Below are 115,343 nucleotides of genomic sequence, written 5' to 3'. Positions count from 1 at the left end.
TGTATTAAAGTCGTTATTTCGGGCTACTGGTATCACCCCCTATAACTATAATATATATTAACAACTAAACTGTTCATGACTTAGATAATTTAAATATTTTCTGCTTGTTTCTTTTCATTATATAAAGTAATTCCTAATGTTAGTATAAGACCACCCCATAAAACTGTGGCTCCAAGCCCAAAAACTATTATTGCTGACGTTGTCATTTTAACACCTCCATTATTTTATTTAGCTATTACACTTAATAAGTTGTAACACATTATATTTACATTACAAATTATAATTTGTCTAACAATTCTCAGTTATCAATAATCAATTTTCAATGAAGGAAAAAAGTCTTCGACTTTTAATTATAATATTAGAAAAACTGAAAGTTTTTCATCCTTCATTGAGCATTGTAAATTGTTAATTGGTTTACGAATTCTATTTCGTGTGACAATCCCCTATCTTTTATTTTATATTCTTTAAAGTTTAAACTTTATATTTACTTATCTTTCCACGGTCTCTTAGCCAGTAATAATGCTCCTATTACACCAATTCCTATTATAGACCATCCATATAATAGTAATGATAACATTGGATATCCACCATATGGATTTTTTATTTCTGTAAATATACTTTGTATTAACATAAATATTAATATTGCTGGTGTTAAATATTTTATAGTTAGATCCCACCAACTACCTATCTTAAAGTATGAAATTTCATTAGTATGTTCTCTGATTTTCTTAGGTTTTACTATCCATCCTATTAATAAGACTTCAAGTAATCCAACAACTACTATTCCGTAGTTATTAATGAAATTATCAATTATATCTAATAAGTATAATCCTGCACCTGTTGCAAAAACAGAACTTATTATAAATCCAATAACGCAAATTATTGTGACCATTTTATTCTTTTCAATTCCGAATTTATCACTAAATGGTGCTGCAACTGCCTCTGTTAATGATACTGAAGATGTTATTCCTGCAAATATCAAGCATAAGAAGAATAACGAACCTAATATAGTTCCTCCCCCCCCCATAGTACTAAATACTTTAGGGAAAACAACAAATGCAAGCCCTACTCCACTTGAAACAACTTCAGACATTGGTAAGTTTTGAGAAGTAGCCATATATCCAAGTATTGCAAAAACAGCTATTGCTGATAAAAATTCAAATCCACAGTTTGCAAACGCAGTCATAAAAGCACTATTATTTATATCAGTCTTTTTCGGTAAGTAGCTTGAATAAGTCATCATTATTCCCATAGCTAAACTTAATGAAAAGAATACTTGCCCATATGCTGCTACCCATACCTTTGGTTTCATTACCATTGACCAATCAGGTGTAAATAATGTATTCAATCCTGTAGTTGCTCCATTTAGAGTAACTGCTCTAATTGCAATTATAATCATTATTGTTATTAATGTTGGTAATAGAATTTTACTTGCTTTTTCTATTCCACCTTTAACACCCTTATAACATATAAACCAGTTTATAGCCCATATAAAAGCTATTCCTAATAAAATCGGCCATACCATTTTCCCAAATTCAAATGGTGAGGATGTTAGTTGTAAGAAATCATTGTGGAAAAATGCATTTGAATCATTTCCCCATTTTTTTGAAAAACTAAAAGTAAAATAGTTTACTGCCCAGCTTAATATCATTGAATAATAACCTAATATCATAAATGCACTTATAGTTGGCCACCATCCAAGCCATTCCCATTTTTTATTGGTTCTTGCTATAGCAAGTGGCGTTGAACCTTTATATTTATGTCCCATTCCATATTCTAATATTAATAAAGGGATTCCTGCTGTAAATATTGCAAAAAAGTATGGAACTAAAAATGCTCCTCCACCATTTGTATATGCTACATAAGGAAACCTCCATATATTACCTAATCCTACTGCTGACCCTACTGCTGCCAATATAAATCCTAATTTAGACCCCCACTGCTCCCTCTTTTCTTCCATCATATTTCTCCTTTATGTCGTTTTTTATCATTAGTTTTATAAATAAGTTTAATAATAGGTATATAATATTATAATTAATTAATAAAGACAACCTTGTTTTAGATATTTTCATCGAAATGCAGTCTATATTTTGCCAGTTTAATATTTAATTAATAGAAATCTATTAATTGATAACATATAATTTTGTATTACTGTTAATTTCGCATGTTTCCATCGTATTTTAAATTAACAAATTAAAAAATCTTCTAAAATTAAAATTTTAGAAGATTTCTTTTATTACATTGACTTTTCCACATTTAATACCTAATATATCTTTATTATTCTCTATATAATCTTTAATTATATTTATACTTTTTCTGGTTATTTTTTCTCCTGCACAAATCATTGGAATTCCTGGGGGGTATGGTATTATTGCTTCTTTAGCAATTTTATCTTCACACTTATCATATTCTAAATATTCACCTTCTTTATTAAATACTTCATATGGTTCTAATACTTTTTGTGGAATATCTAAATCATAACACTCTTCAATTTTTCCTCTTAATACTCCCATATCCAAATTTAAAATTGCATTATATATGATTTCAAAATCTTTATCATTATTGAAAGGTGATAATATTAAAACTACACCTCGTGAAAAACTCATTTCAGCTTGTATATTGCATTTTCTTAAATATAATAATAATTCATTACCATTATATCCTTTTGGTAAAATCATTAAATATCGTGTTAAATCTATTTGATAGTTTTTAAATGCAAGATCTTCTTTAGATGTTATTATTACCTTATGTAAATCATTAATTTTCTTTTTCCAATACTCTGCTCTATTTATTAACTCTTCATAGTCACCACTTCCATATTCATCTAAATAATATCTTGCATAATCAAGTGATGCCATAATTAAATATGATGGAGACGTAGTCATAAATGCCTTTAAATAAAATTCTAAGTTTTCATTTTCTTTATTTACTAATAGATATGCTCCTTGAGTAAGTGCTGGCAATGTTTTATGAGCACTAAGCACAATATAATCACCTATGTTTGTTATAGATTTAGGTAGTCTATTACTAAAATTAAAATGAGCTCCATGTGCACAATCTATAATTGTTGCAATTCCCTTTTTCTTCATATCAACCAATACATCTTCAATATCATAAGTAATACCAAAATAATTAGGATATGTTAATATTATTCCTTTAGGATTTTTGCACTTTTTTAATGATGAATATATATTTTCTTTGCTTACAGGTAGAAATATTCCATTCTTTTTGTCAATTACAGGTTCAATATATATAACTTTAAGCTTTCTTAAAATTAATCCATTATAAATTGATTTATGGCAATTTCTCTCAACAATTACTTCATCACCTTCATTGAATTCAGAAAAAATTGCAGTTAAATTTCCGCTTGAACTTCCATTGACTAAAAAATATGCCTTTTTGCTATTATACGTTTTGGCTAGAGCTTCTTGAGCTAGCTTAATCACACCTTCTGGACAATGTAAATTATCTAATGGATCTACTTCTGTTATGTCTAGCTTTCCCATTCTTCTTAAGAACTCTCTTCCTATATCATCCTTTGTAAATCCTAGTCCACATTTATTTCCCGGCATAGAAAGTATTAAATTATTTTCATCATTATATTTTAATAATTCCTTTAATAATAATGGTGTATTCATAAAATTCCCCTTTATTTTAATTTATAGAAATTAACAAATAACTTGTACACTTGAAGCTTTAAGTACTTTTTCAGCTACTTTAAAAACTTCTTCTTTATATATTTCTGATAAATTATTTAATTCATCTACATATATATTATAGTCACCAAACATTGTATCATAAACTGCAAGTTCTTTAGCTAGTATTATGCTTTTTTCTTCTTTAAATAATCTTTTTATTTTTAAAGCTTTAACAAATCCATTAATATCTTGTTTATTTATATTTATTTTATAATGCTCCAAATTGTTTATGCAATTATTTACAAGTTCAATACATTTATCAACATTTTCTTTGGAAGTAGTAAACATTATTTTATATAATTTAATATAATTCTCATTATTTATACTTGCTATAACATCATATATGAGACCATTTTTAGTTCTTAAAGTATCGTATAATAATGAGTTTACCCCTTCACAAAAATATTCATTAAATACTTTTAATAATTTTGTTTCATTATGATTTAACATATCAATTGGAAAGACCATTTGAACCTTGCATGTTTTTATTCCATCTCTTTTATCATTAAATCTTCTTGTTACTAATTTATCATATTCTATTATATATTTCTCTTCTTCTCTATTTAATTTCCTTTTATTCCACTGTTCAAAATGTTTTACTACTATATCTTTTACTTCTTCAAATGATTTTGATGAAATTACCACAATCGAAGTATTTTCCGGGAAATAATTTTCAACATAAAATTCTTTTATGTCCATTAAAGTTATACTATTTAAGCTTTCTTTAGTTCCTATTATAGGATGTTTAATTCTTCTTTCATTAAAACAGTTAAAGAATAACTTATCTTCACAGTATTGTTCAAGCTCCTCATCCCACTCATTAAGTTCTTCTTTTATTATATCCATTTCTTCTTTAAAGCCTTCAACTGGAAATGCAGGTCTTATAATTATATCTGAAAATATCTCTATTCCTTTTTCTAAATCTTCACTTAACAATGTACCATAATAAATAACATATGGATAATTGGTCATAGCATTTTGAAATCCAAATATGCTACTTAATTCTTTATTAATTTGAGCTTCATTTCTTTTTTCAGTTCCCTTATATAACATGTGCTCTGTTGCATGAGCTAACCCAAGCTTGCCTTTTTCAACTCCTGCACCTGCATTTAATGATATACAAATTGATGATAGTTCACTTTCTGCTTTCTTATATATCAACTTTAAATTGTTTTTTAAAATATATTCTCTCATTTTTGTCTCCTGATATTTATAAATTCCTTTATATTTTATCATAATTTATGAAGCTATTTAATTTTTACTTTCAAAAAATACTAATAAAAAACTAAAGACTACTATATAACATAAATAATTGACGTAAAATCAAAGTTTAGTGGAAAATAACCGAATTGCAGTATAGCTACTCTTTGGCATATAATGCTTGATGAGGTACGAACCTAGCAGTATGGCCCATCTTTATTTATATCTTTTAATAGATGATAAAATATTACTTTTTTAAATCTTTAGCGTATATAAACAACTATTTCTTAATCTCAAAATAATTATAATTACAACAACAATAATATGGATACTATGAGTTCATCTGAAACAAAGAAATAAAGCTATCATGTTCTGCAAAGACTTGCATTCAAAAATGAAACTTTAGAATTCTTACATAAATGATTGTTCCAAAATTGTTTGTCAAATTGCTTAATCGGAGCAAACGGTTTTGGGCACAATCATTGATGTTTGAATTCTTAGTTTCATTTTTGTAGCAAGCGAGCAGAATCTGACAGCTTTATTTCGGTTATTCACTCTAAACTCAGTACATCCTATATGTTTATTCTACAGCTTTAAGAGCAATTGCACACTCAATTCTCTTCTTTTGCATTTTACATCCAATTTCATATGGAATATTCATATCACCATTAAAGTTTACATTATTAGCCTGGCATCCACCACTACAGTAGAATCTTGCCCAACATTCTCTACATTTTGGCTTATTATAAATATGTGATAATTTAAATTTCTTAGCAAGATCACTATTGAAAGTATCTTCATAAATATCACCAAGTTTAAATTCTTCTTTACCTACAAATTGATGACATGGATATACTTCTCCCTGTGGAGTAATAGCCACATATTCAAAACCTGCTCCACAGCCTGATATTCTCTTATATACACATGGACCACCTTGAAGATCTATATTAAAATGATAGAATTTGAATTCATCGCCTTCTTGCTTTCTTCTCTTCATTTCATGATATAATTTATCATAATTTTCAAATATTTGTGGTAAATCTTCTTCTCTAAGTGATAATGGATGACCATCTTCTAAAACAACAGGTTCTATTGATAATTCTCTAAATCCTTCATTTACCATCGCCATAACATCTTCATAAAAATCTGTATTATCCCTAGTAAATGTACCTCTTACATAATAAGTTTTCCCTGGTGTTCTTCTTTTTATCATTTCTTTAATATTGGGAACTATATCATCATAAGATCCGCTGTTATCAGCTTTTATTCTAACATTATCATTAACACACTTTCTTCCGTCTAATGAAAGAATTATATTTCCCATTTCTTTATCCATATAATCCATCATTTCTGGATTTAAAAGAGTGGCATTAGTAGTCATTGTGAATCTTATATTCTTATTCCACTTAGCTTCATTATCTCTAGCATATTGAATGATTTCTTTAATCTTATCCATGATTAACGTTGGTTCTCCACCAAATAAATCTATTTCGATATTTTTTCTTGGTCCACTTCTTTTAATTACATAGTCAATTGCTTTTTTAGCCGTCTCAACACTCATAACACCACCATGTCCATGGTAATCACCTTCATCAGCAAAGCAATACTTACATCTTAAATTACATCCATGAATAACATTTAAACAAATAGCTTTTATATAGTCCCTATCATCCATTGAACTATGAGCTATTTCTTCATACGCATCTTCAGAATATAGTATTCCACCTTCAGCTAATTCTTGTATTTCATCATAAGCTTCTGATAATTCTTCTTCATCATATTTAGCCACTAGATCTCTTAATATTTCTGATTTATTTCTTAATTTATCATCATCTAAAATATCATACACCATTTCATCTACAATATGAACTGCACCTGTATTCACATCTAAAACAAAATAGTTTCCGTCTTGTTTGAATTTATGTATTAAACTCATCACGCATCCTCCTAATAATAAATAAAGTCTCCCATTATTTTAAACTCTAAAATTATACTTCTTTAATTTAAACCTAAAACATAAATGAAGCAGCAACTTCCAGTTACTGCTTGGTCAAAATTAGTTTTCACATTCTAAGTTTGCAACTGTGCAAGAAGTCTTACAAGCTGATTGGCAAGAATTTGCACATTCTTTACATCCTGGTTTGCATAAACTATTTTTGATGTTTGGTCTGTTTATTGTCTTAATATGTTTCATTGATGAAATTCCTCCATTTGAAATTTTCCCTAGTAATTATACCATTGTTAGGCTAAATTCTCAACAACTATAAATTACTTTGGAAAATTGTACATTATTTATTACTCAGTATTACTTTATGATTATAATTTTATAATTATGATAATAAATTAATAACTATATAAAAATATCTATAAATTATACGTATATAAATTATATTATCTTACTTTACTCGACCTTAAAATCCTGTACAGAATTATATAAAGTTTCACTTATAGCATAAGTATCATCAGAGTCGTCTTTTAACCTATCACTGCTAACTGCTATAGAATTAGCTGATTCTGTTAATGTCTCAACTGTGGCTAATACCTCTTCAACCCCTGCACTTTGTTCTTCTGAAATAGCTGCAATATTTGTAGCTATTTGTGTACATGATGCTATTTTTTCTTTAATTATTTTACTATTTTTACCAGTCATTTCAACTGCATTAATAATTTTTTCAAATGTTTCTAAAGTTTTAGTAACTACATCTTTGCTTGAATTAACACATTCAACGCTTTCTCTAGTTGCCTCACTTGTATCATTTAAATTATTATTAATATTATTTATTAATTCAGTTATATCATCAACAGCAGAATTACTTCTTTCTGCTAATTTTCTTATTTCATTAGCAACAACTGAAAAACCTTTACCTGCTTCCCCAGCCCTCGCACTTTCAATACTTGCATTTAATGACAGTAAATTAGTCTGCTCTGCAATTCCCTTTATTAACTCTATAATGCTCTTCATTTCCTTATTAGCATCTATTACTGTATTAATATTTAATTCAAGTGTGTTGGTTGATTGCTTTATTTGTCTCATAACCTGATCTAATTCATTCATTGCTATTTTACTTGCATTTGATATCTCAATAGTAGAACTTACTCTTTCATTTATATTATCGCCTAACTCAGAACACTCTTCCATTGATTCTGATAAACTTACAGTACTTTCTGCAACATCAGATACACTTGTTGCTATTTGCGTCATAGTCTCTTTTAATTCACTCATAGATTGTGACTGAGTCATTGCTTCATTTTGAAGTGTATCTACAAGTAAATTTCCTTCTTTACTCTTTTGTTTTAATGTATTTGATGTACTTATAAATGTACCCACTTTTTCTCTCATACTTCTTGAATATTTTCTTAATGTATTAGCCATTAATCCTAATTCATCGTTACTTCTAGTTTCAACTTCTATTGTTAAATCTCCACTAATCATATCTGTTAATGCATTTGTAACGTTTTGTACAGGTTTAGTTATAGTTGATAAAAGTCTCCATTGTAATCCCCCTATAATTATCATACATAAAATAGCTGAACTAAACATACGAGTAATAGTTTTATCTAAATCACTAAGTAATATATCAGTTTGTATAAAACTAACTAATGCCCAGTTTGTACCTTCAACATCTTTACTTTCAACTGTATATTCTCCAACTTCAGCAGGGCTACTATTTTTTATAGCTTCTTCAAGTGAAAAATCATTGAACTTTTGTATACTATTACCTATATATTCTGTGTTTTCATATGCTATTATGCTATTATCTGTTTTATCCATCAACAACACTTTTCCATTATCAAGGACCTTTGTTTCAGATATTTCTTTACTTAATTCATCTAAAAAAATATCTGCACAAATTATAGTTCCATCTTTAAGAGTTCTGCTTGCCGTAACTATTTGTTTTCCAGTATCTACATCTTTATAAACTTGCCCTAGCTCAAATTTTTCTTTATGCTCTCTTCCTTCTTTATACCAATCTCTTGTTTTTGGATCTACTTCTGGTATGTATCCTGTAGAATCCATATATTCTCCATCTAATGTACAAAGATATATTCCACTTTCTAACCCAAAGCTGCCAGATAATGATTCTATATAATTTTTACTATAACCATTTTCTTCTATAGCTTGTCCTATAGATTCTAATATAGAAATTTTTCCTCCTACTTCATTTTCTATTGTTTTAGTTTTTTCATCAGTCTTTGCTTGCAAAATTTCCTTGCTATAAGTTATTATTGAATTTTTATTTAAAGTGTATGAAAAAATCAATAATCCAACTACCAAAACTAAAGTTAATGGTAATGTGGCTAGTAATAATTTTTGTTTTAAACTTATTTTTACCTGTTTGTTTTTCATAATCATTCCCCTTATCCTATTATTATTTTTTCATATTTGCTATTATTTCTGCTATTTCATTAACAGACCATTATATATTTTTATCGTTTATTCTACAAAAAAACTTTAATCATTATCATATATATATAATGTTTTTAACATTTATATAATATATTTAATATTTATGTTGTTTTTTAAGTTTTAAAATAAATTTTATAAAAAAATAAGTAGTTATTTGAAATTAATCAAACAACTACTTATTTTTAAAGAAGATTTTTATTATAGTGAAATAACTTTACTCAATAATTCATTATTTCTCTTTAAGAATGTATCCATTTCATCTGCGTTTAATTCTTTGTTTGCAATTTTAGCTAAGTCTAAAATATGTTCACAAATAAATTTAACATCATCTTTTTTAGAGTCATCTTTAGCTACTTCTGCAAGTTTCTTAACAATATTATTATTATTATTTACAACTAAAGTCTTTTCTTCATTAAACATTCCTGCAAAGCCCATTCCAGATTGAGCATACATCTTACTCATTTCAGCCATTCTTCTTGATTCTTCTGAGATTAAAATCATAGCTGGAGTCTCAGCATTTTTAAGAGATTCAACTGATATCTTAGGAGCATTTTCTCCAAGAGCATTTTTAAATACTTCTTCTATTGTCTTATTTGCTTCTACAGCTTCAGTATCATTTTCATCAGTTTTTGATCCTAATGTTTCAGATATATCTGAATCTATTCTCTTAAATTTAACTCCATTTTCATGCATTTCAAGGAATGTTATAAAATGATCATCTAAAGTACAATCTAATATTACTGCATCTAAATCATATTCTTTAAACATCTTAATATATTGTGATTGCTTTAATTCATCATTTGCATAGAAAACTTTATTTTCATGCTTTTCTTTATTTGCTTCAAGATAATCTTTTAATGTTACAAATTCACCTTTTAGATTCTTGAATATGATTATATCTTTAATCTTATCATAGAACTTCTCATCTCTTAAACATCCATATTTAATGAATATTTGAATATCTGGCCAGAACTTATTATATTCTTCTCTACTGTTTTTAAATAAATCAACAAGCTTATCAGCAACCTTCTTAATTATATGATTAGATATTTTAGCAACATCTCTATCATTTTGAAGGAAACTTCTTGATACATTTAAAGGTAGATCTGGACAATCAATTACTCCTTTTAACAATAACAAGAATTCTGGAATAACTTCTTTTATATTATCTGCTACGAATACTTGGTTATTAAATAATTTAACTTGACCTTCTCTTATTTCAACTTCATGAGTTAATTTAGGGAAGTATAGGATTCCTTTTAAGTTAAATGGATAATCAACATTTAAATGAATCCAGAATAATGGTTCATTAAAGTCCATAAATACTTTTCTGTAGAAATCTTTATATTCTTCATCTGTACATTCATTTGGCTTTTTCATCCATAGTGGATGTGTATCATTTAAAGGCTTTGGAGCTTCTGGTTCAACTAATTCTTGATATTCAGTTCCATCTTCCTTTTTCTTAGTTTCATATTTAGGTTCTTCTTTTGGTTTATTTTCATCTTCTAAATATATTTCTGTGGGTAAGAATGAACAATATTTTGTTATTATTTCTCTTACTTTATATTCTTCTAAAAATTCTTTATCTTCTTCATTTATGTATAATGTAATTGTAGTACCTCTTGTACTTCTGTCTTCTGAAGAAGAAATTTCATAATCTGTGCCGCCTTCGCAAACCCATTTAACTGCTTCAGCACCATCTTTAAAAGATAATGTATCTATTTGAACTTTCGTAGATACCATAAATGTTGAGTAAAATCCAAGACCAAAATGTCCTATTATATCTTTACCTTCATCCATCTTATCTTTATATTTTTCAAGGAAATCTGTAGCACCTGAAAAAGCAACTTGATTAATATATTTCTTTACTTCTTCTTCAGTCATACCAATACCATTATCACTGAATTTTAAAGTTCCTTTTTCCTTATTAATTGAAACTACTACTTTATATTCCTCATCTTCTGACGCTTTAGCTTCTCCAAGTGATACTAGTCTTTGAAATTTACTGATTGCATCACAACCATTACTTATAACTTCTCTAATAAAAATGTCTTTGTCAGAGTATAACCACTTTTTGATTATTGGAAATATATTCTCTGTATCAATTGAAATATTACCGTTTTCTTTTATCATATATAACCACTCCTCTATTTTTTTCTCTAAAAGATATTTTATATCTACACAAAATGATTGTCAAATCATAACTGTACTATATTTATAACCTTTATATATATATGTATGTTTTTCATATATTTATTTAATATGTTTTATAAAATGTTCAACTATATCTGGATCAAACTGACTTCCTGAACATCTTTTTAGTTCTCTAATAGCATCATCTTTTTTTATAGCTTTTTTATAAACTCTATCATGAGTCATTACATCATAAGAATCAGCCACATTTATTATTCTTGCTATAACAGGTATCTCTTTCCCCTTTAATCCTAATGGATACCCTGTTCCATCATATTTTTCATGATGTGCTAATACACATTTAGCTACATTTACAAGTTCACTAGAAGCATTTATTATTCTATCCCCTTTTTCTGCATGAGCTTTCATTATTTCAAATTCTTCATCTGTAAGATTTCCCTTTTTCAAAAGTATTTCTTCATTAATTGCAATTTTGCCCATATCATGAAGCTCTGCTGATAATATTAGTTCATCTAATTCAGAAGTTTTTAGCTTCATAACCCTTCCTATGTTTAGTGCATATTCTGTTACTCTTTCAGTATGTTCCCTAGTTTCCAAGCTCTTTTCCTCTACGCTTTTCTGTAAAGATTCCATAATTGTACTTTTAAAACTTTTCTTCTCCAAAAGTTTCTTTCTATAAAGTTTTTCTTCAGCTCTTTTGATACATTAGAATTTTCTGTTATACATTCTTTTATCTGATCATTATATATTTTAGCTAAATCTTTTGGAAATGCTTCTTCATTACTTTTTCCAATTACTTCATTATATTTTACACCATACGTCTTTTCATATAGACTATTCAAATACAATATTTTGAACTCTATATCTTCAATCCATACTGCAAATGGAAGGTTTTCTAAAAACATTTCATATACTTCTAATATATTAGTATAATCATTCACCAAAAATTCACTCCTTAGTTTCATTTATTTTATACTTTCAAAATTATCATGTTATATATAAAACTTTTATTTTATCCAAATATGCCATATAAAACTAATAATATCAGATTTTTGGTTATTTTAATAGAAAAAACGTATCTTTAAAAATATACTTTAAAGATACGTAAACATAAATTGTCTTAATATACTTAACTTATTTTATTAAATTAGTAAATTTATAATATAAATAATTAATTTTATAATTTTTATTATAATGATATTAACATAAACCATCTTTCCCTCTAACTAAGTTCATTATCTATTACATTTTTATAAGATATATATGTGGCATATAAATATCCACCATATACAATTACTAATATTAAGGCTGTGATTAACATAGGATAAATTTTATTACTTTCTCCTAATGCAAGAAGATAACTATTTACAGTTTTTATTCCAACATAAGAATGTACTAATGCTAAAGCTAATGGAAATAAAAAGAAGGTTAATACTTGCTTAAATATACTTTTATTAATAATCTTCTTACTTGCTCCAATTTTATTTAATGATATATACCTCTCTAATGAATCATTACATTCACATAACTGCTGAAGTGATAATACTGCTGCACTTGCTAAAAGAAATACTATTCCTATATAAATTGCTATAAATAGAAGTATGGCAGATAAACCTTTATTCTCTGTATAACACATTTCACGAGTATATCCATCTATATAAAAATCTTCTTTCTTACTATTGTTATTTCTATCCAATAACAATTTATCCATTATCCCTTCTAACTCTTCTTCTTTACTATCTCCTACTATGTTAAAATTTAAAGCTTCAGCAATCTTATTATTCTCACTTACAGTATTATCTGGAACAATTATAGAAAAAACATTTATGGCAATTGGCATATTAAAAAAAGATTCTTCAAGCAATTTATCATTTTTTATCTTATATTCTTTATTTTCAATTTTTATTTTTTTATTTTTATCTAAATAATTTTTAACCATATCAATCATAGAGGAATAGTTACTGCTTATTATAACTTCATCTTCATTTAATACTATTGGATCTAAATCTCTTAATTTTCTAAAATTATTATAATCTGATATAGTTATAAAATCCGCCTGACTCGCAATAGGGTAATTAAGCATTTCACGTTTATCATCGCTCTCTGCATAGTTATATAATAAGCTCTTTAAATCAAAATTTATTGAGTAAGCTGAAAGAATGGAATATCTCATCTTACTTAAATCAAGATCATATTTCTTTACACTTTCCTTTAACAAATCAATATCTTTAAAATTATTTTTAGAATCATTACTCTCCCAAAGAATTGATACGTCGACTGGAGTATTTTTCTCTAATCCCTGCTCCATGGAATTTTTTACACTTAATCCTGATGCTAAGCTTCCTATAGTAACTAATAACATTAAACATATTACACTCATCGAAAGAAAATTTGTATTGAATTTACTTGAAATCTGCTTAATTGTAAAAGCGTTTAATCCATTTAAATATAAATTATCATTCTTTTGTAATATTAATATCATAAGTGATGAAGCACTATAAAAAAATAATATTGTACCTATAATTCCAAATGCAATTGCTATTTTAAACTGTATTGTATAAAAATCTAATTCCGATATGGTTATGCATTTATACGCAATTCCAATAAGCATAAGTGATAGAAGTAAAAATATACTTGATATATATGGATTTTTTATTTTTATTTTTTCACTCTTTTTATTTACATATAGCAGATCTATTAATTTATATTTCGATATAACAATTATGTTAAATATCATTACAATTACATACATTACTCCAAAATATACTACTGTTTTTACAATTGCCTCAATAGATATTGAAAAAACATATTTAGTCATCTCAACATCAAATAATTTTGCTGTAAATACTGATAAAACTTGTGACAAAATAAGTCCTAGTATTAAACCAATTCCAAGAGATATTAAACCTATAAATAAAGTTTCAAAGAATAATATTATTGACATTGATCTTTTTCTCATACCAAGAGTCATATAGACTCCAAATTCTTTGTTTCTTCTTTTTATCAAAAAGTTTGTTGCATATATTATTAAACTTCCAAGTATTACAGAAACACCAACTGATAAAATAGACATAAATTGATTCATTAAATCTATATAATCTCTTTGCAATGAATTCATCTCTACCACCATTGTTTGTGAATTAATTGAATTAAAGCTATAAAATATACATACCGCAAATGTTAATGTCAAAAAGTAAACTGCATAATCTTTAAAACTTTTTTTTACATTATTTACTGCCATTTTAAAGTACATCTTTACTTTCACCTCCAAGAACAGTTACAACATCAATAATTTTATTAAAAAATTCTTTTCTACTGTCTTCACCCCTTACAAGTTCATTAAATATTTTTCCATCCTTTATAAATAAAATTCTATTTGCATAGCTAGCTGTAAAGGCATCATGTGTTACCATCAAAATAGTTGCTTCTAGATCTTTGTTCAAATTTTCAATAGAATTTAATAATAATCTTGCTGACTTAGAATCTAATGCTCCAGTTGGCTCATCAGCTAAAATTAATTTAGGATTATTTACTATTGCTCTTGCTGCTGCAACTCTTTGCTTTTGACCACCTGACATCTGATATGGATACTTATTAAGAACTTCTTTAATATCAAGACTATCAGCTGCTTTATCTACTAATTTTTTAACTTCTTTGCCCTTCTTCCCTGCAATAGTAAGAGCTAATGATATATTTTCAAAAGCAGTTAATGTATCTAGCAAATTAAAATCTTGAAATATGAATCCCAATTTTTCTCTTCTGAAATCCTCTAACTTTCTGCCTTTTAATCTTGTAATATCATCATTATCAATAACTATAGAGCCTGTTGTTACATTGTCTATTGTAGATATGCAATTAAGAAGTGTTGTTTTACCACTTCCTGATGGCCCCATTATTCCAACAAATTCACCTTTTTCAACTCTAAAACTTATATTATCAATAGCTTTTGTTACATTATCTTTATTTCCATAATACTTTTCTATATTAACTACATTTAAAATACTTTCCATTTTTTAATTCCTCCTAATTTTGAAAATTACTTTTGTAAAAGCATTCTTAATAAGGAATAACTAATTTTTTTCTTTCTCATAACAATCATCCCTCATATTTATTTCTAACTTATAAGTTTATTTTAAACAATTTAATAGCTTTTTCATATTGAAGTATCTTTCATTAACCTTACATTTTTGAAAGATAAAAAAAATATCTGTATTATAGAAGATAAATATATTGTGTGGAATCAGAATTTAGTGGATAACAACCGAAATCCAATATATGATATGCTCGATTGTAGGGAAATTTCATCTAAAAATTCTAATGGCAGAGGATGCACCCAAAAATGTTTGCTCCATAAAGCAAGTTTTTGGACAAACAATTTTGGAACAGCCTCTGCCAAAGAATTTAAAAGCTGAAATTTCCAATACAATACTACACATATTCATATATTGGATTTCTTTGTTTATCTCTAAACTTATTACTTAATGTAATTTATATTTTGATAAATATCCAATACCTAAAAATATAGTTTTCTATCAATTATAGTAATTTATGAAGATGCTTATAAAAGTTATGTAATTCCCAATAAATAAGCAAATTCTTAAGAACCTATATTCTGATATCTATAAATTGATATCCTTTAAAAAATGGTAAAATATTAACTTTTTGAATCTTTAACATCTATAAATAACTATTCCTTAAATTAAAAATGTATTTATGTATAGCAATAATAATACCGATACTATGAATTTAGATGAGACAAAGAAATAAAGCTCTTATGTTGGCGGTGTCTTGCATTCAAAAATGACGCTAAGAATTCAAACATGCAAGGTCTGCATGTTTGAATTCTTAGCGTCATTTTTGTAGCAAGCGAGCCATACATAAGAGCTTTATTTCGGTTGTTTCATTCTAAACTTTGTACGTCCCTTATTTAAATTGTGAAAATATTAATCTCATTTGATAATTTGTCACTAATTTCATTTACTTTATTTGCTGATTCATATACATCATTCATTATTTTGTTAAGCTCTGCTGATATTCCAGCAGTTTCCTCTGTACTAGCTGCATTCTCTTCTGCTATAGAAGTAAGAATTTGTATATCTTCAACAATTTCTTTTCTAGAATTATCTAAAGTTCCTACATTATCGCTTATCTCTTTAACACTTTGATTTGTTATGTTAATTCCTTCATTAAACACATTGAAAGTATCTTTAGTCTTATGTACATTATTATTCTGAACTTCTATAATGTCTTCAACTTTTTTCATAGTCTCTACAGTATCATTAGAATTTATTATAAGATCTTTTATTATAATTTCTATTTTCTTAGCTGATTCAGTTGACTGATTAGCTAATTCTTGAATTTGACTAGCTACAACTGCAAATCCCTTACCATGTTCTCCTGCTCTAGCTGCTTCTATATTCGCATTTAAAGCTAACAATGTAGTTTCTGATGCTATTTCTGTAATTAATTCTGTTGCTTTCTTTATATGTTCAACTGAATTATTAGTATTTTGTGTTTTTGCAGAAATTGTATTAATTGCATTTTTAGTTCTTTCATTTGCATCACTTAAATTATCTAGAATATCTAAAACTTCATTTCTTAGTCTACTCATATTTTCACAATTCTTATATAGTTCCTTAACATTTATAACACTCTTTTCTACCATTTCACCAATCACCATAACACTCTCTGCTGCTGATTGGGTATTTTCAGCTTGATTAGTAGAACTCTGTGCAACTTCTTCTACAGTCTTTTCAACTTCTTTTGTCATGTTGCTTGACTTATTAGATTTTTCCCTCAAATCTGATGCAAAATCTATTAATGTACTAGTTGTGTCTGTTATGTTCTGCACTATACCTTTTATGGAATTCCTAACATCTTCTGTTGCTCGTGCAATATCACCAATCTCATCTTTTCTCTTTAAATCTTTACTATCTAATTTCGAATTTAGTATTCCTTTTGAAACTAATTCCAGATTGACTACGCTTCTTCTAAGACTTTTTATAATCATACTCATAGAAATTAAAATTAGAAGTATTGCAATTATAATAACGATAGAAGTGCTTGTAACATTTCCTATTATTACTGTTAATATAGAAGAATCCATATCAGCTTTTGGTATTCCTGCAAAAAACATCCCCACTACCGCTTGAGTACTTGGTTGTTTTATAGGTATATAATATCCATAATATTCTTTATCTCCAATAAGAGTATGTGTACTAAAATATTCCTCATTATTAGTCAAAACAGCTATAATTGCTTCATCCTCAGCTTCAAAGCCTAGTAATCTGTTGCCTCTATCATCTTTCATTGTGGTTGATACTATATCTTTTCCATAAAAAAATGTATATTCTATATTAGTATTTTGCTTTAAATAGTCTATTTCTTCACTATAATTAGAAACTACAAATTTATACCCTTTACCTAATTTACCATTTGATAATACTGTATAATCTTCTTTATTAATCATATCATATGTTTTTAATGCTGAATGTGCTGCTACTTTTAATTGCTGCTTGGACATATCTTGTATCGTATTTCTAACATTTAATGAAGTGAAGCCCCCTAAAGATATGCCTAATACTGCTAATGGTATCAATGCTAGTAATAAAATTTTTCCTTTTAATTTAAGTTTCATATTGCCCCCTCCTGTACTGCTCAATAAAATTCTGTTCATAAATATAACAAAATTTTACTTCTAATTAATAAAAATATAGTGCTTTAAGGTCAATTTTTATCTAAACCTTAAAACACCCTTGTTTTGTAATAAATACCTAATTTATTATATCTTTCTATTTACTATTTTTCAAGTTTTTTATAATTTTTTTTGCAAAATATTAAAATTTTTGCTATAAACTTAATAATAACAGAGTTCCTTCTTCTATATTATAAAAAATATCATATGTTCATTATTTTCTAAATTACAAAATAAATTGTAATCCTTTTTTCTTCATTCTGCATATTTTTTTACTGCTCCTCTACCTTAATATTCAAGCATCAAAAGTTAATTATCGCTCTTGTCCCATTATTAACTTCTGACTTTAAGTTAATCTCTATATTTAATTTAGTGCAGAGTTTTTTACAAAGATATAATCCTATTCCAGTAGATTTTCCATGCACACGCCCATTTTCTCCAGTGAAGCCCTTATCAAAGACTCTGTTAATATCACTTTTAGGTATTCCAATACCATTATCTTCTATTATCAAAGAAATTTTATTATTTTCATTTTCTAATGAATATATATTTATATAACCTCTTTCTTTTTTACTATATTTAATGGAATTTATAATTATCTGATTTATGATAAACTTAATCCATTTTTGATCACTAGTTACTTTTATATCTATGTTTTCAATATTTACTGCTATTTTTTTATTGATAAAATCCCTTCTATTATCCCTAATACATTCATTAATTATATTTTCAAGATTAAATTCTCTTACAATATAATCATTGCTTACATCTGTGCTTCTTGAATAATATAACGCCTGTGTTATATACTGATCTACTTTACTTATTTCATCAATTAAAGCTATTTTTTCTTTTATATAGCTATTTTCTAATATAAGCTTAGCCGATGCTATAGGTGTTTTAATTTCATGAACCCATGTTTCTATATAATCCCTATATTCACTTTGAAGATGTTTATAGAAATTAACTTCTTCATGCATATTTCGATTTGCTTCTTTTAACGCATTATAAAAGATTTCACCTTCATAATAATTAGGCTTCTTTATTACTTCAGCCAACAAATATTTTTTATCCAATTTTTCAGTTATGCTGATTATTTCTCCATAAAATCTTCTTTCTTTTATGTATTCTAATACCATATAAACTATTAGAGGTACAAACCAAATCATAAATATTAAAAATAATATAATTTCTGGCGTACTAGCTACTTTTAAAAGAGCTACTAATAAAAAATAAATAACTAAATTTATTATTAAATATGGAATTTTTGATACAATATAATTTTTTATTTTCATAGCAAAATATATCCTAGCCCTCTCTTAGTCTCTATTGCATTTTTAAAGCCTATATCATCTAGCTTTTTTCTAAGCCTTGTTATATTAACAGATAAAGTGTTATCATCAATAAAAAGATCTGAACTCCATAAATAATCCATTAACTCTTCCCTACTCATTATTTTCCCTTTATTCTTCATTAAGCATGCTAAAATTTTAAGTTCGTTTTTGCTTAAATCTGTAGTATTATTATTAAAAGTTATTTCTCCTTTGCTAATATTTAACTTCAATCCATTATGCTCAATGAAATCCTGTTCTAAAACTTGCGCTTTCGTTCTTCTAAGAACAGCACCTATTCTTGCAAGTAATACCTGAGTGTTATATGGTTTTGTTATAAAATCATCTGCTCCAAAATTAATGCTCATAATTTCATCCATATCACTATCTCTACTTGTTACAATAATTATCGGTATATCTTTAATTCTTCTTATTTCTCTACACACATAGTATCCATCATAATATGGAAGATTTATATCTAATAAAATCAAATCAGGGTTACTCTCTACTGATAAATTAATAATATTTTTAAAGTCATCTATTCCATAAGCCTCATACCCATACTTTGATAAAAAATCTATTAATTCTTTTTTTATATTTTCATTATCTTCTATAATTAACATTTTCAGCATTATAATCCTCCTAGTTTTATATATGGGTAATTATATAATATTTTTTATTTATTGTATATTTATCACCACATAATTCTTAATATAATTATAAAATTTCTTTTTCTAAATATTTAAAATAAATACTTTTAATATTTAGCACCTTTGAAAAAAATCTGAATACATATTTAATGAGAGATAAAAGTTATTCTAAATAAAGGACGGTGTTAATTATCAATACTAATAATATTGTGGAATTTATTAATTCAGAAGCAAAAAATTATCTAAAATTTCTTAATAATTTTGAAAAAGTATTAGATGAAATCAATCCGCAATTAGAATATAAATTTAGAATTTCTACTGATAAGCCATATATAATATGTTCAATTAAACAGCTTGGATTATCAAAAAAAATTACTTTTTATGATATGAAAATAATTATGGATCAAAAAAATTGTAATGAAAAAGAAGCTATACTTCAATTATTACAAAGTATTTTGGATAAAAATAATGCTTAGCACCTTAGGAATGTTAGCAGATATAATTTCTACTAACATTCTACATAATCAACTTATTCAATCATGCCTAAAAAAGCATTCATTGCAGATGTTATATATTTTTTCTTATTATAAAGAACCTGAGTATACATTTTGAATTCACACCCTTCAACGGTTAATTCTACTAACTCTTTATTTTTTAATTCTTCTTCTACTGTCATTTTAGGAAGCAATGTAATTCCTATATTACTTTTAACAAATCTCTTAATTGCCTCTATGCTACCTGATTCTAAAACTAAATTTGTATTTATAGATTTCTTTTGGAAGATTTCTCCAAAGTCCTTCCTATAACTACATCCCTTCTCTGTTAGAATTAAAAACTCATTTTGTATATCCTCTAAAGTAACCTTACTCTTTTTTATTAATTTATTTGATGGTGAACATAATATTACCATATGTTCATATTTATCCATACCCGAAATAAATTGTTCATCATCAATTTTCCTATCTAAAATAAAAATAATATCAACAATATTCTTCTTTAGCATTTTTCTAAGTTCTGAGCATATTCCCACTTTCAGTTCAATATTAACATGCGGATATCTTTCATGATACACTTCAAGTATCTTAGGTAACCTAATTGTACAAAGTGACTCAACAACCCCAATCTTTAATGTTCCTTTTGGAATGCTTTCATTTCTTATAACTTCCTTACCTTCATTCACCAAATCAATTATCTCATTTGCATATTTAAGAAAAGTTTCACCACTATTTGTCAGCTTTATTTTTCTCCCAGTTCTTTCAATTAGCTTTACTCCTAGTTCTTGTTCTAAAAGCTGCATTTGTGTTGTAATTGTTGATTGTGCATATCCTAAGTTTTCTGCTTCTTTTGATTAGCTGTTAAGTGCTGCAATCTTAGAAAATGTTATTAAATTTCTAATTTCCATATTGTTTTACTCCAAATTCCTCACTATTTATTTTTATATCAATAAAATCGAACTATTTATTCAAATAATTCAATTTTGTCAAACTATAAATTCATATCACATTTTGTAAGCATCGTGTATATATCTTTATCCTTTGTAACCATTGGAACAAATACTTATAATGATACACATTCATTTACTTTTTTAAGTTCACTTATTTCATTGTCATTTGGAAAAACTTCTGGATATATAATTGCTTTTTTAACTATTCTTATAACATTTTGCTCTATTCACTCGTGTATTTCTGGCTTTTCTAGAGTTATATATAATGCTGCACGTTCAGGAATATTTCCAAGGGCACTATCTAAAATACATGAAAAGTATAATACTCCTATAAATGCTCTTTTATTTTTAGGCTGCGGCTTTACCATTGTCCTATTATTCTTTTCATTTATATCACCAGATTTAAATTTAATACTAAAATTTCCTGGCTCAGTATTTTCATTTTCTTATATAATTGCAATGGCATGTGGATTAAAATTATTTGATAAATACAGTCTTACTTGGATACTTTCTTCATCAAGTCTTATTGTCTGCTGTATACTTTTTGTTCTTGGAGGACTATTTTCTTTATTTCCAATTATTCTAAGTGGAGTTGGATATATTTATATAAGTACTAAAAAATAAGCTAAGAAGTAAAAACTAAAAGTGAATAGTTAGAAATAACTACAATAAATGAAACACACTACTCATATAAAGTCGCAGATGTGAGCTTTAATTTATAACATCTGAAAAAATGACTGACGCAATTTAATGCGTCAGTCATTTTTTATTATGGTACACTCATACTAAGATAAAATAAATATGAAAAGTTTCCAATTACAAATATCATCTTTTGGGCATATAATGCTTGGTGAGGTATCAGCCTATCAGTATAGCCCATCACCCTCTACTGATGAAGATGTTTCCTTAAGGAGAGAGCCCAAATCTTGTATTTGGTGCGAATCGCTGGCATATAGCTCTTAGTGAGGCACGAGCTTAGAGCTATAGCCCGCATTTTTCTGCAAGAAAAATACGTTCCTATTAATATGAGTAGGTGTTTCCTGTATAATAATTCCTTCTAATCCCCATAAAATAAGCAAATTCTTAAGCAGAGAGCCCAAATCTTGTATTTGGTGCGAATCGCTTACTCAACGAACGTATGTGAGTCGAGTTTCCTTTAGTACCTTAACTACCATAAAATAAGCAAATTCTTAAGTTCTAAAATTCTTAAATTCTCCAGCCAAAAATACAACTATAATAATTGCACTAATTATATCTGCAATTGGCTGAACAAACCATACTCCTGTTAAATTAAATGCTTTTGGCAATACAAGTATTAATGGAATTAGCAAAATGCATTGTCTTAAAAGACTTAAAACCATTGAATGCTTAGCCTTTCCTATTGCTTGAAAGTAACTTGGTCCAATAATTACAATTCCTAAAATAGGCAGTGTCATAAGATATATTCTTATTCCATGAACGGCTATGTTCATAAGACTTTCATCTCTATTAAATATAGAAATCATAATTCTCGGAGTCAGTTCTACTAATAAAAATCCTATTATAAGAATCACTGTAGCTGCAAATACTGATAGAAGTAAAGCCTTCATACATCTATCTAGCTTTTTTGCTCCATAATTATAACCTATTATTGTCTGAACACCTTGTGTTATACCAAACACTGGCATCATAAACATAAGTCCAATTGTACTTATAGCAGTCATAGCTCCTATTGCTAAATCTCCACCATATATTTTAAACATATTATTGAAAAGAACATTTACAACACCAGCAGAAATTTCAACTGCAAAAGGTGCTGCACCTACAATAAATATTCTTTTTATTATTTTTAAATTTAATTTCATATTAACTTTTCTAAGCTTTAAATTAGATTTCTTTTTAAAAAAGTAATATAATATCCAGCTGAAGATTATATAATTGCAAAGCACAGTTGCAATTGCTGCACCTTTTATTCCTAAATCAAATACAAAAATAAAGATTGGGTCTAAAATTAAATTTAGGACACATCCTACAATCATTGTCTTAGCTGCCATTTTAGGATTTCCATCTGCCCTGATTGCAGTATTTAAAACAAATCCAGTTACACTGCATATTGTTCCTAAGAATATTATTCCTATATATTCTTTAGCATAAATCAATGTATTTTCGCTTGCACCAAATGCATATAATATTTCATCTAAAAATATCAGACCAAATATCATAATTATAATAGAAAAGATTATAGATACAGTAAATGCATTTCCTAAGAACAATTCACCTTCTTCTCTATTTCCTTCTCCAAGCTTAATTGACATATTTGTTGCTGCGCCCATTCCAATAAATACACCAAAAGCAACTATTAATGTAAATACAGGCATAGTTATTCCAAGACCTGCTATTGCTAATGGTCCAACGTTTGGAATAGCTCCAATAAAAGCTCTGTCTGCAATATTATAAAGAGATGTAATCATCATACTCATTATTGCCGGAACAGAATATTTTATAAGGAGCTTTCCTATACTTTCTTTTCCTAATTCATTTTCCTTTTCCATTATCTCTCCCACTTTATCTTTTGTTTCTCTATTACAATTTATTTTCAATCATTACATATTGACTGTGCCACTTACAAATTTTATTTAATGCTACAGCCACATTCTTTCATTTTTAAATCTTATCGTATGTTATTAAAACTGGTCTGTTATGTCTTGGATCAGTTACAATCTCTCCATCAATATTGAAAAGCTCTTTAAGATTTTCTTTTGTCATAACTTCCTCTGGGGTACCTTCACATACTATTCTGCCTTTTTTTATTCCAACCATATGATCTGCAAATCTCGCTGCATTATTAAGTTCGTGAATTACCATAACTATTGTTCTCTTCTGAGTCTTATTTAACTTTTGTAGTAAGTTCAAAATATCTAATTGATGTGCTAAATCTAAATATGTAGTCGGCTCATCTAATACAACAATATCAGTCTTTTGCGCTAATGCCATAGCAATCCATGCTCTTTGCCTTTGTCCTCCTGATAATGCTTCTATTGGTCTTTCTTTAAATTCTAATATGCCAGTTTCTTTTAATGCCCATTCAATTATTTCTTTATCTTCTTTTTTTAAACTTCCAAACTTATTTTGATGAGGAAATCTTCCATAAGCAACCAACTCTTCAACAGTAAGTCCCTTAGGTGCCACTGGACTTTGTGGTAAAACAGCCATAGCTTTGGCAAGTTTATTTGAGCTTTGCTTTGAAATTTCTAAATCATTTATGTAAATTTCTCCGCTTTTTGCTTTAAGTATTCTTGCTATTGTCTTTAATATTGTTGATTTTCCACATCCATTTGCACCAATTATAGTCGTAATTTTCCCTTTTGGAATATTTAAATTTAAGTCTTTAACAATATATATATTTCCGTATGATATATTTAAATCTTTTGTTTTTATACAATACATAAAATCATCCTCTTTAAAATCTAAAAATTATTCATTCATCATAAGATAAATAAAATATGGCACACCAATAATTGCTACAACTATACCAACAGGAACTTCTATTGGTGCAAGTAAATTTCTTGATATTGTATCACCAATTAATAAAATAAGTGTACCAATCAAAGCCGCTGTTGGTATAAGTCTATTATGTTTAGGTCCAACTAGCCTTCTAGCTATGTGTGGTGAAATAAGACCTAAAAATCCTATACTTCCTGCAACAGAAGTTGCTACTCCTGCAAGACCAACTGCATATATTATTAATTTTCTTCTTTCTTTTTCAACATTCACACCAAGACCAATTGATAGTTCATCACCTAAATTTAATACATCTAAATATCTGCTTTTATATATTGTGAGTATCATGAATATTATTATAAAAGGCGCTATAGCTATTACATACTTCCAGCTTACTCCCCATATGCTTCCTTGTATCCACGCCATTACCCTGTTAAATTCCTGAGTAGTGAATCTTAATTGAAATATGGTAAGAAGCGAAGTAAATGCTATGTTTATACCTATTCCTATTAGTATTAATCTTGATGATGATATTCCATTTTTCCACGCTAAAATATATACAATAAATGCTCCAAAGCCTGCTCCTAAAAGTGCTACAATAGGCATTGTGAATATTGTTAAATTGGTTATTCCTTCATATACATTACCATTTGTTAAATATATATATACTACTACAAATAATGCTGCACCTGAATTAATACCTATTATTCCCGAATCAGCTAAATCATTCTTTGTAACTCCTTGAAGTATTGTTCCTGATACTGCAAGTGCACTTCCTACAAATAAAGCTATTATTATTCTTGGAAGTCTTAAATTGAAAATAACTATATTTTGGCTCTTACTGCCCTGACCAATTAGTGTTTTTATAACATCACCAAGGCTGATTGAATAAGAACCTAAATTTAAGCTTATTACAAACACTGTAAATATAAGAATTGCTAAAATACCACATATGAAGAATACTTTTTTGTTCTTATTCATTAATCATTCCCTCCTTTTCTAACAAGATAAATAAATATTGGAACTCCTATAAGTGCTGTCAATGAACCGATTGGAGTTTCATATGGAGGATTAATTATTCTTGCTATAATATCACTGTAAACTAAAAGTACCGCACCTAAAATAAGTGATGATGGAATAATGTATTTATAATCAGAACCTACTATTCCTCTTGCTATTTCTGGAACAATAAGACCTACAAAAACTATATTTCCTGCAACAGCTACACTTGCTCCAGTTAAAATAATCACTATTATTATGCATATAAATCTTATTAAATTAGTTCTCTGGCCAAGACCTATTGCAACTTCTTCACCTAAGCTTAAAATTGTTACCTTTGGAGCCATAATAAATGCACCTATCATACCTATGCATCCAAATACAAATAACATTATCACACCTTGCCATTTTGTGCTGGCTAATCCTCCTGCTATCCAAAAGCTTAATTCCTGTGATAAGTTAAAATACATTGCACTTCCCATAGCAAGTGAAATAAATAATGTACCCAGTGCTGTACCTGCAAGTGCAAGCTTTACAGGATCTGATTTTCTTCCCCTTTTAGAACTAAAAAAATAAACTAAAAGCCCGCTGATACTTGCACCTATAAAAGCAAAGAACATAATATCAGTGCTTCTTATTGATATTTCAGGTACTATCTTTTGAATTATGGATGCTATAGCAATAGAAAATGTAGCACCTTGAGTTATTCCCATAACTGATGGCTCTGCAATAGGGTTTCTAGTTATACCCTGCATTATTGCACCTGATACTGATAAGAACCCTCCAACCATTACAGCCGCCAATACTCTAGGTATTCTTACATCTCTTATAATGTTACTTTCAAGAGTATTATCATTTGTAAATATACTTCTTATTATTGTGCTAAAATCTATAGCTTTTGTTCCTATATATAGAGATATTCCCATACCAATAACAAGTAAAATCAAACTTATTAAAATTAATAGAAAAGTTTTTACTTTTTTACTTTTTAATACCATACTTTACCTCCTTAATTTTCTCAAGCTGTTTCTTTATTAATAATCTCATTTACGCAAAAAAGGGCTGTATCAAAATCAAGATAAAATCCCCTAATTTTGACACATCCTTTTTATATTGCTTATTTATTACTTCATTAATTCATTTTTTAAAGATTCTAATAAAAGTAATCTTCCAATTGGATTATAAGATTGACTAAAGTATGGGCTTGCATTTAATATTGTTATATTTCCTTCTTTAACAGCTCTTATATTTTGCCATACTGAATTCTCTTCAAGTTCAGCTTTGTCTGCATCTGTCGCTATAAGTACAATATGATCTGCATCTATCTCAGCTAATCCTTCAATGCTTAACATTGGAAGAGTTATTCCATCTTGTACTGGTAAGTTCTCAGGTCTTGCAAGGCCCATGTCTTCATTTATTATAGTTCCTATTCCTGCATCACTAAATACCATAAATTGTCCTGAGCTTGAAAGTACTGGTAAGTAGCTTTCTTCTCCATTATTAGCCGCAACTTCTTCTCCAAGCTTTTTAGCAGTTTCATCGTAATTTGAAAGCCATTCTGTAGCTTCATCTTCTTTGTTAAACATTTTTGCTATATCAGTTAATCTATCTCTCCAGTCATTACCATAATCTTTTATCATAACAGTTGGAGCTATTTCTTTTAATTGATCGTAAATTTGTGATTGTCTTTCACTCATTATTATTAAATCAGGATTACATGCAAGTATTGCTTCCATATCCATTGTTTCCATCATTGAGTGTCCAACTACTTTAGCACTTCCTAATTGATCTTTAACATAACTTGCAACCTCTGTTGTATTATATGAATCAATATTAGCTGTTCCAACTGGCGTATACCCTAATATTAATAATTCTTCACTGCTTCCTGAGATATCAACTATTCTTTCAGGGTTTGCTGGAATTTCAACATTTCCTTTTAATGATTCTACAACCATTGTTTTATTTCCCGAATTATTTGCTTCCCCATCATTAGATGAACATCCAGTGATTATCCCAATCATAGCTACAGTAAGTATTCCTGCAACTATCTTCTTTATTTTCTTCATTTGTATCCTCCTATGTATAGCAATATATGTTTCAATTAATCATATATTGATAAAAATTCTCATTTATGCTTTTTCATTATATCAATTTGAGAATAATAGTCAATAACTTTATTCAATTTTATCTTTATGTAAATTATACAGTTACTGTACATATATATTACACAAAGAAAAAACAGGAATATATTCAAATTAATACATTCCTGTTTTTATTTTATTATTTTGCTAAATATAATCCTTTTCCTTGCTCAGTATCCTTAACCATATCATTAGATATGATTGCAACTCCCGAAACATTATCAATACTATTTAGAATATCTGATTCATTAACATCTGAATAATCATAACCATCATATTTTAAAACCACATATTCTTTTTCTGCTCCTCCGCCACTTCTTTCTACAATAATATCTCTATATCCATTTGTTTTTTCATTACTGATAATTATAGGATTGTGTATCAATGTAAATTCATCAAACTCTTCTAATCTTCCATTTACTTCTGTAAAGATTATTGCAGTATCTCCACCAGTTCCACTTGTATATGTTCCTACTAGTTCAACAAATATTTCATTTACACCGTCATCATTTAAATCAACGTAATTGTAATAATATCTTGTTTGTTTAGCAGCTTCTTCATCTAAATCTAATTCATTAATTATAGCCTTTACTAGATTTGGATTATCTACATTTTCTGAAAGCTTACCTGTTATATTATCGTTATCAATTAGTATAATATTACTTTGACTATCTTTATTTTCACTATTGTTTGTAGTTGAATTATTTTCTATATTTTCTTCATCTTTAACATTTGTATTTTCTGTATTTGGATTAACATTAGAATCTGAGTTTGAACTACAACCATATATAGCTATTATTGAGCATATTAATAATGATATTGCAATTATTCCTTTTATAAATTTACTCTTCATTTGTTACTAGCTCCTTTAAAATTTATTCTATGATATTAAGTATTTACAAAAGTCTTTAATAATATTAATTACAATTGACTGTATCCATTTTTCGGTATTAATTGCAATTAGCAAACCTGCTTAAAATTAATATATTATCTTTATTTAATATTTTCAATAAAATCTTTCAACTTTTTGTTCCATTTTTCTGGATACTCATAAAACATTAAATGTCCCCCCATAATATAAGTCTCCGTTCCAGGGAAGTTCTCATTCATAAAAGTTTCTGCAATATCTGACCAGTGCTCAGCAATAAACATAACTAGACTTGTGCAGTAAATAGGAAAAATTTAAGCTACTAGTCCTAATTTGGCAATAGTAGACTGTAAATCAATCCCGTTATCTGCACATTCATGTGCAAAAGAAACTATTTTTACCAAATAGTTGTTTCGGAAGTGTAATATTACATCTCCAATATTTTTAAATTTATATAATTTTTCACATTTGACTCTGAAAATCTCAAGAAAAGTATACGTTAAAAATATCATGCTCCAATATCTATGTATTGATTTTAAAGATTGAATTTGAAATTCATCAAAACCAAGAGCTGTTTTATGATATCTATAACTTACTTCAATATCCCAACGCTTTTCGTAATATGAAATTATGGTTTTATTATCGAGTGAAACATCCGTACTTATAATGAATGCTGGATTATCAGATAAATCGTTTTTAGTCCAGCTTATAAGTACAACTACATTCTCAATATCATTAAGTTTTCCTTCATATCTATAAACATAGTACTTGTTATTACTAGCGGTAACTAAGCTAGTCTCATTAGTCCTAATGTATGAAGAAAACTTTTTGACATTTGTTTTAATGCCAGCCGGATATATTACTCTGTTAGATTTTATTCTCCCTATAGTGTGACAACCATTTATTAAACCGTGAAGCAAAATTTTTGCTGAAGTATACCATGAATCAACTAGTAAATAATTGTTTTTAGTTACAGGAGTGAATTCATTAATCAGTTCCATCGCAAGTTCATTTTTATCTAGAAATTTTTTAGATAGTTTTTTACTCGATTCCTTTCGGTGATATTGTCTAAAATCTAAAGGTATAGAATAATCATTAATCTTATAATGCGATGTAACTAAGCAGTGTGACCATTTAGGTTTATTGCCATCAGCATGTGAATTGTGAAAATCTAAGCCTTCAATTTTTTTAGTTGAAGTATTTTTCTTAGTTAAGGTATCATCAATGATTAGGAATCCAACATCACTATCTTCACAAGTGTTGGAAATTTCAGATATTGCATGAAATATGCGTTCTTGCGTAACATATTCATGATTCCATGAATATGAACTTAGGAACCTTGAACCAGTACTTCGATCTCTATTGCATGTAATTTTATTATGAACAGATGAAATAGTTTTGCTTCCTTCTGTTACAATAATTCCAGATACTATATTTACCATATGATTCTTTATCGCAGAAGAATATGGCAGATTTAACTCTGAAATATAGTTGATAATTGTTTCATTTTGGTTTAATATTGTTGTCAGCATATAAATCTCCTTAGATTTGGTTTCGCAACAATAAATCTAGCATGTTTGAGGTTTATATGCTACTTTTTTATTTAAAATTATACTGGTAAAATGTCAATAAAAATCCAATGGTAAATTTTCTTAAATTAATGCACAAGTCAAGTAAACATAATTGATGGTAAAGTCTCTGATATTTCCTTAGCAACTTCAAAATAATTTGATAAGACAGCATTACAGAACAAACTACTGCAGATATAATATGGTGTCTTTGCAGATATATCTAATAAATATTCTAATTCTTCTTCCTCAACATTCCTTTGTATCATTACAGCAATTATATATTCACTAAAAAAATCTCTAACTCCTTTTGGTGAAATTAAAATTTCAGATGCCGCAGTTCTAAGCTCATCTAAGCTTCCTTCAACCCAGCAACTAGGATCTATCGACAATGGAACTGGAGACATATCAATAGTTACAACTGCTTTAACTCTTTTCTTTCCAAACTGTGAAATATATGACCAAACCTCTAAATTCCCAGTAGACCATCCAACTAAAATCAAATCTTTTAAATCCAATATTTCTATTAATTTAGCTAAATCCTTCCCATGTGTTGCATAATCATTACCATGAACTGTTTTGGTAGATGTCCCTTGCCCCCTAGGATCTATAGCAATTACTCTATTAGTTTTCGAAAAGTAATCAATTTGAGACTCAAAAATTTCACTACTAAAAGTTAATCCTGGAATAAATAATATCGGCTGACCGGCCCCTTTCTCAACATAATGTAACTCTACTAAAGGCGCAACTTGAACATAATTACTTTCTAATCTTTCTACAGACATAATTTCTACCTCCCATAATAATACAATTGATTAAAAAAGAAGTTTCAATTCAATCTAAATATCTATGAACTAAAACCTCTTTATCTTTTCTCTATAATATACTATTATACCATAATTTAGTCTTTAAATTACTAATAAAATATTAAAATACTAACAATCTTATTCAATGATTACCCCGCCATGAAACTTGCATTCATAAATTTTGACATCATTTTTATAAATAACTTCTTCACCATCAAACCATTCAAAATTCCCAGCAAAACTGCATTCATATTTAAACTCACCATTTTCATATGACAACGGTCCACGATATGGATATTCTTCATTAACAATTCTTAATGCTTCTTTTAAAAACCACCCTTCAAATCCTTCTTCCACAATTCTTCCTGCATAGTTCATTGACCATAGTGGTATATTATCATTCCATATAGCTTCTTCCCCCACAAATTTTTCTCCACCCAAATAAGTATCAATGTATATTAAATTGCCTTCACAATATTTCAAGTCATGTGAATTAGGCCTGCATGGAATGCATTCTTTTGCATTTCCTGATGCATAAGTCTCTCTTTTAGCTCTACATAAAAACTCTACTATTTTTTTATCCATTTTATATTCTCCAATCTTAGTTATATTCTTTTTAAGATTGCAATCATTATTTTTTTCTTTTAAAAGACTATCAATTGAAATATTAAAGTAATTACTTATTTCTATTAATTTATCAATATCAGGATAAGATTTTCCAAGCTCCCATTTTGCAATAGCTTGTCTTGAAACATTCATGATTTCTGCTAGCTTTTCTTGTGATAATTTATTTAATTTTCTTAAAGTTCTTATCTTTTCCGGAAAACTCATGATATTTACCTCCTAATAATACTATATCCCTAATTAATCGCTCTTTCTATAAACTATTTGTACTTATTTTTGTAAACTATAGGTTGCAAATTTTAATATGAACTATCTTTTATTTTGTATATTTCTATAAATTTTATAAAGTTTCTTTTAAACTGCCACTCTATAAAATTATAATTTAAAATATAATAAGATTTCTTTGCTATGGATTGATATAATAAAAAAGAATATATAGATCCTTTTGAATAAAAAGAAAATGATTGAGATATAAAAACATTACTAAAAAATTGTATTATCATTATAGAGAAAAGAAATTAAATACTTAAAAAGAAAGAGATTCTACATTATAAAAATAAAAAGAAGGGAGCATAGTTATGATACTTAAAATTAATAATATAGATTTATTCTATGAAAAATTCGGATCTGGAACTCCAATTATTCTTGTTCATGGTAATGGTGAAAATCATAATATATTTGATAAAATCATACCTCTGCTTAGTGAATTATTTACTGTCTATGCAATTGATTTACGTGGTCATGGAAAAAGCAGCATAATTAATGAATATAACTATCAAGATATGGCAGATGATATAGTATGCTTTGTAAAAGAATTGCAGTTAAAAAATCCTATTTATTATGGATTTAGCGATGGTGGTATTATTGGTCTGCTTATTGCTTCTCAGCATCAAGAGCTTTTATCTCATCTTATTGTAAGTGGTGCAAATACATGTCCACATGGATTAAAGAATAAATGGTATTACTTATTTAAATTAATGTATTTTTTTAAACGAGATAAAAAAATGAAAATGATGCTTACACAGCCTAATATATCAAAAGAGGAATTAGAAAAAATAACCATTCCAACTCTTGTCCTTGCTGGAAGTAATGATATGATTAGTGAAAATAATACTAGAGAAATTGCACACTGTATAAAAAATAGTACTTTAAATATTTTAGACGGTGAAACTCATAGCAGCTATGTAGTTCACTCTCCAAAATTGTTTGATTTAATAACATCTTTTTACAGTTAATAAATTATAGGAGAATAAACATGAAAAATTCATTGATTCCAATTAGCACTATAGATTTTAATAATACAATCAATATAAAATTTAATAATATTTTAGATGGTTTTGATTTTTTCAAAAATTTCACTATTGATGGTAACGTTACTTGCGGTGAAGAAAAAATCATAACATTCATCGAGAAGATTTTTGAAGAAAACATTGATGATACTTATATTGATTTTTATATAAATAGAATATCATCTGAAGATAAAAGTAATCTAATGAATCTTATATCAGACAATGATAAAAATACTTTAAGAGAATTCATGAATATTACACATGATGGAGTATATTTTAAACTTATTGACAAAAATCTAATTCCTTTTTTTGTCCGTTTAAATACCAAAGAAGTATTTTTTGTTACCTTCTATTTTAATAATAGACCAATAACAGTATGGGGAAATTACAATATGAAGTTTCCTTGTTTTGTTAATAATGATGAAGACCTAGAATACTATTTACAATTAGCATCTAAATTAAATTTAGCTTAATTAAATTCAAATATTACAGATAAATTAAGAGCATTTATACCAAGCATAAATGCTCTTACACCTTATATTTTTTTTAACTCTACTATAGGAATATCTTGTCCATCTTTATTCTTAAGTTCAATATCATACTTCTCAATAAGATTTTTTACTATTTTTGTACCAACAAGTGCACATAACATGAGATATTCTGCTACAACTGCTATGTTTATTCCCTCTGCTGCTGCAAATACTGTTACTGTTGTGGCTGAAAATGCTAAAGAAATTCCTGAACTTTCTGCTGATGTAACAAGACTGGCTATAATTGTAGCACCAGCTCCTGATGCAAAAGCAATTAATGATGCCAACTTTGGCTGAGACAATTTTTGTATCTTTTCAGCTTTTTCAAATTTCTCAGCTAATTTTCCTTCTAATATTATTTCATCATATCCTTTTTCAACTGCTTCTTTCAAATCATTTCTATTTCTTACTATTAAGGTGTTCATATATATCACTTCCTTAAAATATATCATTTTCTAAAAAATATTTTTATATTATACATTATACATTATATTATACCAATAAAATATAATTTAATTTTTACTTAAATACTTTTGCTTACTTACCTTATTATAATACTCCTCAATTTTAGGAGGCATTGTTTTCCATCCATATAAGTATACATCCGGTATTTTAGGAACCCAATCCTCATTCGTATCTATTGTATTTTTAGATCTGTTTTTAATATCAAACTTTATATCTTTAATTATAATATCTGACTTTTCATTATATAATCTTCATATAATCTTCTTGAAACAACTTTTCCACTTCTATCAATTATTTGAGTTGCTCCTATTATTTCTCTAACCTCTTCTTTATCACCATTAGGAAAAGTTCCCCCTTGAAATTTTGCATTATAACTAGCATGAATTACTGGAACAATTTATTTATTTTTTTAATTTAAACTGAAATGAAGAATCCTACAACTCCAAATAAAATACTAATAACAGCACCACCTATTACATCTGTGGGATAGTGAACTCCTGCTAGTACTCTAGTAACCCCAACTATTATTGCTATAAACATCACAATAAATCCATATGTATGATTTAAATATAAACATGCCATAGCAATTATAAAAGCACTTGCTGTATGCCTGCTTGGAAAAGATTGTCCTTTTCCTTTTTCATAATCTACTAATGGTTCATAATCATATGTATCATACGGTCTAGGTTTATTTAATATTTTTCTAAATATAGAAACAAAAATTAAATTTAATGCTGGTATAATCAAAAACAATATTAATCTTTTATCATTTTTTAAATATAAAAAAATACTTGTACACATATATAACATTATAATGAGTATTTGTGAATACTTGCACAATATTTTTATGCCTTCACTTCTAAATTTACTTTTTCTAAAAAAATGTGTTATTTCTCTATATTGATTTTCTGTCATCTTTTCAATTCCTTTACTATATAACAAATTCATTTATAACTAATTAATTATTATATCATAAAAAGATATTCATAAGAACTTTCTTAATTTACCTCAAGAATACTTCTTATAAATATCTTATAAATATTATTCCCCTAAATGACTTTCTTCAAATTTTTCAGTAAAGTTACTTATAATTTTACTTAGCGGCTTTTTTAGAAATATTCCTATTAGTGCTGATCCAATTATAATAGAAATTATTACAACTATATCCTTTATAAGTACTTCTCTTACAATTCCTCCAATACTCTCCCTCATTAAAGAAATGGTATATGTAAATGGTAAAAATGGATGTATTCTTTGAAAGAATTTTGGTGTAAGCTCTATAGGGAAAGTTCCTCCTGATCCTCCTATTTGGAATACTAATAAAACTATTCCAACTACTTTTCCTGCATTTCCAAGCACTGAACATGCAGTATATATAATAAAAGCAAATGTTATACTTGTTAATATTGAAACTAAAACAAATAAGAATTGATTTAAACAATATACTTTTAGTATATATAAGTCACCTATTGAAACTATAAGCGCCTGAATTATACCTATACTTACAAATAATAATAACTTCCCAAAATAACTCTCTATTACCGTATATTTAGTAATCATCTCTTTTTTAGAACTATCAGCTTCTTCGGTATTTATTTCATGTGGATTAACTGCCAATATAGAAACTAATAAAAGTTCTCCTACCCATAATGATAAAATTGTATAAAATGGCGTCATAGCACTTCCATAGTTTCCCATAGGAAATAGCTGTTTTTCTACTAAATTTACTGGATTAGCCAAAAAGTCACTTCTAGCCTGAACATCACTTTTTAATAAATTCAAAAGTTCACTTATTCCTTTGTCATTATTGGCTTTTTCCATTTTATCAATTAATTCATTTAACATTTCTTCTGCCTTTGGTAAATTCTTTCTAACATTATCTATTACTGAAACAGCTTTTTCTGAACCTTCTCCGGCTGTATTTAATAAATTACTTATTTGTGGAAGTTTACTTTCTGCTTCATCTAATGCATTTATAATATTATCTGTTGTACTATATGTAGAATCAAATATATCATTTATTTTAGTTAAAATATCACTGTCATATTTAAAATATAAATCTGATAGTAAAGAATTCATATTATCAGAAAAGTCCTTAATATTATTTAATAATGTTAAATCTGGCTTACCACCTGCTAATATATCATCTTTTATGTTTTGAAGTGTATTTTGAAAATTATTTATTGTAGTGTTAATATTTTTTAGATTAGTTATTACGTCATTTAATTTAGGATTTATCTTATTTAGCGCTTCTAGAATTTTTAAAATAGATTTTATTAGACTATCTAAATTATTAGTTTTGCTTATAAGATTATCAATCATTTCTGGCGCTTTATCACTTCCATTATTTATTGCATCTATAACTACACTTGTATAGTTTGAAATATCTTTACTTATATCACTTGCTATTCTTATATTTTCTTTAATTGTTGGTGATATTTCATTCAAACTATTTCTTGATGTAGATACAAATTCTTTAACACTATTTCCAAGCTCCTTACTGCTATTTATAGTATCTTGCAACAATGGTATATCACTTTGAAATTTTTCTGATAAATCATTAATATTAGTAGCACCATCATAAGCTAAATCTACAATATCATTTATATCTGAAAATCTTTCCTGAACATCTTTTAGTATATTATATACATTTGTAATCTTTGGCTTAACATTTTCAATTTCAATTGATGCATTTTTAGTTGCTGTAAGCAGTGCATTTGATACAGTTTCAACTAAGGCTTTACTTATATTTTCCTGAACTCCAGTTGCACCTTTACTAGTCAATTTAGGCGCTATTGCATTAATTTTTTCATTGACAGTATAAATTATTTCTCCTTTTTTAATATCACTTGTTATTAAGGAAGTCATATCACTTGAAAATTCACTTGGTATAACAATAGTTGCATAAAGATTTCCATTTCTTAGCTTATCATTTGCTTCTTCTTCACTTATAAAATTCCATCCTAATAAATCATTATTCTTAAGCTCATCTATTATTGTATTTCCTAAATTTATCGATGTACCATTAAGCTCTGCTCCTGCATCATTATTTACAACTCCAATTTGAATCTGACTGGTAGCCTCTTTTGAATAAGGATCCCATGAAGCTGCTATATTGAACCAGGCATACATTGAAGGAAGTATACATAATGCTATTATTGTAATAAATGCTGCATAGTTTGTTACAATATTTTTTATATCTTGTTTATAAATCTTAATTATATTATTCAAAATTCTTCCTCCTACACATAAATTCTTTCCCTCTTATGTTTCCTTGATTTTATATGTAATATTCTTCATATGAATTTTTATAAAATTTTATTTTTTTCATAATTATTTTCAATTTGTTTTTTTTAATATATATATTTTATTAATCATGCTATAATTGATGTAAAATAATAAAAACATTTCAATTCCACTATATTTAATATTTATATCTTTTGGAGGATTTTATGAACAACTATACAATTAAAATAGCATCACTTAATGATTTTGAAAATTGTGCAAAAATTATAAGGCAAGGATTTTCTTCTATTGCAAGAAAATTTGATTTGACAACAGCAAATTGTCCAAGCAATGATGCTTTTATTACAACTGATGAATTAATAAAAAATAAAGATATGGGAAACTTAATGTATGCCCTATATGATAATCACAAAATGGTTGGCTTTATGGAATTAGAAAAGAAAAATGAATTTAATTATGAACTTGGAAAGTTCACAGTTCTTTATGAAGCAAGACACTTAGGATATGGAAAAGCCTTATTAGACTTTGCAAAAAATAAAGTTAAAGAACTTGGAGGGGAAAAACTTATTATTAGCGTTATTGAAAATAACGATATTCTTAAAGATTGGTATAGAGCTAATGGATTTATACATACTGATACAAAAAAAGTTAAACATCTTCCTTTTTCTGTTGATCTTATGGAGAGTAATTTATAATTTACATATTATTTAGTATCCTATAAAAATTCTTTTAAATAATGAAAATAGCATAATATGATAAAATTAAACTATCATATCATGCTATTTCTATTTTAAAAATAAGAATAAGCTAATAATCCCAAATAAATCACAGGCTGATGTAATAAATAAATTCGTAATGAATTTTTCCCAGCAAACTCAATCCATCCTATTCCTTTTTTATATAAAATCTTATATTTATGATCCCTATTTTTTATAATCTTGTATAAGAAATATCCTAATATAAATAAAAATATCCATGGAAATAAAGAAAAGTAATCTGTAGAATAAAAATTAGGTTCTTTAAATCCTAAATAAGTCATAAATCTACTGNTAATCTGTAGAATAAAAATTAGGTTCTTTAAATCCTAAATAAGTCATAAATCTACTGCTATACAATGAGCTTGGTATTTTCATAATATTCCATGATTCAAATCCTAAATATCCATTATTAATATTTCTAAATACACCAAAAAGCAATGAACAAGAAAATATTCCTATAACAGGTGATACATTTTTCAATATTTTATCTAATATGATCATAAGAAGCATACATGAACCAATCATTGTAAGTACTCCAAATATAATTTTCTGTTCTGGCATAAAAATTGTAGTTATCAAAGAAATAGCCATCCCCATACCAAATACCTGAAGTCCTCGTTTTAATTTATTTTTTCCCATTGACCAACAAAATCCTGATAGCAATATGAAAGTCCAACATATGCTTTGCTGCCATATATATACAAATATAGATTCATGCCATGTCCAATTATTATCTAATATATATACAGCATCCCAAATTAGATGATAGATTATCATGCTGATTAAATTTATACCACGAATATTATCCAAAATATGATATCTCACTTAAAGCCCCCTTGTTTTTTAATTATAACATTTCAAATTTTATATGCTTTTCATTTCTATTATTAAGTTAATTATAAGACTTTAAACTACGTCCAGGTCAAGAACTTTTTTAATTCAAAAGCAGAAATATTATGATTATACACCGCACCATAAATAAGGGACGTAGTAAGTTTATAGTGAAATAACCGAAATAAAGCTCTCATGTTCGGCTCGCTTGCTACAAAAATGAATCTAAAAATTTAATGTTTTATCCTTTCTTAGAATGTATCAATTTATAAATATAGGAATATAAATTCTTACGAATGTGCACTTATAAAAGGAACAGCTATGCTGTAATACGGATCTTTTCTTATTTATTGGGTAATACAGTACTTTTCTAAGTAGCCCCATAAATCACTATAATTGATAGAAAATTATATTTTTAAGTATTGGATATTTACCAAAATATAAATTATATATGTTCTAATTAAGAATCAGTATTAAAATCTGCCCTAAACCCTAAAAAATATATGGTTCATATGAAGTAACTTTATTGGAAGTTATACACATTAAATGATAAGTTTAGAGAAAAACAAAGAAATTCAATATATGAATATGCGTAGTATTGTATTGGAAATTTCAGCTTTTAAATTCTTTGGCAGAGGATGTTCCAAAATTGTTTGTCCAAAAACTTGCTTTTTGGAGCAAACATTTTTGGGCGCAGCCTCTGCCATTAGAATTTGGTACTCTATAAGTGTAGATACAAATCATAAATATATGATTTAACATCTGCACTTATTTTAATTTATAATAAAGGGAGTAATTTGGTATGACGACTTTAGAATTGGGTTTTAACATCCGTAGCTAAAACTGTCAGCCATCCCTTATTATAAAGATTCGATTAAGCAGGTTGAAACCGTACGGCTTTCGTGTAACTAACCAAAATGAATTGTAATAAGTGTGGGTGGATTAAAATTACAATAATTTTTTAGGAGGATTAACATGATTAGTGTTGGAATTGATGTTTCAAAAGGAAAAAGTACAGTATGTATATTGAAAGAATATGGTGAGGTTATTAGTGAACCACATGAAATAAATCATACTGAAGCTGATTTAAAAGCATTAGTTGAATCTATTTCTGAATTAAATGAAGAAACTAGAGTTGTTATGGAAGCGACCGGTGCATACCATTTGCCACTACTTACTTATCTTAAAAATCATGGTATATTTGTAGCCGTAATAAATCCATTAATTATGAAAAAATATTCTGCTATAGGATTAAGGAAAGGTAAAACTGATAAATTAGATTCTATCAAAATAGCTAATTATGGAATTGATAATTGGTTTAAATTAACTGACTATGAAGCAACAGATGAGGTGTATTCTGAATTAAAATTATTAGGTAGGCAATATTCTCATTATATAGCTATGAGAATAGAGAGCAAACTTGTACTAAGTAATCTATTAGATAGAACAATGCCAGGAATTAAAAATCTATTAAAAAATAGATCCGATAAGCCAGAGAAAGATAAATTAAATGATTTTGTTAAAGAATACTGGCATTACGATAATATTACCAAGAAAAATGAAAAGCAATTTATAAATAGTTATTTTAAATGGGCAAAAAATAAAGGATACCATCAAAGTGAAACAAAAGCAAAACAGATATATGCTTTAGCACAAGAAGGCATCCCTACACTATCTTCTAGTACCCCATCAACCAAAATGTTAGTATTAGAAGCTGTTCGAGTTCTTAGCGAAATAGATAGAACTCTATCTATGATATTATCACAAATGCAAGAATTAGCAAGTAGTTTAAAGGAATACAATGTTGTTAGAAATATGCCTGGAGTTGGAGATACATTGGCTCCACGCTTAATTGCTGAAATCGGTGATTTAAAACGCTTTTATAATAAAAAGGCTTTGATAGCTTATACGGGTATTGATTCACCTCCTTTTGAGTCGGGACAGTTTGTTGCAAACAAACGTCGTATTTCTAAAAGAGGTTCTGCATTATTACGAAAAACTGGATATGAAATTATGAAATGTATCAAAAGTGCCAAACCAAAGGATGATCCTATATTTTTATATATGTTAAAAAAAGAAGCAGAAGGAAAACCTAAAAAAGTTGCTAAAATTGCTGCATTAAATAAGTTTCTAAGAATATACTACGCTAGAGTAAAAGAAGTCTATAATACTTAAATTTAGATAGTATCTATATCTAAATTAAACAGAATTTCTGTTTAATTTATTTGTCATGCAAAAAATATATAAAAAACCTGCTAAAAAAAACTTGATTTTTCTTAGCAGGTTTTAGCTGAAATTTCCCTACAATCGAGCATATCATATATTGAATTTCGGTTGTTATCCACTAAACTTTGATTCTACGTCCCTTATTTATTTCATGTTCAAAAGAATTTATTTTTAAATTAATCTTAATAATGCTACACTTATAATTCCAACTACAACAGTTAAAAGCAAATCTTTCTTTTTAACGCCTATAATAATTGTAGGTATTAGTGCTAAAATTTCCAGTTCATTTCCCATAATCGAAAACTTATCATCTATAGTGAAAATTTCTACTGCTATTAATGCTGATAATATTGATATAGGAATGTATTTCAAGAACTCTTCTAATTTAGGATGTAATTTCATTTTTGACATTACTGTTATAGGAAGTACTCTTGGCAGTAACGTTACAATACATCCTCCAAGTATTACAGTCCATATATACATATTCATGTTATATCTCCTCCATGTCTAATCCTTAATAAATATTCCAACTAAGGCACCAAATATTGCTGCTATTATTACACCTAAACTTGTAGATACAAATTTAGTTGATAGTATTAATATAACTACAGATGTAAGAATTATTATTATAGATTTTTTTAATTTTATGTTTTCTATTGATGAAATTAATAGCCCTACAAACATAGCTGTAAGTGCAAAATCTAAGCCAAATATTTTATAATCTGGTATTAAATTTCCTATAACTACACCTATCCCTGTTGCTATAATCCAGTTTAAATATGCTGCAATATTGAGTCCCATCATCCACCAATAATCAATTTTCTTATTTTTTATTCCCTCTGCACTTGCAACTAAAAATGTTTCATCTGTTAATAATATTCCTATTAATAGGTTTTTAATTAGAGAGTTTCTTTTGAAATATGGTGCCATAGATGCACTCATAAATACATGCCTAAGATTAACAAAAAATATTGTAAATATTATGCTTATTGCAGGTATTCCTGAAAACATCATACCGGCTGAAATAAATTGTGCTGAACCAGCATAAATAAAAGTACTCATCCCTATTGCCTGCCAAAATGTAATGTTACATGACTTGCATAGTATTCCACATGCTATTCCTATGCTTAAATATCCAAATATAGTTGGTACACAGTCCTTTATGCCTTTTATAAATAAATCTTTTTCATTCATTTGGCACTTGAAGTCTTGATGCTCTAGTTCCAAATCAGCTTCCCCCTTAAAATTTCTTGCTTATTCCGCTTAAATAGTTTTCATTTCATTATTAACTGTCTCTTCACAAGAGCGCATTGCCATTATTGTCGTTTCTAATAATTTATCTAATTCCCACCCAAGGAATTCTGCACCTTTTCTTATTACGTCTCTTGAACATCCAGCTGCAAACTTTTTATCTTTAAATTTTTTCTTTAAGCTTGAAAGCTCCATATCCATTACACTTTTTGATGGACGCATACGTGCTGTTGCACCAATAAGGCCTGTTAATTCATCTACTGCATATAATACTTTTTCCATTTCATGTTCTGGTTTAACATCCACAGTTAATTCATATCCATGACTACATACTGCATGAATTAATTCTTCTCCTGCATTAGACTTTCCTAATAATTCTGGAGCTTTTATGCAGTGTTCTTCTGGATACATTTCATAATCGATGTCATGTAAGAGTCCTACAAGTCCCCAGAATTCTTTATCTTCTGAATAACCTAATTCATCTGAATACCACTTCATGACACCTTCCACTGTTAATCCATGTAAAATATGAAATTCTTCTTTATTGTATTCCTTTAATAAATTGATTCCATCTTCTCTGCTTAATTCTGTTTTCATGATAAATAACCCCCAATTCATATTTCTTGTTACTTTATTTAATATAACAATTTTATTATTTATATAATTGTATTTCTACTATTATCTTCCACCGATTGTTAAATGTCAACATATAAAAAGCCATAAGCTTATACAGCAAACGGCTTTTTATATAGTAATTTAATATATTATTCAAAAATATGTGGTTTAACTTCCTTAGGAATTAAACATTCATATTTTTGTCCATCTAATTTTTCATTAAATTCAGCTTTTGCTTTTTCTATAAGCTCAGGATTTTCTATTAACTTTATTGCACCTAGTGCAAGTACATTAGAAGCAAGTAATGTCCCCTTTAATGCAGTTTTAGATTTACCTTGAGCAACATATTGCCATGAGTGCCCATCCACACCATAAGCAAAACAAGCTGTTCTTATTTGTGCTGTTGGAACTACCCAGCTTACATCACCAACGTCTGTAGAACCAGATGATGCCGATACTTCATCTTTGTGAATATGTTCAACTATATAATCACAAATAGGATTTTCTTTCATATGCTTTTTAAATTCCTGCTTATTTTTTATTTCTTCTGAAATAAATATATCATCTAAGTTTTCTTTAGAAACTGTATCTTTAAACTTTTGCGCGTAATCCAGTTCTTCTTTTGTATATTTAGGTGCTCCTATTTCCAAGAAGCTTTCATATAATACATCTTCAAGTGCACAGTTAGAAATTGTATCTGAACATCCTTCATCAAATAATATTTCAATTTCTGTTTCAGTCATCATAGCTGCTCCTTTAGCTATTTTGCATACTCTTTCATATAGCTTTTTAGCTTTTGGAGCACTTGAAGACCTAACCATATATGCTACTTCTGCTTCTCTTTGGACAACATTGGGAGATATTCCTCCAGTATTAGTTATTGCATAATGAACTCTTTCTTGTGGCTCAATATGTTCTCTTAAATAATTAACTCCTACATTCATAAGTTCAACAGCATCTAATGCACTTCTTCCAAGGTGTGGTGCGGCTGCTGCATGTGATGATATTCCATGGAACCTAAAGAAAACCTGCATACATGCAAGACTTGAGCCTGTTGTAACTATGTTTAATGTATCAGGATGCCAAGAAAGTGCTATATCGCAATCATCAAAGAAACCATCTCGTGCCAAATAAGCTTTGCCTGATCCGCTTTCTTCTGCTGGACATCCAACTATCTTTACTGTACCTTGAATATTATTTTCTTTTAAATAATCTCTTACCAATAAAGCTGCTCCAACAGCCCCTGTCCCAAGTAATTGATGTCCACATCCATGACCTGTTTCTTTTCCTTCAATTGGCTTATATTCTGCTATATCACATTCCTGACTTAATCCTGATAGAGAATCATATTCAGCTAAAATGCATATTACAGGACTTCCACTTCCATATACTCCAACAAACGCAGTATCCATATCTGCAATATTTTCTTCCACCTCAAAGCCTTCACTTCTTAAATATGATACCATAGCCTTGCATGATTTATTTTCTCTAAATGCTAACTCTGAATAATCCCATATATTATCTATTAAATTTTTAAGCCCATCTTTATATTTTTCTATTGGATTGTTCTCCATAAATTTATGCATAAAATCGCCCCCATTAATTTATTCCTATATATAAATTAAGTTCTTTACTTTAGTAGTATTTTCTTAATTTTTCAAATAGTTTTCTTATAATTATATATTATTTTCAAGTTTACTTACAGTTATATTATACCAATAATTTAATGTAATCTAGAAATTTAATGATATAATATGGATATTACAGTTAATATTTAATGCCAATTGAATTAATTAATATACCTTTAGGAGATTTTAAATATGAAATTAAAAGTTTTAGTTGATAATAACACATATATAGATGAATACTATCTTGGAGAACCAGCTGTTTCTTATTACATTGAGGATGAAGATGTTAAGCTACTATTAGATGTTGGGTATTCAGATATATTCTTAAAAAATGCATCTAAAATGAATATAGATCTATCCGAACTAGATTCAATTATAATATCTCATGGTCATGATGATCATACATTAGGATTAAAATACTATTTTAATCAAAACTATAACGATGATATTTCACTTATAGCTCATCCTGATGCATTTTATTATAAAATGTATGATGATTTAAAAATATGTTCACCATATTCAAAAGATGAAATTTCAGAAAAGTGTGCCCTTATCCTTTCAAGAACTCCAATTAAAATAAGCAAAAATATAACTTTTTTAGGCGAAATACCATCTTCAAATACTTTTGAAAAAAGAAAAATTATTGGCAAAACTTTAATAAATAATAAATTTGTTGATGATTATGTTCTTGATGATTCTGCACTTGTATATAAAAATGATAAAGGAATATATATAATTACCGGCTGTTCTCATAGTGGAATCTGCAATATATGTGAATATGCAAAAAATATATGTAATGATGATAGAATTATTGGGATTATAGGTGGATTTCATCTATTTGATTTATGTGAACAAGCTTATAAAACTATTGAATATTTTAAGAACAATAATATAAAAGAACTGTATCCCTGCCATTGTACTTCGTTTAGTGTAAAAGCTGAAATTAATAAATATATTCCTGTAAAGGAAGTTGGAGTAGGACTTGAACTTAATTGGATATAATCTAATTTAAATCACTAAAAAAAGTAACAATTTATAAACTACACAATACTATATAAATAAACAAATCAAAATTTCGAATGTCATATTGATAAACTTCGATGTGAGCAATATAATATACATATGTAAAAATAGATATGAGATGATAACATGGAAAACAAATATACACTTAATTCTCGTGTATTTAAAGCTTTCTGTGATGAAAATCGTTTAATGATTCTTGAAATACTACAAACTGGTGAAAAATGTGCCTGTCATTTATTAGATCAAATGAATATAAGTCAATCAACATTATCACATCATATGAAAATACTATGCGAATCTGGAATCGTAGTTAGTCGTAAAGAAGGAAAATGGACTTATTATTCAATTAGTTCTGAAGGTAGTGAGTATGCAGTTGAATTATTAAAACAACTAACAGAAGTAAACATTAAAATTAAAATTGATAACACAAAATGCTGTACATAAAATAATACGACATACTTAATAAAACCATCTTTGTTGATGGTTTAAAAAATATTATACATATCGAAAATTTTAGATATGTATTTAAAAATTAAATTATTCAAAATAGACATATAAAATTTAGAAATTGAAAGGAATAAAAAATATGAAGAAAAAAGTAGCATTTATTTGTGTTCATAACTCATGTAGATCACAAATGGCGGAAGCACTAGGGAAGATTTATGGGGCTGGAGTTTTTGAAAGCTATTCAGCAGGAACTGAAACAAAGCCCCAAATAAATCAGGATGCAGTTAGAATAATAAAAGATTTATATGATGTTAATATGAATGAAACTCAAAAATCTAAACTACTAAGTGATATCCCTGAAGTTGATATAGTTATAAAAATGGGATGTAATGTGGTATGTCCCTTTTTACCTGCAAAGCATATAGAAGATTGGGGCTTAGATGATCCTACTGGTAAAAATGATGATGAATTTATAAAAACTGCTAAATTAATAGAAGAAAAAGTTAAAAATTTAGTTTTAAGAATACAAAATAATGAACTCTAAGCTTACATTTATTATATGAATGGAGAAAGAAATGAAAGAAACAGATTTGACAAAAGGAAAAGTTATATCCGTTATAACATCATTAGCGTTACCTATAATGGGAAGCTCTTTTTTACAGTTTACTTATAATTTGATTGATATGATGTGGGTAGGCAGACTTGGAAGTGGTGCGGTTGCAAGCATTGGTTCATCAAGCCTGTATATAAATATAGGAAATGCTATAAATTCATTAGTTGTTATTGGTACTGGAATAAAAGTAGCTCATGCAATTGGTAGAAATGATAGTAATGAAGTAAAAGAATATATTAATTCAGGCATAATTATTAATACAATTATAGGTATTATCTTTGGTCTTGTATTAATATTAGCCGGAAAAGGCTTCATAGGATTTTTAAATCTTAATAATTATGAAGTTGAAAGAAATGCATATCACTATTTGGCATTAAATGCACCTATTTTATTCTTTGCATTTTTTAATATGATGTATACAAGGATATTAGGTAGTTTTGGAAATAATAAGCTAGCATTTAAAATCAATGCAGTTGGAGTAATTCTTAATATAATTCTTGATCCTATACTAATTTATGTTTTTAAATTTGGAGTTATAGGAGCTGGGCTTAGTACTTTGAGTGCCAACATAATCATGTTCTTCTTATTTAGAATAAATTCTAATGGGATTCTTAACTATACATTTGGGATAGGCGTAGATTATGTAAAGATAAAAGAAATTGCTAGACTCGGATTTCCAATGGCTTTTCAAAGAATTCTATTTACAATTATAAATATTCTATTAGCAAAAATAATTGCAGTTTTTGGATCAGATGCAATAGCAGCACAAAAAGTAGGTGTTCAGATAGAATCTATTGCCTATATGATAATTGGAGGACTTAATGGAGCAGTTGCAAGCTTTACCGGACAGAATTTTGGAGCCAGTAAGTTTAAGAGAATAAAAGAAGGATATAAAAGTGCATTGCTTATTGGAATAATTTACTCAATGGTTATGGCATGTGCATTTTTACTGTTTAACAAGCCTATGATTAGATTATTTATAAGAGATGAAGCAACCATTGTAATTGCAGCAGCATATTTAAAAGCAGTAGCTTTTTCACAAATATTTAGTGCTATTGAAATGATATCAAATGGTCTATTTACTGGAATAGGTAAGCCTAATATTCCAGCAAGCATAAGCATTATATTTACATCACTTAGAATTCCATTTGCATTATTATTAATTAAACCTTTTGGTATAAATGGAATATGGATAAGTATCTCATTATCAAGCATTCTTAAAGGCATATTCTCATATTTACTATATGAAATTAAAGTAAGAAGAAAGTTTGTAAATATTCCAGAATAAATATAGTCAAATTTATGAAGATAAAAATGTTAACAAAAATCAAACTAAGTGCTTCACTTCACTTGACAATTAATTATAACAAAAAATGCAATAAGGCTAACTAAGATTTGCCTTATTGCATTTTCTTCTTAAATATATTCTATACTACTTCTTTTTATGATTTTCTTCAATATATTAATAAATTATATTATGCATTCTCTACTCTCTTATGATTAACACTCCCCTGATTAGAAGCTCTGTTAATCCTTTTTTCTCTATCATAACAACTACTATATTTTTTATACAATTTTTATTGAAAAAATAGCAATAATTAAATTAATATTTGTTATTGTAGGCTGCTTTGCAAATTTTATTTCTTAAATAACTACAGCATTTATCAACTAATATTTTATACTAATTAAATATACTGTCTAGAAAAAATTCTGTGCTGTCAATTTCTTTATCATTTTTGTTTTGCATTATTACTTCATCTTTTAATTTATTTTTTTCTGTAAGACTATCATTATGTTGTTTCTTCATAATATCTATGATGCCATCATTATCGATGGCATATACTTTACCTTGTTGTAGTATTGGATTATTATATGATACTATCACATATTTAGGATATATATATGATTTTACAAACCAGCTTGTGATTGCATGTATATTCCTATTTATACTTAATGCTGCTTCAATTTGTCCTCTAATGTCAGAAAAAGCAGCTTTGGTTTCCAATACCCGTACCATATGAAATGACTTTTGTATATTATGATTCAAAACTCCTTCACACTCTAATTTTCTTAATCGTTCAAATTGCGTCATGCTATTCAACAATCCATATCCTTCTAATTTAGCTATTTCTTGAGTTAAATTTTCAACATAATTTCTTTCCTGCTCAATCGCTCTCTTTGGGTCCGTAAATAAATATTTATTTATGGTCCTTATATAATTATTTAAATATCTATATTTTTTATCCAAATATGAAAATACGCTTTTATCCATTATATCATCTTCCTTCCTTAGATAAAGGATTATTTGCCTAGGTCAAATTATAATATTAATTTTACGAAGATAATTATTTTGTTGAAATATAAGTACTTTATTATATTTAATATTTTTTGTTTGAGAAATAACAGACTTCTATTAAAGATTAAAGTAAGACATATACATACTATTTAGTTAATATATAGTTTGTAAAAATTAGATTATATAAATTAAAAATATTTGTTAAGTTTAAAATATTATATTAAGAATAAGTATTGTAATATTAATTACTGAGCTCTAAAATTAATAACATTACTTATCTGTAATAAATTATTAAAGTATAGAATTAAATTTATCTATTTAGAAATGTTGTATAATGCTCAATATTATCTAACTTATTATTTTTTTCTAGCCATTTATTGTAGCTTTTAAAGTTATTTTCTACCGCTTCTATATCAGTATAGTCTTTATTCATTCTGTTCTTTTCAGCGTACATGTTTATTTTTATTATTTTCCCCATCTATTAATATCCCTCTTTTTTAGTTCTTTTATTATGATAATTGTAAAAAAGAGTTGTAAGAAAACCTTACAACTCTTATCTTGCTAAAATTATCTTCTATTATTTTGTTGCTTTCTTGCTCTTCTACAATCAGCACATCTTACTGGTTCATTCTCAAAACCTTTTTCTTTGTAAAATTCTTGTTCTCCAACTGTGAATATAAATTCTTGTGAACAATCTTTACATACTAAAACCTTATCTTCCATATGTTAATTCCTCCTTATTATTAAAAAGATCATTATTGATTAATATGATTCTCTATTTTAAGGAGAAAATATATACCACTTAATAACTTTTTATCTTTATACTTATTATATCACTATTATTATATAATAGCAACTTTTATTTATAATTTTTATTACACAGTCTCTATTTCCTTATGATTAATACTTCCTTGATTAGACACACTGTTAATTTTCTTTTCAATTTCTTCTTGATCACCTAAGTAATATTTATCTACTACCTTAAAATTATCATCAAATTCATATACTAATGGAACACCAGTTGGTATATTAACATTTAAAATTTCATCTTCAGAAAGATTCTCAAAATATTTTACTAATGATCTTATAGAATTACCGTGTGCTGCAATCAATACTCTTTTACCAGCTAGCATGTCCTTCTTTATAACATCATTAAAATATGGAACAACTCTCTTGATTGTATCTTCTAAGCTTTCGCAAAGAGGTAGCTCATCTTTATTTATACCTCTATATTGCTCTTGATTCTTTGGGTTTTGGATGCTTGTCTCATCTAAAACTGGTGGTCTTACAGCAAATGATCTTCTCCATATTTTAACTTGTTCTTCTCCGTATTTTTCTGCTGTCTCTGCTTTATTTAATCCTTGTAATGCTCCATAGTGTCTTTCATTTAGTTTATATGTCTTAATTACTGGAAGCCACTCTCTATCCATTTGTTCTAACGCTAAATTCAAAGTATGAATTGCCCTTTTTAAATAAGATGTATAACAAATATCAAAATCTAATCCTTTATCTTTTAAATTCTTTCCTGCTGATTTAGCTTCTTCTATGCCTTTAGGAGATAAATCGACATCGCTCCATCCAGTAAATAGATTTAGTTTATTCCATTCACTTTCTCCATGTCTTATAATAACTAATTTCATTAACTTTCACCATCCTTCTATAATTATCCAACCCTAGTTATAATTATATTATAACTCTTTATTTAAAAATTTCAATGATTATCATTATCATAAAACATTAATTTTTCGTAATTGATAGAACTGAGTATCCCGCTTTTTTTATTGTTCTTTCAAGAACATCATTATTAATATCTTCTTTCATATTTACAACTGCACATTTTTTCTTTAAATTAGCTTTTGCATAAACACCGTCTAAATCATTAAGTTCATTTTCAACATGTGCAACACAATTTTTACATGTCATGCCTTCTATATTCATAATTTTTGAGTACTTATAATCATTTAAGTCTACTTTAATCTTCTTTCTAATTTCTCTTTCTCCGCCACAGCATCCGACTGTTAATTTCTTAATATAACCTTTTATCGAAAAAATAGCGATGACTAAAATAATAAATACTATTATGTAATTTGCCATTTTAATTCCTCCTAAAATCCAGATCTTCTTTATGTAATTTTCATTCTTTAATTTAAATATTCTTTACTTAGAACTCAAGTTAGAGTATAAAAATTACCATAACTCATGTAAAATCACATCAGTTATGGCATATAACATTATCGTATTCAATACACAATATAACTTTTACATGTGCTATTTATTTACTATATTGATTCCATGACACGATTTAGCTGAAGAGCATCCTGAACAACCACAACCACAGCCACTTCCTCCACTTTTAGATTTCTTAAATTGTTTTATAGCAACAAATACCATAGCGCCAATTACAATAGTTCCTATAATTGCTGTTGACATATATATCACTCCCTTTATTGTAATATAATAATAGATACCAAAAGAGTATTAACTCTGCTTTAATGTAACATATACTCTTTGGAGGTTACATGCATAAGTATGAATCTCTTTGGGTATCTATATTTTATATTGGTTAATCTACTACTTCTAAGTATTCATAAATATATTTTTATAATCTAACTTTTTATCTTTTAACTTAAATTATTTGCTATAACTTAATTGTTCTTTTGACTTAACTCTTTCTGAGCTTCTACCAGACATTACTACTAGTGCAATTACTACAATAAGTATTACTACTGAAATTGAAGCTCCAGCGAAACTTCCATATCCGCCAATGAAGCTTCCAACTTGATTAATAACAAGGGCTACTAAATATGCTGTACCTGTTTGGAAACCTATTGTAATCCACATCCATTTCCACGAACCCATTTCTCTTCGTATTGCTCCTATAGCTGCAAAACATGGTGCATTAAGCATATTAAATGCAATAAATGCATACGCACTAGCTATAGTAAACATTCCTGAAACATGCTGAAGAAGTGTCGGATCATCTTCGGCTGCTTCTGCTACACCAAATAGTACTCCAAATGTTCCAACTACATTTTCTTTTGCAACAAGACCACTAATTGAAGCTACTGAGCTTTGCCAGTTACCAAATCCAAGTGGTGCAAATATCGGTGCAAATACATTTCCTATAGCTGCCAATATACTTTCACCGGCATCTACCATTTCAAGTCTGAAGTTAAATGAACTTAAGAACCAAATTGCTCCACAAGCAACAAATATTATTGTACCTGCTTTAACTATAAATGCCCTACCTCTTTCCCACATATGAAGTAATACATTTTTAGCACTTGGAATGTGATATTGAGGTAATTCCATAACAAATGGTGCTGGTTCACCTTTAAATAGCTTTGTTTGTTTTAAAATAATGCCACAAATAATTATCATTACAATTCCTAAGAAATAAACAGAAGGTGCCACCCATGAAGCCCCTCCAAATAGTGCTCCAGCAAATAAAGCAATAATAGGAAGTTTAGCTCCACATGGAATAAATGTAGTAAGCATAATTGTCATTTTTCTATCTCTATCATTTTCCATTGTACGAGTTGCCATAATTCCTGGAACTCCACAGCCAGAACTTATAAGCATTGGTATAAATGATTTTCCTGATAATCCAAACTTTTTGAAAACTCTATCCATAATAAATGCAACTCTTGCCATATATCCACAGTCTTCTAGTATAGATAAGAATAAGAATAATAGCATTATTTGAGGAACAAATCCTAGAACTGCTCCAACTCCGCCAATCAAACCATCTATGATTAAGCTATATAACCAATCTGCAACTCCTAAAGCTTGAAGCCAATTGCCAACATTTCCCGCTACGATTTCCCCAAATAAAGTATCATTAGTCCAATCAGTAACTATAGTTCCAATTGAGCTTACAGATATGTAATATACTGCCCACATAATTGCCGCAAAGATTGGTAATGCTAAAAATCTATTAGTAATAATCTTATCTATTTTATCTGATGTTGATTCATTAGAATTATTTGCTTTTTTAATTGCTTTTGATACAATTGTTCCAATAAAAGCATATCTATCAGATGTAATTATACTTTCGCTATCATCATCTAATTCATCTTCACATTTTTTTACTATATTCTCTATCTCTTTTAAACTACTTTCATTTAATTGTAACTTTTCAACTATTTTTTCATCTCTTTCAAAAAGCTTTATTGCTAAATATTTGCTTTCAATATTAGATGAAGATAAATTTTCTTTAGCAAACTTTTCAATTTCCGAAAGTGCATTCTTACACTCTTCTGAATATGGCACTTCAAAATTAAATTTTTTCTTTTCATTTGCAAGTTCGACTGCTTTTTCAGCCACTTCTTTAATGCCTTTTCCCTTTAATGCTGAGGTTTCAATAACAGGGCATCCAAGAATATCTGATAATTTATTTAAGTCTATTTTGTCTCCGTTTTTTTCAACTATGTCCATCATGTTTAATGCTATAACGGTTGGAATGCCAAGTTCTAATATTTGCGTAGTCAAGTACAAATTTCTTTCAATATTAGATGCATCAACTATATTAATAATAGCATCTGGCTTGTCCTCAATCATAAAATTACGTGTAACTACTTCTTCAAGAGTATATGGTGATAAAGAATAAACTCCTGGTAAATCTACTATTTCCACATCTTTATGACCCTTAAGCTTTCCGCCTTTTTTTTCAACTGTTACTCCAGGCCAGTTACCAACATATTGTGTTGAACCTGTTAAGTCATTAAACATTGTTGTCTTACCACAGTTTGGATTACCTGCAAGACCTATTTTAATTGACATTTTATTTCCCCCTTAATTTTTACAATTCACTTAAAAACTCATATATTATTTCATATAAATAAAAAAATTCTTTCTAATTTAAAAATCTCTCGCATAAATTATTGACTCTCATTATCATTAAAAATCTAAACAAATTATCCAACAACTATCATTTCTGCATCAGCTTTACGAAGTGACAATTCATATCCACGAACAGTTACTTCAATCGGATCACCAAGTGGTGCTACTTTGCGAACAAAAACTTCACACCCTTTTGTAATTCCCATATCCATAATACGTCTACGTATAGGGCCTTCTCCTTGAATTTTAGTTACCTTAACAGTCTCACCACATTTAATTTCTTTTAATGTCATCATAGTTTATCCTCCCTAAAACTTTATATCAACAATTTTCGAATATAAATTATATATTATAAAAGCAATTCAATATTAATTCTAGAATTGTATTCTAATAACTTAACCTAAACATATTTATACTATGATACGGCTTGCCANTTTTAGTTACCTTAACAGTCTCACCACATTTAATTTCTTTTAATGTCATCATAGTTTATCCTCCCTAAAACTTTATATCAACAATTTTCGAATATAAATTATATATTATAAAAGCAATTCAATATTAATTCTAGAATTGTATTCTAATAACTTAACCTAAACATATTTATACTATGATACGGCTTGCCATACCTTTGTCCAAAGCTACTCTTGACCCTTTAACATTTATAATCATATTTCCGCCTAATTCTGAAACAACTGTAACATTTTCTCCTGTTACAAAACCTAAACTATTTAAAAATCTTTTTGTCTCATCATTCCCAGTAATTTTTTTTATACATAATTCATGTCCTTTATTTGCTAACATTAATGGCATATGACTACCTCCTATCATACTAATTAAAATTGCATATTAATTGAAAATGATTTTTAATTTTCCTCTGGATTTATATTAGCATATTTTTGCACTAATTGCAAATAATTTTCAATTACAAAATTTATATTTAAATTATTTCTTCAAGATAATTTAAAAGAGGCAAATCACAAGTGAAAAGCCTCTAAAATAAAAAATTAATTATAACATAGTTACATATTGCATCCATAATAAAAGGTTCTGATAAAGTTTCAAATCCTTTTAATCTTCATTTTCATTTTTATCATCATATGTTCTCATAAATAACGTACTTTTTCCTTTAGTTAATTTTCTTTTAGTGAAAATATCATAAAAACCTGAAATACTATAGCTTATTACCATTATTATTATTATAGCCATTACTTCATTTGATCCAAAATATTCAATAGCAATGGCTATTGAGGTTATAGGCAAAGCCTGTGCACTGCAAAACACTCCTATCATTCCAAGTGCAGCTACATTTTCTAATGGTAAATTAAATAATCCAGCAATGCTGCTTCCAAATGTTGCTCCTGTAAAAAATACTGGATTACCACGCCCACCTTGAAACACTGATCCTAATGCAACTGCTGTAAATACTATTTTCCAAAAGAAAGCTAATGGTGATGCTGGCGTTTCAAAAGAGGAGCTTATAAATTTTTGACCCAGACCATTATAGTTTTCACCTAACATCAAAAATAAAATTATTGTTAATATTCCTCCTACAAAACCTTTTATTAATGGATTTTTTATAAAATAGCTATATACTTTTGAACTATTATCTAACATGAAATTAAATAGCAAGCCTACAAGGCCAAATAATATTCCAAGACCTATTAATTTTAATATTAATATAAAATCTAACGTACCTAAATCTAGAGGCTTATACTCTATTGCTTTATTTCCTATTCTTTGTGCGACTTCATTGGCTGTGACGCTGGTCAAAAATGCTGGGATTAATGATTCATAATTAAAATTTCCTTTTAATACAAGTTCCATCCCAAGAATAGCACCTGCAAAAGGAACATTGTATAAAACGCCAAAAGCTCCACCTACTCCACTTATAACAAGTGTACGATGTTCTTTATCATTTAGTTTAAATTTACGAGATAAAAAATCTCCAAAGGTTCCTCCCATTGCTACTCCTGAACCTTCTTTACCAGCAGAACCACCAAAGAATGTTGTAAGTAGTGATCCTATAAATACAACAAGCATCATATATACAGGAATATTCTTTGCTGCTTTTTGAACTTCTGATTTCAAAAGATTTTCTCCGCTATATGCATTTCTCTCAGTTTTTACATACATATAGGCAATGATAGCACCTGCTATGGGTAAAAAATATATTAAATAATTCTGATCACTTCTATAATCATTTGCAGCCTTTAAGATTATATTAAAATAGCCTACTACTATTCCTATTGTTATTCCCATAGTTAAACTAAGTGCTACCCATTTGCATATTGTATATAGTAATTGTAAACAAAGAATTTTTACATTATTCTTTTTATTTATTTTATATTCCATAATAATCTTTCTTTTACTCCAACTTATATTTCAAATTATTTTTACCTAATACTAATATAAATATTCATAAAAACTATCTGTTACATTTTATTGACCTTTCATTACATATTTGTAATTATATATTCCTTTTTTATCGATATGAATAATATATCAAATTTAGGAAGGATGAGAAATTATGAAAATAAATTCACCATTAAAATTTAATATTTCTACTAATAATGAAAAAGCTAAAAAAACAAATGATATTGCTCCTAAAGAAAGTGCTTCTAAATTACAGGAATATGATTCACAGATTCAAAACATTGACAAACAAATTTCACAAATCCAAATGGAAGAAAGAAAAGAAACCACTAATCTTAAAAATAGCAATGCCAATAAAGATTCTGCTAAATCAAACAAAGATAATGCAGATAAAACTACTGACAACTTAGATAAAACTGATGAACTCATGAATAATCTTTTTGATTTATCAAGCAGCTATAAAACATTAAAATCAGCCAAGAATTTCTCTCCTTATAATTGCATATGTTTTAAAAAGAATGATTGACTCTGAAGAAGAAAAACATAAAATTATTCTTATGGAACATCAATTTGAATGCCAGGTCAATCATATAAAAAATTTAGAAAAGTTTTACAATGATACAAGCAAAATTCAACATGATATGAAAAATCATATTATATGCTTGAAATCATTAGCTTTTAACAATAATTTATCAGAATTAAAATCGTATTTATTGAAGTTAGATGATACACTAAAAAAATCAGCTTTAAAAATAAAAACTGGTAACCCAATCAGTGATTGCATTATAACTGAAAAGCTAGATATAGCCTCAGCTCATAATATAGATTTTAATTGTAATTTTATTATTCCTAAAAACTCTTCTATAGATTCATTTGACCTATGCATACTCTTAGGAAATTCATTAGATAATGCAATAGAAGCCTGTAATAAAATCACTTCCTCAACTATAAAAAAGAAATAAATTTAAAATCATATATAAGAGATTTATTTATGATAATTGAAATTATAAATTCAAAACAAGAACCCATTAAATATATAAATAGCAAAATAGAAAGTACTAAACCTAATAGCTCATTCATGGAATAGGTCTTGATAACATTAGAGAAATTGCAAAAAATATGATGGAATTGTAGACATCATTGAAGAAAAAAACCTTTTTAATTTATATATTATGTTAAAAATAAAAAATAGAGATTGAATTAATGAATAATATATTTCAAATAACTATAGCTGTTCTGCAGTTTATATAGGTAAAAATAGTGATAAAGCTTACATTTACCACTATTTCTGCTAATTATTTTTTTTACATCTCATTTAAATCTTTTAGTACTATTATTTTACCTCGCTCTATTTTTATATATCCTTCTTTTTCAATTAATTTTAAATGCCTGCTTACAACTTCCCTTGTTGAATCTATTTCTAGTGCCAAATCTCTATGGGTTCCATAAATGATTTTACTATTCTTACTTATAAGCAATTTTATAAGTCTTGTTTGTAATGAATTGTGATTTTTATCTTCGCGTTTTTGTATTATTATATTGAATTTTTCATATAAATCTTCATACATGTACTTTAAGAATTGTAAATCTTTAATTAAATAATTTCTCACAATTTCTATCGGAATTATGCATATAGTTGAATTCATTACTGCTCTTCCAATAATGTTTAGAGGATTAAAATTTAACAAGCAACTTAATGCTTCATGGCATAATTCGCCTTCTTTAATCTCATAAAGACTTGTTTCATCTCCATTTTCACTAAGCCTCTGAATTTTAAGCATTCCATCTACTATAAATAAGATTCCTTGGCAAGTCCCATTTGAAGAAGATATATATTCATTGAACTGTAATGTCTTAAAATAAGCATTTTTATCTATTATATTTTCATTTTGATCATTAATCGTTTTTAATACTGGATATCTATCATATAAAAGTTCTAAATTTTTCATAACTACCTCCTATATTTATATTATAACCCTTATTAGCGTTCCGTATGTGATTTAGTCACAAACTTCTCTGGATTTTTATAAGTTAACTAATATTAACCCTTGGATGGCTCAATTTGCATTTGTTTTTTATAGTATTCTGATTATATCAATACTTCTTAGATTTATATCAATTATTCTCTTTAAGCAAATATCATGTTTTGTATACTGTCCTCTTGGAACAATGACTCAAAAAATATGTATTGTAAAGAATAAAAGTAATAAAAAATAAAAAAATCGCCAAGGCGACTATGGTATAATCCCCTATAAAATATAAATCCAATAGAATACAATAACTTAAATTTAAGAAAATCCTTTAGCCGTCGATTTTTTTCAGCGCATTCTGGATTTTCTGAGCTTGCCGAAGAAAAGGCCAGGCGCATATATTTTATTTTTTATTCTTTAGGTTCAATGACATTAGTTTATTACAATTTTTTCAAGTCAGTTTATCCACAGATTATCCATGAATATAATTTCCTAAAGAATAAAAAAGCTACCTAATAAATTTATCAGATAGCTTTTTATTGGTTACTATATTACAATGGAAGCAATAAATCAAATTCCTGCCATTTATAATACTATTTAAAATTATATTCTGTAACTATACTGTCTCGTCCTAATGTCTTATCATTAAAATATTCAAAGAAAGATAATCCTAAAAAACTTCCTGTAATATTATAAATATTACTAAATCCTAAATTTTCAAGTGCCATAGCGGCATTATAGCTTCTTTGTCCTGTTCTACAATGAAGATATACTGGGATATCTCTTGGTATTTCTTCTATTCTATCTCTTAACTCACTTAATGGAATATTCTTTGCATTTATAATATGTCCATTTTCATATTCATTTCTTTCGCGTACATCTATTATATATGCATTTTCTTCCACAAGTTCACGAACTTTATCCACATTTATTTGCTTAAAATCACCATTCAAAAGATTTGATGAAACATATCCAGCATAGTTAACAATATCTTTTGCTGTTGAAAATGGTGGTGCATAGCAAAACTCTAGATCCTTTAAATCTTCAATTGTTCCATTAAATTTAATAGCTGTTGCAATCACATCAATTCTTTTAGTGACATCGCCTTTTCCTATTGCTTGTGCTCCAAGTATTTTTCCTGTTGGAACCTCATAAATCATTTTAAAATGTATAGGTGATGAATCTGGCATTATAGAAACTTTATCTGTAAGTATAAGTCTCACTATATCATAGTTTATATTCATATTTAGAGATTTAATTAAATTTTCATTTAATCCTGTTGATGCTCCATTATAATCAAATACTTTTATAGCAGATGAACCTATATATCCTTTATTTACAGTACTCTTATTATTAATATTATCAGCCACACTTCTTGCCTGCTTTTGTGCTGGACCTGCTAGTGATAACTTTGTATAAGAATGTGTTAATGCATTATATACTTCAATAGCATCACCAACAGCATATATATTTTCGTCATTTGTTTTATAATTCTTATCTACTTTAATAGCTTTTGTACTTCCAAGTTCTATATCTGCAAGCTCTGCAAGCTTTGTTTCCGGTGCTATCCCAATTACCATTATTACTGCTTTAGCTGTAATTTTTCTTCCTGATGATAACATAACAGTATCTTTTTCAAACTTTTCTACTTTATCATTTACTATTAAATTAATTCCTTTATCATAAATCTCTTTATGTAATATCTGAACCATATCATAATCAAATGGTCTTAGTATTTGTTTATCAGCCTCAATAAGCGTTACATTATATCCTCCATTACACAAGTTCTCTACAGTCTCAACTCCTATAAATCCTCCGCCAATAACCGCTACATCCTTTATATCATTGTTCTTTAAATATTTATTTATTCCATCTATATCTACAACATTTCTTATAGTAAATAAATTCACTTCATCAATACCTTCTATTTTAGGCACTATAGGATGTGCCCCTGGAGATAAAATCAGCTTGTCATAACTTTCTTTATATATCTCATTATTATCTATTTTTCTTATTTCTATATTTTTATTTTTTCTGTCTATGGAAATAACTTCACTGTTTGTTCTTACTTCAATGTTATATTGCTTATTAAATTTTTCCGGGCTCATAAGTACTAATCTATCAGCAGATTTTATAACCCCACTTAAATGATATGGAAGTGCACAATTTGAAAATGAAACGTGAGGACCTTTCTCAAACATTATTATTTCATCTTCTTCACTATTTCTTCTAAGTCTTGTAGCTGCTGATGCTCCCCCAGCAACTCCTCCTACAATCAATATTTTCTTCTTCATAACATTTTCCTCCATTTTCAATAAAAATATTATTTTTTAAATTTTATTATATCTATTTGATACATTTCAAATTTTATTTTATATGAATTTCTATCTTCTTTTTGTTCCTACATATGAACCTACTCCACCACTTACATTAATAACATCATATCCATTTTTTCTAAGTAGTGAACATGTTCTTGAACTTCTACCTCCAGATTGACATACTATATAATATTTTTTCTCCTTACTTAGATACTTTTCTGCATCATTTACTAATGTATTCATAGGTATATTTTTAGCTGTTTTTATGCTTCCTTCCTTATATTCATACGGTTCTCTTATATCTATCAATTCAATTTTACCTAGTAAATTATCTATTTCATTAACATTAATAACTTGACCTTCATTTTTTTTAAATATTTCAAACATAAATGTTCCTCCTCAAAAACTCTCTTTCTAACATCATCTTTATTTATGAATTAAGTATAAAACATATTTTTGTAAATTTTTGTGACTAAGTTACTTAAAGCACACAATATCTCTTGTAAAAAACTTTTCAATAAATATTTTTTCTAGTGTGCTTTTTATATCTTATGTAAATAAAAATTATAAAAAAGGAATTGAGCCCTAATAAAATTTTATCATCACTCAATTCCAACATTAATCTTATAATATTTTATTCTTATTTAAAATACTCAATTCCAATAGCTTCGCGAACTTCTTTTAATGTCTGTGCTGCTACTTCTCTAGCTTTATCGCTTCCTTCTTTAAGCATTTTATAAACATAATCCATATTGTTTTCATATTCTTGTCTTCTTTTTCTTATTGGCTCAAGTTCTGCCTGCATTACTTCATTTAGATATTTTTTAACTTTCATATCTCCAAGTCCACCACGTTTATAATGGGCTTTCATTTCCTCTACTTCTTCTTTATTTGGAGCAAAAACATCTAAATAAGTAAATACTGTATTTCCTTCAATTTGACCTGGATCTTCCACTCTTATATGATTTGGATCTGTATACATTGATTTAACCTTTTTAGTAATTGTATCTGCATCATCAGCTAGATATATACAATTACCAATAGACTTACTCATCTTAGCCTTTCCATCTGTTCCTGGTAGTCTTCCCATTGTATCTTTTGGTATCACAGCTTCTGGTTCAACAAGAACCTCACCATATATAGAATTAAAACTTCTAACAATTTCTCTAGTTTGTTCTATCATAGGCAATTGATCTTCTCCTACTGGAACTGTAGTTGCTTTAAAAGCAGTAATATCAGCCGCTTGGCTTACTGGATATATTAAGAATCCAGCTGGAATGCTGTTTTCATAATTTTTTTGTTGAATCTCAGCCTTAACTGTTGGATTTCTTTCAAGTCTTGATAATGTAACAAGATTTAAATAATGCATTGTAAGCTCATGTAATTCTGGTAATTGTGATTGAACAAATATTGTTGATTTACTTGGATCAATTCCTACCGCTAAATAATCTAATGCTACTTCTGTTAAGCTTCTTCTTATTTTTTCTGGATCTCTAGCATTATCAGTTAAGGCTTGTTGATCAGCAATCATTATAAATGTTTCATATTCGCCTGTATTTTGCAATTTCACTCTATTTTTCAGTGATCCAATATAATGACCTATATGAAGTTGTCCTGTCGGTCTATCACCTGTAAGTATTATTTTTTTTGACATATCTTTTATACACTCCTTGTATTGAATTTACTATTTACAAATAAAAAAGCCGTCCTATAAACAATATATAGGACGGACATATATCCGCGGTACCACCTAAATTGTATCACACTTCAAATATGATACCTCTTTAAATACTGCTGTAAGGTGCAGACACCATAAATGGATACTCACAAAAGCTTTCCCCATATTCCTCAAAGGTCCATTCATAAAATCATTCGTGCTAAGATTCCACCATTTCTTAACTCTCTTTATCGATACTAGATTTAACTACTACTCCTTATCATAGGATTTAATATATTATAATTATATATGTATAACATATCTTAATTCTTTAAATAAAAATTGTCAATAGTCACATCTTAAGCTTCTTGTAAATTATCTTTAACTATCTCATCAATTAACTCTACTCTATTTTCTCCTAAAACATTAGCTATTTTAACAGACATATTTTTTTCTTTATATATACTATCTTTATTAGCTTCAACGATCTTTAATATTTTATCTTTCATTTTTTCATAAGTTATTAAATCATCATAGTATGTATCTACTATATCCTTTAAACATGTTGCTAATTCTCTTGGATTTTTGTAAACAGCTCTCATTTTAATCTCCTCATCATTTACAAATTAATTCTATTGTAGCTTAATTTATGTTACAACAAAATTATTATATCATCTTATTTATTAAAATTCTATATTAGTATTCTTGCCTAAATTTAAATTATATTACAAGGAAATTTATATAAAATTTTGAAATTTGAAATAAGATATATAAATACATTAAAACATATACTCACATATCTTATTATAATAACTATTTTAAGCTAATAGTAAAATCGTTTGGAACTACCATTACTATACACTTTGCTTTCTTTACAACACTTGTCGTTACTGATCCTATCATTCTGCTTAATCCTCTCTTGGTTGACTGTGTCATTACTATGATTCCAACATCTTCATCTCTAGCCTTATTTATAATTTCGTCTGCCGGATACCCAAAAGTAAAATAAGTTTCTACATTATAACCTTGCATTTTTTTCTTAGCAGCTTCTAATATCTCCTTGCCAAGTTCTTTGGCAATTTTAACTTCTTCAGAAACTATCATTTCATTAATTAAAACCAATTCTTTTACATTCATTAAAATTATTTCCATTCCTGAATCCTTGGAAAATATTTCTTTAATAAAATCCAAGGCATACATACTTCTCTCTGTTCCATCAATTGGTACTAATATTCTTTTTTTATTCATAAATATTCCCCCTTTTACCCTTTGTATACTATATATTATTCTTCGAAAACGTTTAAATTCCTCTTTCTCATCAAAAATTTAATAGTGACTAAAAAACTAGCTATATAAGACAAATAGTTATATCTTATATAGCTAAGCTTTATTATTTATAATCAATTATTTATTAATTATACTTCTGTATATCTTTCTCGAAGTAACTGTATTTCTTTTTTATATCCATCCAACTCATTTGGTGTTTCAAGATAGAATGGCAGATTTCTTAATTTAGGATGATTAATTATTCTTGTTATAGCGTCAAGACCTATATACCCATTTCCTATTGTTTCATGTCTATCCTTATGGCTCTCAAATGGATTCTTACTATCATTTAAATGAATTGCTTTTAATCTCTCTAATCCAATAATTTTATCAAACTCATCTAAAACATTATCTAAATCATTCACAATATCATAGCCTGCATCATGAATATGGCATGTATCTAAACATACTCCCATCTTTTCTTTTAAGTTTACTTTGCTTATTATCTCTGCTATTTCTTGAAAATTTCTTCCTACTTCTGTCCCTTTTCCAGACATAGTTTCTAAAAGAACTGTTGTAGTCTGATCTTCTGTTAATATTTCATTTAAAGCATCAGCTATATACTGTATTCCAACTTCTGCACCTTGTTTTACATGACTGCCTGGGTGAAAGTTATATAAATTTCCTGGTATGTATTCCATTCTTTTTAAGTCATCTTTCATTATTTCAATAGCAAACTCCCTATTCTTAGGATCTGCTGAACATGCATTCAAAGTATATGGTGCATGAGCTAAAATTTTTCCAAAATTATTTTCTGCAATAATATCTAAAAACTCTTTAACATCTTCTTCGTCTATATCTTTTGCCTTGCTCCCTCTTGGGTTTCTTGTGAAAAATTGAAATGTATTAGCGCCAATACTTATTGCATCTTCACCCATTTTCTTAAAACCTTTAGAAGAAGATAAATGGCATCCTATAGTTAACATAATATTTTCCTCCATCTAATAATTTGTTGAAATTAATTGTATTCTATATTTAGCTTAATTTCAACTAGTGACTTTATTAAATGCAAAGATACAATACCAAATTATAATATGAGCCTCGTACATTTTAATTTCTATAATTTATAAGTAAAGTTTAGTTTCAAGTCTTCTATCATACTCTGACCATGTATTGCTTTCTGTTTTTTCCTTCATTTGAGTAATCTTATTCATGGTTGCGTCTATAGAATCAGCATAATTTAGAATAAATGCTTCTTCCATATTCATTTCTCTAGGTGAACCATATTCCAGTTTCCCATGATGTTGTACAATGCAACCTTTTATTCTATCGACAAAATCATCATTATAAAAATCAGGTTTATTTTTTACAGCTTCATCAATCATCTGAACTCCAATTACAATATGTCCCTCAAGTTCACCTCTTAATGTATATTTAAATGGTCCCTCATAATAAAGTTCATAGATCTTTCCTATATCATGAAGCTTTGCAGATAATACAGTTATTTCTTTTCTTCTGCAATCATACTTTTCAGAAAGCATTGCTGTTAAATCCATTACATTCAACGTATGTTCTGCAAGACCTCCTATATAATTATGATGCATTGAAACACCACCGATGCCCTTTTTAAATTTATCTAAAAATTCTTTATCACAGAAAAAATAATTATTTAACTCCTTGCCTTCTCTTGAAATCACATACTTAGTTGTAAGTTTATCAATATCATCCATAATCTCATCTATATTACGCTTTACAACTGGTAGATAATCTTCAATTTTATATTCTGTCACAAATTCATATTTTTTAACATCTAAATTTATATTTTTTATTCCAATAATCTTTAATACAACTCCTGGATTTATTTTATCGTCTTTGCAAGTAATATTTGCTTTTATTTCTGAAGTCTTATCTGCTAATATACATACAACTTTATTATTATCTTTAAAAATTACTCTCATTACCATCAATGATAATTCTAACTCTTCTTTATCTTTTATTTCTGATAAAAATCTTTCTTTAGTAGTCATTCATTATAGTCCTCCTAAAATAAAATTATTTTTTATTTTAGTATGTGTAATAACCTCATATTATATATAAAAAATGCTTTTTAATTATTATAGGTAGTGAGTAATATTTTTAAAATATCAATAAATACGGAAGCTCTTAATAATATTCATTCCTATTTCAAATTATTCAAATAAATTTCACTTAATTAGTTATATAAAAAGATTCTCATCAAAAATTATTAATTTGCAGATTATATTATATTCTTTAAATATATAATTTAATAAAAAACAGGAAGAGTCAAAAATTTGCCAATTCCTGTTTTTTGTATATGTATTGCTATTCTCTTTTATAATATCTATAAAACATTATAAATATAATTATTTTTTAAAGTATTCTACTAATTCAGCCATTGATTGTTCAAATTCTTCTTTTGATGAATTTTTGAACACTCTTAATTCTGGAATTCCTTCTGGTTTCTCAAAATTACATCTTGAAATATATTCATCCCAATTAGCTAATTTCCAAGTATCACGTTCTGAATTACGATCTATCATTCTTTGGTGACAAACTTCTATATCAGTTTCAACCCAGATAACAACTAATTCTGTATCATGTTCTTGTAATTTTTTTCTGAAGCCATTCATATAATCTAAGTCTCTTATTTCCCTTGTAAATGGTGCATTTATAAGTACTGTATCACAATACTCTAACGCTTCCAATGCTAGATCAATAACAACTTCATATTCAGTATTTCTTATGTTTTCTTCAAAGAAATCTGAACTTCTATTATTTTCTTCTCCTGCAACCTTAAATACTTGATTTGATAAACCAATTAATGTATCTTTATCTAAATATACCATTGGCTTAAGTGCCTTAGATATTTCTTTTGATACATGTGTCTTTCCGCATGCTGGTGGTGATGTCACTAATATTAATCTTCTCATCTTAAGTCGCCTCTCCTATAAACAATTAATTTATTAATGGTATTATTTAAAGCAACATATTAATTTGCTTTTTTACAAAATAATTCGCGTAAATATTATACTATAAATTCATGAATAACTCAAAAAAATAGTAGACCACTTAGAGCTATGGCTACTACTTTTTTGTTGATAAAATTATAGTCACATTCAGTTATAATAACTGGAAATATATACTAAGTTTTATAAAATAACTTTATATAAACTAACTACTTGTTTATTATATCAGCTTTTTTCAAAAAATAAAGAGTATTTTCACTTTTTCTAAGTTAAAAATGTTATCGCAAACATTTTCATTACTTTAATAATTTAGTATTGATTACTAATAGATAAATCTAACTTTTCCAGTATTAACGATAATAAATATATTTATTCAAAAATAATTTATCATATTCCAACTACTATAAAAAACATAACTGTTATCTATTGTTCATATTTTATATATCGTATACAAAGTAATTTATGGTATAATTACTATAATAAATTATTTTTTACTAAATGATAAAACTTTTAAGGGGATTTATTTTTATAAAAGAATTTAATATTTAAAGATGTATATAAAAGAACTTTCAAAAATAATAAATAATTTAAATACAGTGTTTTTAGTACAAGCATTATATTTAAAATTTATTGTAATGCTTTTAAATATCTATTTCACTTTGAATTTCTTTTGTATTATTATCACAAAATACGCAAATTCTTTAAATCCTATATTTTATATTTGGAGGTAATTAAAATGTTTTTTAAGAAAAAGAAAACAGAAAATACTATCGAAACCAACTCTGAAACTGTTCAAAATCTAACTACTTCTACTACAAAACCAGACAATTCTGATTTATTACTTACTGCGCTAAATGAAGTCAAAGGAAATGTAGAAAAATTAGCCGAAAATGATTCTACTATATCAGAAAATATTTTTAAAATTAAAGATTCTTCTGATAAATCAAACGATGCAACGAAAATGCTTGAAAATGAAACTCAAATAATTAATGAAAACATAACAAAATCTGTTGATGAACTTAATTCTGTAATGGGCAATATCAGTGAGAATATGAATCATTTATCAGATTGTGAATCTAGTTTTGATACATTGCGTTCAACAATACATATTACAAGTGATAGCATAAATGGATTTAAAGATAGCTTTGCAATGCTAGAAGGTAATGTTGCTTCTGTAAATTCTAATTTATCTCATATAAATGAAATAAGTGATCAAACAAATCTTTTAGCTCTTAATGCAAGTATAGAAGCTGCTCGTGCTGGTGAAGCTGGAAAAGGTTTCTCAGTTGTTGCTGAAGAAGTAAGAAAGCTTGCTGAAATAACAAAAGAAACTTCAAGTAAAATAGATACTCAGCTAGCTGATATTAATAAGGCTATTACCCTAATAAAAAATTCAGTATCAGAGCTAAACTCTAATGTTGACAATACTAATTCATCAATAAACACTGCTGTTAATAAATTCAATTTATTACAACAAAGTAATGAAGTGATTTCAAATAAAATAGTTGAGAATATTGAACAAATAATCCTCTTAATTGGAAATGTTTCCAAGATCCAGGAGTCTATTTCTGAAAATAATAAAAATTCAAATGACATCACAGAGCTAATTGAACAATTATCTGATTTAGAAAATGAAAGGCCTGAAATTTTAAAAAACATTCAAAATTGTTTTAATAGTGTAGAAAAATTATAATAATAAACTTAATCATAAAAATTTATATATAAAATGGCTAGAATATATTTTTATACTGATTCTAGCCATTTTATTTGCACTTCTTTTAATAAAATTAATCACTATTTTAAATTGGATACAATCTTTTTATTTACTGTATTTTCTAATATTCTAATTCAAATAAAATATTATATTTTGAAAAACTGCTTTTTCTTTATTTATATTTTCATATACATGTGCCTTATTAGCTGCAAATTTAATTGAGCTCCCCTTTTTCAGTATGAATTTTTGATTACCTATATCTAATTTAATTTCACCTTCAGTAACTATAATATATTCCTCCACCCCATCATCATGTGGTGATGATACATGCTTACATCCACAATCTAATTCTATTGTAAATATCTCAACACCCCTTTTTGCATCAAAAGCAAATATAGGAAATAATCTCATCTTATTGTTTTCTTCTATTACTGGAATAATTTCATTTTGATTTATTACTTTTACTTCATCTTGATCTTCATCAATAAAAAATGAAAATGATACCTTTAATCCAGTAGCAATTTTCCATAAAGTTGAAATAGTTGGATTTGACTGGCCACGCTCTATCTGTCCAAGCATTGCTTTACTTACCCCTGTCAATTCTGAGACATCATATAAACTTAAATTTCTCTTATTCCTTATTTCTTTCAATTTATTACCTATAATTGAATTCAAGGTTTCCATAAACAAACTCTTACTCCTTCTATTACTTTGGTTTTAAAAATAATTCATATATTTATTATCCTATAACAAATTCTTGTATTTGTAAATTATATCCTGTATAATATAGCATATATTTAGATGTTATAGCATACGTTTATATAATTAAACTTTAATTATTAGGAGATTATAATGAATAAAGCATTTCTATTAGGTATAGTATCATCATTCTTTTTTGCATTCACTTTTATATTAAATCAACAAATGAATATTTCCAGTAGTAGCTGGCTTTGGAGCTCTTCCTTAAGATACATTTTTATGCTTCCAATTTTATTTGTCATGCTTATTATAAAAAATAAATTGCTTGAAGTATTAATTGAGATAAAAAATAAACCTCTAAAATGGTTTATATGGAGCATAATAGGATTTGGATTATTTTACGCACCTTTAAGCTTTGCTTCTTCATATGGTCCATCATGGTTTATAGCTGGTACTTGGCAGATAACTATAGTTGCTGGTGCTCTTTTATCTCCATTATTTTTTCAAACAATAGAAACTAAAAATGGCACATATAAGCTGAGAAATAAAATCCCCAAAAAATCACTTCTAATGTCTTCAATTATTTTATTAGGAATATTTTTAATGCAACTTGATAAAGCAAAGAATTTCTCATTCTTAGATGTAATTTTAGGATTTATTCCAGTTATTATAGCTGCATTTTCCTATCCACTTGGTAATCGTAAAATGATGGAGGTTTGTGGTAATAAATTAAATACAATTCAAAGAGTCTTTGGTATGACATTATGCAGTATGCCATTTTGGATAATAATATCACTCTTGGGCTATATCTATTCTGGTCCTCCAAGTAAAGGACAACTATCTCAATCTTTAATAGTAGCTATTTTTTCAGGTGTTATTGCTACAATTCTATTTTTCAAAGCAACAGATTTAGTAAAGAATAATTCTACTAATTTAGCTATAATTGAATCCACCCAATCTGGCGAAGTAATATTTACTCTTCTTTTAGGAATACTTATATTCCATGATACAGTTCCAAACATTGTTACTTTAATTGGATTAATTCTTGTAATTATAGGAATGGTTCTTAATAGTCTATTAAATAGTAAAACTTGATAATTTCTAAATACAAAAACAGATAAGACCATATTATTAAAGTATTTTTATCAAATATGTAAAAATACTTTAAGCCATTTTTACATATTTGATATTTTTAATAATTGTCTTATCTGTTTTATAATTAAAATTTTAAATAATTTTTTTTCATTTAAATATTAATATTATGATAATTCAAAAGCTCCTGTATATAATTGATAATACTCACCTTTTTCTTTTATTAATTCTTCATGATTTCCACGCTCTATTATTCTTCCTTGTTCAAGAACCATAATAACATCTGAATTCTTAATTGTTGAAAGTCTATGAGCAATTACAAATACAGTTCTTCCCTTCATAAGCTTATCCATACCATCTTGAACTATAGCTTCTGTTCTTGTATCTATACTTGAAGTGGCTTCATCAAGTATAAGTACTGGTGGATCTGCTATAGCAGCTCTTGCAATTGCAATCAATTGTCTTTGACCTTGTGATAGGTTTGTTCCATCTCCTGTAAGCATTGTATTATAACCCTTTGGAAGATGTTTTATAAAGGTATCTGCATTAGCAAGCTTTGCTGCTGCATGTACTTCTTCATCAGTAGCATCTAGTTTACCATATCTTATGTTGTCTGCAACTGTACCTGTGAATAAATGAGTATCTTGAAGAACTATACCAAGTGACCTTCTTAAATCATCTTTTTTAATCTTATTGATATTTATACCATCATATCTAATCTTACCATCTTGAATGTCATAGAAACGGTTGATTAAATTTGTAATAGTTGTTTTTCCTGCACCTGTTGCTCCTACAAAAGCAATCTTCTGACCTGGTTTTGCATATAATTTCACATCATGTAAAACTATTTTTTCTGGATTATACCCAAAATCTACACCATCAAAAACAACATCACCAAGAACATTAGTATAAGTAATCGTACCATCTTCATGTGGATGCTTCCAAGCCCATGTTCCTGTACGTCCTTTAACTTCTTCTATATTTCCATCTTCATTAACTTTAGTATTAACTAATGTTACATAACCATCATCAACTTCTTGTTTTTCATCTAACATTTCAAAGATACGTTCAGCACCTGCAAGTGCCATGATGATAGAATTAAACTGTTGTGCTACTTGAGATATTGGCATTGTAAATTGTCTTGTTAATTGTAAAAATGACGCAAGCGCTCCAAGTGTAAAGCCATTAAATCCATTTATAGCAAGTGCAGCACCAACTGCTACTATAATAACATAGTTTAAGTTTCCTATATTCCCCATGATAGGCATTAAAATATTCGCAAATGTATTTGCATTTTCAGCACTATCAAAAAGTTGCTCATTAAGTTCATCAAACTTCTTCTTTGTTTCTTCTTCATGACAGAATACTTTTACTACTTTTTGTCCTTCCATCATTTCTTCAATATATCCATTGATGTTACCTAAATCTTTTTGCTGCTTTCCAAAATACTTTGCACTATTTCCACCAATCTTCTTTGTAACCTGAGTCATAACTATTACAGATACTATTACTATACATGTTAATGGAATACTTAAATATAACATTGAGCAAAATACACTTACAATTGTTATAACAGCTGATAAAAGCTGTGGTATACTTTGACTTATCATTTGTCTTAAAGTATCTGTATCGTTTGTATACAGACTCATTAAATTTCCATGTGGATGTGTATCAAAAAATGGGATTGATAGTTTTTCCATATGTGCAAACATATCATCTCTTATTTTCTTTAATGCACCTTGAGATACAAAAATCATTATACGATTATATGCATAAGTTGAAATAGCTCCAAAATAAAAGATAACTGCCATTTTTAGTATCATACTTAAAAGTGGTGCAAAATCAGGATTTTGAGTTTTAGTAAGAGGAATTATATATTCATCAATTAAAGTTCCTAAAAATAGATTTCCAGCTACACTTACAAGAGCACTAATAATGATACATGCAATTACAATTATAAACTGCATTTTATATCCATTTAATACATAAGACATTAGTCTTTTTAATGTTTTACTAGGATTTTTGCTCTTAGGTCCTACCATCGGTCCTTTATTTCCTGGCCCTTTTGGCATTCTTTGTCCTTTACTTGCCATCATTATCAGCTCCTTTCACTTGTGATTCATATACTTCTCTATATATTGAATTATCTTTTAATAATTCTTCATGATTTCCAATTCCATCAATCTTACCATCATTTAATACAATAATCTTATCTGCATCTTGAACTGAAGATATACGTTGAGCAATTATTATTTTTGTTGTATCCGGAATATCTTCTTTAAATGCTTTTCTAATTAACGCATCTGTTTTTGTATCAACTGCACTTGTTGAATCATCTAAAATTAATATTTTAGGCTTTTTAAGAAGTGCTCTTGCAATACAAAGTCTTTGCTTTTGTCCACCTGATACATTCGTACCACCTTGCTCAATATAAGTTTCATATTTTTTATGGAAGGTTTGTACGAATTCATCGCCTTGAGCTTGTTTACAAGCTGTTATTATTTCTTCTTCAGTAGCTTCTTTATCTCCCCATCTTAAATTTTCATTTATTGTACCTGAAAATAATACATTCTTTTGAAGTACCATAGAAACAGCATCTCTTAAGGTTTCTATATCATACTTTCTTACATCTATGCCTCCAACTTTAACGCTTCCTTCAGTTACATCATATAATCTTGGAATTAGTTGTACAAATGTTGATTTTGCACTTCCTGTTCCTCCAATTATGCCTACAGTCTCACCTGAGTTTATTTTAATATTGATATTTTCTAGATTAAAATTATCTACATTATTTCCGTAACTAAAGTTAACATTATCAAATTCTATACTTCCATCACTAACTTCAAATACAGGATTTTCCGGATTAGAAAGACTACTTTTTTCATCTATAACTTCTGAAATTCTTTCTGCAGAAGATTTAGCCATTGTAATCATAACAAATACCATAGCAATCATCATTAAACTCATCAATATACTCATTGAATAAGTAAATAAGCTCATTAATTCACCTGTTGTCATTGTGCTTGACACAATCATTTTTGCTCCAAGCCATGATAAAAGTAACATACATGTGTACATTGAAAATTGCATTACAGGCATATTAAGAACTATTACTTTTTCTGCTCTTATAAAGAAATCATATAATACCTTTGATGATTTATTAAATTTTTCTATTTCATGTTCTTCCCTTACATATGCCTTAACAACACGCATTCCTGTTAAATTTTCTTGAACACTGGCATTTAAGTCATCATATTTTTCAAACACTGCTTTAAAATATGGATGAGCTTTTGTCATTATAAAGTATAATATTATTCCTAAAAATAACATTGCGCCTACAAAAATTAACGCTAATTTAACATTAATGCTAAATGACATTATCATAGCAATTATAAGCATAATTGGTGCTCTTACAAGCATTCTTAAAACCATTTGATATGCATTTTGTACATTAGTTACATCTGTAGTTAATCTTGTTATAAGACCTGCAGTTGAGTATTTATCAATATTTGAGAATGAAAAGTCTTGAATATTATAGAACATAGCTTTTCTCAAATTTTTTGCAAATCCTGCTGATGCCTTTGCTGCATACTTACCTGCTAATGCTCCAAAAGTAAGTGACACTATAGACACAACTACCATAATTATTCCGACTTTAGTTACATACCCCATATCGCTTTTACCAATTCCATTATCAACTATCATAGCCATTAATAACGGAATAATCTGCTCCATAATAGCTTCACCAATGATATATAAAGGTGTCACAATTGAAGCATTTTTATATTCTCCGATATACTGTGATAACTTTTTTATCATTCTATCATCCTCCCTTGTATTAGACTACTTAATTTTAAAGATTTATTACTAAATAATTAAACTAAAACTTATTAAAGACTGTTTTAGTTAGGCTTCTAACTAATTTATTGACAGCATATCTAATCAGAAATTGTTTTTGATAACTTATCGAGTATATAGAATAAAAATTCACGTTCTCCTTCTGTTATTGATTTACTCACTTCATTTTCCATTTCATCAATAAGATTTTGTACCATCAATCTAATTTCATCACCTTTTTCTGTCAATACTATCTTTTTCAATCTAGCATCTGTACAAACACTTTCTCTTTTTATATATCCGTTCTTTTCCATCAACTGAAGTACACTTGTTACTGATGAACTTCTTATTTTTAAATCTTCTTCTATATCCTTTTGAAAAACATCTCTCTTTTTAGATTCCCAATATACAAATCCTATTATTTTTCCTTGAACACCTGTTATTCCATACTTAGCAACTTCATTATCTATTCTTCTGCGTATTTTATTACTGATAATATTTAATTCCTTCCCGATATGTTTTTTTCCATTCATGCTATTACCCCTACAGATTAGTTAGATTTCTAAGTAATTTTAATACTAATTTCGAATTTTGTCAACACACTCCTTTATATAGAGTTTTTTTGAAACCGTACACATACTTATATTAATATATTGTTCATAGTTTAATTTTTTATTTAATTAAATTAAAAACATTCTCCATTATCTTTTTTGATTTTTCTAACTGTTCTCTTTTATTAAAATGTTCGATTAGATAACACATATAAATAAAAATAAGCCACTACATAAACTGCATTGACTTATTTTATATTAAAAATTATTTATCTGCTGAAAATATAATACCTGCATCTTTTCTAGCTTGAACTGTTTCTTTTATTACATCCAATGAATGCTCTAATAATTTGTAGAATTCTTTATAATTCTTACTATTATAAATATCCCTAAAATCACAAATTTCATATACCATATGATTAGAAAATTGTTGTTCATTAAAAATTTCTTTTTCCTGCTTATTTAAACATACTTCAAAAGAAGAACATATTCCTGGTGACCCACTTACTTTAATATATCCTTTTGTTCCTTCTATATAAACACTGCTTTCACATCCACAATCTTTTGCACCAATACATACAGCATTAAATTTATCAAATCTCAAAGTCACTATTCCAGAAGTATCTATTCCATTATGTGCAACATTTGCCATATATCTCACTTCATTAGCCTTACCAAATAGTCCAGTTACAAAATGTAAGTTATATATATTAATATCTACTAGTGCTCCCCCTGATAATTCTGGATTAAACACTGGATGTATTTTTCCCTCTAAAAATGCATCATATCTGCTGGAATATTGAGAGTAGTTTCCTGATACTATTTTTATCTCTCCTATTTCAGGAAGTTTTTCTTTAATTAATTTATAATTAGGCGTATGTAAGGTTGTAATTGCTTCAAATAAAAATAAATTGTTTTTTTTCGCTAATTGGGCTAAAGTTTCAGCTTCTTTAATAGTTGAAGTAAATGGTTTTTCATTTATAACATTCTTATTAAATTCTAATGCTTTTTTTGAGTATTCATAATGTAGATTATTAGGTAATCCTATATACACAAAATCAATTTCATCATCTTTTAACATAAGTTCATAATTTGTATAAACCTTTTCAAAACCATTGTCCTTTGCTATCTTCTTTGCTTTTTCAATACTTTTTTCTCTACACCATATGGAAACAGCCTCTACATCTTCCACGTATTTTAATGCATCTAAAAAGCTTAATACAATTCCACCAGATCCTACAATTCCTATTTTCATGATATCCCTTCTTTCATTTAACAATAAAATAAATATATTATGTATATATTATATTAGTTATAAATTTTTCTTTCATTATAATTCTCTAACTTAAAAAATAAATTTCATCTATTATCTCAATAATATGAATTACCTTAAAACTTTTTTTCATAGATTACGAAAAAATATAAATTTATTGTATTACTAGTCCTATTAATCTTGTTAGATCTAAACCCTGAATTGGTGTAACTATTGCGCCTCTTATATCACTTATCTCAACACTGATTCCTTCAATTTCGCAGGTTGTAAAATCTATTTTATTAAGAATAGTCTTATTGAAAAATGTATTTATCAAATTTGTATCATTAAATGTTGTTTTATCTAACTTTACTTGTTGAAATACAGCTTCTTCAAAATTACAGTTAATAATATTTACAGAATTGAATTTTGAAAATGAAAAATTAGAATACTTAGACAATGAATCCTTAAATAAAACATGTTTAAGATTGCTTTCATCAAACTTTGCTCCTAGTAGTTTACAATTAATAAATTCAACTCGCATTAAGCTTCCACCACTAAAATCTATATTAGATAAATCACAATTTTCAAATGTTGTATCTAATAAATCTATATTTTTTAAAGTACAATTATCAAATACCACATTCTTAAATATACATGAATCAATTGTAATTCCAGTACCTTCTTTATTTTCTATCAATTCATTTTCTATAATTTTATTCTGTATTTTTTCAGATATAATTACTTCTTCGTAAATATCATTAATCATCTCTGGTTCATCTATAAATTTAGGTTTTTGTATCTTTATTAAATTAGACATATAGCACCTCATATTTTCAATATCTATATTTATTATAATCCAAATACAGTACTTTTGTATATTTTAAATTAGTCCCCCATCAATAAATCCCAATACAAAAGACATACCTTTATTAAAAACAATATTACTACCAAACAATGAGTTTAGTGAAAAAGAAAGAAATTCAATATATGATATGCGTAGTATTGTATTAAAAAATTTAAGCTTTTAAATTCTTAGACAGAGGCTGTTCCAAGAACGTTTGTCCAAAACTTGTTTTGGGAGCAAGCATTTTTGGTCACAGCCTCTATCTTTAGAATTTTTAGCTTAGATTTCCCTACAATCGAGCTCATCATATATTGAATTTCGGTTATTATCACTAGACTATCTTATTTTCTTCTAAAAATTTAGTATTAAATTCTCCACTTTTAAATATTTCATTATCCATTAAAGCTTTATGAAATGGTATTGTTGTCTCTACGCCTTTAATTTCAAATTCACTTAAAGCACGCTTCATTCTTTCTATAGCTTCATTTCTATCTCTTCCCCATGCTATTACTTTTGATATCATAGAATCATAAAATGGTGGTATTGAATATCCTGAATATGCTGCACTGTCTATTCTAATTCCAATTCCACCTGGCTGTATATAATTATTAATCTTTCCTGGACTTGGAGTAAAATCTTTATATGGATTTTCTGCATTTATTCTACATTCAATTGCACATCCATTTATTTTTACATCCTCCTGAGAAAAAGACAATTGCCGTCCTTCTGCCACTTTTATCTGCTCTTTTATAAGATCAATTCCTGTAATCATCTCAGTAACACCATGCTCAACTTGAATCCTTGTATTCATCTCCATAAAATAAAACTTATTATCACTATCTAACAGAAATTCTACTGTGCCAACACTATTATAATTTACAGCTTTTGAAGCATTAACGGCTGCTTCCCCCATACTACTTCTTAATTCTTCACTCAATGCCTTTGATGGGGATTCTTCTACAAGCTTTTGATGACGCCTTTGAATTGTACAGTCACGCTCTCCTAAATGAACTACGTTTCCATAATTATCGCCAATTATTTGAATTTCAATATGCCTTGTAGATTCTAAGTATTTTTCTAAATAAACATCTGGATTACCAAAATAGCTTTCAGCTTCTTTTTCAGCTTGTTCAATTGCAGACAATAGTTCTTCTTTATTGTTTGCAACTTTCATGCCTTTTCCTCCACCGCCTGCTGACGCCTTAACTATAACAGGATAACCTATCTCTTTTGCTATCTTTACAGCTTCATTTTTATCATTTATAATACCTTCTGTTCCTGGTACAATTGGTACTCCTGCCAATTTCAACGTTTCTTTTGCATTTGACTTATCTCCAAGCTTATCTATTATAATATAATTTGGGCCTATAAAACATATATTAAACTCTTCACAAGCTTTAGCAAATGCTGTGCTTTCAGATAAAAATCCATATCCAGGATGAATAGCATCAGCTTTTGAATGAATAGCTACATTTATTATATTATTTATATTTAGATACGTATCTTTAGGCAAACTTTTTCCTATACAATATGATTCATCCGCTAATTTTACATGAAGCGAATTCTTATCACTTTCTGAATAAATTGCAACTGTAGAAATTCCAAGTTCACGACATGCACGTATAATTCTTACTGCGATTTCTCCTCTATTGGCTATAAGAATTTTATTGAACCCCATAAATTATCACTTCCTTACAATTATATAGGTTTAATTTCGAATAATGGTTGTCCGTATTCTACAAAATCCCCATCCTTAACTAAGATATCTATAACTTCTCCATTAATTCCTGATTCTACTTCATTAAATAACTTCATTACTTCAATTAATCCTACAACTGTATTTTCATTAATTACATCATGAAGCTTTACAAATTCTTCTGCGCCCTCTTCTTTTCTTATATAAAATGTTCCTGCCAACTCAGATTTTATATATATCTTTTGAACATCACTTTCTTTATTATCTTCTTTTAAATTAATCATTTTTTTATCTTGTTCATTATAAACATCTTCATTATTTAAATCACATTTTTTTGAATTTTCCTTATCTATTATTACTTTGCTTTTCTCCTGTTCAAATTCAAAATGTGAAATATTATGCTTTTCAACGATTTCAAGTATTTTTTCTAAATCTGATATATTAATCAATTTTCCACCTCCAAGAAACTCAATATATTTTTAGGTTTATCACAGAATTTTGTGAAAAGGTACTTTTTCAACATCAATTCTTTATTCAAAACCAAGTAAATAGGTCATATAAGAGATGTAGATTATTATTTATCACAAAATTTCAGGATGAACCTATTTTTATTTAATCTAAAACATCTATTATAACAGTTTTATATACTTACTATTTTTATTGATTTTTTTAATTCTTCTATATATAATTCTCTTTTAAAATATAGTTCTTCAGCTTCTTTTAATGTAATTTTTTTAAATATAATTTTATCTGATGGCTTAAGTTGAACTAACTTTGGAATATCATAAAGAGCTACATGTGCTATCTTAGGATATCCACCTGCTGTTGCCCTATCTGCTAAAAGTATTATAGGATTACCATCAGGCGGAACTTGAATGGTACCAAATGATACCTCTCCAGATATCATTTCTATTTTTTCACTTAATTCTACTTTAGGGCCATTTAATCTATATCCCATTCTATCTGACTTACTGTCTATTATAAAAGGCTTAGTAAAAAACTCTCTAATGCTCTCTTCTCTAATATCTTTAAATTGCATATCTTCGAAAACTCTTATATATATAGGAGAATTATGATTCATATTTAAACTTTTTGCATACCATTTTGTATAAACAAAACTTTCCTTTGTATTTATTACCTTCAATTTATCTATTATATCTAATGACATACTAGTCTTCTTACCTATATTTATTACATCGTCTTTTTTTATTGCCCTTCCATCTTGTCCACCAATTCCACATCTTAGATATGTACTTTTGCTTTCCATAACAACTGGAACATCAATTCCTCCGGCTATGGCAACATATGCTCTGCATCCACTTATACATTTTCCGAATTTCAGAATACAATCTTCATGTAAATATATAGGTCGTCCCATTGGAACTTTTTTTTCATTAATTGTAGGAGAAATATCTGCACCAGTTATTGAAATAAGATTTCCCTTTCTTATCTTTAGAGCTGGTCCGATTAGGGTGATTTCGAGAACACCTTCATTTTCATCATTTCCAACAAGAATATTAGCTATTTTCATTGAATACTGATCCATTGCACCGCTTACAATTACACCATATTTTTCGTACCCATATCTGCCTCTGTCTTGAATAGTTGTTAAAAGTCCTGAATTTAAAACAGATATACTCATGATATCTTCTCCTTTAATTTCATATATTCCTCATAAGATATAGGATAAAATTTTGCGATATCACCACATTTTAAAATAGTTTTCTCTTTGTTATTTAAATCAAATAATTTAAATGGAGTTCTACCTATTATCTGCCATCCTCCTGGTGTTTCTATTGGATAGATTCCTGTCTGCATTCCTGCAATACCTACTGATCCTTCTGGTATTACTGTTCTTGGAGTATCACGTCTTGGAGTAAATATCTTCTCACTTAATCCCCCAAGATAAGGGAAACCCGGAGCAAATCCAATCATATAAACTAAATATTTTCCATTTGAATGAATGTTTATAACATCCTCTATTGTAATATCATTTTTCTGAGCAACAATTTCTATGTCTGGTCCTAATTCATTTCCATAACAAACTGGAATTTCAACTACATGATCTTCATACTCACACGAAAAATCTAGATTTGAAATTATTTCTTTTATCTTAAACTCCATATATTTAAAAGGTTCTTTACTCTTTAATTTCATTGGATCATATATGATTGAAACACTCGTGAAATATGGAATATATTCCACAAGACCATAAAACAGATTTTCATCAAGCCACTTACAAAAAATTCTTATTTTTTTATTTATATTTTCATCGATTGTATTTCCAAATTCCACAACTGCTGAAATTTCACTAGATTGTATAACTTTGAACTCATTTCCCAACATATTTTCACCTACTTTATAACTATAATATATATGTCCTTGTTACCCTTTTTCCTATACCACAGACAAATTCATAATTAAAACTTCCTGCCATTTCAGCAAGTTCTTCAACAGTAATTTTATTTTCTCTATCTGTTCCAACTAAAGTTACTTCATCTTCAATCTGTACATTTTCTAGATGCGTAATATCCAGCATCATCTGATCCATGCATATTCTTCCTATTATAGGAGCATATTGTCCATGAATAAGAACTTTTCCTTTTGATGATAATCCTCTCATATACCCATCCGCATAGCCAACTGAAATAGTTGCAATCCTAGTATTTCCCTTAGTAACATATGTTTTTCCGTAGCTTACTCCACATCCTTCTGATACTTCAGAAATATTAATTACATGTGCTTTCCATTCTAATGCACTTTTTAGTTTTAATGCACTTTTATTCACTTCATCAGATGGATATAAACCATATGTAATTATTCCACTCCTTACCATTTCAAAGCGATGATTATCAAATTCCATAATTCCTGCACTATTACACATATGTTTTATAGGAATATTTATATTATTATTTTCAAGTTTTCCTATAAATTCATCATATTTCTTCATCTGAATTTTTGCATAACTTTTATCTCTTTCATCAGCACAAGAAAAATGTGTAAACATGCCTTCAACAAATATATTATCCATTTTCATTATTTTCTTTATATTTTCAATACTTCTCTCATTTGGCTCAAACCCTATTCTATTCATGCCAGTTTCTAATGCAAGATGGATTTTTGCAATATGATTGAATCTTGCTGCATACTCTTCTAATTTTTCAACCATTTCTAAATTGTATACAGTTTGTGTAATATCATATTTTATTAAATCTTCATATTGTTTATAAGAAGTATATCCCAGAATCAAAATTGGTATATCAATATTGTTCTTACGAAGTTCTATTGCTTCTTCAATAGTCGCAACCCCAAAATAATCTACTTTCTCTTTAAGAAAATTTCCTATTACTGCTGCTCCATGTCCATATCCATCTGCCTTAATAACTGCCATGACTTTCACATTATTATCTATTAATTTTCTTACTTCATTTATATTGTGTTCTATAGCGTTCAAATCTACTTTTACATAAGTCCTTAGATATCCTTCCATAAAACAAATCTTCCTTCTTTCCTTATTCTAATGGTGCTATTTTTATATTCTCTTTTTCAAGAAACTTTTTTATATCTTTTACAAATTCTAATGCCTTTATATTATCTCCATGTACACATATTGATTCTGCATGTATAGGTATATCTACTCCGTTTATTGTTGTAACTTTGTTTTCTTTAATCATTCTAATAACTCTTTTAATTGCAATTTCTTTATCTGTAATTACTGCACCATTTACACTTCTATCAACTAGTGATCCATCCTCCTTATATGCTCTATCAGCAAATACCTCATTTGCACACTTTAGCCCTATATTCTTTGCTGCTTCAATCATCTTACTTCCACTTAATGCAAGTAAAATCAAATCAGAATCGACTTCTTTTATTCCTTCACATATGGCAAGTGCTAGATTTATATCTTTTCCTGCCATATTGTATAGTGCACCATGAGGCTTAACATGATTCATCTTTATTCCATGTGCTGTGCAAAATGCCTTTAATGCACCAATTTGATACTCTACAATTGTTTTTGCTTCTTTATATGAAATATTCATATTTCTTCTTCCAAACCCAGCCAAATCCTGAAAACCTGGATGTGCCCCAACAGATATCCCGTATTCCTTTGCTAGCTTCACAGTATTATACATAACTAATGGATCAGAAGCATGAAATCCACATGCAATATTTGCTGATGATATATATTTAATTACTTCTTCGTCACAGCCAATTTTATAAATTCCAAAGCTTTCACCTAAATCACAATTTAAATCTACTTTATACATACAAATCACCTTTATCAAATACTAATCTTAATTTTTAATCTACAATTGTAATACTATTTTTCTAAATTATGGAGGTATAACTCATTTTAAATTATAGTAAATCAATATTTCAGCTCTATATTTTTAACATCAGTTATAAGCATATGACCTGGAGAGTGTGTAATGACAATTTTAGGTTTTACGTTCATTACAACAGCTTGTGGAGTTACTCCACAAGGCCAGAAAACTGGAACTTCATTTTCTTTTATGTTCACTGAATCCCCAAAATCAGGCTTGTCTATACTTTTTATTCCTATTATAGATGGATCTCCGATATGAATTGGTGCTCCATGTACCTTTGGCATTGCGCCACTCACAAGCACCGATCTTACTATTTTTTCATATGGAATAGGTCTCATACTTACAACCATATTTCCATTAAATATTCCTGCTGGTGTACACTTAATATTTGTAATATACATAGGTACATTGCATTTTTCCTCTATATGTCTTATTTCGATATTATCTTCTATCATTTCTGACTCAAATGAAAAACTGCATCCAATTAAAAAACTTACAAAATCATCTCTCCATAAATCACCTATGTCTTTATATTCTCCAGTCAAAACTCCATCTTCATAAACCCTATACTTTGGAATATCTGTAGTAATATCAATGTCTTTTCCTAAAAAGTTAAGCATTTTATTTCCTACATCACTTACTTCTAAAATTGGACATGATTTTGGATTTCTTTGAGTGAAAAGCAAAAAATCATAAGCAATATCTTTAGGAAGAATTACTAAATTAGCTTGAGCATATCCTGCACACATTCCTGCGGTAGGAGTTGTAATTTTACCATCTCTTATTAATTTACGAACATCATAAGGGTGCATTTCTGAATAATCCATATATACTTCCCCCTTTTACACTATTATTCTTACATTTTTATCTCTACATTCTTCTAAATCTTCTTTTTCAAAAAAGCCAAGATCAATTACCTTCTCAAACCATGTTACACATGTTTTCTCAAGATTTATTGCTGATAGGACACATTCTCTCATTAAATTCACAATTGAGCAGTTTATTTCAAGTCCAAATCCATCTATAGCTGGAATTAAATCTCCATACATGTCTATCATTCCACTCCTTGAAGCTGCAATCATTGCGTCTTTTTCCATCTCTTTTGTATGCATAATATTTAAGTCATTTTTCAAATAAGAAAGTGCTGCAATAAGTCCATAACATCCCCAATCTGAAACTGTTGCTGTTATAATATTGTCTGCTTTTGTTTCCGCTACAATCCCTCCATTGCATCCACAATTGCAAGTTCCTTTTGCAGCATATGGTACATATTCGTACAAATGCTCCTTTATAGTTCCCATTCCTATTTCATTTCCAAGATCACCAATAGCTATATTTAAAACACCTTTTTCTTTTAATTTATTGAATAATACATCTTGCTTTGCTTCTAATTCAGTAACATCTAATCCAACTGCATTATGATAAACACCTTTTGAATTAGCACCTGGACATTCTATGCTTATAACTGCACTTGGAAAGCCTTTTGAAATAAGCTCATCAGCTTGTTTTGATGCTTCTTTTGCCTCTTTTGTAAATGGTATTGCCGCTAATGATAAAGGATACTCTGATAGACCTTCTATGCTATCATGAAAATGAAGCCCAACTACATATGCAAGATTTTCAACTGCTTTCATATTATCTTCAGGGCACACTATTACTGGCTTTACATTAAATCCTTTAACAAGTGCTCTTGCAAGAAGCATAGTACTTACAATCCCATCCATCTCTGCTTTTTTAAATGGCCTTAAAACAAAACCTGTCATTATATAAACTAGATCCCCTTCTTTTAGTGTATCTACTAATTTCTCTGCACTATTTATTGTTAATGGCTTTTTTGTATATTCTCTTGAAGCATTGTATAAAATCCTACACACGCCATAACCTCTTGGATCTAGATTCATTAAATTATCAAGATTTTCTCCAAGATTAAATACTGTTAAATCCTTCTGATTCATACTAATTCATCAACTCCATCATATAATTATAGTTGTAAAATTTAATGCAAAACTATCTATTCTCTATGGGTAATCTTCTATATCTCATATCTTAGATATTAGTTTTAAATTATTCTTTACTTCTTTAAGCCTGTCTTTTCTTTAACTATTTTTAAATATTCATCTTGAATAAACTTAAGTAGTTCTGGTGCTTTTCCCCCTACTGGAATGCCATCAATTTCAATAGCTTGAATAGCAAGTAAGCTTGAAGCTGAAACAATAACCTCATCAGCTTCCATTAAATCTTTAACTGTAAATGGAGTTTCATCAACAGGTATATTGTTATCCTTACAAATTTGTATCATGTGTTTCCTTGCAATACCCGGTAAAATCAGATTATCAGTTGGTGCTGTTCTAAATATTCCATCTTTTAATATACTTACGTTATTATGAGCACATTCAGTTACTCTGTCACCTCTATGGAATACTACTTCATCGCATCCTGCCCTTTTAGCTTTTTCAGATGCTAAAACATTTGGTAGTAAGTTCAATGTTTTAGCATTACAGTGATAAAATCTTGTATCTTCAACTGTTATTAATTTATATTTTTTTTCAAAAGGTGCTATATCAGCTGATGTAAGCGGCTTTAATGTAACCCATAAATTCGCTTTTGAATCAGGATATGCATGATTACGTGGTGCTGTTCCTCTAGTTACCTGCCAATATACAAATTGCTCTGGTGAATCTACTTTTTTAACTAACCCAGTAAGTAGATCTCCAAGTTCTTGCTTTGTACATGGAATTTCTATTCCTAGTAATCCAGCGCTATTATAAAATCTTTCAATGTGATCATCCAATGCAAATATTGTGTGATTAGCACAAAATGTTGCATCATAAACTCCATCACCAAAATAACATGCGCGATCATTCATTGGTATTTTCATATTTTCGATTAAATCATATTCTCCATTGTAAAACCCTAAGTTCTCCATAAATAATTCCTCCTAAAACTATATTAAAAAATAAAAAACCACATACATATAGACATATGAAACTGACTTCTTTGTCTGTATGTATATGGTCTTTTGGCTTCTCTAATTTATAAATTCATCATATATTATCAAATTATTTTTTTCAATAACTTACCCATATTTTGCTGTATTTTATTTTTATTTTGTATATTTGCAGAAATTTTTTCTGTAATTTCATTATTTTCGGAAATTTATCCATTTCACTAACTTTTTATATCTTTTAAAATAAAATATGTTTTTGTTCTAGAGACACCTTCTAAACTTTTTATATCCCTATGAATTTTTTCTAATTCCTCTGATGAACTGCATAAAATTTTCAACATAAAATCAAACTCTCCAGTTAAATAATAGCAAAGAACAACTTTATCATTTTGTTCTATTATATTTGTAAAAGATTCATAAAACTTCGGATGATCCAGACTCACTTCCATTAGTGCACTTGTTCCATTACCAAGCTTATTATTATCTACTGTTATTGTATAATTCTTTATTATATTATTGTTCTCCATTTTTTTTATACGTTCTAAAACTGCTGAAACTGATAAATGGATTTCTTTGCTTATTTGTGATGCTTTAATTCTAGCATTGCTCTTTAGACACTCTAATATTTTATAGTCTAGGTTATCCATATTATCTCACCCCGAATACTTAGTTTATAAACTTTAAGTTTTTATATTAAAATATACTTCCAAATCTCTTATCACATTTATCTAGATATTCATAATAATTATCTGCATTCTTATCAAAGCTATTAATTGATACTACGTCATTACTTGTTGCAGAATGTACATACTCTTCATTACCTAAATACATTGCAACATGTCCTGGAAAGAAGATTAAATCTCCCTTTTTTAATTTATCTCTTGTAATTTCCTTAATAGGAAAACCTTCTTTTATATCTGCATCCCTATAAATTAATATTCCATTTACCATATATGACATAGAGCAAAGACCAGAGCAATCTATTCCCATCGGTGTCTTTCCTCCCCATCTATACTGAGTTCCAATATAGCTTAAAGCCGATCTCACAAGATTTTCTCTTAAGTTTTCCTCATCCTTTACATCATAATCTGTTTTTAAATCACACAAAAACTCTTTACGTGTCCAGCCAATTCTGCCATCAGGTATCTTTACTTTTACAAAGCGATTATTTTCACTCACTTCTTTAAGACAGACAATATGTGCACCGCGTGTCATAGTTGCGATCTGACATCCTGATGCCTCAGGCTTGTCTAAAACATCTGCAAAACTATTTAATACTACTTTATTTTTTTCACTTTCATATTCTTTTGCTTTATTATCATCAATAAGAAGACTACTTCCATCTATATATCCTTCATAATTATAATGAGTTCTTATATAATACCAGTCATTTTCTAAAGCTTCTAGTATTTCAACATTCATTCCAAATAATACTTCATCTGCATTTTCTGAAAATTTATCAGGTTTACTTTTAATAAATCCAATAGTGCTATTTACCACTGCATATCTCATAAAGTTAATCCTCCTCGTAATTAAACTATATATTACCTACTGCTTCATTATTTAATGAATACATCATGCTCCCTGTAGCTTTATATTGTGAAATTTCTGATTCATTTGCCAATACAAAATGATCTTCTTCAATTTCAATGAACTTTGGCTTATCTTTATCATAACAATGACATTCTGGATCATATATAAGTATCTTTTTATTTCTTTCTTTTCTTGGATCAGGCTGAGGTATAGCAGATAATAATGCCTGAGTATATGGATGTATTGGATTATTAAATAAATCTTCTGCTTCTGCAAGTTCTACTATTTTGCCTTTATATATTACTGCAATTCTATCTGCAATAAACCTTACTACAGATAAATCATGAGCTACAAAAAGGTAAGTTAATCCATATTCTTTTTGCAATTTAGATAATAAATTAAGAACTTGTGCTCTTATTGATACATCAAGAGCTGATATTGGTTCATCAGCAATTATGAACTCAGGTCTCATTACAAGTGCTCTTGCTATCCCTATTCTTTGCCTCTGTCCACCTGAAAATTCATGTGGAAATCTGCTTGCAAATTCAGGCAGCAATCCAACTTGCAATAAAACTTTTTCTACTATTTCCTTTCTTTCTTCTTCATTTTTATAACTTTTTAAGTTATATAGGCCTTCTGATATTATATAATCAACCTTTGCTCTCTCATTTAATGATGCCATAGGATCTTGAAATATCATCTGAATTTTCCTTGTTATTTCATTATCTAGATCTCTTGCAATTTTTCCGCTTATTTTTTGTCCATTATATAATATTGCACCATCTGAGATTTCATTTATTCTTATAATTGCTCTTCCTATTGTTGTTTTTCCTGAACCTGACTCCCCTACAAGACCAAATGTTTCTCCTTTATAAATTTTAAAACTCACATCATCAACAGCTTTAAATTTATCCTTACCACTTCCAAAATTAATGGTAATATTCTGAACATCTAATAAAACTTCATTATTATGCTTCATATTTATTCTCCTCCCATAGATTAAATAATCTTTTAAGTGATTTTGGGTATTCAACTTTAGGTGCTCTTGGATCTAAAAGCCATGTTTTTGCTTTATGTGTTTTACTTACCTCAAAATATGGAGGAGCTATTTCAAATTCTATTTTAAGAGCCCTTGGATTACGATATGCAAATGCATCTCCCTTTATTTCCTTATATAAATTAACCGGAGTACCATTTATTGAATAAAGTTCTTCCCCTTTTACGCCTAGCTGCGGCAACGATGATAACAATGCCCATGTATATGGATGCTTTGCATTATAGAATATTTCTTCTACAAGTCCAACTTCTACTATATCACCTGCATACATTACAGCAACGCGGTCTGCAACATTTGCTACAACTCCAAGATCATGTGTTATAAAAACTATTGTAAGCTTATATTGCTTTTGAATATTTTTAAGCAAATCAAGTATTTGAGCCTGCATAGTTACATCAAGTGCTGTTGTTGGTTCATCGCATATTAAAATCTTAGGATTACATCCAATAGCAATTGCTATAACAACCCTTTGTCTCATTCCACCTGAAAATTCATGTGGATACTGATTATATCGCTTTTCTGGATTTGCTATACCAACATCCTCTAAAAGTTCTATTGCAAGCCTTTTAGCTTCAGCTCCCTTTAATCCTCTGTGGAGTTCTATGGCTTCCTGTATCTGCTTTCCAACAACTTTAAGTGGATTCAATGATGTCATTGGATCTTGTGATACCATTGCAATTTCTTTTCCTCTTATAGCCTGCCACTCTTTATTGGTTTTAAATTTTGCTAAATCCATCCCCTTATACATTATACTTCCACTATTAATATATCCATTACTTTCAAGGAGTCCCATAAAAGTTTTTGTAAAAACAGACTTTCCTGAACCTGATTCTCCTACAATTGCAATGCTTTCTCCTTTATATAAATCAAGTGAAATGCCACGTATTGCATTAAGTACTCTTCCTCTTACTTTAAATTTTACATCTACTTCCTTAGCAGAAAGTATTATTTCTCTATCAGTATAATCAGCCATACATTATCCTCTCCCTATTTATGATTTTTTGGATCTGCTGAGTCTGCAAATGTATTTCCTATAACATAAAATGATATTGTTATTATTGAAATTACAATAGTTGGAAATACTAATTGATATCTAAGTGCTGGCGTCATCATAAGCATTCTGCCTTCATTAACCAAATTTCCAAGTGAAGGAATGCTTATTGGCAATCCAAGGCCTATATATGTTAAAAATACTTCTGATCCAATTGCACTCGGGATTGCAAGTGCAATTCTAAGCATTATAACAGATACTAAATAAGGCAGTAAATTCTTGAGTATTATTCTCATTGTTGGAGTTCCAAGACATCTAGAGGCTAAATTATATTCTCTGTCACGTATTATTATTATCTGATTTCGTACAAATCTAGCCATTTCCAGCCATCCAGTAAGACATAAAGCAAAAATCATAGTTCCAATACTAGGTCTAAATATGTAAGTCATAAGTATTAAAACTATTGTAGTTGGTATATTATCCACCACATTATATATTTCAGTAATAATTTTTTCTAAAGATTTCACATACCCCCAAAGTGCTCCAACTACTATTCCAACTATGGCTTCAACTGCTCCAACTACAAATCCAATTAATAAAGATGTACGCGTTCCACTCCATATTCTTGCCCATAAATCTTGTCCAATTGAATTTGTACCAAACCAATATTCTAGAGAAGGTGCCAAATTTTTATCTTGCATTTGTGTTTGTTCATTTAAATATATTGTTGTTGGAGATTTTTGCCCAGGAATAAGTGGTTGAATCATTGTAAATACAAGTATGCTTATAACTAATATAAGCAAAAACATAGCTACTTTATGCTGCTTAAACGAATTCCATGTTGACTTCCAATAAGAGTAATTTGAATATCCTGTTTTCTCAGCTTCTGTATTATCAAACTCTGCAAACTCAAACAAAGATTCTTCTATTTCATCACCAAATTTTCCTACCATTTTACTAGTAATACTCATTATCTTCCACCTCCGTTTCTTTGTAATTTTATACGTGGATCTGTTATAGACATAGCTATATCACCTAATACCAATCCTAAAATTCCAAGAGAAGAATAAATAATAACAAGCCCTTGAACTAATGGATTATCTTGCCTTTGTATTGCTTCAACAAGTAACCCGCCCATTCCCGGTATTGAATACAATGATTCTATATATATTGATCCTGCAATAGTATAAAGAATTGATGCTGGTAGATATTGCGCCATTGGCACAAATGCATTTCTTAACACATGATGAACCATTATATTTTTTTCACTAACACCTTTTGCTCTTGCAAGTTTTACATAATCACTATTCATCTCATCAACCATATATCGTCTCATCCACATAGCATATGCTGCTATATTTCCAAGTGACATTGATATTAATGGTAATATCCAGCTTACAGGATTGCTCTTATCAAATAGCATAGGTAATTTACATACATCTGTTACATATAACTGAATTACAAGATAGTAAATGGCTGCTGGAACTGCATTTATAAAAACTATATATCCATTTCCCAATTTATCTAAAATGCTATTTTTACTTTTTGCCATCATTATTCCTAAAGATATTCCAACAACAAGTGATATTACAATAGATCCAAGTCCAAAATATAAAGAATACGGTATCTTATCCTTTAATATTTTACTTACCTTGACATCAGGTCTATATGTAATTGACTTTCCAAATTCTCCTTTAGCAAGATCCTTATAGAAGTTTCCAATTTGTACTGGCATTGGATCTCTAAGACCTAAGTTAGTTAATATTGTTTCCTTTTGAATTTCACTCATTTTATCAGCATTCGATCCTAAATAGCCTTCCTCAGGCATTAATCTTAGTAACATAAACACAACTGTTATTATCACAAATAGTGTAAATACTGATTGTGACAATCTTTTAAATAGATATTTTACCATCGCTAATTCCCCCATATTATTGTCTATTAAAATGGGGTACTGCAAAACTTTTGTAAAGTCTCACAATACCCATTCCTATATTCTATGCAGCCTTCTTTAATGCTTCAGTACGTTCGCTTTGCCATTTTTCTAAAGCTGCTTTATATTCTTCATTACTCATAGATTTTTCAAGCATTGTTTGTCCTTTAAACTTCTCAGAAATAACTCCAAATGGAGAGAATTGTGCATCAAATGGATTTAATTTAGATACTTCATAAGTTCCACCATTTACTGTATAAGGTATAACTAAAGCTTTATTTATTAAATAACTTTCAGCACTTGCAAATAATTCATAGCGTTTTTGTATATCAGTAGATTCTGCTTTAGCTTCATCAAGCATCTTTTCATATTCTTCTCCAACACCATTTTCTGCAAGCTCAGGCTTATTATACGAACCACCTGTTGCAAATGGATCTGAATATGTTTCTGGATCAGCATAGTCTGGTCCCCAGTTACATAATAATAATGCATAATTTCCTGCTCTTCTTACATCTTTTAAATATCCTGTAGGTGGCTTTGCCTCAATTTGCACATCTATAAAGTCAGTTCCAAGTGTTCTTTCTAATTGCTGTTCTACTACTTGTTCACGTTTTGCATTATCAGAAGTTCCTGAGTTATACGGCAACAATACTTTTACTGGGAATGTAACGCTTCCTTGTAATTCTTTCATAGCTTTTTCTTTAAATTCTTTAGTTGTATTTTCATCATATGAATCCCTATTGGTTATTTCTGCAAGCCCTCCAACTTGAGTATAATCAGTTCCTTTAATATCAACAAAATTTTTAGGAGTTATTGTATTTAACATTTGTGATTGTGGATCATATGGTTCTGAAACCATTATAGCTGCTTTTCTATCTAAAGCATGGAAAATTGCTTGTCTGAAATTCTCATTATTAACAGCTTTCTTCCAGTTTGCCGGTTCATATTCTTCTGAGAATTGTGGATCAAAATTAAAAGCATAGAAATATGAGTAAAATCCATTTTTTCTTTGATGAATTATGTCTTTTTTCTCATCAGATTTAAACCATTCTTCTACAAGATCCGAAGGTATTTGCTCTACATAATCTATTTCATTTCTTAAATACATTTCTGGAGCTAATGTAGAAGCTTCTTTGTTATATATTAATTTTATCCTCTTTATCTTTATATTATCCTTGTCCCAATACTTATCATTTGCTACATATACTCTGCTGCTTTGTGGTTCAAATGTATCAAATACATATCCTCCATTGTATAAAATATTTTCTGGATCTGTCCCAAATTCATCTCCCTTTTCTTCTAAGAACTTTCCATTTACAGGGAAGAAGCATACATAAGTAAGCATTGACAAGAAATATGGTGCTGGTTTTTCCAAAGTATACTGTAAAGTATACTTATCTACAGCTTTTACACCAACTTCATTAAAATCTGTGATTTCTCCACTATAAAATTTTTCACCATTTTTAATTATGCCTGCTGCAATATCAGCTGTTTCAGATTCATTTTTATTGTTAAGTACATATTTTAGTGAATCTACAAAATCTTGAGCTTCAACATCAGCATATTCATCTCCATCTTTTGTAACCCACTTAACACCTTCTCGTATTTTAAATGTCCATACAGTGTTATCTTCATTTGCACTCCATTCAGTTGCAAGGCAAGGTTTAACTACTCCATACTTATCATATTCAACTAATGTATCAACCATATTGGCTAATGCCCCAAATTCATTTGTTTCTGCTGTTTTTAAATAATTTAATGTTTTAATTTCTTCAGAGTAAACTTGCCTATACTCTGCATTGTCTCCATCTGCACTACTTCCGCTATTAGAACCGCACCCTAATACACTTGTACTTAATAAAACTGTTGAAATAGCCATTGATATTAAACGTTTAAATAAGCTTTTTTTCATTTATATGTCCCCCTTACTTTTGTATAAAAAAATCATCATACTCTCTAAAAATAATCATAGTATAAAACCATTATTTTTATACTGATAAGTATTTAGTAGTAAAGCATGATGACCTCATTGCCATATTTTTAATAATGTATGTTAATATTTGATATTTTTTTAATATATTTTATATTTTGTTATAATTATATCACAAAATATTTTTTTGTAAATTATTTTTTCATTTTATTTCTTCTAAGTTAAAAAATGAATTATTCTTAAAATCTCATAGTAATTATTAGTATTAAATGTCACTGATCTTGGTTCTTTATATTCTGCACCTGGATAAAATGAATATCTATATGCACATTTATGATCTTTATATTCTATTTCTAATTGAAATTCTTCTGGCAATTTAACTTTCTTTAAATTCAAATCACCTTCTAAAGCTTCTTTAACTAATTTTTCTGTTTCAGTTACAGCCATCTTTGGATTCATATTTATAGTTGCTCCTCCTAAGCCATCTTTCACTCCAAGAGTAACTATTTGCGGGTTCACTTCTTTTACTTTTTGTGTAAGTCCGATATCTCCGCTTACAAACACAACAGGAACATCAAATAAGGCAGCTGCATATGTATTAAGTAAAAATTCACTTACATATTCTCCATTTAATTTAATAGACGATACTTCTGATATGCTCATTGTATGAGCTAATGGATTGCTTATTGTTCCTGCTGCATTATGATAACCAATAAATATTGCTGCATCAAAACTTTCATCTATTCCTCCAACCATTGATAGAGGATCACCAGTCCAGCCCCTAATTAATCTGGCCTTCTCTGGAAGTTCATCCATATCTATATTTCTTGCACTATCATGAGCATCTTTTATTATTATTTCATCTGCACCTGCTGAAATAGCACCATTTGTAGCAGCAACAACTTCTTTTGTCATTTGCTTTGCAAATTGCTCCCAGTCTGGAAGATTTTTTTCTGTTTCATTCCAATGAGTAGTTCCTGTTATTCCTTCAATATCACCACTTATATATACTTTCATCTTGCACCTCCACTTTTATATATTTTTATAATAATCATAAACTTCCTTAGAAATTTTGCCTATTATTTCATATGCATCCTTATTCTTTTTTACATCATGAACAAAAATGCCAATAAAATAATTATGATTCTTAGTATAAAATATGCCAACATCATTATTTAACTTATCAAGTTCGCCAGTCTTATTAGCTAATGTTACATTATCTCTTATATATCTTTTCAGCATAAAGTTATCTCTTTGATTTTTTAGTATATCTATTGCTTTTAAACTCATTTCAGAACTTATTAAAACTCCTCTATATAAACCTTCCATAGCTATCAGCATATCATTTAAGGATGTATAATTATTTCTTCCATATTCTATAGCCTTAAAATCCATCATTTTTCTTTCAAGTAGTGTATTTTTCATGTTAAGCTTCTTGATTCTATCATTTATATTTTCTAATCCAAGTATATCAATCAATACATTAGTAGCTGTATTATCACTACTTATAATCATCCATTCTATTAGTTCTTCAAAAGTGCATTCCTTAAGGTCTTGTTCTGTAATAACGCTGAAATCAACTTTATTATCATCACCTATATTAAATTTATCATCTAAATTTATTTCTCCTAAGTCAACTCTTGATAATGCTTCAATCATAATTGGAACTTTTATTATGCTTGCTGATACATATTTTTTATCTTCGTTATATTTAAAAATCACTTTATCTTCTTTTAAATCCTTAACTAATACAGCTATATCTGCACTAGAATTTTTAATAATATGATTTATTCTGTTAGTAAGCATTGTTTATCTATAGCCACCTTATCTCCAAAACCTATTCCAAAGTTTTCACTCATTTTAATGTTCTTTCCATTAAATATAGGACCACCACTTACAGGATCTATTTTACAAAGGGCTGGTCCATCTAAATCAACCATTGTAATTACTTTTCTTGCAGCACCAAGATTAGCTGCTGCACTTACACTTATTTTGCTTTCAAGCATACATCCAATCATACATTCAACTCCATAAATATCTGCAATATCACAAATCTTTAGAGCATTATATATGCCACCAGTTTTCATAAGCTTTATATTTATTAAGTCAGCTGCACCTTCTTCAATTATTTTCACAGCATCCAATGGAGAGAATACACTTTCATCTGCTAAAATTCTTGTGCTAGTATTATTGGTTACATATTTCATGCCTTCAATATCATGATATTTAACTGGCTGCTCTACTAAATCAATATCAAGATTTCTATCTTCTAAAGCATTTATTATTTTAACGGCCTGCTTGCTTGTCCACCCTTGATTAGCATCAACTCTAAGCTTTATTTCTTTTCCCACTGCTTTTCTTATTTCTGTTATTCTTTCAATATCCTTTTCTCCCTCTTTGCCAACCTTTATTTTTAATATATCGAATCCATCATTTACTGCTTTTATACTATCACTAACCATTTCTTCTACACTATTTACACTTATAGTTATGTCTGTTGTAATTTCATTCCTATATCCACCTATAACCTTATATAAAGGTGATTTAATATTCTTAGAATATAAATCGTATATTGCCATATCTACAGCTGCTTTTGCACTTGTATTTTTTAATATGCATCCATGCATTTTTTCCATTATTATTTCAATACTATCTATCTCAATCCCAACAATAGCCGGTTTTATATAGTTTAATATTGCACTCTTTATAGATTCCTTTGTTTCACCTGTTATTACTGCTGTGGGTGCCGCCTCACCATATCCTATTTCACCGGTATCTGAAATTACTTTCACAATTATATCATTAACACATTCTACAGTTCTTAATGCGGTCTTAAACGGTGTTACTAATGGTACTGAAATTTCAGCTACTTCAATATTCTTTATAATCATTACTTTTCCCCCAATACGTCTTTATATTATAAATTTATCATTATCAATTTTAGCAAAAGCTCCCATTGGAATTGTCATTGTAGGTGTACTGTGCCCACAGGCTATATTACAAATTGTGGGCTTGTTCTCTGTTACAATAAGCTGTTTAAATATTTCATTTAATTCAAGACTATTTTCTTTATTTTCTGCTTCGCATCTTGTCCATTGTCCTAGGATTATTCCCACTGCATCTTTAAATTTTCCACTTTGCTTTAACTGTAGCAGCATCCTATCTATTCTATAAGGAACTTCATCAACATCCTCTAAGAACAAAATCTTTCCTTTAGTATTTACTTCATATTTTGTACCAAGTGATGAAGCAAGTAATGTGAGATTTCCTCCAGTAATCCTTCCTTCTGCATTTCCTTTTACAAGGGTTTCAATCTTCTGATCTTTTGGATTTTCCATTATTCCTAAAGAATCATTACAGAAGATATTTCTTTTAAAAAAACTCATTGTATATTCATCTACGCCTTCATAAAACTCAGATGCAGGCATTGGTGCATGAAATGTAATAAGATTACATTTTTGATTAAATGCAACATGAAGCGCAGTTATATCACTATATCCAGCAAAAACCTTCGGATTTTTTCTTATGGTTTTATAATCTAATAAATCTAAAATTCTGGCAGAACCATATCCACCTCTCATAGCAAAAATACCTTTTATGCTTTTATCAGCAAACATCATATTAATATCGTCAGCACGAATCGTATCCTCTCCTGCTAAAAATCCATTTTTTGATGTACAACTTTTCCCAACAACTGCTTCAAGTCCTAATGCTTCTACTGCATTAATTGCCGGTTTTATTCTTTCATCAGCAACTGGACTTGATGGAGCTATTAATGCTATTTTATCACCTTTTTTTAATGGCACCGGATGTATCATTTTTTTCTTTCCCCCTTTAGAGATAAAATATTAAAGACAAAAATTATATAATATACTTCTATTTAATTTTTCCTTTTAAAGCTATAAATTCATCAAATATCATTCTACTGACTTTTCCACCATAGACAGTTGCATCATGATTTGCATAATACAAGCTATCATGGAATTCTTTATTAAACATTACTATTACATATGGACCATATGGAGTAAACACTAATCCCCCATCATTTCTACATGCATCCATGCTTCCGCTCTTTGACGCAACATATATAAGTTCTTCCTCACCAGTATCTTCACTATCTAAATAATATTGTGGAAAATCTCTTACTATCATGCTGTTATAATGCTGCATTTTAAATATATCTAACATTTTATTTGATGCCTCTTCACTTATAAGCTCTTTTTTAGCAATCAATTCAAATAATCTACCATAATCTCTTGGCGTTGTTGTTCCTAACTTATCATATTTCTCAAAATCTATTTTGTTGTGAAGTATTGTATCTTTAAATCCAAGTTCCTGTATTGTTTTATTTATGTGATCAATTCCTAAATAGTCTATTAATATATTTGTTGCAACATTGTCACTAACTATTATCATAAGCTTAGCAAAATTTATTGCAGTCATCTCTACTCCTTCATCTAAAGATTGAATAACCCCACTTCCGTTTATATAATTTTTCTTTGTATATTTAAGCTTTTCGTATAAATCTTTTGTTCCATTTTCCACCTGGCTAAATAGATCTGCTAGAATAAAAGACTTAATACAACTTGCAGTTTCAAATTTTTCGTCAGCCCCTATTTCAATTGTATTTCCTTTAAAATCATTTACATATACACACATTTTTCCTGCATAACTTATTAATTCAGCTTCTATTCTTGCTTCTAATGATAACTTGTCCATATTACATCCCCCAATACATTTATCCTATTTTAAATTTATTTAATAAAAAAATCCATAAAAACAAGACATAATTTTGACTTCGTTGTCTAGTTTTATGGATTTTATTACTATATCTACTAATTAATATTATAGTTTGTATATATTTTTTTACAAGTAGTAATTTTACAATTACTTTATATATTATTTAAGTTTTTCTAAAACAGATTCACCTATTGTATTTTCTGGCATCTTAACTTCAAAGTTTTCTGCTATTGTTGCTGCTATTGCTGCAAAGCTCTTACTTGTTTCTAATTGTCCATGATTCTTCATAGATGGTGAGTATGCTAAGAATGGAACATATTCACGAGTATGATCTGATCCCTTATAAGTTGGATCATTTCCATGGTCAGCTGTGATTATTAATAAATCATCTTCTTTTAAATTTTCTAAAACTTTTCCTAAGTTTACATCAAATTTTTCTAATTCTTCTGCATAACCTTGTGGATTCCTTCTATGTCCCCATAAAGCATCGAAATCTACTAAGTTTACAAAACATAAACCTGTAAAATCTTTATTCATTATTTCTAATGTTTGCTCCATTCCATGAACTGAGCTCTTTGATTTATGAGTTTCTGTAACACCTTCACCATCAAAAATATCATTTATTTTTCCTACAGCAATCACATCAAAATTATTTTCTTTTAGTGTGTTCAGTATAGTTTTTCCATATGGCTTTAGAGCATAATCATGTCTGTTACTAGTACGCTTAAAACCTTCTTCTTTATTTCCTAAATACGGTCTTGCAATTACTCTTCCAACTTTCCATTCATCTTTAAGAGTTAATTCTCTTGCAATTTCACAGCATCTATAAAGTTCATCTAATCCAAAAGTTTCTTCATGGCCACAGATTTGCAGAACTGAATCAGCTGAAGTATAAACTATCATATCACCTGTTTTCATTTGATGATCTGCAAGTTCATCTAATATTTCTGTACCACTTGCACTCTTGTTTCCTACTATTTTATGTCCTGTTCTTTTTTCTAATTCATCTAAAAGTTCTTTTGGAAAACCTGTATCAGTAAATGTTTGGAATGGCTTAATTATATGAAGTCCCATCATTTCCCAATGTCCTGTCATTGTATCCTTTCCGACACTTGCTTCTTTCATCTTCATTTGATATCCAAGTGGAGCATCAACCTTTTCTACATGCTTTATTGGATGAAGATTAGCTATTCCCATCTTTTGTAGATTAGGTATTTCAAATTTGTCCACAGATTCTGCTATATGACCTAAAGTATCCACATTTATATCGCCATACTCTTTTGCATCTTCCATTTCTCCTACACCTAATGAATCTATAACTATAGTAAATATTCTCTTATACTTTTTCATATTTTAATTCCTTTCTTGTTTTAAATAATCTATATTGCTATGTTTAGCATTTATTTATTTCTCCTCAATTATACAATAAATCACTTAATTATTTTATATTTTTAGTAGAAATCTGTATTTAATTTTAATACTTTTCATCATATTATATAAATTTTTTACTATTAATTTGTTAATTTTCTTCGAAATATTTCAATAAAACTTTCACAATTTTATTATTTTCAAATTATAACCCTATTATAGTTAATATATTATTATTTCTATTACCATATTATAAATAATAACAAAGACGCAACATATTTATTGTTACGCCTTTTTCTAAGAAGAAGATATTATTAATTTAAAATATCTAGCTTAAATTAATATTATACATATTTTATTTATATATAGAACTATTTTCTTAATTCTAAAAGTTTAGTTTTTAATTGTTCCTCAATATTTTGAAGTTCTGCTTCTGCAGCTTTACGTTTTTCTCTACCTTCAATTTGTATCTTAAGAACTTCATCAAGAGTTGTAATAAGTGATTCATTTGTTGTTTTTAAAGTTTCTATATCAACTATTCCACGTTCAGAAGCTTTTGCAGTTTCTATTGTTGACATTTTAAGTGTTTCTGCATTTTTTCTTAAAAGCTCGTTTGTCATATTTGTTACTTCATTTTGTACTTTTGCTGCATTGCTAGAATGGGCAACTCCAAGTGCTAATACAATTTGACTCTTCCAAAGCGGTATTGTATTTACAATTGTAGATTGTATCTTTTCTGACATTAATGAATCATTGTTTTGAATTAATCTTATTTGTGGTGCCATTTGAAGTGAAATCATTCTTGTAAGTTCTAAATCATGTATTTTCTTTTCAAATCTATCGCAAAGAGATACAAAGTCATTTGTTGCTTGTGCATCTTCTGGAAGTCCACTAGCTTGCGCTCTTTCTACTAGTTTTGGTAGTTCTTCTTGTTGCAATTTATTGAGCTTCTTTTTACCAGCTAGGATATACATAGAAAGCTCTTTAAAATATACTTTATTTATTTCATACATCTTATCAAGCATAGCAATATCTTTCAAAAGCTGTACTTGATGTTTTTCAAGCATTGTACAAATTTTGCTTACATTACCGTCTACCTTATCATATTTTGCTTTCATTTGAGAAAACTTTTCTACTGGTTTTTTAAATATACCTAAGAATCCTTTTTTTTCATCTGTAGCTTCGAAAGTTTTAAGTTCATTTACTACATTTGAAAGCATTTCTCCTACTTCACCTAAGTCTTTAGTTTTTACATTACTTAAAGCTGTTTCAGAAAAATCTGCAATTTTCTTTTGAGCTCCTACTCCATATTGCAAAATTGAATTTGAATTATTTATGTCAATTTTTTCTACAAAATCATCTACCATCTTTTTTTCTTCTTCTGTAAGATAACTTTCGTCAAGTACATCCTTCTCTGTAACTTCTTCATTTTTCTTTATTATTGAAGCTACTGATTCATCTTCAAAAGGTTCAAACGATAAACTTGGAACAACATTTATATCTTCTTTAAATTCATCTTTCACTTTAGTGTCCTCCTTTATTTTTCATTCATATCTTTTTCAAAATCATTTTTAGTTAATCCTTCTTGTTTAAATAGAGTTTCGAGCACAGAAATATCTGAAGAAATATCTAAAACAACATCTTCAAACATGTCATCTAATAAATTTTCAAAAGCAGTATTTATAAGATTGATACTCTTTTCAATTTCATTTTTAGCCGTTTTAATATTTTCGCCTTGCACTAATTGTTCATTTAATTCTTTATATGATGTAACCAATTTTAATGTTATTGGCAAATAATGATTTGTAAATTTACTAACATCAGATAATTTATTAGGATTTTTTTCAATATATTTAAATATTTCTGCCACTATTTTCTCTAACCTATATAATTTGTTGGATATGTTTTCCTCGGGAAGACAATCATTTATTTTTCTTATCTGCTTAATATAGTAATTCCCATTTTCTATTATTTCTCTTAATTCTTTCTTTTGAGGATCATTCATTTCTTCTTTTAATTCTTCATTTCTTCTTTCTTCTTCTTCTTTACGCAACTTTAATGCTTCTTGTGAATTTAAATAATTTTGATACACTTCATTAGTTAACATAAAATAAGTCTCTTCTTTATCTATATGTCCTTCTAAAAACATACCTTTGTGTATCATTTTTTCTAAATCTTTAACAACGTATTTCTCTGACTTGCTAACTGAATCTCCTAATTCTTTAATTAAACAATAGCTTCGTCCTTTTAAACAATGTACATATTTCCTGAAGCGTTTTATTCTTTTTCTTAAACTTGCTCCTCTAAATGTCATAAATATACTTCCAGTAAAAAAAGCCAATAATACTCCTAAACTTATACTGCTAAGTATAGAAAAACTATTCCATATAGAACTAAATACTGAAAATACAATTAATTGAATTGCAAAAATCACACTGCCAATTGTCCCCAAGGTCATATAAACTATCCCTGATACTTTTCCTTGTGGCTTTTTGCAAATATATACTTGTTTATTCTTTATATGTTTTTGTGTTACATTAATATTTGTTTTTAAATCTTCCATATTTCTATTAAAATTTTCTGATGCTCTTTTAAAATTTGTTTTTACATCATTTAAGGTACTTTCTGTTTTCTCATAAACATTATTTTTTATTCCTGTAAAATCTATAGAATTGAATGCATTTTCCACTGTAACTCTTATTTGTTCTTCTAAATCAGAAAAATCTTTTCTATCCATTATTTATGCCTCCAAGACTTTTTATCTCATGAAAAATATAATAGACCAATTATATTTTATCATCTTAATTATATATCATCTTCAAATGAATTACAATTTATCACAGGTTTATCTATATTATGAATGTTTAATTACTCTTATTAATCGAATTCAATATAAATTTCGAATTCTTATATTCTTATATTCCTAAAAATATAAAAATAAAAATCCCTATATTCTCATATTGCCCCAAATATAAGACTATATATTTTTACTTGTATTATTATTTATTACTTTAACGTTACATCAATTATTAAAATACTCTTTGTAACGTTACTGGATTACATAAAATCATGTTACAATATTTATATCTTTTTCTCTGATATTTGCTTAATAATATATATTTATTGTTTGATTAGAAATTGTTATCTATTTAAATACCACAACAACATATTATTAATCTTTATATACTTATTACTCATAATTTTATTAATAAATAGATTTGTTTAATCAAAAAAAAGCTATTGCACTAGATGGATTAACATCAGTTAACAATAGCTTATCTTTATATATAATAGGGTTTTAATTTAAAATTAATTCAACATCATCAATTTGTAAGTTTGTCATATCTGCTGAATCTTGTATAAATGAAATTAATAAATTACCATTAGTGACATTGACATCTGCTGATATTTCCACATATGAATCTCCATGTGGAATTTTCACTTCAATTGGTTCTCCACCATAATTTGACATTTCTAATTTTGAAGATGTAGGAACTCCTGTATTTTGTTTAACTTTTGCCTTTATTGTATAACTTCCATTTTCTAATTCAGTTACTTTTTGTTGTAGCTTTTGCTTTCCTTGTCCCCAAAAATAACATTTATATTTTCCCGAATTAGCATCTTCGTCATTAACTCCAAATCCATCTTCAATGGCAGCTGTCCAACCTGTTGAATCTCCTGTCTCAAAGTCACCATTTGTTATTTTGCCAATTGATTCAGATATATTATCTATATTCGAAGTTTCCCCCTTCTTTACTGTCTTTTCTTCTTTTGATATTACTTTTCCATTTTCATCTACCAATTGAATATCATCAATTTGTAGATTTGCTTCACCATTTAAACTTGAAGTGTAGTTAAAAGCTATATTTAGCTTTCCATCCTTAACCTCAACACATCCTTCTATCTTCTGATAATCTTTAGTATGTTTAATATTAATTTTTTCAGTTTTATCACCTGTTGTTAATTCCATATCTGCATAATCTGGTATACCTGTATTTTGTTTTACCATAGCTGTAACAGTATATTTTCCATTTTTTAATCCAGTTACTGTTTGATCAATTTTTTGTGTATAAGGCTCCTTACCATAGAAAAATAATTTATTATTTCCTGATGCTGAATCCGATGAATCTATTCCATATTTATTACCTGTTATAGTCCATCCTAGGCTTCCATCTTCAAAACCTGGATTAGTTATTTTTCCTTCACTACCTGTTATATCATTATTAGTGTCAATAGTTTCAGAATTTGCTTTAGTTAAATAGATCATATTCCAATATTCCAATGATGGAACAGTAAATTCTATATAGCTACCATCATCATCACTACCTTTTGTGAATTGTAAATTTTGTGATATACAATCATTTATATCAGGTGATGCAATTGAAACACTCTGAATACTTTGATCTGTATAGTATTTAACTGCAAAGTTTTCTACTTTTTTAGGGGTAGATTTTATTCCATCTGCACATCTCCAGCCATTATCGTAAACTCCTAAAAGGTTTATCATTTGAATAACATCATAATTAGAATCTTTTTTGCTATATGTCCATATTTTATTAGCTTCACCTGTTCTGCTGTTTTCATATCCATTTACTTTAATTTCATTACTGCTATTTATTTGCCCATCTCTTAATAGATTTTCATAAGCCACAATAAAATCATAATACTTTCTTTCTCTAGCCTTTAATTCCTCATTCATTACAACATTTTTATTCGGGAAGTACTCTTGTGTAAGCATTCTTGTATCATCCCCAAGCTCAAGTCTTGACCCACCTGCTGCAAATACTGACGCACCTGTAAGTAATACTGATGAAGTATTAAAAGTACCAGGATTTTCTTCACTGTGCTTATTTGCAACATTATAGTTCATATATGCAGGTACTATTAATGACTTGCCTTTTGTTTCCATTCTAGCTTGATCTACAACTCCTTTTAAAGAATTATAAGTTGGGAATCCATCCCAATCCCAAATTTCTGTGTATACTCCATCTACATTACTAGTATTTACCTGTTCATGTCCCTTTCCACCAACAGGATTCATAATTATATATTTATTTGGGAAATTCTCTTTAGCTGTATTTAAAAATTCTTTAAAGGTTTCTGTTATTGATACAGGTGTTCCATCAGCTCTATAAACAGTTCCGAAATCCCCTACTGTATCCATATGCCACCCATCAAAATCAAAGGCTTCAAATACTTCCTTTTCTCTTGCAAAAAGATAATCCTGCCATTCTTTGTTTAATGGATCCATAAAATAAAGTGCATCTGTTTCCCATCCGCTAGGCATTCCCATTGTCCATTGTTCTCCATCAATTCCACTTGGGTCTTTATAAAGTCCCCATTCCTTCTTTACTCCAGTTCCATCCTTATAGTAATTTTGAGTAGCTCCATATATTAAATTATATTGCATTGATGCCATTCCAACATTATGACCATTTTCTATATATCCATCAATTGTTGACTTATATACATCATGTTGTGATAAATCCTTCCACTTTGGATCAACATTTGATACTTCACCTGCTACTGGATCATGATGTTTATCCTGCCAATCATAGTACTGTATTCCATTTATGTGGAATTTTTTCAATTGATTTATTATATCTTTTGTATTTACATCTTTTCCGTAGTTAGTTACATATCCATACCTTGGGAATTTCAACCAATTTGATGACACATCTACTGCTGTTGATGATCTTTCTATAACTTTTCCATTTGCATCTTTAGATGTTATTTCTATTAGATAGCCTTTATAGTCATCATTTGGAGTTGTCCAACTCAGTGTTAAATCTTTAGTCTGCTTATTTTTAATTGAAAAACTTTCTTTTATTATGTCACCAACTTGCTTATCTAAATGTTTTACTACTAACTCTATAGTTCCATTTTTAATTTCATTTCCAGTATAATTAACCAATTCAATATTTATATTTACAGTTGCCCCTGGATCATACATTGATTTGTCTGTATACACATCATATAGCAAAGTTTTCTGATTAAACACGTCTTTCCCAGAAGTATTAACTACAGGAAGTTTAATAAAATTTGAATCTGCATATGCAATATTAGGTATAGTACAAAAAGTTGATATAATTGTTGTGGATACAAGTGTTAAACTGCATAAAATTTTTATTTTTTTTCTCAAATTCTTCATAATTCTGCCTCCATTTTAAACTAAAGTACCATCACTTCCAATTTTATAACCATTAATAATGGTGTTAGTTAACATTCTTCCACTTCCATCTAAATAATACCATTTTTTATTATATTTTAACCAACCTATACTCATCTCACCATCAGTCCCCAAATGATACCAATTTTTAGAATCATTTACCCAACCAATTGCCATTTCTCCTAATTCATTAAAATAGTACCAGCTTCCATTTATATTTTTCCATTTAGTTGCCATACTGCCATCTGATTGGAGATAATACCATTTATCATTTAATTTTTTCCATCCAACTGCCATACTTCCATCCGGTTGGAGATAATACCACTTATTACTTAAATTTTTCCATCCTGTCTCCATAATTCCATTTTCATTAATTAAATACCATTTTTCATTTACCTTAATCCAAGAATTTTTTATTTGATTTCCATTTTCATCAAAATATTTCCATCCCTGTTTAGTTTCAAGCCATCCTTTTGCAATATTTACTTCATAATCTGATTCATCAAAGTTTTTTTCTTCTGATTCAGTACCATCATTATCTACATTACTATCTTTTTCATACTCATTAATATTAGTTACATAAACATACTCATCATTTCCATCATCGCCCCAAGCTACTAAATTAGACTTATTATAGACATCTAAATTATTTATTTCTAAAGGAACTACAAATTCTTCATTAAATCCAGATCCATTAAGTTTATATATTCGCTTTAATCCAAGTACCCATAATTCTCCTTCTGAATCTATTGAATAATATGGTTTCATTAAATTTCTAATTTCATCAGCATCTGTAGTTTCTATTTTTCTATTTTTCAATCTTGTAGAAACAGAAGGATCACAAACTTTACTTATTTTATTTCTGCTAACTCCTAAAACGTTATCTCTATTAGTTTGAAAATTTACTTGAATACACTGTATTTCATTTTTCTTATTCTCACCATCTTTGTTAAACCTTATAATATACAAATTTTCGTTTTTGGCAAATATATCTAAGTTATACCAGTCATCATTTATTTTAGGCTGAATCCATGATTTAAAATCTGATTCTCCATTCATTTCATAAGCATCAACTTGCTTAGGTACATATGCCTCATCAACTTTCTTACCTAAAGATTTAGATATTTTTAAAATATATTCTTTGCTATTTTCACCATCTGCATAAACTACATCTATATCTCTATCTGCTGAAAATTCTACATTAACCCTAGCATATACATAAGTTGAGTCTTGTGCTAAAATATCTAAACTTTTTAAAGTTGCTGTAATGTTTTCTTCTCCATATTTTTCTCCAAATTTTTCAATATTAGCTGTTTTAGTCTTTCCATCAACTTTATATATAAATTTAATATTTGCATAACTTGAAATATCCATATACTTTCCTAAATTATTTACAATTCCATAATATACAGGTAAATCACTTTCTATAGATAATCTAGAAGAGTTACCGTACAATCTTGCATCTACAAAATCATTATTTATTTCCACTGCTTCTGGTGATGTAAACACACTACTATTTTGAGTATCTAATACTTCAGGATTTTCAGGAATGTTATCAACAGTTGTTTTCTTTGTTGTTATTGAAATATCGTTATTATGACTTACTATTACATCTTCATCTAATTGAGTTGTTGATATTATTTGAATAACTACCTTCCCATCTACTGTTATAACTTTAACATCATCACATCCACAATATTCTCTTAATCTTCCTGCTATATACTCTGATGCCGCCTCTACATCTCCATTAAACGTTTTTCCTTGACCATCTAACTCTTTATTATCTGCTTCATTGGCTGTTACTGAAAACCAAAATTGATATTGATCTCCAAATAAAGTAGATTCCACATTACTTCCTTTCTTTAAAGTAATATTGTCCCATTCATCCTTTGAATTAGCATTTATATCAATAGTAGTTATATATCTTGTTATACTTTCGTTTGGAGTATCTGGTACTTCAGGATCTACAGGAACATCTGGTTCACTTGGAATATCTGGTACTTCAGGATTTTCAGGAATGTTATCAACAGTTGTTTTCTTTGTTGTTATTGAAATATCGTTATTATGACTTACTATTACATCTTCATCTAATTGAGTTGTTGATATTATTTGAATAACTACCTTCCCATCTACTGTTATAACTTTAACATCATCACATCCACAATATTCTCTTAATCTTCCTGCTATATACTCTGATGCCGCCTCTACATCTCCATTAAATGTTTTTCCTTGACCATCTAACTCTTTATTATCTGCTTCATTGGCTGTTACTGAAAACCAAAATTGATATTGATCTCCAAATAAAGTAGATTCCACATTACTTCCTTTCTTTAAAGTAATATTGTCCCATTCATCCTTTGAATTAGCATTTATATCAATAGTAGTTATATATCTTGTGTTTTCATCATCTACTCCGTTATAGTCCACACTATATTGATACCAAACATCTCCAAAGCTTTCTTTGTTTGTAGATATTCTTTTATCCAAATTAAGATATTTACCAACATCCTCACCATATCTATCTGTATCTTTTAATTCTTTTATTAGCTTTCTTTTAATATCAAACTCTTGATCTTCTATACTTTCATCTTCAAATTTTCCAGTTTGTAAATTAAATAAATTTTTACCATTGTCATCATCTAATTCTATATACTTATTATCATACTTTTCTATGTCATATGCATCAGTATCCTCTAACTCTTTATATTTTCCATTACTATATAATACAGTTTTTTCTTCTTCACTTTCTCTGTTCCCATCATATAAATACTTATTGGAATAAGCTACAGCATTAGAAAAACTTCCCTCCTTTGATTTCAAAGTTTCTGCTGCAAATACTTTTACTGATGGGCATAATGTTGTGGCAGTAGTAGCACTTATAATTAAGGCTAATATTTTGTTAGTTCTTTTAATCATTATTTTCTCCCCTCTTTTGAAATAAATTTAATATATTTTTAGCCAACTTTAAATTCATCTATTGCTGAATTTAAAGTTTGAGCTAATAAACTTAATTCCTCTGAAACTTCAGATAATTTTTCAATCTTTTCAATCTGCTCTTTAGCTCCTAACGATACCTGTTTAGTCATTGCTGCCGATTCTTCCGAAATCAAGCAAATATTTTCCATTGATTCTTCTGTTTTATCTTTTGATTTGACTATCTCCTCAATTGAATCTACCATATTTTCTATTTGATCTTCTATTTGATTCATACTTTCAAATATAATATTGAATGCATTGTCTGTTTTATCAACTGATTCCATCTGTTCTTCAATAATAATATTAGATGTATTAGCTTTTTCCATTACACTTTCTGATTTACTTTCTATTTGAGCAATGATTTTATTAATTTCTTCAGAAGATTTCTTTGATTTCTCTGCAAGTTTTTTAACTTCTTCTGCAACTACTGCAAATCCTTTACCTACTTCTCCAGCTCTTGCCGCTTCAATTGCTGCATTTAATGCTAATAAATTAGTTTGTTCTGCTATTTCACTTATTAATTCAACTATTCCTCTTATATTTTTAATATCTGAATTTAAAACCTTTATATCATTTATAACATTACCAGTTACATTTTTTGTCTCTTCTGCTTTATTTTTTAAGATTTCAGCTGATCTAATAGCCTGACCTTTAATTTTTTCAGTTTCTCCAATAACCAAAGATACTTGTTTAGTTTTTGAATTTACATGATCTATTCCATTAGATAGATTATTCATACATGCTATTCCATCGTTTACATTGATTACTTGGTTCGCAGTTCCTTCTGCAATTTCAATCATTGCTGCTCCAATTTCTTCAGAAGATGCACTAGAATACTCTGAAGCTGTCTTAATTACATCTATAGCTATTATTACTTTTTCTGATAGCTCCTTAACATTACTAACTAAAGCGTTTATTTTCTTTAACATACCATTAAATGCAGTTATCACCTCTCCAATTTCATCATTACTTCTATCTATTATATTTAAGTTTAAATTTCCTTTTTTCCCTTCATTCATAAGCAATACTAACTTTTTTAGCGGATTTGATATACTTTTTTCTATAACTAGAGCTGCTATCATAGCTACCAAAAAAGATATTAAGCTTACTATTATAGTATTAATTTTCAAAATATTAGACTCTCTATCTAGATAGCTGTAGGGAATAGATCCTAATACGTACCAATCTGAATCACCTAATTTTGAATACGCAACTAATTCCTTACCATCATCTGTTGATAAATATTTATCTTTCTTTTTTCCATTCGATATTCCATTTGCTTTAATTTTTTCAACTAAATTTACATTCTCATACTGTGTTCCAATTAAGCTACTATTACTACTTAAGACAATGAGACCATCGGAGTCTATAACAAATATACTTGAACCTTTTCCTAGGTCTACATTTTTAAACAAATCAACAAATAATTTAGGGTTTATCTCTTCAATAATTGTTCCAAACTTTTCTCCTGTTTCTAAACTTTTAGCTTGAGCACATCCATAAATTTTATAACCTGATGGGCTTTTATTTAATGAAAATACAAACTTCCCTTTTTTCTCATCAGACAGTTCTTGTAGCTCTTTAACCAACATATCAGATAATTGATTTGAAAAACTTCCTATTTTTTTATTATCTTCGGTTATTATCCCTACCCCTGTCATATTATTTTGTGTAGATATCATACTTCTAATTGATTTACTTAACTCGCTTATCTTAATATAATCTGCTACTGAATTGTCATTTCCATTAAAATATTCTTGGATTTGTGGTTCTGCTATTATAGTCCTTGCAAAGTCAGAAGCTTTATTCATTTCACTATAAATATTAACTCCTATTTGTTCCATTATTTGATTTGAAAAGTTTGAAATTTTATTATCAATTGACTTTTTAGATTGCAATACTGCTGTTGTTCCAACTATTAACAACGGAATCAAAACTAATATGCTATAAGATATTATCAAACGAAATTTTATCTTCGATTTTCTTATGATTCCATTAAACTTTTTATCTTTTATATTTTCATTTTTAAACTTTATTTTCGATTTTTTATTTTCTATGCTATTCTCTTTTTTCAATATTTTACTTATTTTTCTGCCTAAAATAATTCCCTTATATATTTTTTTATCCTTAATTTCTTTTTTATCAGTTATATTAAAAATTTTTTTCATTATTATATACCTTTTCTATAAAAAATTGCTTTATACTGTTTATAAAAGATTGATATAGATAATTTATTGGGATGATTTAAGTTATATATATATTGCAATAATAAAACTTCATTTAAAATGTTTATAGGCAAGTAAATACCGCATACAAAATGTAGAAAAGTAATTTCAACATATAAATTTATATTCTATAAATTTATATAACTTACTCTTATTTCATCATTTTAAACAGTACAAAGCTTTAATTATACTTATTCCTTTACAGATCCCATAACCATTCCTGTAACAAAATATTTTTGTAAAAATGGGTATATAACTAATAATGGAATTGTTGACACAACTATTTTTGCTGAATTAAGTGTTTTATTAGAAATATCTGCAACACTTTGTAATTGAGCAGCATTTGTTACTTTAGTAATATCTACTGATAGTTGTTGTATATAAGTCTGTAATGGATAATTAGCTGTTTTATTTATATATAGCAAGCCACTAAAAAAGTCATTCCAATGCCCAACAATACTAAATAATGCAATTGTTGCTAATGCTGGAAGTGATATCGGAATATATATTTTAAATAAAATCTGCCATTTATTACAACCTTCTAACATAGCTGCTTCTTCCAATGATTTTGGCACGCTTTTAAAGAAATTCATTAATAAAATCACATTAAAGATAGGAACTGCCCCTGGTAAAATAAGAGCCCAAATACTATCCAATAGATGCAAATTCTTTATTGTTATAAATAGTGGTACCATTCCACCTGAAAATAACATAGCAAATATCATAAGATTCATATAAATATTTCTTGCACCAAATTCTCTTTTATTCTTTGATAATGGATATGCCATTAAAACTACTAAGATTAGATTTAGCCCTGTTCCAAGTACAACTCTAGCTACTGAAATGCCAAATGATCGCCAAAACTGACTTTCTTTTAGTAACGTCTTATATGATGATAAAGTGAAATCTACTGGAACTAATCCTACAAGATTTCCTGCTGCTGCTGATTTATTGCTAAACGATATAGCTACCATATTTATTAGAGGAAATAAGCAGGCAGCCGTAAGTATCAATATTACACTCCATATACATATATCTGCTGCTCTACTTCCAAAGCTTTTAGATTTTATCATAATATCTCCTCCTTAGAAGATTTGCATATTAGCAAATTTTTTAGACAATTGATTTGCTGATACTAAAAGTATGCATCCAACCACCGATTTTAATAATCCAACTGCTGTCGCAAAGCTATACTGCATTCCAACTAGACCTACACGATATACATATGTATCAATTATGTCAGCTGTTTCATAAACAATAGGATTATATAAGTTAAACACTTGATCAAAACCAGCATTCAAAATATTTCCAAGATTTATTGCTGTCATAAGCATTATTATAGGTAAAATTCCTGGAATTGTTATATTAATTAATTGTTTAAATCTATTGGCACCATCTATGGCCGCTGCTTCATACAAACCCGAATCGATTCCTGTAAGTGCAGCTAAATAAACTATTGATCCATATCCAAACTCTTTCCATACATCAGTTCCTATTAAAATAGGTCTAATCCATGTGTTACTTGCCAAAAACAATGTTGGCTTGATTCCAAACATACCTAAAAATGCATTAACCGGCCCTTCAAAAGAGAAGATATTGGCTACAACTACTGCCAAAACTGCCCATGATAAGAAATGTGGCAAATACACAACTGTTTGAATTGTTTTTTTAGCCCATTTAATTCTTATTTCATTAAGTAACAATGCAAATGTTATTGGCACTATTGTGCTTAAAATAATTTTTCCTATAGCAATTATTAATGTATTTTTTAAAATACTCATACTATCTGGTATTTCAAGCATATATTTAAAATTATCAAGTCCTACCCATGGAGATCCTAGTATTCCTTTTGTAGGAATATAATCTTGAAAAGCCATTATTATACCAAACATAGGTATAAAACTAAACAATATTAAGAACATCATTCCTGGTGCAAGCATCATATGGTATCCTAATTGAGATTTTCTTTTTTTCATAAACGCGCCAGCCTTTCATATTTATTATTATTTATTTAACACGCATGTTATGTTAAATAAACAATTGATAAAAAACTTAAATATACCTTAATTGTCCTCAAATCCCTTTGAAATATTTATAATACTAATAAACAAAGAAATTAAGGACAATTAGACAATTATTTATTACTTCTTAAAGTTTAAAACACATAGTGTTAAATCTAGTTTATTTTTTTATGGCTTCCTCAACTTCTTTTGTAATTTGATCTCCGCCCGTACTCTTCCAAGTACTAACAAATTTATCAAAAGAATCTATAGGCTCTTCTCCTGTTACAATTTTTAAGAATGTTTCATCTTGAAGCTTTTGTAAGTTAGCCCACTTTAATTTCATACTTTCTGTTTGTCCAAAAAATACTGGATTAACTTCATTTACTTTTGTTTCTTCCATTAATTTTGGAGATATCATTCTTGAAGTATATCCACTCCATGCATCAGCACTTGGAGAGTTTGGATTTTCAAGATATTCCTTACATTTTTCATAATTACCCTTATCTGCGCCTAAAGATTCAGGATCTTTTTCTCCTTTTAGTGCTAAATCAATATTTTTATACATGTCAATTGTTGCATTATAATCATTAATAAGAATATTTATTGGTCTTACACCTGTATCAACGCCTTGTTTAGTATAATTCATAAGTTCTTCTCTTGCATAATCTTCATATACCATCTTGTCATTAATAACACTTGCTATTTTTACAAGTAATTCTGGATGTTCAAAACCTTTTCTAACAACATAAAATTCACTTGCTGGATTTTGTGTGTAAGCTGTAACACTTCCATCTTCATTTGCTGGTGCAATATACGGAGCCCATTGTGCATCTGGATTTAATTTTTTAGCATCATTTAATGGATAGTCTGGTGCCCACCATGGCCCAAAAAATGCTCCACATTGTCCATTAATAATAAGTGAAGTAACATCGTCCCCTTCTCTTACTGCTATTTGTGGATCAATTAAACCTTCTTTATAAAGTTCTGATAGTTTTTCTAAGCCTTTTTTCATATTATCAGTAGTAGATCCAAATACCACCTTACCATTTTCTTCAATCCATTGTCCTGGAAATGCATTATACATGCTCAAAATATTATCCATTTGGAATAATCCACCATATACTCCTCCTATGTTAGATGATCCTACAAGACCAATTGTTTTTCCAGCTCCATTATTACCAGGATCCTTTGTTATAAACTGTTGCAAAATATTCTCAACATCATCCATTGTCTTAGGAGCTTTTAGCCCCAACTTATCCATCCAATCTTGTCTGAGCCAAAGCATTGTAGGTACATTAGCACATTGAGTAGATGGTAATGCCATAAGCTTTCCATCAAACGTAGCGCTTTCCAAAGCTCTTCCACTATATGAATTATACATTTCTTTGATTTTGTCAGTAGCACAGTCATTATACGCATCTGTTAAATCTGCAATCATATCATTATCTACCAATTGTTTTAAAGTTGTTGCATCTACTTTCATAATATCTGGTATATCACCTGTTGCAATAGCCATTGAAACTTTTTGATCATAAGCATCTCCATTAGCTGCTTCAAATGCATTTTCATTTTGTACATTTAATATTTCTTTTAGATACCTTGTATACGCATTATCTTCATAAGTATCACCTTCTGGAAGTCGTGGACTTCCTGGAGTATTCTTTCCTATCGTATAAGTAACTAATTCATCATATTTACCATATGGTGTAGTTGATGCTTCTGTTTTTTCCTTTGCTGGTGCATCCCCTTCCTCTTTACTTGAACATCCTGTAAAAAACATTCCCAGCATAATAGCTGCCATTCCAACTGATGTGATTTTTTTTAATTTTTTTAGAAAATTTCTTCTTAACATCCCCTAAGCCTCCTATTTGTAATAAAATAAGTTATATTTTTATCTCTTCATTTGTTAATCACTCTATACTTAGATTATAAAATCTATATAGTTAAGCGTATATACTAAAGATTTTTGATTTATGCAAATTTCTTATAAACTTAAACATTTACATTGATATTGGGGTATTATCTTAGTTTCAATATTGTAGATAAAAAATAAACTAAAAGCGCATTTTATATATTTAGGTTAATAAATACATAAAATGTGCTTCTAGTTTTAATACTTTATAGGATTTTTAGTATCTCTTTTTAAATACTCCTTAATTTATTTAACTAGTTAAATTATATTTGATTAATTGCCTTTTAAAATTTCTATTATATTTTAAATACATTAATTTTTTAGAATTCTTTTATTCATCTAAATAAACATATTCATTAAACTTTTCTTTGCTTTTTTCTGCTGAAATTCTTATTCTCGCAATAGTTCCTTGATTTTCTATGCTTATAAATTCTAAGCCATACTTATCTCCATATACTACTTTAATCCTATCATATACATTCTTTATTCCATAACCCTTACTTTTACTGGTTAATATTTTTTCACACATTTCTTTAGTCATGCCAACTCCATTGTCCTCTACTTCAAATACAATATCAACATCTTCTTTTTTAGCAGATATTCTTATTCTTCCTCTACTATTTCTTTTTTCATCAATTCCGTGATTTACTGCATTTTCAACTAAAGGCTGAAGTAATAAATTAATCATATAATATTCTTTTATTTCATCATCAATGTCAAAATCCACATCAAAATTATAATTATGCATCATTAGTTGAATTTTAATATAAGCTTCTGTATTACTAAGCTCATTTTCAACTGATATTACATTACTTCCTTTATTTAAAGAAGTACGATAAAAAGTTGA

107 protein-coding genes, 1 pseudogene and 1 other annotated feature (2 of these 109 only partly in view) are annotated in these 115,343 nt (G+C 28.1%); of the genes and pseudogenes, 15 read left to right on the top strand and 93 right to left on the bottom strand.

The genetic code is table 11. The annotated features are described in order from the left end of the window. The 16 genes from BN2920_RS06945 to BN2920_RS06875 all read right to left on the bottom strand — a co-directional run. Positions 1-36: the start of a hypothetical protein gene (locus BN2920_RS06945; RefSeq protein ID WP_058294281.1), read on the bottom strand. Its footprint begins 474 nt before the window's first position; 36 of the gene's 510 nt are visible here — the first part of the coding sequence; it begins with the start codon at positions 34-36; the stop codon falls past the left edge of the window. A 53-nt stretch (positions 37-89) separates the two neighbouring features. Next, positions 90-206 carry a MetS family NSS transporter small subunit gene (locus tag BN2920_RS21275; protein WP_141443162.1) on the bottom strand — a complete coding sequence of 39 codons (117 nt, stop codon included), beginning with the start codon at positions 204-206 and terminating at the stop codon, positions 90-92. Between the two features lie 278 nt (positions 207-484). After that, positions 485-1,960 (bottom strand): sodium-dependent transporter, encoded by a 1,476-nt coding sequence (locus BN2920_RS06940; RefSeq protein WP_058294280.1) that lies wholly within the window; start codon positions 1,958-1,960, stop codon positions 485-487. 259 nt (positions 1,961-2,219) lie between these two features. Continuing rightward, a complete protein-coding gene (locus BN2920_RS06935) occupies positions 2,220-3,638 on the bottom strand; it encodes an aminotransferase class I/II-fold pyridoxal phosphate-dependent enzyme (RefSeq protein ID WP_058294279.1) in 1,419 nt (472 codons plus the stop codon). A gap of 30 nt (positions 3,639-3,668) precedes the next feature. Beyond that, positions 3,669-4,892, bottom strand: a complete 1,224-nt coding sequence (locus BN2920_RS06930) for a M16 family metallopeptidase (RefSeq protein WP_058294278.1) — start codon at positions 4,890-4,892, stop codon at positions 3,669-3,671. Positions 4,893-5,478: 586 nt separating this feature from the next. Beyond that, positions 5,479-6,834, bottom strand: coding sequence for a thioether cross-link-forming SCIFF peptide maturase (gene scfB / locus BN2920_RS06925; RefSeq protein ID WP_058294277.1), 1,356 nt, complete (start codon positions 6,832-6,834; stop codon positions 5,479-5,481). A gap of 120 nt (positions 6,835-6,954) precedes the next feature. Beyond that, positions 6,955-7,092, bottom strand: coding sequence for a six-cysteine ranthipeptide SCIFF (gene scfA / locus BN2920_RS06920; RefSeq protein ID WP_058294276.1), 138 nt, complete (start codon positions 7,090-7,092; stop codon positions 6,955-6,957). A gap of 207 nt (positions 7,093-7,299) precedes the next feature. Continuing rightward, on the bottom strand, positions 7,300-9,246 hold the full coding sequence (locus BN2920_RS06915; RefSeq protein WP_058294275.1) for a methyl-accepting chemotaxis protein: 1,947 nt from the start codon (positions 9,244-9,246) through the stop codon (positions 7,300-7,302). Positions 9,247-9,504: 258 nt separating this feature from the next. Continuing rightward, the gene (htpG, locus tag BN2920_RS06910) at positions 9,505-11,439 is read right to left on the bottom strand and encodes a molecular chaperone HtpG (RefSeq protein ID WP_058294274.1); all 1,935 of its coding nucleotides are present in this window, start codon (positions 11,437-11,439) and stop codon (positions 9,505-9,507) included. 120 nt (positions 11,440-11,559) lie between these two features. Further along, positions 11,560-12,093, bottom strand: coding sequence for an HD-GYP domain-containing protein (locus BN2920_RS21270; protein ID WP_058294273.1), 534 nt, complete (start codon positions 12,091-12,093; stop codon positions 11,560-11,562). Beyond that, entirely contained in the window at positions 12,069-12,401 is a 333-nt protein-coding gene (locus tag BN2920_RS21265) for a PAS domain S-box protein (protein ID WP_058294272.1), read from the bottom strand. The genes BN2920_RS21270 and BN2920_RS21265 overlap by 25 nt, the downstream gene beginning before the upstream one ends. 281 nt (positions 12,402-12,682) lie before the next feature. Next, positions 12,683-14,713 (bottom strand): FtsX-like permease family protein, encoded by a 2,031-nt coding sequence (locus tag BN2920_RS06895; protein ID WP_058294271.1) that lies wholly within the window; start codon positions 14,711-14,713, stop codon positions 12,683-12,685. Further along, the gene (locus BN2920_RS06890; RefSeq protein WP_058294270.1) at positions 14,703-15,470 is read right to left on the bottom strand and encodes an ABC transporter ATP-binding protein; all 768 of its coding nucleotides are present in this window, start codon (positions 15,468-15,470) and stop codon (positions 14,703-14,705) included. Before BN2920_RS06890 ends, BN2920_RS06895 begins: the two co-directional genes overlap by 11 nt. A gap of 917 nt (positions 15,471-16,387) precedes the next feature. Continuing rightward, positions 16,388-18,097 carry a methyl-accepting chemotaxis protein gene (locus BN2920_RS06885; RefSeq protein ID WP_058294269.1) on the bottom strand — a complete coding sequence of 570 codons (1,710 nt, stop codon included), beginning with the start codon at positions 18,095-18,097 and terminating at the stop codon, positions 16,388-16,390. 359 nt (positions 18,098-18,456) lie between these two features. Further along, entirely contained in the window at positions 18,457-19,446 is a 990-nt protein-coding gene (locus BN2920_RS06880; protein WP_058294268.1) for a sensor histidine kinase, read from the bottom strand. Further along, on the bottom strand, positions 19,443-20,114 hold the full coding sequence (locus BN2920_RS06875) for a response regulator transcription factor (protein WP_058294267.1): 672 nt from the start codon (positions 20,112-20,114) through the stop codon (positions 19,443-19,445). Before BN2920_RS06875 ends, BN2920_RS06880 begins: the two co-directional genes overlap by 4 nt. Before the next feature lie 200 nt (positions 20,115-20,314). Here BN2920_RS06875 and BN2920_RS06870 point away from each other — a divergent pair, with 200 nt between their 5' ends. Beyond that, complete coding sequence (locus BN2920_RS06870) at positions 20,315-20,608, top strand: hypothetical protein (protein WP_157065763.1); 294 nt, start codon at positions 20,315-20,317, stop codon at positions 20,606-20,608. 53 nt (positions 20,609-20,661) lie between these two features. Here the strand turns inward: BN2920_RS06870 and BN2920_RS06865 are convergent, their stop codons facing one another. Then, positions 20,662-21,312 carry a LysR family transcriptional regulator substrate-binding protein gene (locus tag BN2920_RS06865; RefSeq protein ID WP_307993375.1) on the bottom strand — a complete coding sequence of 217 codons (651 nt, stop codon included), beginning with the start codon at positions 21,310-21,312 and terminating at the stop codon, positions 20,662-20,664. A 48-nt stretch (positions 21,313-21,360) separates the two neighbouring features. Next, positions 21,361-21,459: pseudogene (locus tag BN2920_RS22475) on the bottom strand (LysR family transcriptional regulator); the annotation flags it as partial. Between the two features lie 150 nt (positions 21,460-21,609). Between BN2920_RS22475 and BN2920_RS06860 the strand changes: the two are divergent. Then, positions 21,610-22,200 carry an amino acid permease gene (locus tag BN2920_RS06860; RefSeq protein ID WP_172437924.1) on the top strand — a complete coding sequence of 197 codons (591 nt, stop codon included), beginning with the start codon at positions 21,610-21,612 and terminating at the stop codon, positions 22,198-22,200. A gap of 566 nt (positions 22,201-22,766) precedes the next feature. On the opposite strand, the gene BN2920_RS06855 is transcribed toward BN2920_RS06860, so the two are convergent. The 10 genes from BN2920_RS06855 to BN2920_RS06815 all read right to left on the bottom strand — a co-directional run bounded on the left by BN2920_RS06855 (position 22,767) and on the right by BN2920_RS06815 (position 32,269). Then, positions 22,767-24,107 carry an MATE family efflux transporter gene (locus BN2920_RS06855; RefSeq protein WP_058294264.1) on the bottom strand — a complete coding sequence of 447 codons (1,341 nt, stop codon included), beginning with the start codon at positions 24,105-24,107 and terminating at the stop codon, positions 22,767-22,769. Positions 24,108-24,219: 112 nt separating this feature from the next. Then, positions 24,220-25,002: an ABC transporter ATP-binding protein gene (locus BN2920_RS06850; RefSeq protein WP_058294263.1), complete on the bottom strand. Its 783-nt coding sequence runs from the start codon at positions 25,000-25,002 to the stop codon at positions 24,220-24,222. 27 nt (positions 25,003-25,029) lie between these two features. Next, complete coding sequence (locus BN2920_RS06845) at positions 25,030-26,037, bottom strand: FecCD family ABC transporter permease (RefSeq protein ID WP_058294262.1); 1,008 nt, start codon at positions 26,035-26,037, stop codon at positions 25,030-25,032. Next, positions 26,037-27,053, bottom strand: a complete 1,017-nt coding sequence (locus BN2920_RS06840) for a FecCD family ABC transporter permease (protein WP_058294261.1) — start codon at positions 27,051-27,053, stop codon at positions 26,037-26,039. Before BN2920_RS06840 ends, BN2920_RS06845 begins: the two co-directional genes overlap by 1 nt. A gap of 126 nt (positions 27,054-27,179) precedes the next feature. Continuing rightward, complete coding sequence (locus BN2920_RS06835; protein WP_058294260.1) at positions 27,180-28,121, bottom strand: iron-hydroxamate ABC transporter substrate-binding protein; 942 nt, start codon at positions 28,119-28,121, stop codon at positions 27,180-27,182. 214 nt (positions 28,122-28,335) lie between these two features. Further along, a complete protein-coding gene (locus BN2920_RS06830) occupies positions 28,336-29,049 on the bottom strand; it encodes a hypothetical protein (RefSeq protein ID WP_058294259.1) in 714 nt (237 codons plus the stop codon). A 140-nt stretch (positions 29,050-29,189) separates the two neighbouring features. Further along, positions 29,190-29,348, bottom strand: coding sequence for a hypothetical protein (locus tag BN2920_RS21675; protein ID WP_172437925.1), 159 nt, complete (start codon positions 29,346-29,348; stop codon positions 29,190-29,192). Positions 29,349-29,378: 30 nt separating this feature from the next. After that, on the bottom strand, positions 29,379-30,596 hold the full coding sequence (locus BN2920_RS06825; RefSeq protein WP_058294124.1) for an IS701 family transposase: 1,218 nt from the start codon (positions 30,594-30,596) through the stop codon (positions 29,379-29,381). A gap of 137 nt (positions 30,597-30,733) precedes the next feature. Continuing rightward, complete coding sequence (locus BN2920_RS06820; RefSeq protein ID WP_058294258.1) at positions 30,734-31,417, bottom strand: alpha/beta fold hydrolase; 684 nt, start codon at positions 31,415-31,417, stop codon at positions 30,734-30,736. Between the two features lie 159 nt (positions 31,418-31,576). Beyond that, positions 31,577-32,269 carry a DUF5680 domain-containing protein gene (locus tag BN2920_RS06815; RefSeq protein ID WP_058294257.1) on the bottom strand — a complete coding sequence of 231 codons (693 nt, stop codon included), beginning with the start codon at positions 32,267-32,269 and terminating at the stop codon, positions 31,577-31,579. A gap of 371 nt (positions 32,270-32,640) precedes the next feature. Here BN2920_RS06815 and BN2920_RS06810 point away from each other — a divergent pair, with 371 nt between their 5' ends. Next, entirely contained in the window at positions 32,641-33,297 is a 657-nt protein-coding gene (locus BN2920_RS06810) for an alpha/beta fold hydrolase (protein WP_058294256.1), read from the top strand. Between the two features lie 20 nt (positions 33,298-33,317). After that, on the top strand, positions 33,318-33,824 hold the full coding sequence (locus tag BN2920_RS06805; protein WP_058294255.1) for a hypothetical protein: 507 nt from the start codon (positions 33,318-33,320) through the stop codon (positions 33,822-33,824). A gap of 62 nt (positions 33,825-33,886) precedes the next feature. On the opposite strand, the gene BN2920_RS06800 is transcribed toward BN2920_RS06805, so the two are convergent. The 3 genes from BN2920_RS06800 to BN2920_RS06790 all read right to left on the bottom strand — a co-directional run bounded on the left by BN2920_RS06800 (position 33,887) and on the right by BN2920_RS06790 (position 37,577). Continuing rightward, positions 33,887-34,306, bottom strand: a complete 420-nt coding sequence (locus BN2920_RS06800; RefSeq protein ID WP_058294254.1) for a hypothetical protein — start codon at positions 34,304-34,306, stop codon at positions 33,887-33,889. A gap of 454 nt (positions 34,307-34,760) precedes the next feature. After that, complete coding sequence (locus BN2920_RS06795; RefSeq protein WP_083498728.1) at positions 34,761-35,294, bottom strand: phosphatase PAP2 family protein; 534 nt, start codon at positions 35,292-35,294, stop codon at positions 34,761-34,763. Between the two features lie 93 nt (positions 35,295-35,387). After that, complete coding sequence (locus tag BN2920_RS06790) at positions 35,388-37,577, bottom strand: YhgE/Pip domain-containing protein (RefSeq protein WP_058294252.1); 2,190 nt, start codon at positions 37,575-37,577, stop codon at positions 35,388-35,390. A 221-nt stretch (positions 37,578-37,798) separates the two neighbouring features. On the opposite strand from BN2920_RS06790, the gene BN2920_RS06785 reads away from it, so the two are divergent. Continuing rightward, the gene (locus BN2920_RS06785; protein ID WP_058294251.1) at positions 37,799-38,287 is read left to right on the top strand and encodes a GNAT family N-acetyltransferase; all 489 of its coding nucleotides are present in this window, start codon (positions 37,799-37,801) and stop codon (positions 38,285-38,287) included. Positions 38,288-38,382: 95 nt separating this feature from the next. Here the strand turns inward: BN2920_RS06785 and BN2920_RS22300 are convergent, their stop codons facing one another. Together BN2920_RS22300 and BN2920_RS22295 are read right to left on the bottom strand one after the other, a co-directional pair. Next, complete coding sequence (locus BN2920_RS22300; protein ID WP_058294250.1) at positions 38,383-38,631, bottom strand: heparan-alpha-glucosaminide N-acetyltransferase domain-containing protein; 249 nt, start codon at positions 38,629-38,631, stop codon at positions 38,383-38,385. 4 nt (positions 38,632-38,635) lie between these two features. After that, positions 38,636-39,127, bottom strand: coding sequence for a heparan-alpha-glucosaminide N-acetyltransferase domain-containing protein (locus BN2920_RS22295; RefSeq protein ID WP_479680404.1), 492 nt, complete (start codon positions 39,125-39,127; stop codon positions 38,636-38,638). A gap of 636 nt (positions 39,128-39,763) precedes the next feature. Between BN2920_RS22295 and BN2920_RS21670 the strand changes: the two genes are divergently transcribed. Further along, a complete protein-coding gene (locus BN2920_RS21670; RefSeq protein WP_207644374.1) occupies positions 39,764-39,940 on the top strand; it encodes a hypothetical protein in 177 nt (58 codons plus the stop codon). Between the two features lie 216 nt (positions 39,941-40,156). Then, a complete protein-coding gene (locus BN2920_RS06765; protein ID WP_058293047.1) occupies positions 40,157-41,356 on the top strand; it encodes an IS110 family RNA-guided transposase in 1,200 nt (399 codons plus the stop codon). A gap of 222 nt (positions 41,357-41,578) precedes the next feature. Here the strand turns inward: BN2920_RS06765 and BN2920_RS06760 are convergent, their stop codons facing one another. The 4 genes from BN2920_RS06760 to BN2920_RS06745 form a co-directional block, all read right to left on the bottom strand. Further along, entirely contained in the window at positions 41,579-41,896 is a 318-nt protein-coding gene (locus BN2920_RS06760; protein ID WP_058294247.1) for an AzlD domain-containing protein, read from the bottom strand. Between the two features lie 18 nt (positions 41,897-41,914). Then, the gene (locus tag BN2920_RS06755) at positions 41,915-42,634 is read right to left on the bottom strand and encodes an AzlC family ABC transporter permease (RefSeq protein WP_230131966.1); all 720 of its coding nucleotides are present in this window, start codon (positions 42,632-42,634) and stop codon (positions 41,915-41,917) included. 36 nt (positions 42,635-42,670) lie between these two features. Beyond that, complete coding sequence (locus tag BN2920_RS06750) at positions 42,671-43,255, bottom strand: hypothetical protein (protein WP_058294246.1); 585 nt, start codon at positions 43,253-43,255, stop codon at positions 42,671-42,673. A 167-nt stretch (positions 43,256-43,422) separates the two neighbouring features. Then, positions 43,423-44,859 carry a M20 family metallopeptidase gene (locus BN2920_RS06745; protein ID WP_083498727.1) on the bottom strand — a complete coding sequence of 479 codons (1,437 nt, stop codon included), beginning with the start codon at positions 44,857-44,859 and terminating at the stop codon, positions 43,423-43,425. A gap of 234 nt (positions 44,860-45,093) precedes the next feature. Between BN2920_RS06745 and BN2920_RS06740 the strand changes: the two genes are divergently transcribed. The 4 genes from BN2920_RS06740 to BN2920_RS06725 all read left to right on the top strand — a co-directional run bounded on the left by BN2920_RS06740 (position 45,094) and on the right by BN2920_RS06725 (position 48,272). Then, positions 45,094-45,903, top strand: a complete 810-nt coding sequence (locus tag BN2920_RS06740; protein ID WP_058294245.1) for an MBL fold metallo-hydrolase — start codon at positions 45,094-45,096, stop codon at positions 45,901-45,903. Between the two features lie 147 nt (positions 45,904-46,050). Then, a complete protein-coding gene (locus tag BN2920_RS06735; RefSeq protein ID WP_058294244.1) occupies positions 46,051-46,368 on the top strand; it encodes an ArsR/SmtB family transcription factor in 318 nt (105 codons plus the stop codon). 142 nt (positions 46,369-46,510) lie between these two features. Further along, on the top strand, positions 46,511-46,915 hold the full coding sequence (locus BN2920_RS06730) for an arsenate reductase ArsC (protein ID WP_058294243.1): 405 nt from the start codon (positions 46,511-46,513) through the stop codon (positions 46,913-46,915). Between the two features lie 31 nt (positions 46,916-46,946). After that, the gene (locus BN2920_RS06725; RefSeq protein ID WP_058294242.1) at positions 46,947-48,272 is read left to right on the top strand and encodes an MATE family efflux transporter; all 1,326 of its coding nucleotides are present in this window, start codon (positions 46,947-46,949) and stop codon (positions 48,270-48,272) included. A gap of 393 nt (positions 48,273-48,665) precedes the next feature. Here the strand turns inward: BN2920_RS06725 and BN2920_RS06720 are convergent, their stop codons facing one another. The 10 genes from BN2920_RS06720 to BN2920_RS06685 all read right to left on the bottom strand — a co-directional run bounded on the left by BN2920_RS06720 (position 48,666) and on the right by BN2920_RS06685 (position 56,474). Then, positions 48,666-49,256 (bottom strand): hypothetical protein, encoded by a 591-nt coding sequence (locus tag BN2920_RS06720; RefSeq protein WP_058294241.1) that lies wholly within the window; start codon positions 49,254-49,256, stop codon positions 48,666-48,668. A 334-nt stretch (positions 49,257-49,590) separates the two neighbouring features. Then, the gene (locus tag BN2920_RS21665; RefSeq protein WP_172437842.1) at positions 49,591-49,758 is read right to left on the bottom strand and encodes a hypothetical protein; all 168 of its coding nucleotides are present in this window, start codon (positions 49,756-49,758) and stop codon (positions 49,591-49,593) included. 89 nt (positions 49,759-49,847) lie between these two features. After that, positions 49,848-50,003: a zinc-ribbon domain-containing protein gene (locus BN2920_RS06715; RefSeq protein WP_058294240.1), complete on the bottom strand. Its 156-nt coding sequence runs from the start codon at positions 50,001-50,003 to the stop codon at positions 49,848-49,850. A 152-nt stretch (positions 50,004-50,155) separates the two neighbouring features. Beyond that, positions 50,156-50,920: a 2,3-diphosphoglycerate-dependent phosphoglycerate mutase gene (gene gpmA / locus BN2920_RS06710; protein WP_058294239.1), complete on the bottom strand. Its 765-nt coding sequence runs from the start codon at positions 50,918-50,920 to the stop codon at positions 50,156-50,158. Between the two features lie 97 nt (positions 50,921-51,017). After that, positions 51,018-51,374 (bottom strand): heavy-metal-associated domain-containing protein, encoded by a 357-nt coding sequence (locus tag BN2920_RS06705; protein WP_058294238.1) that lies wholly within the window; start codon positions 51,372-51,374, stop codon positions 51,018-51,020. Positions 51,375-51,548: 174 nt separating this feature from the next. Next, the gene (locus BN2920_RS20910; RefSeq protein WP_083498726.1) at positions 51,549-51,710 is read right to left on the bottom strand and encodes a FeoB-associated Cys-rich membrane protein; all 162 of its coding nucleotides are present in this window, start codon (positions 51,708-51,710) and stop codon (positions 51,549-51,551) included. 201 nt (positions 51,711-51,911) lie between these two features. Next, the gene (gene feoB, locus BN2920_RS06700; RefSeq protein WP_058294237.1) at positions 51,912-54,062 is read right to left on the bottom strand and encodes a ferrous iron transport protein B; all 2,151 of its coding nucleotides are present in this window, start codon (positions 54,060-54,062) and stop codon (positions 51,912-51,914) included. 134 nt (positions 54,063-54,196) lie between these two features. Beyond that, a complete protein-coding gene (locus tag BN2920_RS06695; RefSeq protein ID WP_058294236.1) occupies positions 54,197-54,418 on the bottom strand; it encodes a FeoA family protein in 222 nt (73 codons plus the stop codon). A gap of 304 nt (positions 54,419-54,722) precedes the next feature. Next, positions 54,723-54,932 (bottom strand): FeoA family protein, encoded by a 210-nt coding sequence (locus BN2920_RS06690; RefSeq protein WP_058294235.1) that lies wholly within the window; start codon positions 54,930-54,932, stop codon positions 54,723-54,725. 258 nt (positions 54,933-55,190) lie between these two features. After that, positions 55,191-56,474, bottom strand: a complete 1,284-nt coding sequence (locus tag BN2920_RS06685; RefSeq protein ID WP_058294234.1) for a chloride channel protein — start codon at positions 56,472-56,474, stop codon at positions 55,191-55,193. A 175-nt stretch (positions 56,475-56,649) separates the two neighbouring features. Here BN2920_RS06685 and BN2920_RS06680 point away from each other — a divergent pair, with 175 nt between their 5' ends. Both BN2920_RS06680 and BN2920_RS06675 read left to right on the top strand, forming a co-directional pair. Next, on the top strand, positions 56,650-57,021 hold the full coding sequence (locus tag BN2920_RS06680; RefSeq protein ID WP_058294233.1) for a hypothetical protein: 372 nt from the start codon (positions 56,650-56,652) through the stop codon (positions 57,019-57,021). A 31-nt stretch (positions 57,022-57,052) separates the two neighbouring features. Continuing rightward, the gene (locus BN2920_RS06675; RefSeq protein WP_172437919.1) at positions 57,053-57,457 is read left to right on the top strand and encodes a GHKL domain-containing protein; all 405 of its coding nucleotides are present in this window, start codon (positions 57,053-57,055) and stop codon (positions 57,455-57,457) included. A gap of 342 nt (positions 57,458-57,799) precedes the next feature. Here the strand turns inward: BN2920_RS06675 and BN2920_RS06670 are convergent, their stop codons facing one another. From BN2920_RS06670 to BN2920_RS06630, 9 genes are all read right to left on the bottom strand, one after another. Next, complete coding sequence (locus tag BN2920_RS06670) at positions 57,800-58,444, bottom strand: Crp/Fnr family transcriptional regulator (RefSeq protein ID WP_058294231.1); 645 nt, start codon at positions 58,442-58,444, stop codon at positions 57,800-57,802. A gap of 614 nt (positions 58,445-59,058) precedes the next feature. Continuing rightward, complete coding sequence (locus BN2920_RS06665; protein WP_058294230.1) at positions 59,059-60,759, bottom strand: FAD-dependent oxidoreductase; 1,701 nt, start codon at positions 60,757-60,759, stop codon at positions 59,059-59,061. 90 nt (positions 60,760-60,849) lie between these two features. After that, a complete protein-coding gene (locus BN2920_RS06660; protein WP_058294229.1) occupies positions 60,850-61,170 on the bottom strand; it encodes a rhodanese-like domain-containing protein in 321 nt (106 codons plus the stop codon). Positions 61,171-61,423: 253 nt separating this feature from the next. Further along, the gene (gene trpS / locus BN2920_RS06655; protein ID WP_058294228.1) at positions 61,424-62,437 is read right to left on the bottom strand and encodes a tryptophan--tRNA ligase; all 1,014 of its coding nucleotides are present in this window, start codon (positions 62,435-62,437) and stop codon (positions 61,424-61,426) included. Positions 62,438-62,502: 65 nt separating this feature from the next. Then, positions 62,503-62,733, bottom strand: a binding site (T-box leader). A gap of 66 nt (positions 62,734-62,799) precedes the next feature. Further along, positions 62,800-63,042, bottom strand: coding sequence for a TIGR04540 family protein (locus BN2920_RS06650; protein ID WP_058294227.1), 243 nt, complete (start codon positions 63,040-63,042; stop codon positions 62,800-62,802). Between the two features lie 211 nt (positions 63,043-63,253). Continuing rightward, on the bottom strand, positions 63,254-63,688 hold the full coding sequence (locus tag BN2920_RS06645) for a universal stress protein (protein ID WP_058294226.1): 435 nt from the start codon (positions 63,686-63,688) through the stop codon (positions 63,254-63,256). Positions 63,689-63,855: 167 nt separating this feature from the next. Beyond that, entirely contained in the window at positions 63,856-64,692 is an 837-nt protein-coding gene (locus BN2920_RS06640; protein WP_058294225.1) for a deoxyribonuclease IV, read from the bottom strand. Between the two features lie 138 nt (positions 64,693-64,830). Beyond that, positions 64,831-65,733: a 3'-5' exoribonuclease YhaM family protein gene (locus tag BN2920_RS06635; protein WP_058294224.1), complete on the bottom strand. Its 903-nt coding sequence runs from the start codon at positions 65,731-65,733 to the stop codon at positions 64,831-64,833. A 357-nt stretch (positions 65,734-66,090) separates the two neighbouring features. Then, entirely contained in the window at positions 66,091-66,657 is a 567-nt protein-coding gene (locus BN2920_RS06630; RefSeq protein ID WP_058294223.1) for a P-loop nucleotide/nucleoside kinase family protein, read from the bottom strand. Between the two features lie 772 nt (positions 66,658-67,429). Between BN2920_RS06630 and BN2920_RS06625 the strand changes: the two genes are divergently transcribed. After that, positions 67,430-68,386 (top strand): methyl-accepting chemotaxis protein, encoded by a 957-nt coding sequence (locus BN2920_RS06625; protein ID WP_058294222.1) that lies wholly within the window; start codon positions 67,430-67,432, stop codon positions 68,384-68,386. A 150-nt stretch (positions 68,387-68,536) separates the two neighbouring features. Here BN2920_RS06625 and BN2920_RS06620 read toward each other — a convergent pair whose 3' ends face one another. Continuing rightward, positions 68,537-69,091 (bottom strand): helix-turn-helix domain-containing protein, encoded by a 555-nt coding sequence (locus BN2920_RS06620; protein ID WP_058294221.1) that lies wholly within the window; start codon positions 69,089-69,091, stop codon positions 68,537-68,539. Between the two features lie 168 nt (positions 69,092-69,259). Here BN2920_RS06620 and BN2920_RS06615 point away from each other — a divergent pair, with 168 nt between their 5' ends. Further along, positions 69,260-70,201, top strand: a complete 942-nt coding sequence (locus tag BN2920_RS06615; protein WP_058294220.1) for a DMT family transporter — start codon at positions 69,260-69,262, stop codon at positions 70,199-70,201. 164 nt (positions 70,202-70,365) lie between these two features. Here the strand turns inward: BN2920_RS06615 and BN2920_RS06610 are convergent, their stop codons facing one another. From BN2920_RS06610 to BN2920_RS06435, 36 genes are all read right to left on the bottom strand, one after another. Next, positions 70,366-72,294, bottom strand: coding sequence for an ABC transporter ATP-binding protein (locus BN2920_RS06610; RefSeq protein ID WP_058294219.1), 1,929 nt, complete (start codon positions 72,292-72,294; stop codon positions 70,366-70,368). Then, the gene (locus BN2920_RS06605) at positions 72,281-74,017 is read right to left on the bottom strand and encodes an ABC transporter ATP-binding protein (protein ID WP_058294218.1); all 1,737 of its coding nucleotides are present in this window, start codon (positions 74,015-74,017) and stop codon (positions 72,281-72,283) included. Before BN2920_RS06605 ends, BN2920_RS06610 begins: the two co-directional genes overlap by 14 nt. Before the next feature lie 119 nt (positions 74,018-74,136). Beyond that, positions 74,137-74,568 carry a MarR family winged helix-turn-helix transcriptional regulator gene (locus tag BN2920_RS06600; protein ID WP_058294217.1) on the bottom strand — a complete coding sequence of 144 codons (432 nt, stop codon included), beginning with the start codon at positions 74,566-74,568 and terminating at the stop codon, positions 74,137-74,139. Positions 74,569-74,851: 283 nt separating this feature from the next. After that, entirely contained in the window at positions 74,852-75,841 is a 990-nt protein-coding gene (locus BN2920_RS06595; RefSeq protein WP_058294216.1) for a Gfo/Idh/MocA family protein, read from the bottom strand. Positions 75,842-76,013: 172 nt separating this feature from the next. Then, the gene (locus tag BN2920_RS06590; RefSeq protein ID WP_058294215.1) at positions 76,014-76,658 is read right to left on the bottom strand and encodes a pentapeptide repeat-containing protein; all 645 of its coding nucleotides are present in this window, start codon (positions 76,656-76,658) and stop codon (positions 76,014-76,016) included. Between the two features lie 358 nt (positions 76,659-77,016). Continuing rightward, positions 77,017-78,363, bottom strand: a complete 1,347-nt coding sequence (gene accC, locus BN2920_RS06585) for an acetyl-CoA carboxylase biotin carboxylase subunit (protein ID WP_058294214.1) — start codon at positions 78,361-78,363, stop codon at positions 77,017-77,019. A 20-nt stretch (positions 78,364-78,383) separates the two neighbouring features. Next, positions 78,384-78,830 carry an acetyl-CoA carboxylase biotin carboxyl carrier protein gene (locus tag BN2920_RS06580; RefSeq protein ID WP_058294213.1) on the bottom strand — a complete coding sequence of 149 codons (447 nt, stop codon included), beginning with the start codon at positions 78,828-78,830 and terminating at the stop codon, positions 78,384-78,386. A gap of 191 nt (positions 78,831-79,021) precedes the next feature. Further along, complete coding sequence (locus tag BN2920_RS06575; RefSeq protein WP_058294212.1) at positions 79,022-80,023, bottom strand: 5-oxoprolinase subunit C family protein; 1,002 nt, start codon at positions 80,021-80,023, stop codon at positions 79,022-79,024. Further along, positions 80,020-80,727 carry a 5-oxoprolinase subunit PxpB gene (gene pxpB, locus BN2920_RS06570; protein WP_058294211.1) on the bottom strand — a complete coding sequence of 236 codons (708 nt, stop codon included), beginning with the start codon at positions 80,725-80,727 and terminating at the stop codon, positions 80,020-80,022. The genes BN2920_RS06575 and pxpB overlap by 4 nt, the downstream gene beginning before the upstream one ends. A 19-nt stretch (positions 80,728-80,746) precedes the next feature. After that, positions 80,747-81,871 carry an alanine racemase gene (gene alr / locus BN2920_RS06565; RefSeq protein ID WP_058294210.1) on the bottom strand — a complete coding sequence of 375 codons (1,125 nt, stop codon included), beginning with the start codon at positions 81,869-81,871 and terminating at the stop codon, positions 80,747-80,749. Positions 81,872-81,893: 22 nt separating this feature from the next. After that, the gene (locus BN2920_RS06560; protein ID WP_058294209.1) at positions 81,894-82,652 is read right to left on the bottom strand and encodes a LamB/YcsF family protein; all 759 of its coding nucleotides are present in this window, start codon (positions 82,650-82,652) and stop codon (positions 81,894-81,896) included. A gap of 101 nt (positions 82,653-82,753) precedes the next feature. After that, positions 82,754-83,539: a putative hydro-lyase gene (locus BN2920_RS06555; RefSeq protein WP_058294208.1), complete on the bottom strand. Its 786-nt coding sequence runs from the start codon at positions 83,537-83,539 to the stop codon at positions 82,754-82,756. Positions 83,540-83,554: 15 nt separating this feature from the next. Next, positions 83,555-84,667 (bottom strand): DUF4392 domain-containing protein, encoded by a 1,113-nt coding sequence (locus BN2920_RS06550; protein ID WP_058294207.1) that lies wholly within the window; start codon positions 84,665-84,667, stop codon positions 83,555-83,557. A gap of 116 nt (positions 84,668-84,783) precedes the next feature. Continuing rightward, positions 84,784-85,638, bottom strand: a complete 855-nt coding sequence (locus BN2920_RS06545) for an aminotransferase class IV (protein WP_058294206.1) — start codon at positions 85,636-85,638, stop codon at positions 84,784-84,786. 242 nt (positions 85,639-85,880) lie between these two features. Next, a complete protein-coding gene (locus BN2920_RS06540; RefSeq protein WP_058294205.1) occupies positions 85,881-86,306 on the bottom strand; it encodes an Lrp/AsnC family transcriptional regulator in 426 nt (141 codons plus the stop codon). A gap of 46 nt (positions 86,307-86,352) precedes the next feature. Next, positions 86,353-87,171 carry a C40 family peptidase gene (locus BN2920_RS06535; RefSeq protein ID WP_058294204.1) on the bottom strand — a complete coding sequence of 273 codons (819 nt, stop codon included), beginning with the start codon at positions 87,169-87,171 and terminating at the stop codon, positions 86,353-86,355. Positions 87,172-87,196: 25 nt separating this feature from the next. Next, entirely contained in the window at positions 87,197-88,171 is a 975-nt protein-coding gene (locus tag BN2920_RS06530; RefSeq protein WP_058294203.1) for an ABC transporter ATP-binding protein, read from the bottom strand. Further along, entirely contained in the window at positions 88,161-89,222 is a 1,062-nt protein-coding gene (locus BN2920_RS06525; protein ID WP_058294202.1) for an ABC transporter ATP-binding protein, read from the bottom strand. The genes BN2920_RS06530 and BN2920_RS06525 overlap by 11 nt, the downstream gene beginning before the upstream one ends. A 14-nt stretch (positions 89,223-89,236) precedes the next feature. Beyond that, complete coding sequence (locus BN2920_RS06520) at positions 89,237-90,211, bottom strand: ABC transporter permease (protein WP_058294201.1); 975 nt, start codon at positions 90,209-90,211, stop codon at positions 89,237-89,239. Beyond that, a complete protein-coding gene (locus tag BN2920_RS06515; RefSeq protein ID WP_058294200.1) occupies positions 90,211-91,155 on the bottom strand; it encodes an ABC transporter permease in 945 nt (314 codons plus the stop codon). The genes BN2920_RS06520 and BN2920_RS06515 overlap by 1 nt, the downstream gene beginning before the upstream one ends. An 82-nt stretch (positions 91,156-91,237) precedes the next feature. Then, positions 91,238-93,085: a peptide ABC transporter substrate-binding protein gene (locus BN2920_RS06510; protein ID WP_198157484.1), complete on the bottom strand. Its 1,848-nt coding sequence runs from the start codon at positions 93,083-93,085 to the stop codon at positions 91,238-91,240. Positions 93,086-93,319: 234 nt separating this feature from the next. Further along, positions 93,320-94,120, bottom strand: a complete 801-nt coding sequence (locus BN2920_RS06505; RefSeq protein ID WP_058294199.1) for a M55 family metallopeptidase — start codon at positions 94,118-94,120, stop codon at positions 93,320-93,322. A gap of 15 nt (positions 94,121-94,135) precedes the next feature. Then, positions 94,136-94,909 (bottom strand): serine hydrolase, encoded by a 774-nt coding sequence (locus tag BN2920_RS06500; protein ID WP_058294198.1) that lies wholly within the window; start codon positions 94,907-94,909, stop codon positions 94,136-94,138. Beyond that, the gene (locus BN2920_RS06495) at positions 94,891-95,994 is read right to left on the bottom strand and encodes a dipeptide epimerase (RefSeq protein WP_058294197.1); all 1,104 of its coding nucleotides are present in this window, start codon (positions 95,992-95,994) and stop codon (positions 94,891-94,893) included. The genes BN2920_RS06500 and BN2920_RS06495 overlap by 19 nt, the downstream gene beginning before the upstream one ends. Before the next feature lie 21 nt (positions 95,995-96,015). After that, positions 96,016-96,921 carry a S66 peptidase family protein gene (locus BN2920_RS06490; RefSeq protein WP_058294196.1) on the bottom strand — a complete coding sequence of 302 codons (906 nt, stop codon included), beginning with the start codon at positions 96,919-96,921 and terminating at the stop codon, positions 96,016-96,018. Positions 96,922-96,979: 58 nt separating this feature from the next. Beyond that, on the bottom strand, positions 96,980-97,822 hold the full coding sequence (locus BN2920_RS06485) for a serine hydrolase (protein WP_058294195.1): 843 nt from the start codon (positions 97,820-97,822) through the stop codon (positions 96,980-96,982). 180 nt (positions 97,823-98,002) lie between these two features. Then, complete coding sequence (locus BN2920_RS06480; protein ID WP_058294194.1) at positions 98,003-99,193, bottom strand: phosphopentomutase; 1,191 nt, start codon at positions 99,191-99,193, stop codon at positions 98,003-98,005. A gap of 389 nt (positions 99,194-99,582) precedes the next feature. Continuing rightward, positions 99,583-100,734, bottom strand: a complete 1,152-nt coding sequence (locus BN2920_RS06475) for a toxic anion resistance protein (RefSeq protein ID WP_058294193.1) — start codon at positions 100,732-100,734, stop codon at positions 99,583-99,585. Between the two features lie 14 nt (positions 100,735-100,748). Next, a complete protein-coding gene (locus BN2920_RS06470) occupies positions 100,749-101,948 on the bottom strand; it encodes a 5-bromo-4-chloroindolyl phosphate hydrolysis family protein (RefSeq protein ID WP_058294192.1) in 1,200 nt (399 codons plus the stop codon). 561 nt (positions 101,949-102,509) lie between these two features. Further along, positions 102,510-105,362: a glycoside hydrolase family 66 protein gene (locus BN2920_RS06465; RefSeq protein WP_058294191.1), complete on the bottom strand. Its 2,853-nt coding sequence runs from the start codon at positions 105,360-105,362 to the stop codon at positions 102,510-102,512. A gap of 15 nt (positions 105,363-105,377) precedes the next feature. After that, positions 105,378-108,296 carry an N-acetylmuramoyl-L-alanine amidase family protein gene (locus BN2920_RS06460; protein WP_058294190.1) on the bottom strand — a complete coding sequence of 973 codons (2,919 nt, stop codon included), beginning with the start codon at positions 108,294-108,296 and terminating at the stop codon, positions 105,378-105,380. 38 nt (positions 108,297-108,334) lie between these two features. Further along, positions 108,335-110,524, bottom strand: a complete 2,190-nt coding sequence (locus BN2920_RS06455; protein WP_097919316.1) for a methyl-accepting chemotaxis protein — start codon at positions 110,522-110,524, stop codon at positions 108,335-108,337. 248 nt (positions 110,525-110,772) lie between these two features. Beyond that, positions 110,773-111,654, bottom strand: a complete 882-nt coding sequence (locus BN2920_RS06450) for a carbohydrate ABC transporter permease (RefSeq protein ID WP_058294189.1) — start codon at positions 111,652-111,654, stop codon at positions 110,773-110,775. Between the two features lie 12 nt (positions 111,655-111,666). Next, a complete protein-coding gene (locus tag BN2920_RS06445) occupies positions 111,667-112,557 on the bottom strand; it encodes an ABC transporter permease (protein WP_058294188.1) in 891 nt (296 codons plus the stop codon). Between the two features lie 205 nt (positions 112,558-112,762). Further along, the gene (locus tag BN2920_RS06440) at positions 112,763-114,436 is read right to left on the bottom strand and encodes an extracellular solute-binding protein (protein ID WP_058294187.1); all 1,674 of its coding nucleotides are present in this window, start codon (positions 114,434-114,436) and stop codon (positions 112,763-112,765) included. A 391-nt stretch (positions 114,437-114,827) separates the two neighbouring features. Next, positions 114,828-115,343, bottom strand: the 3' portion of a protein-coding gene (locus tag BN2920_RS06435) for a sensor histidine kinase (protein WP_058294186.1). 1,233 nt of this gene lie beyond the right edge of the window; the window shows 516 of its 1,749 coding nt (coding positions 1,234-1,749); the start codon falls outside the window, past its right edge; its stop codon occupies positions 114,828-114,830.

The organism is Clostridium neonatale (assembly GCF_001458595.1).
In the GTDB taxonomy this organism is placed as follows: domain Bacteria; phylum Bacillota; class Clostridia; order Clostridiales; family Clostridiaceae; genus Clostridium; species Clostridium neonatale.
This window is presented reverse-complemented; position numbering and strand designations above follow the sequence as displayed.

What these genes read in the sequence shown, in the direction of transcription:
- BN2920_RS21275 (WP_141443162.1), bottom strand. Translation starts at nt 206, where the DNA reads ATGACAACGTCAGCAATAATAGTTTTTGGGCTTGGAGCCACAGTTTTA.
- BN2920_RS06940 (WP_058294280.1), bottom strand. Translation starts at nt 1,960, where the DNA reads ATGGAAGAAAAGAGGGAGCAGTGGGGGTCTAAATTAGGATTTATATTG.
- BN2920_RS06935 (WP_058294279.1), bottom strand. Translation starts at nt 3,638, where the DNA reads ATGAATACACCATTATTATTAAAGGAATTATTAAAATATAATGATGAA.
- BN2920_RS06930 (WP_058294278.1), bottom strand. Translation starts at nt 4,892, where the DNA reads ATGAGAGAATATATTTTAAAAAACAATTTAAAGTTGATATATAAGAAA.
- scfB (WP_058294277.1), bottom strand. Translation starts at nt 6,834, where the DNA reads ATGAGTTTAATACATAAATTCAAACAAGACGGAAACTATTTTGTTTTA.
- scfA (WP_058294276.1), bottom strand. Translation starts at nt 7,092, where the DNA reads ATGAAACATATTAAGACAATAAACAGACCAAACATCAAAAATAGTTTA.
- BN2920_RS06915 (WP_058294275.1), bottom strand. Translation starts at nt 9,246, where the DNA reads ATGAAAAACAAACAGGTAAAAATAAGTTTAAAACAAAAATTATTACTA.
- htpG (WP_058294274.1), bottom strand. Translation starts at nt 11,439, where the DNA reads ATGATAAAAGAAAACGGTAATATTTCAATTGATACAGAGAATATATTT.
- BN2920_RS21270 (WP_058294273.1), bottom strand. Translation starts at nt 12,093, where the DNA reads ATGGAATCTTTACAGAAAAGCGTAGAGGAAAAGAGCTTGGAAACTAGG.
- BN2920_RS06895 (WP_058294271.1), bottom strand. Translation starts at nt 14,713, where the DNA reads ATGTACTTTAAAATGGCAGTAAATAATGTAAAAAAAAGTTTTAAAGAT.
- BN2920_RS06890 (WP_058294270.1), bottom strand. Translation starts at nt 15,470, where the DNA reads ATGGAAAGTATTTTAAATGTAGTTAATATAGAAAAGTATTATGGAAAT.
- BN2920_RS06885 (WP_058294269.1), bottom strand. Translation starts at nt 18,097, where the DNA reads ATGAAACTTAAATTAAAAGGAAAAATTTTATTACTAGCATTGATACCA.
- BN2920_RS06880 (WP_058294268.1), bottom strand. Translation starts at nt 19,446, where the DNA reads ATGAAAATAAAAAATTATATTGTATCAAAAATTCCATATTTAATAATA.
- BN2920_RS06875 (WP_058294267.1), bottom strand. Translation starts at nt 20,114, where the DNA reads ATGCTGAAAATGTTAATTATAGAAGATAATGAAAATATAAAAAAAGAA.
- BN2920_RS06855 (WP_058294264.1), bottom strand. Translation starts at nt 24,107, where the DNA reads ATGGAAAAGGAAAATGAATTAGGAAAAGAAAGTATAGGAAAGCTCCTT.
- BN2920_RS06850 (WP_058294263.1), bottom strand. Translation starts at nt 25,002, where the DNA reads ATGTATTGTATAAAAACAAAAGATTTAAATATATCATACGGAAATATA.
- BN2920_RS06845 (WP_058294262.1), bottom strand. Translation starts at nt 26,037, where the DNA reads ATGAATAAGAACAAAAAAGTATTCTTCATATGTGGTATTTTAGCAATT.
- BN2920_RS06840 (WP_058294261.1), bottom strand. Translation starts at nt 27,053, where the DNA reads ATGGTATTAAAAAGTAAAAAAGTAAAAACTTTTCTATTAATTTTAATA.
- BN2920_RS06835 (WP_058294260.1), bottom strand. Translation starts at nt 28,121, where the DNA reads ATGAAGAAAATAAAGAAGATAGTTGCAGGAATACTTACTGTAGCTATG.
- BN2920_RS06830 (WP_058294259.1), bottom strand. Translation starts at nt 29,049, where the DNA reads ATGAAGAGTAAATTTATAAAAGGAATAATTGCAATATCATTATTAATA.
- BN2920_RS21675 (WP_172437925.1), bottom strand. Translation starts at nt 29,348, where the DNA reads ATGTTTATTGCTGAGCACTGGTCAGATATTGCAGAAACTTTTATGAAT.
- BN2920_RS06825 (WP_058294124.1), bottom strand. Translation starts at nt 30,596, where the DNA reads ATGCTGACAACAATATTAAACCAAAATGAAACAATTATCAACTATATT.
- BN2920_RS06820 (WP_058294258.1), bottom strand. Translation starts at nt 31,417, where the DNA reads ATGTCTGTAGAAAGATTAGAAAGTAATTATGTTCAAGTTGCGCCTTTA.
- BN2920_RS06815 (WP_058294257.1), bottom strand. Translation starts at nt 32,269, where the DNA reads ATGAGTTTTCCGGAAAAGATAAGAACTTTAAGAAAATTAAATAAATTA.
- BN2920_RS06810 (WP_058294256.1), top strand. Translation starts at nt 32,641, where the DNA reads ATGATACTTAAAATTAATAATATAGATTTATTCTATGAAAAATTCGGA.
- BN2920_RS06805 (WP_058294255.1), top strand. Translation starts at nt 33,318, where the DNA reads ATGAAAAATTCATTGATTCCAATTAGCACTATAGATTTTAATAATACA.
- BN2920_RS06800 (WP_058294254.1), bottom strand. Translation starts at nt 34,306, where the DNA reads ATGAACACCTTAATAGTAAGAAATAGAAATGATTTGAAAGAAGCAGTT.
- BN2920_RS06795 (WP_083498728.1), bottom strand. Translation starts at nt 35,294, where the DNA reads ATGAATTTGTTATATAGTAAAGGAATTGAAAAGATGACAGAAAATCAA.
- BN2920_RS06785 (WP_058294251.1), top strand. Translation starts at nt 37,799, where the DNA reads ATGAACAACTATACAATTAAAATAGCATCACTTAATGATTTTGAAAAT.
- BN2920_RS22300 (WP_058294250.1), bottom strand. Translation starts at nt 38,631, where the DNA reads ATGACTTATTTAGGATTTAAAGAACCTAATTTTTATTCTACAGATTAC.
- BN2920_RS21670 (WP_207644374.1), top strand. Translation starts at nt 39,764, where the DNA reads ATGAATATGCGTAGTATTGTATTGGAAATTTCAGCTTTTAAATTCTTT.
- BN2920_RS06765 (WP_058293047.1), top strand. Translation starts at nt 40,157, where the DNA reads ATGATTAGTGTTGGAATTGATGTTTCAAAAGGAAAAAGTACAGTATGT.
- BN2920_RS06760 (WP_058294247.1), bottom strand. Translation starts at nt 41,896, where the DNA reads ATGAATATGTATATATGGACTGTAATACTTGGAGGATGTATTGTAACG.
- BN2920_RS06750 (WP_058294246.1), bottom strand. Translation starts at nt 43,255, where the DNA reads ATGAAAACAGAATTAAGCAGAGAAGATGGAATCAATTTATTAAAGGAA.
- BN2920_RS06745 (WP_083498727.1), bottom strand. Translation starts at nt 44,859, where the DNA reads ATGCATAAATTTATGGAGAACAATCCAATAGAAAAATATAAAGATGGG.
- BN2920_RS06740 (WP_058294245.1), top strand. Translation starts at nt 45,094, where the DNA reads ATGAAATTAAAAGTTTTAGTTGATAATAACACATATATAGATGAATAC.
- BN2920_RS06735 (WP_058294244.1), top strand. Translation starts at nt 46,051, where the DNA reads ATGGAAAACAAATATACACTTAATTCTCGTGTATTTAAAGCTTTCTGT.
- BN2920_RS06730 (WP_058294243.1), top strand. Translation starts at nt 46,511, where the DNA reads ATGAAGAAAAAAGTAGCATTTATTTGTGTTCATAACTCATGTAGATCA.
- BN2920_RS06725 (WP_058294242.1), top strand. Translation starts at nt 46,947, where the DNA reads ATGAAAGAAACAGATTTGACAAAAGGAAAAGTTATATCCGTTATAACA.
- BN2920_RS06720 (WP_058294241.1), bottom strand. Translation starts at nt 49,256, where the DNA reads ATGGATAAAAGCGTATTTTCATATTTGGATAAAAAATATAGATATTTA.
- BN2920_RS21665 (WP_172437842.1), bottom strand. Translation starts at nt 49,758, where the DNA reads ATGGGGAAAATAATAAAAATAAACATGTACGCTGAAAAGAACAGAATG.
- BN2920_RS06715 (WP_058294240.1), bottom strand. Translation starts at nt 50,003, where the DNA reads ATGGAAGATAAGGTTTTAGTATGTAAAGATTGTTCACAAGAATTTATA.
- gpmA (WP_058294239.1), bottom strand. Translation starts at nt 50,920, where the DNA reads ATGAAATTAGTTATTATAAGACATGGAGAAAGTGAATGGAATAAACTA.
- BN2920_RS06705 (WP_058294238.1), bottom strand. Translation starts at nt 51,374, where the DNA reads ATGGCAAATTACATAATAGTATTTATTATTTTAGTCATCGCTATTTTT.
- BN2920_RS20910 (WP_083498726.1), bottom strand. Translation starts at nt 51,710, where the DNA reads ATGTCAACAGCAATTATAGGAACTATTGTAATTGGCGCTATGGTATTT.
- feoB (WP_058294237.1), bottom strand. Translation starts at nt 54,062, where the DNA reads ATGTCAATTAAAATAGGTCTTGCAGGTAATCCAAACTGTGGTAAGACA.
- BN2920_RS06695 (WP_058294236.1), bottom strand. Translation starts at nt 54,418, where the DNA reads ATGATGACATTAAAAGAAATTAAATGTGGTGAGACTGTTAAGGTAACT.
- BN2920_RS06690 (WP_058294235.1), bottom strand. Translation starts at nt 54,932, where the DNA reads ATGCCATTAATGTTAGCAAATAAAGGACATGAATTATGTATAAAAAAA.
- BN2920_RS06685 (WP_058294234.1), bottom strand. Translation starts at nt 56,474, where the DNA reads ATGGAATATAAAATAAATAAAAAGAATAATGTAAAAATTCTTTGTTTA.
- BN2920_RS06680 (WP_058294233.1), top strand. Translation starts at nt 56,650, where the DNA reads ATGAAAATAAATTCACCATTAAAATTTAATATTTCTACTAATAATGAA.
- BN2920_RS06675 (WP_172437919.1), top strand. Translation starts at nt 57,053, where the DNA reads ATGGAACATCAATTTGAATGCCAGGTCAATCATATAAAAAATTTAGAA.
- BN2920_RS06670 (WP_058294231.1), bottom strand. Translation starts at nt 58,444, where the DNA reads ATGAAAAATTTAGAACTTTTATATGATAGATATCCAGTATTAAAAACG.
- BN2920_RS06665 (WP_058294230.1), bottom strand. Translation starts at nt 60,759, where the DNA reads ATGAAGAAGAAAATATTGATTGTAGGAGGAGTTGCTGGGGGAGCATCA.
- BN2920_RS06660 (WP_058294229.1), bottom strand. Translation starts at nt 61,170, where the DNA reads ATGTTTGAAATATTTAAAAAAAATGAAGGTCAAGTTATTAATGTTAAT.
- trpS (WP_058294228.1), bottom strand. Translation starts at nt 62,437, where the DNA reads ATGTCAAAAAAAATAATACTTACAGGTGATAGACCGACAGGACAACTT.
- BN2920_RS06650 (WP_058294227.1), bottom strand. Translation starts at nt 63,042, where the DNA reads ATGAGAGCTGTTTACAAAAATCCAAGAGAATTAGCAACATGTTTAAAG.
- BN2920_RS06645 (WP_058294226.1), bottom strand. Translation starts at nt 63,688, where the DNA reads ATGAATAAAAAAAGAATATTAGTACCAATTGATGGAACAGAGAGAAGT.
- BN2920_RS06640 (WP_058294225.1), bottom strand. Translation starts at nt 64,692, where the DNA reads ATGTTAACTATAGGATGCCATTTATCTTCTTCTAAAGGTTTTAAGAAA.
- BN2920_RS06635 (WP_058294224.1), bottom strand. Translation starts at nt 65,733, where the DNA reads ATGACTACTAAAGAAAGATTTTTATCAGAAATAAAAGATAAAGAAGAG.
- BN2920_RS06630 (WP_058294223.1), bottom strand. Translation starts at nt 66,657, where the DNA reads ATGAGAAGATTAATATTAGTGACATCACCACCAGCATGCGGAAAGACA.
- BN2920_RS06625 (WP_058294222.1), top strand. Translation starts at nt 67,430, where the DNA reads ATGTTTTTTAAGAAAAAGAAAACAGAAAATACTATCGAAACCAACTCT.
- BN2920_RS06620 (WP_058294221.1), bottom strand. Translation starts at nt 69,091, where the DNA reads ATGGAAACCTTGAATTCAATTATAGGTAATAAATTGAAAGAAATAAGG.
- BN2920_RS06615 (WP_058294220.1), top strand. Translation starts at nt 69,260, where the DNA reads ATGAATAAAGCATTTCTATTAGGTATAGTATCATCATTCTTTTTTGCA.
- BN2920_RS06610 (WP_058294219.1), bottom strand. Translation starts at nt 72,294, where the DNA reads ATGATGGCAAGTAAAGGACAAAGAATGCCAAAAGGGCCAGGAAATAAA.
- BN2920_RS06605 (WP_058294218.1), bottom strand. Translation starts at nt 74,017, where the DNA reads ATGATAAAAAAGTTATCACAGTATATCGGAGAATATAAAAATGCTTCA.
- BN2920_RS06600 (WP_058294217.1), bottom strand. Translation starts at nt 74,568, where the DNA reads ATGAATGGAAAAAAACATATCGGGAAGGAATTAAATATTATCAGTAAT.
- BN2920_RS06595 (WP_058294216.1), bottom strand. Translation starts at nt 75,841, where the DNA reads ATGAAAATAGGAATTGTAGGATCTGGTGGAATTGTATTAAGCTTTTTA.
- BN2920_RS06590 (WP_058294215.1), bottom strand. Translation starts at nt 76,658, where the DNA reads ATGTCTAATTTAATAAAGATACAAAAACCTAAATTTATAGATGAACCA.
- accC (WP_058294214.1), bottom strand. Translation starts at nt 78,363, where the DNA reads ATGGGGTTCAATAAAATTCTTATAGCCAATAGAGGAGAAATCGCAGTA.
- BN2920_RS06575 (WP_058294212.1), bottom strand. Translation starts at nt 80,023, where the DNA reads ATGAGTATATCTGTTTTAAATTCAGGACTTTTAACAACTATTCAAGAC.
- pxpB (WP_058294211.1), bottom strand. Translation starts at nt 80,727, where the DNA reads ATGTTGGGAAATGAGTTCAAAGTTATACAATCTAGTGAAATTTCAGCA.
- alr (WP_058294210.1), bottom strand. Translation starts at nt 81,871, where the DNA reads ATGGAAGGATATCTAAGGACTTATGTAAAAGTAGATTTGAACGCTATA.
- BN2920_RS06560 (WP_058294209.1), bottom strand. Translation starts at nt 82,652, where the DNA reads ATGTATAAAGTAGATTTAAATTGTGATTTAGGTGAAAGCTTTGGAATT.
- BN2920_RS06555 (WP_058294208.1), bottom strand. Translation starts at nt 83,539, where the DNA reads ATGGATTATTCAGAAATGCACCCTTATGATGTTCGTAAATTAATAAGA.
- BN2920_RS06550 (WP_058294207.1), bottom strand. Translation starts at nt 84,667, where the DNA reads ATGAATCAGAAGGATTTAACAGTATTTAATCTTGGAGAAAATCTTGAT.
- BN2920_RS06545 (WP_058294206.1), bottom strand. Translation starts at nt 85,638, where the DNA reads ATGGAGAACTTAGGGTTTTACAATGGAGAATATGATTTAATCGAAAAT.
- BN2920_RS06540 (WP_058294205.1), bottom strand. Translation starts at nt 86,306, where the DNA reads ATGGATAACCTAGACTATAAAATATTAGAGTGTCTAAAGAGCAATGCT.
- BN2920_RS06535 (WP_058294204.1), bottom strand. Translation starts at nt 87,171, where the DNA reads ATGAGATATGCAGTGGTAAATAGCACTATTGGATTTATTAAAAGTAAA.
- BN2920_RS06530 (WP_058294203.1), bottom strand. Translation starts at nt 88,171, where the DNA reads ATGAAGCATAATAATGAAGTTTTATTAGATGTTCAGAATATTACCATT.
- BN2920_RS06525 (WP_058294202.1), bottom strand. Translation starts at nt 89,222, where the DNA reads ATGGCTGATTATACTGATAGAGAAATAATACTTTCTGCTAAGGAAGTA.
- BN2920_RS06520 (WP_058294201.1), bottom strand. Translation starts at nt 90,211, where the DNA reads ATGAGTATTACTAGTAAAATGGTAGGAAAATTTGGTGATGAAATAGAA.
- BN2920_RS06515 (WP_058294200.1), bottom strand. Translation starts at nt 91,155, where the DNA reads ATGGTAAAATATCTATTTAAAAGATTGTCACAATCAGTATTTACACTA.
- BN2920_RS06510 (WP_198157484.1), bottom strand. Translation starts at nt 93,085, where the DNA reads ATGAAAAAAAGCTTATTTAAACGTTTAATATCAATGGCTATTTCAACA.
- BN2920_RS06505 (WP_058294199.1), bottom strand. Translation starts at nt 94,120, where the DNA reads ATGAAAGTATATATAAGTGGTGATATTGAAGGAATAACAGGAACTACT.
- BN2920_RS06500 (WP_058294198.1), bottom strand. Translation starts at nt 94,909, where the DNA reads ATGCTTACTAACAGAATAAATCATATTATTAAAAATTCTAGTGCAGAT.
- BN2920_RS06495 (WP_058294197.1), bottom strand. Translation starts at nt 95,994, where the DNA reads ATGATTATAAAGAATATTGAAGTAGCTGAAATTTCAGTACCATTAGTA.
- BN2920_RS06490 (WP_058294196.1), bottom strand. Translation starts at nt 96,921, where the DNA reads ATGATACATCCGGTGCCATTAAAAAAAGGTGATAAAATAGCATTAATA.
- BN2920_RS06485 (WP_058294195.1), bottom strand. Translation starts at nt 97,822, where the DNA reads ATGGACAAGTTATCATTAGAAGCAAGAATAGAAGCTGAATTAATAAGT.
- BN2920_RS06480 (WP_058294194.1), bottom strand. Translation starts at nt 99,193, where the DNA reads ATGAAAAAGTATAAGAGAATATTTACTATAGTTATAGATTCATTAGGT.
- BN2920_RS06470 (WP_058294192.1), bottom strand. Translation starts at nt 101,948, where the DNA reads ATGGATAGAAAAGATTTTTCTGATTTAGAAGAACAAATAAGAGTTACA.
- BN2920_RS06465 (WP_058294191.1), bottom strand. Translation starts at nt 105,362, where the DNA reads ATGAAGAATTTGAGAAAAAAAATAAAAATTTTATGCAGTTTAACACTT.
- BN2920_RS06460 (WP_058294190.1), bottom strand. Translation starts at nt 108,296, where the DNA reads ATGATTAAAAGAACTAACAAAATATTAGCCTTAATTATAAGTGCTACT.
- BN2920_RS06455 (WP_097919316.1), bottom strand. Translation starts at nt 110,524, where the DNA reads ATGAAAAAAATTTTTAATATAACTGATAAAAAAGAAATTAAGGATAAA.
- BN2920_RS06450 (WP_058294189.1), bottom strand. Translation starts at nt 111,654, where the DNA reads ATGATAAAATCTAAAAGCTTTGGAAGTAGAGCAGCAGATATATGTATA.
- BN2920_RS06445 (WP_058294188.1), bottom strand. Translation starts at nt 112,557, where the DNA reads ATGAAAAAAAGAAAATCTCAATTAGGATACCATATGATGCTTGCACCA.
- BN2920_RS06440 (WP_058294187.1), bottom strand. Translation starts at nt 114,436, where the DNA reads ATGTTAAGAAGAAATTTTCTAAAAAAATTAAAAAAAATCACATCAGTT.